This is a genomic window from Streptomyces sp. NPDC051684 (genome assembly GCF_044453445.1).
In the GTDB taxonomy this organism is placed as follows: domain Bacteria; phylum Actinomycetota; class Actinomycetes; order Streptomycetales; family Streptomycetaceae; genus Streptomyces.
Genome location: NZ_JBITCS010000002.1, coordinates 32,839 through 147,451, shown reverse-complemented (window position 1 = coordinate 147,451; position 114,613 = coordinate 32,839). Strand labels below are relative to the sequence as shown.

General features: G+C 71.3%; 99 protein-coding genes, 2 pseudogenes and 1 riboswitch (1 of these 102 cut by a window edge). Of the genes and pseudogenes, 34 read left to right on the top strand and 67 right to left on the bottom strand.

The features are described from left to right. The 9 genes from ACIA8D_RS03145 to ACIA8D_RS03105 form a co-directional block, all read left to right on the top strand. On the top strand, positions 1–1,469 hold the 3' end of the coding sequence (locus ACIA8D_RS03145) for a nitrate- and nitrite sensing domain-containing protein (RefSeq protein WP_399228200.1). The gene continues 2,485 nt to the left of window position 1, outside the view; the window shows 1,469 of its 3,954 coding nt (coding positions 2,486–3,954); its start codon lies beyond the left edge, outside the window; its stop codon occupies positions 1,467–1,469. Positions 1,470–1,478: 9 nt separating this feature from the next. Continuing rightward, positions 1,479–1,892: a roadblock/LC7 domain-containing protein gene (locus tag ACIA8D_RS03140; RefSeq protein WP_306318913.1), complete on the top strand. Its 414-nt coding sequence runs from the start codon at positions 1,479–1,481 to the stop codon at positions 1,890–1,892. A 171-nt stretch (positions 1,893–2,063) separates the two neighbouring features. After that, the gene (locus ACIA8D_RS03135; protein ID WP_399228199.1) at positions 2,064–2,474 is read left to right on the top strand and encodes a DUF742 domain-containing protein; all 411 of its coding nucleotides are present in this window, start codon (positions 2,064–2,066) and stop codon (positions 2,472–2,474) included. Next, positions 2,455–3,042: an ATP/GTP-binding protein gene (locus tag ACIA8D_RS03130; RefSeq protein ID WP_356388885.1), complete on the top strand. Its 588-nt coding sequence runs from the start codon at positions 2,455–2,457 to the stop codon at positions 3,040–3,042. The genes ACIA8D_RS03135 and ACIA8D_RS03130 overlap by 20 nt, the downstream gene beginning before the upstream one ends. 382 nt (positions 3,043–3,424) lie before the next feature. Next, positions 3,425–6,670, top strand: a complete 3,246-nt coding sequence (locus ACIA8D_RS03125) for a nitrate- and nitrite sensing domain-containing protein (protein WP_399228197.1) — start codon at positions 3,425–3,427, stop codon at positions 6,668–6,670. A 10-nt stretch (positions 6,671–6,680) separates the two neighbouring features. After that, positions 6,681–7,094: a roadblock/LC7 domain-containing protein gene (locus tag ACIA8D_RS03120; protein WP_240140277.1), complete on the top strand. Its 414-nt coding sequence runs from the start codon at positions 6,681–6,683 to the stop codon at positions 7,092–7,094. A 94-nt stretch (positions 7,095–7,188) separates the two neighbouring features. Continuing rightward, positions 7,189–7,785: a DUF742 domain-containing protein gene (locus ACIA8D_RS03115; RefSeq protein ID WP_399228194.1), complete on the top strand. Its 597-nt coding sequence runs from the start codon at positions 7,189–7,191 to the stop codon at positions 7,783–7,785. Continuing rightward, positions 7,766–8,356 carry a GTP-binding protein gene (locus ACIA8D_RS03110; protein WP_399228193.1) on the top strand — a complete coding sequence of 197 codons (591 nt, stop codon included), beginning with the start codon at positions 7,766–7,768 and terminating at the stop codon, positions 8,354–8,356. The genes ACIA8D_RS03115 and ACIA8D_RS03110 overlap by 20 nt, the downstream gene beginning before the upstream one ends. Positions 8,357–8,538: 182 nt before the next feature. Then, entirely contained in the window at positions 8,539–9,384 is an 846-nt protein-coding gene (locus ACIA8D_RS03105) for a hypothetical protein (protein ID WP_399228192.1), read from the top strand. Between the two features lie 317 nt (positions 9,385–9,701). Here ACIA8D_RS03105 and ACIA8D_RS03100 read toward each other — a convergent pair whose 3' ends face one another. Then, positions 9,702–9,899, bottom strand: coding sequence for an acyl-CoA carboxylase subunit epsilon (locus ACIA8D_RS03100; protein ID WP_399228189.1), 198 nt, complete (start codon positions 9,897–9,899; stop codon positions 9,702–9,704). 28 nt (positions 9,900–9,927) lie between these two features. Then, positions 9,928–11,523, bottom strand: a complete 1,596-nt coding sequence (locus ACIA8D_RS03095) for an acyl-CoA carboxylase subunit beta (RefSeq protein ID WP_399228187.1) — start codon at positions 11,521–11,523, stop codon at positions 9,928–9,930. Positions 11,524–11,903: 380 nt separating this feature from the next. Here ACIA8D_RS03095 and ACIA8D_RS03090 point away from each other — a divergent pair, with 380 nt between their 5' ends. Then, a complete protein-coding gene (locus ACIA8D_RS03090) occupies positions 11,904–12,515 on the top strand; it encodes a YceI family protein (protein ID WP_399228186.1) in 612 nt (203 codons plus the stop codon). Positions 12,516–12,518: 3 nt separating this feature from the next. Here the strand turns inward: ACIA8D_RS03090 and ACIA8D_RS03085 are convergent, their stop codons facing one another. The 5 genes from ACIA8D_RS03085 to ACIA8D_RS03065 all read right to left on the bottom strand — a co-directional run bounded on the left by ACIA8D_RS03085 (position 12,519) and on the right by ACIA8D_RS03065 (position 17,138). Next, complete coding sequence (locus ACIA8D_RS03085; protein ID WP_399228184.1) at positions 12,519–14,303, bottom strand: ABC transporter ATP-binding protein; 1,785 nt, start codon at positions 14,301–14,303, stop codon at positions 12,519–12,521. Between the two features lie 115 nt (positions 14,304–14,418). Then, complete coding sequence (locus tag ACIA8D_RS03080) at positions 14,419–14,853, bottom strand: lasso peptide biosynthesis B2 protein (protein WP_399228182.1); 435 nt, start codon at positions 14,851–14,853, stop codon at positions 14,419–14,421. Then, entirely contained in the window at positions 14,850–15,101 is a 252-nt protein-coding gene (locus ACIA8D_RS03075; protein WP_399228181.1) for a lasso peptide biosynthesis PqqD family chaperone, read from the bottom strand. Before ACIA8D_RS03075 ends, ACIA8D_RS03080 begins: the two co-directional genes overlap by 4 nt. Next, the gene (locus ACIA8D_RS03070) at positions 15,098–16,927 is read right to left on the bottom strand and encodes an asparagine synthase-related protein (RefSeq protein ID WP_399228180.1); all 1,830 of its coding nucleotides are present in this window, start codon (positions 16,925–16,927) and stop codon (positions 15,098–15,100) included. Before ACIA8D_RS03070 ends, ACIA8D_RS03075 begins: the two co-directional genes overlap by 4 nt. Positions 16,928–16,961: 34 nt before the next feature. Beyond that, positions 16,962–17,138 carry a putative RiPP precursor gene (locus tag ACIA8D_RS03065; protein ID WP_399228179.1) on the bottom strand — a complete coding sequence of 59 codons (177 nt, stop codon included), beginning with the start codon at positions 17,136–17,138 and terminating at the stop codon, positions 16,962–16,964. Between the two features lie 227 nt (positions 17,139–17,365). On the opposite strand from ACIA8D_RS03065, the gene ACIA8D_RS03060 reads away from it, so the two are divergent. Further along, positions 17,366–18,742, top strand: a complete 1,377-nt coding sequence (locus ACIA8D_RS03060; RefSeq protein ID WP_399228177.1) for a pentapeptide repeat-containing protein — start codon at positions 17,366–17,368, stop codon at positions 18,740–18,742. Between the two features lie 107 nt (positions 18,743–18,849). After that, positions 18,850–20,502 (top strand): cytochrome bc complex cytochrome b subunit, encoded by a 1,653-nt coding sequence (locus ACIA8D_RS03055; protein ID WP_399228176.1) that lies wholly within the window; start codon positions 18,850–18,852, stop codon positions 20,500–20,502. Positions 20,503–20,605: 103 nt separating this feature from the next. Here ACIA8D_RS03055 and ACIA8D_RS03050 read toward each other — a convergent pair whose 3' ends face one another. The 4 genes from ACIA8D_RS03050 to ACIA8D_RS03035 all read right to left on the bottom strand — a co-directional run bounded on the left by ACIA8D_RS03050 (position 20,606) and on the right by ACIA8D_RS03035 (position 25,986). Next, positions 20,606–21,940, bottom strand: coding sequence for a hypothetical protein (locus ACIA8D_RS03050; RefSeq protein WP_399228174.1), 1,335 nt, complete (start codon positions 21,938–21,940; stop codon positions 20,606–20,608). 50 nt (positions 21,941–21,990) lie between these two features. Next, complete coding sequence (cimA, locus tag ACIA8D_RS03045; protein ID WP_399228173.1) at positions 21,991–23,622, bottom strand: citramalate synthase; 1,632 nt, start codon at positions 23,620–23,622, stop codon at positions 21,991–21,993. Between the two features lie 282 nt (positions 23,623–23,904). Beyond that, the gene (locus ACIA8D_RS03040) at positions 23,905–25,314 is read right to left on the bottom strand and encodes a DHA2 family efflux MFS transporter permease subunit (protein WP_399228171.1); all 1,410 of its coding nucleotides are present in this window, start codon (positions 25,312–25,314) and stop codon (positions 23,905–23,907) included. Between the two features lie 3 nt (positions 25,315–25,317). After that, on the bottom strand, positions 25,318–25,986 hold the full coding sequence (locus ACIA8D_RS03035) for an NADPH-dependent FMN reductase (RefSeq protein WP_399228169.1): 669 nt from the start codon (positions 25,984–25,986) through the stop codon (positions 25,318–25,320). Here ACIA8D_RS03035 and ACIA8D_RS03030 point away from each other — a divergent pair. Then, positions 25,985–26,563, top strand: coding sequence for a TetR/AcrR family transcriptional regulator (locus ACIA8D_RS03030; RefSeq protein ID WP_399228529.1), 579 nt, complete (start codon positions 25,985–25,987; stop codon positions 26,561–26,563). The two genes, ACIA8D_RS03035 and ACIA8D_RS03030, sit on opposite strands and share 2 nt — an antisense overlap. Before the next feature lie 88 nt (positions 26,564–26,651). On the opposite strand, the gene ACIA8D_RS03025 is transcribed toward ACIA8D_RS03030, so the two are convergent. The 5 genes from ACIA8D_RS03025 to ACIA8D_RS03005 all read right to left on the bottom strand — a co-directional run bounded on the left by ACIA8D_RS03025 (position 26,652) and on the right by ACIA8D_RS03005 (position 31,409). Further along, on the bottom strand, positions 26,652–27,977 hold the full coding sequence (locus ACIA8D_RS03025) for an MFS transporter (RefSeq protein WP_399228167.1): 1,326 nt from the start codon (positions 27,975–27,977) through the stop codon (positions 26,652–26,654). A 60-nt stretch (positions 27,978–28,037) separates the two neighbouring features. Next, positions 28,038–29,003, bottom strand: coding sequence for a DUF2891 domain-containing protein (locus tag ACIA8D_RS03020; protein WP_399228165.1), 966 nt, complete (start codon positions 29,001–29,003; stop codon positions 28,038–28,040). A gap of 74 nt (positions 29,004–29,077) precedes the next feature. Further along, positions 29,078–29,722 carry a pyroglutamyl-peptidase I gene (pcp, locus tag ACIA8D_RS03015; RefSeq protein WP_399228164.1) on the bottom strand — a complete coding sequence of 215 codons (645 nt, stop codon included), beginning with the start codon at positions 29,720–29,722 and terminating at the stop codon, positions 29,078–29,080. 11 nt (positions 29,723–29,733) lie between these two features. Further along, positions 29,734–30,693, bottom strand: a complete 960-nt coding sequence (locus ACIA8D_RS03010; protein ID WP_399228162.1) for a DUF979 domain-containing protein — start codon at positions 30,691–30,693, stop codon at positions 29,734–29,736. After that, positions 30,690–31,409 carry a DUF969 domain-containing protein gene (locus tag ACIA8D_RS03005; protein ID WP_399228161.1) on the bottom strand — a complete coding sequence of 240 codons (720 nt, stop codon included), beginning with the start codon at positions 31,407–31,409 and terminating at the stop codon, positions 30,690–30,692. The genes ACIA8D_RS03010 and ACIA8D_RS03005 overlap by 4 nt, the downstream gene beginning before the upstream one ends. A 162-nt stretch (positions 31,410–31,571) precedes the next feature. Between ACIA8D_RS03005 and ACIA8D_RS03000 the strand changes: the two genes are divergently transcribed. The 3 genes from ACIA8D_RS03000 to ACIA8D_RS02990 are packed head-to-tail and all read left to right on the top strand — an operon-like array spanning position 31,572 to position 33,978. Next, positions 31,572–32,336 carry a LamB/YcsF family protein gene (locus ACIA8D_RS03000; RefSeq protein WP_399228158.1) on the top strand — a complete coding sequence of 255 codons (765 nt, stop codon included), beginning with the start codon at positions 31,572–31,574 and terminating at the stop codon, positions 32,334–32,336. After that, positions 32,333–33,124 (top strand): allophanate hydrolase subunit 1, encoded by a 792-nt coding sequence (locus ACIA8D_RS02995; protein ID WP_399228156.1) that lies wholly within the window; start codon positions 32,333–32,335, stop codon positions 33,122–33,124. The genes ACIA8D_RS03000 and ACIA8D_RS02995 overlap by 4 nt, the downstream gene beginning before the upstream one ends. Continuing rightward, positions 33,121–33,978 carry a biotin-dependent carboxyltransferase family protein gene (locus ACIA8D_RS02990; protein ID WP_399228154.1) on the top strand — a complete coding sequence of 286 codons (858 nt, stop codon included), beginning with the start codon at positions 33,121–33,123 and terminating at the stop codon, positions 33,976–33,978. The genes ACIA8D_RS02995 and ACIA8D_RS02990 overlap by 4 nt, the downstream gene beginning before the upstream one ends. On the opposite strand, the gene ACIA8D_RS02985 is transcribed toward ACIA8D_RS02990, so the two are convergent. The 6 genes from ACIA8D_RS02985 to ACIA8D_RS02960 all read right to left on the bottom strand — a co-directional run bounded on the left by ACIA8D_RS02985 (position 33,891) and on the right by ACIA8D_RS02960 (position 40,653). Continuing rightward, entirely contained in the window at positions 33,891–34,511 is a 621-nt protein-coding gene (locus ACIA8D_RS02985; RefSeq protein WP_399228527.1) for a TetR/AcrR family transcriptional regulator, read from the bottom strand. The two genes, ACIA8D_RS02990 and ACIA8D_RS02985, sit on opposite strands and share 88 nt — an antisense overlap. Positions 34,512–34,577: 66 nt before the next feature. Beyond that, on the bottom strand, positions 34,578–35,609 hold the full coding sequence (locus ACIA8D_RS02980; RefSeq protein ID WP_399228153.1) for an agmatine/peptidylarginine deiminase: 1,032 nt from the start codon (positions 35,607–35,609) through the stop codon (positions 34,578–34,580). A gap of 13 nt (positions 35,610–35,622) precedes the next feature. Next, positions 35,623–37,335, bottom strand: a complete 1,713-nt coding sequence (locus tag ACIA8D_RS02975) for an urease subunit alpha (protein ID WP_399228151.1) — start codon at positions 37,333–37,335, stop codon at positions 35,623–35,625. Continuing rightward, positions 37,332–38,051, bottom strand: a complete 720-nt coding sequence (ureA, locus tag ACIA8D_RS02970; RefSeq protein WP_399228149.1) for an urease subunit gamma — start codon at positions 38,049–38,051, stop codon at positions 37,332–37,334. The genes ACIA8D_RS02975 and ureA overlap by 4 nt, the downstream gene beginning before the upstream one ends. Positions 38,052–38,251: 200 nt before the next feature. Further along, entirely contained in the window at positions 38,252–39,340 is a 1,089-nt protein-coding gene (locus tag ACIA8D_RS02965) for a branched-chain amino acid aminotransferase (RefSeq protein WP_399228147.1), read from the bottom strand. Positions 39,341–39,609: 269 nt separating this feature from the next. Further along, on the bottom strand, positions 39,610–40,653 hold the full coding sequence (locus tag ACIA8D_RS02960; RefSeq protein WP_399228145.1) for a 3-isopropylmalate dehydrogenase: 1,044 nt from the start codon (positions 40,651–40,653) through the stop codon (positions 39,610–39,612). Between the two features lie 127 nt (positions 40,654–40,780). Between ACIA8D_RS02960 and ACIA8D_RS02955 the strand changes: the two genes are divergently transcribed. Beyond that, on the top strand, positions 40,781–42,367 hold the full coding sequence (locus tag ACIA8D_RS02955; RefSeq protein WP_399228143.1) for a purple acid phosphatase family protein: 1,587 nt from the start codon (positions 40,781–40,783) through the stop codon (positions 42,365–42,367). A gap of 165 nt (positions 42,368–42,532) precedes the next feature. Here ACIA8D_RS02955 and ACIA8D_RS02950 read toward each other — a convergent pair whose 3' ends face one another. Continuing rightward, positions 42,533–42,676 (bottom strand): hypothetical protein, encoded by a 144-nt coding sequence (locus ACIA8D_RS02950; protein ID WP_266714423.1) that lies wholly within the window; start codon positions 42,674–42,676, stop codon positions 42,533–42,535. A gap of 400 nt (positions 42,677–43,076) precedes the next feature. Here ACIA8D_RS02950 and ACIA8D_RS02945 point away from each other — a divergent pair, with 400 nt between their 5' ends. After that, entirely contained in the window at positions 43,077–44,000 is a 924-nt protein-coding gene (locus ACIA8D_RS02945; protein ID WP_399228142.1) for an NADP-dependent oxidoreductase, read from the top strand. Positions 44,001–44,143: 143 nt separating this feature from the next. On the opposite strand, the gene pruA is transcribed toward ACIA8D_RS02945, so the two are convergent. Further along, a complete protein-coding gene (pruA, locus tag ACIA8D_RS02940; RefSeq protein ID WP_399228141.1) occupies positions 44,144–45,781 on the bottom strand; it encodes an L-glutamate gamma-semialdehyde dehydrogenase in 1,638 nt (545 codons plus the stop codon). Positions 45,782–45,837: 56 nt separating this feature from the next. Further along, positions 45,838–46,764, bottom strand: a complete 927-nt coding sequence (locus ACIA8D_RS02935; protein WP_399228139.1) for a proline dehydrogenase family protein — start codon at positions 46,762–46,764, stop codon at positions 45,838–45,840. A gap of 192 nt (positions 46,765–46,956) precedes the next feature. On the opposite strand from ACIA8D_RS02935, the gene ACIA8D_RS02930 reads away from it, so the two are divergent. Next, positions 46,957–48,144, top strand: a complete 1,188-nt coding sequence (locus ACIA8D_RS02930; RefSeq protein WP_399228138.1) for a PucR family transcriptional regulator — start codon at positions 46,957–46,959, stop codon at positions 48,142–48,144. On the opposite strand, the gene ACIA8D_RS02925 is transcribed toward ACIA8D_RS02930, so the two are convergent. Further along, the gene (locus ACIA8D_RS02925) at positions 48,133–48,705 is read right to left on the bottom strand and encodes a TetR/AcrR family transcriptional regulator (protein WP_399228137.1); all 573 of its coding nucleotides are present in this window, start codon (positions 48,703–48,705) and stop codon (positions 48,133–48,135) included. The two genes, ACIA8D_RS02930 and ACIA8D_RS02925, sit on opposite strands and share 12 nt — an antisense overlap. A gap of 83 nt (positions 48,706–48,788) precedes the next feature. Here ACIA8D_RS02925 and ACIA8D_RS02920 point away from each other — a divergent pair, with 83 nt between their 5' ends. Together ACIA8D_RS02920 and ACIA8D_RS02915 are read left to right on the top strand one after the other, a co-directional pair. Next, positions 48,789–50,351, top strand: coding sequence for an MFS transporter (locus ACIA8D_RS02920; protein ID WP_399228136.1), 1,563 nt, complete (start codon positions 48,789–48,791; stop codon positions 50,349–50,351). A gap of 186 nt (positions 50,352–50,537) precedes the next feature. Then, the gene (locus ACIA8D_RS02915; RefSeq protein WP_399228135.1) at positions 50,538–53,525 is read left to right on the top strand and encodes an AAA family ATPase; all 2,988 of its coding nucleotides are present in this window, start codon (positions 50,538–50,540) and stop codon (positions 53,523–53,525) included. Between the two features lie 82 nt (positions 53,526–53,607). Here ACIA8D_RS02915 and serA read toward each other — a convergent pair whose 3' ends face one another. The 6 genes from serA to ACIA8D_RS02885 form a co-directional block, all read right to left on the bottom strand. Next, a complete protein-coding gene (gene serA, locus ACIA8D_RS02910; RefSeq protein WP_399228134.1) occupies positions 53,608–55,209 on the bottom strand; it encodes a phosphoglycerate dehydrogenase in 1,602 nt (533 codons plus the stop codon). 253 nt (positions 55,210–55,462) lie between these two features. After that, positions 55,463–56,464: a ketol-acid reductoisomerase gene (gene ilvC / locus ACIA8D_RS02905; RefSeq protein ID WP_399228133.1), complete on the bottom strand. Its 1,002-nt coding sequence runs from the start codon at positions 56,462–56,464 to the stop codon at positions 55,463–55,465. A gap of 83 nt (positions 56,465–56,547) precedes the next feature. Further along, the gene (gene ilvN / locus ACIA8D_RS02900) at positions 56,548–57,072 is read right to left on the bottom strand and encodes an acetolactate synthase small subunit (RefSeq protein ID WP_385767107.1); all 525 of its coding nucleotides are present in this window, start codon (positions 57,070–57,072) and stop codon (positions 56,548–56,550) included. 26 nt (positions 57,073–57,098) lie between these two features. Then, positions 57,099–58,949, bottom strand: a complete 1,851-nt coding sequence (locus ACIA8D_RS02895) for an acetolactate synthase large subunit (protein WP_399228132.1) — start codon at positions 58,947–58,949, stop codon at positions 57,099–57,101. Between the two features lie 266 nt (positions 58,950–59,215). Then, positions 59,216–62,029 (bottom strand): putative bifunctional diguanylate cyclase/phosphodiesterase, encoded by a 2,814-nt coding sequence (locus ACIA8D_RS02890; protein WP_399228525.1) that lies wholly within the window; start codon positions 62,027–62,029, stop codon positions 59,216–59,218. A gap of 532 nt (positions 62,030–62,561) precedes the next feature. Further along, entirely contained in the window at positions 62,562–63,512 is a 951-nt protein-coding gene (locus tag ACIA8D_RS02885; RefSeq protein ID WP_399228131.1) for a 2-hydroxyacid dehydrogenase, read from the bottom strand. Between the two features lie 93 nt (positions 63,513–63,605). Between ACIA8D_RS02885 and ACIA8D_RS02880 the strand changes: the two genes are divergently transcribed. Together ACIA8D_RS02880 and ACIA8D_RS02875 are read left to right on the top strand one after the other, a co-directional pair. Continuing rightward, positions 63,606–64,619, top strand: coding sequence for an aldo/keto reductase (locus tag ACIA8D_RS02880; protein ID WP_399228130.1), 1,014 nt, complete (start codon positions 63,606–63,608; stop codon positions 64,617–64,619). Between the two features lie 101 nt (positions 64,620–64,720). Further along, the gene (locus ACIA8D_RS02875; protein WP_399228523.1) at positions 64,721–65,896 is read left to right on the top strand and encodes a PQQ-dependent sugar dehydrogenase; all 1,176 of its coding nucleotides are present in this window, start codon (positions 64,721–64,723) and stop codon (positions 65,894–65,896) included. Between the two features lie 55 nt (positions 65,897–65,951). Here the strand turns inward: ACIA8D_RS02875 and ACIA8D_RS02870 are convergent, their stop codons facing one another. The 16 genes from ACIA8D_RS02870 to ACIA8D_RS02795 form a co-directional block, all read right to left on the bottom strand. Then, a complete protein-coding gene (locus ACIA8D_RS02870) occupies positions 65,952–66,137 on the bottom strand; it encodes a DUF6191 domain-containing protein (RefSeq protein ID WP_399228521.1) in 186 nt (61 codons plus the stop codon). 47 nt (positions 66,138–66,184) lie between these two features. Continuing rightward, complete coding sequence (locus ACIA8D_RS02865) at positions 66,185–69,316, bottom strand: AAA family ATPase (RefSeq protein ID WP_399228129.1); 3,132 nt, start codon at positions 69,314–69,316, stop codon at positions 66,185–66,187. Continuing rightward, entirely contained in the window at positions 69,313–69,504 is a 192-nt protein-coding gene (locus ACIA8D_RS02860; protein ID WP_399228128.1) for a hypothetical protein, read from the bottom strand. The genes ACIA8D_RS02865 and ACIA8D_RS02860 overlap by 4 nt, the downstream gene beginning before the upstream one ends. Before the next feature lie 178 nt (positions 69,505–69,682). Beyond that, on the bottom strand, positions 69,683–70,282 hold the full coding sequence (locus ACIA8D_RS02855; RefSeq protein ID WP_399228127.1) for a hypothetical protein: 600 nt from the start codon (positions 70,280–70,282) through the stop codon (positions 69,683–69,685). 35 nt (positions 70,283–70,317) lie between these two features. Further along, positions 70,318–70,887, bottom strand: coding sequence for a GNAT family N-acetyltransferase (locus tag ACIA8D_RS02850; RefSeq protein ID WP_399228126.1), 570 nt, complete (start codon positions 70,885–70,887; stop codon positions 70,318–70,320). Continuing rightward, positions 70,865–73,111, bottom strand: a complete 2,247-nt coding sequence (locus ACIA8D_RS02845) for an MMPL family transporter (protein ID WP_399228125.1) — start codon at positions 73,109–73,111, stop codon at positions 70,865–70,867. Before ACIA8D_RS02845 ends, ACIA8D_RS02850 begins: the two co-directional genes overlap by 23 nt. A 160-nt stretch (positions 73,112–73,271) precedes the next feature. After that, positions 73,272–74,501: an arsenic transporter gene (locus ACIA8D_RS02840; protein ID WP_399228124.1), complete on the bottom strand. Its 1,230-nt coding sequence runs from the start codon at positions 74,499–74,501 to the stop codon at positions 73,272–73,274. Positions 74,502–74,661: 160 nt separating this feature from the next. Next, entirely contained in the window at positions 74,662–76,182 is a 1,521-nt protein-coding gene (gene gatB / locus ACIA8D_RS02835; protein ID WP_399228123.1) for an Asp-tRNA(Asn)/Glu-tRNA(Gln) amidotransferase subunit GatB, read from the bottom strand. A gap of 19 nt (positions 76,183–76,201) precedes the next feature. After that, the gene (locus tag ACIA8D_RS02830) at positions 76,202–76,435 is read right to left on the bottom strand and encodes a hypothetical protein (protein ID WP_266718898.1); all 234 of its coding nucleotides are present in this window, start codon (positions 76,433–76,435) and stop codon (positions 76,202–76,204) included. A gap of 5 nt (positions 76,436–76,440) precedes the next feature. Then, complete coding sequence (gene gatA / locus ACIA8D_RS02825; RefSeq protein WP_399228122.1) at positions 76,441–77,946, bottom strand: Asp-tRNA(Asn)/Glu-tRNA(Gln) amidotransferase subunit GatA; 1,506 nt, start codon at positions 77,944–77,946, stop codon at positions 76,441–76,443. Between the two features lie 6 nt (positions 77,947–77,952). Then, the gene (gatC, locus tag ACIA8D_RS02820) at positions 77,953–78,249 is read right to left on the bottom strand and encodes an Asp-tRNA(Asn)/Glu-tRNA(Gln) amidotransferase subunit GatC (RefSeq protein ID WP_016432511.1); all 297 of its coding nucleotides are present in this window, start codon (positions 78,247–78,249) and stop codon (positions 77,953–77,955) included. A 260-nt stretch (positions 78,250–78,509) separates the two neighbouring features. After that, complete coding sequence (locus ACIA8D_RS02815) at positions 78,510–80,903, bottom strand: putative bifunctional diguanylate cyclase/phosphodiesterase (RefSeq protein WP_399228519.1); 2,394 nt, start codon at positions 80,901–80,903, stop codon at positions 78,510–78,512. 651 nt (positions 80,904–81,554) lie between these two features. Next, a complete protein-coding gene (gene ligA, locus ACIA8D_RS02810) occupies positions 81,555–83,756 on the bottom strand; it encodes an NAD-dependent DNA ligase LigA (protein WP_399228121.1) in 2,202 nt (733 codons plus the stop codon). A gap of 32 nt (positions 83,757–83,788) precedes the next feature. Beyond that, entirely contained in the window at positions 83,789–84,808 is a 1,020-nt protein-coding gene (locus ACIA8D_RS02805) for a methionine synthase (protein WP_399228120.1), read from the bottom strand. A 42-nt stretch (positions 84,809–84,850) separates the two neighbouring features. Continuing rightward, positions 84,851–85,540: an SDR family oxidoreductase gene (locus ACIA8D_RS02800; RefSeq protein WP_399228119.1), complete on the bottom strand. Its 690-nt coding sequence runs from the start codon at positions 85,538–85,540 to the stop codon at positions 84,851–84,853. Between the two features lie 16 nt (positions 85,541–85,556). Beyond that, positions 85,557–86,102, bottom strand: coding sequence for a TIGR00730 family Rossman fold protein (locus ACIA8D_RS02795; RefSeq protein ID WP_399228118.1), 546 nt, complete (start codon positions 86,100–86,102; stop codon positions 85,557–85,559). Positions 86,103–86,201: 99 nt separating this feature from the next. Here ACIA8D_RS02795 and ACIA8D_RS02790 point away from each other — a divergent pair. Together ACIA8D_RS02790 and ACIA8D_RS02785 are read left to right on the top strand one after the other, a co-directional pair. After that, positions 86,202–86,276, top strand: a pseudogene (locus ACIA8D_RS02790) (DUF427 domain-containing protein); the annotation flags it as partial. 84 nt (positions 86,277–86,360) lie between these two features. After that, positions 86,361–86,810 carry a hypothetical protein gene (locus ACIA8D_RS02785; RefSeq protein WP_399228117.1) on the top strand — a complete coding sequence of 150 codons (450 nt, stop codon included), beginning with the start codon at positions 86,361–86,363 and terminating at the stop codon, positions 86,808–86,810. A 12-nt stretch (positions 86,811–86,822) separates the two neighbouring features. Here ACIA8D_RS02785 and mnmA read toward each other — a convergent pair whose 3' ends face one another. Next, positions 86,823–87,959 carry a tRNA 2-thiouridine(34) synthase MnmA gene (gene mnmA / locus ACIA8D_RS02780; protein ID WP_399228116.1) on the bottom strand — a complete coding sequence of 379 codons (1,137 nt, stop codon included), beginning with the start codon at positions 87,957–87,959 and terminating at the stop codon, positions 86,823–86,825. An 84-nt stretch (positions 87,960–88,043) separates the two neighbouring features. Here mnmA and ACIA8D_RS02775 point away from each other — a divergent pair, with 84 nt between their 5' ends. Further along, entirely contained in the window at positions 88,044–88,739 is a 696-nt protein-coding gene (locus ACIA8D_RS02775) for an N-acetylmuramoyl-L-alanine amidase (RefSeq protein WP_399228115.1), read from the top strand. Positions 88,740–88,746: 7 nt separating this feature from the next. Here the strand turns inward: ACIA8D_RS02775 and ACIA8D_RS02770 are convergent, their stop codons facing one another. From ACIA8D_RS02770 to ACIA8D_RS02760, 3 genes are all read right to left on the bottom strand, one after another. After that, complete coding sequence (locus tag ACIA8D_RS02770) at positions 88,747–89,916, bottom strand: cysteine desulfurase family protein (protein WP_399228114.1); 1,170 nt, start codon at positions 89,914–89,916, stop codon at positions 88,747–88,749. A gap of 42 nt (positions 89,917–89,958) precedes the next feature. Next, a complete protein-coding gene (locus ACIA8D_RS02765) occupies positions 89,959–90,252 on the bottom strand; it encodes a hypothetical protein (RefSeq protein WP_399228112.1) in 294 nt (97 codons plus the stop codon). Between the two features lie 61 nt (positions 90,253–90,313). Continuing rightward, the gene (locus tag ACIA8D_RS02760) at positions 90,314–90,475 is read right to left on the bottom strand and encodes a hypothetical protein (protein WP_399228111.1); all 162 of its coding nucleotides are present in this window, start codon (positions 90,473–90,475) and stop codon (positions 90,314–90,316) included. 101 nt (positions 90,476–90,576) lie between these two features. Here ACIA8D_RS02760 and ACIA8D_RS02755 point away from each other — a divergent pair, with 101 nt between their 5' ends. Both ACIA8D_RS02755 and ACIA8D_RS02750 read left to right on the top strand, forming a co-directional pair. Beyond that, complete coding sequence (locus tag ACIA8D_RS02755; protein WP_399228110.1) at positions 90,577–91,200, top strand: TetR family transcriptional regulator; 624 nt, start codon at positions 90,577–90,579, stop codon at positions 91,198–91,200. Between the two features lie 18 nt (positions 91,201–91,218). After that, on the top strand, positions 91,219–92,073 hold the full coding sequence (locus tag ACIA8D_RS02750) for an alpha/beta fold hydrolase (RefSeq protein WP_399228109.1): 855 nt from the start codon (positions 91,219–91,221) through the stop codon (positions 92,071–92,073). A gap of 6 nt (positions 92,074–92,079) precedes the next feature. Here the strand turns inward: ACIA8D_RS02750 and ACIA8D_RS02745 are convergent, their stop codons facing one another. The 11 genes from ACIA8D_RS02745 to ACIA8D_RS02695 form a co-directional block, all read right to left on the bottom strand. Continuing rightward, positions 92,080–92,955, bottom strand: coding sequence for a thioesterase family protein (locus ACIA8D_RS02745; protein ID WP_399228108.1), 876 nt, complete (start codon positions 92,953–92,955; stop codon positions 92,080–92,082). Between the two features lie 61 nt (positions 92,956–93,016). After that, positions 93,017–93,688: a trimeric intracellular cation channel family protein gene (locus tag ACIA8D_RS02740; RefSeq protein ID WP_399228107.1), complete on the bottom strand. Its 672-nt coding sequence runs from the start codon at positions 93,686–93,688 to the stop codon at positions 93,017–93,019. A 33-nt stretch (positions 93,689–93,721) separates the two neighbouring features. After that, a complete protein-coding gene (locus ACIA8D_RS02735; protein WP_399228106.1) occupies positions 93,722–95,119 on the bottom strand; it encodes a M1 family metallopeptidase in 1,398 nt (465 codons plus the stop codon). Positions 95,120–95,339: 220 nt separating this feature from the next. After that, positions 95,340–96,482: an ABC transporter ATP-binding protein gene (locus ACIA8D_RS02730; RefSeq protein WP_399228105.1), complete on the bottom strand. Its 1,143-nt coding sequence runs from the start codon at positions 96,480–96,482 to the stop codon at positions 95,340–95,342. Positions 96,483–96,508: 26 nt separating this feature from the next. Beyond that, on the bottom strand, positions 96,509–97,609 hold the full coding sequence (locus ACIA8D_RS02725) for an ABC transporter ATP-binding protein (protein ID WP_399228104.1): 1,101 nt from the start codon (positions 97,607–97,609) through the stop codon (positions 96,509–96,511). Then, the gene (locus ACIA8D_RS02720) at positions 97,606–98,607 is read right to left on the bottom strand and encodes an ABC transporter permease (protein WP_399228103.1); all 1,002 of its coding nucleotides are present in this window, start codon (positions 98,605–98,607) and stop codon (positions 97,606–97,608) included. Before ACIA8D_RS02720 ends, ACIA8D_RS02725 begins: the two co-directional genes overlap by 4 nt. 119 nt (positions 98,608–98,726) lie before the next feature. Continuing rightward, entirely contained in the window at positions 98,727–100,469 is a 1,743-nt protein-coding gene (locus ACIA8D_RS02715) for an ABC transporter substrate-binding protein (RefSeq protein ID WP_399228101.1), read from the bottom strand. Between the two features lie 134 nt (positions 100,470–100,603). After that, positions 100,604–101,608: an ABC transporter permease gene (locus tag ACIA8D_RS02710; protein ID WP_399228100.1), complete on the bottom strand. Its 1,005-nt coding sequence runs from the start codon at positions 101,606–101,608 to the stop codon at positions 100,604–100,606. A gap of 336 nt (positions 101,609–101,944) precedes the next feature. Then, positions 101,945–102,736 carry an enhanced serine sensitivity protein SseB C-terminal domain-containing protein gene (locus tag ACIA8D_RS02705; RefSeq protein ID WP_399228099.1) on the bottom strand — a complete coding sequence of 264 codons (792 nt, stop codon included), beginning with the start codon at positions 102,734–102,736 and terminating at the stop codon, positions 101,945–101,947. A 125-nt stretch (positions 102,737–102,861) separates the two neighbouring features. Then, a complete protein-coding gene (locus tag ACIA8D_RS02700; protein WP_399228098.1) occupies positions 102,862–103,686 on the bottom strand; it encodes an enhanced serine sensitivity protein SseB in 825 nt (274 codons plus the stop codon). 108 nt (positions 103,687–103,794) lie between these two features. Next, entirely contained in the window at positions 103,795–104,394 is a 600-nt protein-coding gene (locus ACIA8D_RS02695; protein WP_399228517.1) for an AAA family ATPase, read from the bottom strand. Positions 104,395–104,632: 238 nt separating this feature from the next. Continuing rightward, positions 104,633–104,732, top strand: a riboswitch (glycine riboswitch). 162 nt (positions 104,733–104,894) lie between these two features. Between ACIA8D_RS02695 and gcvT the strand changes: the two genes are divergently transcribed. The 4 genes from gcvT (at position 104,895) to ACIA8D_RS02675 (ending at position 109,273) form a co-directional block, all read left to right on the top strand. Then, complete coding sequence (gcvT, locus tag ACIA8D_RS02690; protein ID WP_399228097.1) at positions 104,895–106,019, top strand: glycine cleavage system aminomethyltransferase GcvT; 1,125 nt, start codon at positions 104,895–104,897, stop codon at positions 106,017–106,019. Positions 106,020–106,084: 65 nt separating this feature from the next. Then, positions 106,085–106,462 carry a glycine cleavage system protein GcvH gene (gene gcvH, locus ACIA8D_RS02685; RefSeq protein ID WP_327656534.1) on the top strand — a complete coding sequence of 126 codons (378 nt, stop codon included), beginning with the start codon at positions 106,085–106,087 and terminating at the stop codon, positions 106,460–106,462. A gap of 8 nt (positions 106,463–106,470) precedes the next feature. Then, a complete protein-coding gene (gene glyA / locus ACIA8D_RS02680) occupies positions 106,471–107,742 on the top strand; it encodes a serine hydroxymethyltransferase (RefSeq protein WP_399228096.1) in 1,272 nt (423 codons plus the stop codon). A 160-nt stretch (positions 107,743–107,902) separates the two neighbouring features. Beyond that, positions 107,903–109,273, top strand: a complete 1,371-nt coding sequence (locus tag ACIA8D_RS02675) for an L-serine ammonia-lyase (protein ID WP_399228095.1) — start codon at positions 107,903–107,905, stop codon at positions 109,271–109,273. 16 nt (positions 109,274–109,289) lie between these two features. On the opposite strand, the gene ACIA8D_RS02670 is transcribed toward ACIA8D_RS02675, so the two are convergent. Both ACIA8D_RS02670 and ACIA8D_RS02665 read right to left on the bottom strand, forming a co-directional pair. Beyond that, on the bottom strand, positions 109,290–110,225 hold the full coding sequence (locus tag ACIA8D_RS02670) for an Ig-like domain-containing protein (RefSeq protein WP_399228094.1): 936 nt from the start codon (positions 110,223–110,225) through the stop codon (positions 109,290–109,292). 179 nt (positions 110,226–110,404) lie between these two features. Beyond that, a complete protein-coding gene (locus tag ACIA8D_RS02665) occupies positions 110,405–110,749 on the bottom strand; it encodes a DoxX family protein (RefSeq protein ID WP_399228093.1) in 345 nt (114 codons plus the stop codon). Between the two features lie 164 nt (positions 110,750–110,913). Between ACIA8D_RS02665 and ACIA8D_RS02660 the strand changes: the two genes are divergently transcribed. Then, entirely contained in the window at positions 110,914–111,468 is a 555-nt protein-coding gene (locus ACIA8D_RS02660) for a glycoside hydrolase family 25 protein (RefSeq protein WP_399228091.1), read from the top strand. 16 nt (positions 111,469–111,484) lie between these two features. Here ACIA8D_RS02660 and ACIA8D_RS02655 read toward each other — a convergent pair. Together ACIA8D_RS02655 and ACIA8D_RS02650 are read right to left on the bottom strand one after the other, a co-directional pair. Then, positions 111,485–111,871: pseudogene (locus ACIA8D_RS02655) on the bottom strand (NADP oxidoreductase); the annotation flags it as partial. An 11-nt stretch (positions 111,872–111,882) separates the two neighbouring features. After that, a complete protein-coding gene (locus tag ACIA8D_RS02650; protein ID WP_399228090.1) occupies positions 111,883–112,587 on the bottom strand; it encodes a FadR/GntR family transcriptional regulator in 705 nt (234 codons plus the stop codon). A gap of 188 nt (positions 112,588–112,775) precedes the next feature. Between ACIA8D_RS02650 and leuA the strand changes: the two genes are divergently transcribed. After that, complete coding sequence (gene leuA / locus ACIA8D_RS02645) at positions 112,776–114,485, top strand: 2-isopropylmalate synthase (protein ID WP_399228089.1); 1,710 nt, start codon at positions 112,776–112,778, stop codon at positions 114,483–114,485. Positions 114,486–114,613 lie beyond the last annotated feature (128 nt).

Below are 114,613 nucleotides of genomic sequence, written 5' to 3'. Positions count from 1 at the left end.
GGCAGGCTCCCGGCGGTCCCGTGCCGCCGCAGCAGCGCACCCACAGCGACCCGAACGAGCCGCAGGGCCGGCGCCCGGTGCTGCCCCCGCGCGGTGGTCCGCGCGCCGAGCTGCCGGGCGGCAACCCCCAGCCCCGTACGCCGAGTTGGAGCGACGAGAACGCGCAGCCGAACCTGGACGCGCCGCGCGGCCACGACGAGCCGGACTCCACGGCCCGCTTCCCGCGCGTCCGCGACGACCGCCAGGGCCCGCCCCAGCAGGGCGGCCGCGGCGGCCAGGCCCAGGACTCCGGCCAGTTCGTCCGCTCGGACGTCTTCGGCCCGCGCGGCGGCGACGCCGGCGGCCCCGACACGACGGCGAACGGCTTCCGGGACGGCGGCCTCACGGACCGTCAGGACCCGTCCGGCGCGGGCCGGTTCGCGCAGCCGCAGGGCGACCCGTCGGCCACGGGCCGGTTCGCGCAGCCGCAGGGCCCCTCGGACGGCGGCGGCTTCCCGCGCAGGGGCTCCGGCCAGTACAACCGTCCGCCGAGCGACCCGGCCAACACCGGGCAGTACACGCAGCAGCAGGGCGACCCGTCGGCCACCGGTCAGTTCCAGAACCCGCAGGAGCCGTCGAGCACCGCTCAGTTCCCGCGTGTGCAGGACCCGTCCGCCACCGGCGGCCGGTTCAACCCGCCGCAGGGCGCTTCGTCCGACACGGGCCAGTACAACCGCCCGCCGAGCGACCCGGCCAACACCGGCCAGTACGCGCAGCCGCAGGGCCGCTCGGCCACCGGTCAGTTCGAGTTCACGCCCCCGAAGCCGCCGCAGCGCAACGGCGCTCAGGACCAGGGCATCCCGGCGCAGCCCTCGCAGGAGGACTTCCTGCCGCCCGGCGACGCGTCGGGCGGGGACGGCCGGACACCGCTGTACGACACGCTGGAAACGAACTGGTTCCACGGCCAGAACGCTCAGAACGCCCAGAGCCGGCGTGCCCCCGGCCAGGGCCAGGGTCAGGGCCAGAGCCCTCAGGGTCAGCACGCCCAGGGCCGCAACGGCCGGAACCAGAACGGTCAGGGCCGCGGCCAGGGCATGCAGTCGCCGGGCGGACGCCCCGACCAGGGCCTCCCGCAGCGGCCGCAGGCACAGGCCCCGTCGGCCGCCCCGTCGCGCCCCGCCGCGTCCCCGGACCCGGCCGAGGCCAACTGGCGGCAGTCCCCCAACGACGACCTGATGCGTCAGGCCGAGCGGGTGCGCAAGCCCGCCGCGGGCGGCGTCACCCACTCCGGTCTGCCGCGCCGTGTGCCGAGGGCGAACCTTGTGGCGGGAACCGCCCAGGAGCAGCAGACTCAGACCGGTCCTCAGGTCTCGCGCGCGCCCGACGAGGTGCGCGGTCGGCTGACCAATCTCCGTCGGGGCATCCAGCAGGGGCGGCAGGCCGGCAACACCGGCAGCTACCCCCGCCCCACTCACCAGCAGGAGCGTTAGTTGAGCCAGATGAGCCAGGCGGCACAGAACCTGAACTGGTTGATCACGAACTTCGTGGACAACACGCCGGGTGTCTCGCACACGGTCGTGGTGTCCGCGGACGGGCTGTTGCTCGCGATGTCCGAGGGGTTCCCGCGCGACCGCGCGGACCAGCTGGCGGCCGTGGCGTCGGGTCTCACCTCGCTCACGGCCGGCGCGTCCCGGATCTTCGAGGGCGGCCCGGTGAATCAGACGGTGGTGGAGATGGAGCGCGGCTTTCTCTTCATCATGTCCATCTCGGACGGCTCGTCGCTCGCCGTACTGGCGCACCCGGACTGCGACATCGGCCTCGTCGGCTACGAGATGGCGCTGATGGTCGACCGGGCGGGCTCCGTGCTCACCCCCGACCTGCGCGCAGAACTCCAGGGCAGCCTGTTGCACTGAGGCGGGTAACGGCCGGTAACCCCGGCCGCCCCCGCAGTCTGCTGCATCGGCAGCCCCGGAATCCAGTCAGCGCACGCAATCCGCACACCCGTTGTTCCGCCGTCACAATCCCCCCACCGGCCCACCCTCAGACGGCAGGCCCCCGCACTTGTCGTCCCGCCCGGAGGATCCATGACCCCGCCCACCGACTCATACGACCCGTACGGCGCCACCGCCCACGCCGCGTACGGTCCTGAGGGCGACCAGCCCCTGGTCCGCCCCTACGCGATGACCGGTGGCCGGACCCGCCCGCGCTACCAGCTCGCCATCGAGGCGCTGGTGAGCACGACGGCCGACCCCGCTGCCCTCGTGACGCTGCTGCCGGAGCACCAGCGGATCTGCCACCTGTGCCGCGAGGTGAAGTCGGTGGCCGAGGTCTCGGCGCTGCTCTCGATGCCGCTCGGCGTGGCCCGGATCCTCGTCGCGGACCTGGCCGAGGCCGGGCTCGTCGCCATTCACCAGCCGGGCGGCGACGAGGCCAACGGCGGTGCGCCGGACGTGACTCTGCTCGAAAGGGTGCTCAGTGGACTTCGCAAGCTCTGACGGCTCCGTGGGAACCGCCCGCGCGACCACCTCGGCGAAGATCGTGGTGGCGGGCGGCTTCGGCGTCGGCAAGACCACGTTCGTCGGGGCCGTCTCCGAGATCAACCCGCTGCGCACCGAGGCCGTGATGACCTCGGCGAGCGCCGGGATCGACGACCTGACGCACACCGGGGACAAGACGACGACCACCGTCGCCATGGACTTCGGCCGCATCACGCTCGACGACGACCTGATCCTGTACCTCTTCGGTACGCCGGGTCAGGACCGTTTCTGGTTCATGTGGGACGACCTGGTGCGCGGCGCGATCGGCGCCGTGGTGCTGGTGGACACGCGCCGGCTCGCGGACTGCTTCCCGGCCGTGGACTACTTCGAGAACTCGGGCCTGCCCTTCGTCATCGCCCTCAACGGCTTCGACGGGCACCAGCCCTACACCCCCGAAGAGGTCCGCGAGGCGCTGCAGATCGGCCCGGACACCCCGATCATCACGACGGACGCCCGGCACCGCGCCGACGCGAAGAGCGGCCTGATCACGCTGGTGGAGCACGCCCTCATGGCTCGCCTGAAGTAGCCGGCCCCGGTCAGGAACGGTCGGATCTCGGTCACCAAGTGGCTGGTTCCGTACGGCAGTTGTCGTAGCCCCTGCGGCGGCCTCTGTGGCCTTTGACACGCCGGGCCGTGGTGTTCATAACGTTTCGAAAGAGAATTCCCAGGGCACCGACACACGTCGCGCACAGCCGGTTCCACTGCGCTCACAAGAGCCCCGCCTTTTGGCGGGGCTCGCTCTTTATGACCGTTTTATCTGGGGTGTGCGTCACGCGGAGCTTCCGCTTCCGACTGTTTGGAAGTGCGCCTCCTGACGTGCTGGAATGCGCTGAACTGCCCAGTAGCAATGGGCCTGGAGACATACAGCGGCACAACGTAGGTGCCGACGCCGAGAGGTTGTTGGTCGAGTGAGGCGAAGCAAGAACAGTCCCGAGCCGGTCTCGGCGCGGGGCAACTTCACCCCGCCCCCGCGCGACGCGGCGCGGCCCGCGGCGGCGGCCGAGGCCACCGCGCCGGCGTCGTCGGGCGGTCGCATGTCGCCCCGAAATTGGCGTGTACCCACCAAGCTGAACGCCATCCTCCTCATACCCGTGGTCGTCGGTCTCGTCATGGGTGGCTTCCAGGTGTCGAACTCGATCGACACCTGGCAGGAGGCCGAGGACGCCGAGAACACCGCACGCCTCGTGCAGGCCTCACTGACGTACGGCAACCGCCTCATCGAGGAGCGCGACATCTCCGCCGCGCCCCTCCTCCAGGGCAAGACGGACGACCCCAAGGTCACCGCGGTCCGCGAGGCCACGGACGCCGCCGCCGAGAAGTTCCACGCCGCGGCCGAGAACATGCCGCAGAAGGAAGGCCTCGAGCGCCGGATGGCGCAGTTCACCGAGGTCGAGCCCCAGCTGAAGAAGCTGCGCGCGGCCGCCTACACCTCCAAGCTGCCCGGCGTGCAGACCGAAGAGGGCTACGTCGCCATCCAGCACCCGCTGATGGAGTTCGCCAACGAGCTCGGTCTCGGCACCGGCAACATCACCAGCTACGGCCGCACCGTCTACGCGATCTCGCTGACCAAGGCCGCGCTCTCCCTCGAGCGGTCCATCGGCATGCACCTCCTGGTGAAGCCGGGCCCCGGCGCCACGAACCTGAACCGCCAGCGCACCGCGCTCGGCAGCTACGCCTACCTCGAGAACATCGCCATCGAGGAGTACAAGGGCGGGGGTACGGCCCAGGACCTCCAGAAGCTCCAGGACACGATCAAGAAGCTGAAGTCCGACGGCGCCAAGCAGGCCGCCGCGGCCAAGGCCAAGAACCCGTCGTACGTCCCGCCGCCCGAGAACACCAAGATGGTGGCCGCCGTGGTGGCCCTGCCGAGCACTCAGCCGAGCGCCCGGCTCGCGCTCGCCCAGAAGGGCGTCACGCCGCAGAACTGGTGGGCGGTCAACACCGCGAAGTTCGACGCCTATCGCACGATCGAGTCGAATCTGGCGGACAAGGCCGTGAACGAGGCCTCCGCCATCGCCGCCGACGCGAAGCGCGAAGCCATCATCATCGGTGTCGCCGTCGTCGTCGCGCTGCTCGCCGCCTTCCTGCTCGCAGGACAGATGGCCCGGCAGATGTCCCGCTCGATGCGCCGGCTGCGCTCCGCCGCCTTCGACGTGGCCGAGCAGCGGCTGCCGATGCTCGTCGACCAGCTCTCGCGCACCGAACCGGGCCGGGTGGACACCCGTATCCAGCCGATCCCGATCGTCACGACCGACGAGATCGGCGAGGTCGCCCGCGCCTTCGACCAGGTGCACCGCGAGGCCGTCCGGCTCGCCGCCGAACAGGCGCTGCTCCGCGGCAACATCAACGCGATCTTCACCAACCTGTCGCGCCGCAACCAGTCGCTGATCGAGGGCCAGCTGACCCTCATCACCGACCTGGAGAACAACGAGGCCGACCCGGACCAGCTGGAGAACCTCTTCCGCCTGGACCACCTCGCGACCCGTATGCGCCGCAACGGCGAGAACCTCCTGGTCCTCGCCGGCGAGGAGCCCGGCCGCCGCTGGGACCAGCCGGTCCCGCTGGTCGACGTGCTCCGCGCCGCGACCTCCGAGGTCGAGCAGTACGAGCGCATCGAACTGGCCGGCGTCCCCGAGGCCGAGATCCACGGCCGCGCGGTCACCGACCTCGTGCACCTGCTCGCCGAGCTCCTGGAGAACGCGACGACGTTCTCCTCCCCGCAGACCAAGGTCCGCGTCACCGCGACCCGTCTCCCCGACGGCCGCGTCATGATCGAGATCCACGACAAGGGCATCGGCCTGACCGCCGAGGACTTCGCGGACATCAACCACAGGCTGGCCAACCCGCCGACCGTGGACGCCGCGATCTCCCAGCGCATGGGCCTGTTCGTGGTCGGTCGTCTGTCGGACCGGCACGGCATCCGCGTGCAGCTGCGCCCCTCGGGCGAACAGGCGGGCACCACCTCGCTCGTCATGCTGCCCGAGGTCATCACCCACGGTGGCGGTGGCGGGATCCAGGAGGATTCCGAGTTCACCGTCTCGACGATGATCCCGAAGCAGGCCGCGTTCGAGCACACCCCGCTGCGCACGGCCGCCGAGCTCGGCTTCGACGACAGCCGTTACGACGTCCCGGACGACGCCCGCGAACTGGACCCGGTCGGCCGCTCCCTCATGCGTGAGGAGCGCCGTGCGGCCCTGGAGGCGCAGCAGCAGGACCCCGCCCAGGAGGACCAGCGGCCCCCGCAGGACCGTCCGCTCTTCCGCGACGAGTTCCAGCCACAGCAGCCGCAGCAGGACCGTCCGACCTTCGCGGAGCAGAACGCGTACGACACCCGCCAGGCCCCGTACGACAACCGCCAGCAGCTCGCCTACGACGATCCGCAGCAGGGCGTCTACGACGAGCACCAGGGTGGCTACGACGGCCGGCAGCAGGGCGGTTTCGACGGCTTCGTCCCCGTGCAGCCCAGCCACGACAACGGGCAGCCGGACGCGTTCGGCGCCGGGTACGCGCCGCAGGACGGTTATCCGGAAGCGCCGCGGGAGTCGTACAACGCGTTCGAGCCGTCCGCGCAGCGGGCCGACTGGCAGGCGCAGGACGCCTACCGGGAGCCCTACCAGTCCGATTTCCAGAGCCCGTTCGGACCCGAAGCGGAATCCGCTCCGGACACTGCCGCGGCGGACCGGGAACGCGTAGGCTTCGACGGACACGGCATCGCCCCCTCGGCAGATCCGACCGGACCGGCCCCTTCCGCGCCCCACGCGCTGACCGACGCAGGTCTGCCGCGGCGCGGTGGCGGTGCCCCGCAGGAGCCCGCTCCGAACCCCCAGCAGGCCCCCGAGACCCGCTCCGACGAGGACACCACCTGGCGCTCGGCCAACGACGCCCGGTGGGAGCGCGCGGAGCAGCTCAGGAAGCCGAAGGCGGGCGGGGTCACGGCGTCCGGACTGCCGCGCCGGGTGCCCAAGGCCAACCTGGTCGAAGGCACGGCGGAGTCGACGCCGCAGGGCGGCCCCCAGGTCTCCCGCGCGCCCGAGGACGTCCGGGGCAGGCTCAGCAACCTGCGTCGCGGCGTACAGCGGGGACGCAGCGAGGGCAGCAGTGATACGAACGGCCAGGGCTTCGGCCCTGACAGCACCTACAACCAGGAGCGTTAGTGTGAGCCCGATGAGCCAGGCGGCACAGAACCTGAACTGGTTGATCACCAACTTCGTGGACAACACCCCCGGTGTGTCCCACACGGTGGTGGTCTCCGCCGACGGACTCCTTCTGGCGATGTCCGAAGGGTTCCCCCGCGACCGCGCCGACCAGCTGGCGGCCGTCGCCTCGGGTCTGACCTCGTTGACCGCGGGCGCCTCCCGCATCTTCGAAGGCGGCCCGGTGAACCAGACAGTTGTGGAGATGGAGCGAGGATTCCTCTTCATCATGTCCATCTCGGACGGCTCTTCTCTCGCCGTCCTTGCACACCCCGAGGCGGACATTGGCCTCGTTGGGTACGAGATGGCCCTTCTTGTCGACCGTGCGGGCTCGGTTCTCACACCGGACCTGCGGGCGGAGCTTCAGGGAAGCCTTCTCAACTAACAGACAGGCGGTGCGTATTCGCGTCCCGGGGCCGTAAGGTTTCGGGACGCGGCTCCACAGTGATGGTGCCCAGCGCAGTCGGAGGAGGAAGTTCGTGTCTGGTTCAGCAACACCCCCGAGCGGTTCGTCGGCCCAGTGGCCGCCCTACGGCCACGGCCAGGGGCGGGGCCAGGCGGGCATGGGTGACGACGGATCCCAGAACCGGTACAACTTCCCGTCTTCCCCGTCGTCGGCGAACCACGCCCGACCGACCCGGCAGCCCGGTCCCTACGACCAGCCGCCCGCGCCGCGCATCCAGCCCGTGCAGCCGCAGCCGCGTCCCGACGCGAATCCCGCACCCGCCGCGAAGAACAACCCGCTGGTTCGCCCGTACGCCATGACGGGCGGCCGCACAAGGCCGCGGTACCAGCTCGCCATCGAGGCGCTGGTGCACACCACCGCGCAGCCGCACCAGTTGCAGGGCCAACTGCCCGAGCACCAGCGGATCTGCAATCTTTGCCGGGAGATCAAGTCGGTGGCCGAGATCTCGGCCCTGCTCCAGATCCCTCTCGGTGTGGCCAGGATTCTCGTCGCCGACCTCGCGGAGGCGGGACTGGTCGCCATTCATCAGCCCGGCGGCGACGAGAGCGCCGGCGGCCAGCCAGACGTGACATTGCTCGAAAGGGTGCTCAGTGGACTTCGCAACCTCTAGCGGAGGGCCGGCTGCTCCAAGCCGCTCCACCACATCGGCGAAGATCGTGGTGGCGGGTGGATTCGGCGTCGGCAAGACGACGTTCGTGGGCGCCGTCTCCGAGATCAACCCGCTGCGCACCGAGGCCGTCATGACGTCCGCGTCGGCGGGCATCGACGACCTCACCCACACCGGTGACAAGACGACCACGACGGTCGCCATGGACTTCGGCCGCATCACGCTCGACCAGGACCTGATCCTGTACCTCTTCGGTACGCCCGGTCAGGACCGCTTCTGGTTCATGTGGGACGACCTGGTGCGCGGCGCGATCGGCGCCGTCGTCCTCGTCGACACCCGCCGCCTCGCCGACTGCTTCCCCGCGGTCGACTACTTCGAGAACTCGGGCCTGCCCTTCGTCATCGCCCTCAACGGGTTCGACGGCGCGCAGCCCTACAACCCGGACGAGGTCCGCGAGGCCCTGCAGATCGGCCCTGACACCCCGATCATCACGACGGACGCCCGCCACCGCGCGGACGCGAAGTCGACGCTGATCACGTTGGTGGAGCACGCCCTGATGGCGCGGCTCCGGTAGCAGCTCACCGTTCCACGCGAGCCGGGACCCCTGTGGGGGATCCCGGCTTTCGCGTTGTCCGGGCGCCTGCGGCCGACCACGCGCCACACTGCAGCTCTGTACTGTCGGTGCCGGGGGGCGACGAGTGTGGAGGCGGCGGCGATCGGGGTGGGCCGGGTGGTGGTCACCCGTGCCCTGGGAATGTGGCTGACGCCCCGGCGGCGCGAGCGGGAGAGCTGAGCGAACTGGTCCGCGCCCGGATTCCGGGGATGCGCGCCCAGCGCGCCGTGGACCGGCAGTTCGAGCAGATGGCGGACGCGGTCGCCGCGCGCCTGGAACCCCTGCTCGACCACGAGTTCCGCGATCTGACGGAGGTCGGGCGGCAAGCGGCGCTGGACGCGGTGACGGACGCCTTCGCCCACGCCGATCTCTCCGACGCGGCCATCATCGGCTCCGACGCGGACCCCGTTCGCCTCACCCGCGCCGTACGCGCCGCGCACCCTGCCCCGGCCGGTCTGGACGAGGCCGCCGCCCGCTTTCACGACCTGGTGTTCGCCGAGTGCTGCGACTGCTACGTGCGAATCCTGCGGCGGCTGCCGGTGGACACGGAGCGGGCGGTCACGGAACTGCTCGCGCGCACCACGTCGCTCGGCGCCGAAGTGAACCGGGTGCTGGAGCGACTGCCCGCCCGTTCCCTGTACGCGCCCGAGGGTTCGGACCAGGACGAGGCCTTCCTGCGGGAGTACCGGGAGCTTGTGGCGGCGTCCCTGGACGAGATGGAGCTGTTCGGCTTCTCCGCCGAGGCGATGCCCCGCGCACGTCTCTCGGTGGCGTACGTCAGTCTGCGCTCCGGTGACGGGGCGGGCCCCGCCCCGGAGCGCCTCGGCCGTTCGGTACGTACGGGTGCCGGGGCCTGGATCGAGGGCGAACTGGTCCGGGCTGCCGCCGCTGGAGCGCATCCCGGTGGCGGACGGGCTGACCTGTCTGGGCCTCGGCCGGTTCGCGCGGGGCACGGACCTGGGGGCGCTTCCTCTGCCGCACGGCCTTGACCTGCTGATCCTTCAGGGCGACGGTCCGCTGCTGGGCCTCGACGGCCTGGGCTCGACGCGTCCGGACCTCCGCTATCTGCATCTCCACGGCTTCGACCTGCGGTCCTGGCTCCGTGTCGAGGGTGCGCTCCCCCTCTTCTTGCCTTCCTGAACCTCTCCGGGCGCGCTCTCCCAAGGGACCTGGGCTCTCTCGCGGCGCTCCCCCCTGCGCGAGCTTTTACTGCACGACTGTCGAACGTCCCCGGCATCCGCATCAAGCGCCGTTGAACGCCGAAGGACCGGCATCCCCTGCGGGATGCCGGTCCTTCGAGACGGTCTCAGCGCCAGCTGTGCGGCGCGCGGAAGCCGGGCTCGCGCTCCAGGCGGCGCCATCCGGCGCGCGGCTGACGCACCCGGTGTGCCGGCGCGGCAGCGGCGGGCTGCGCGGAGGCGCGCGCCAGCAGGATCGCGGTGATGGCCGCGACCTCCTCGGGCTCGGCGTGGCCCTTCTCGACACGGATGTCAGGCATGGACATGTGGCAGGTCTCCTACGAGTTGTGCCGGTTACTGCGGCGGGTTGCCGTGCTTGCGGGACGGCAGGTCGGCGTGCTTGGTGCGCAGCATCGCCAGGGACTTGACCAGCACCTCGCGCGTTTCCGCGGGGTCGATCACGTCGTCGACCAGACCGCGCTCCGCCGCGTAGTACGGGTGCATCAGCTCGGCCTTGTACTCCTTGACCATCTTCTGGCGCATCGCCTCGGGGTCCTCCGCCTCGGCGATCTGCCGACGGAAGATCACGTTGGCCGCGCCCTCGGCTCCCATCACCGCGATCTCGTTGGTCGGCCAGGCGTAGGTGAGGTCGGCGCCGATGGACTGCGAGTCCATGACGATGTACGCACCTCCGTACGCCTTGCGCAGGATCAGCGAGATCCGCGGCACGGTGGCGTTGCAGTACGCGTACAGCAGCTTGGCGCCGTGCCGGATGATCCCGCCGTGCTCCTGATCGACACCCGGCAGGAAGCCGGGCACGTCGAGCAGGGTCACGATGGGGATATTGAAAGCGTCGCACATCTGGACGAAGCGGGCAGCTTTTTCGCTCGCCTCGATGTCCAGGACGCCCGCGAGGGCCTGCGGCTGGTTGGCGACGATGCCGACGACCTGGCCGTCGAGCCGGGCCAGGGCGCAGATGATGTTGCGCGCCCAGCGCTCGTGGACCTCCAGGTAGTCGCCGTCGTCGACGAGCTCCTCGATGACCTTGGTCATGTCGTAGGGGCGGTTGCCGTCGGCCGGCACGAGGTCGAGGAGGACGTCGCCACGGCGGTCCGCCGGGTCGTCGGACTCGACGGTCGGCGGGTTCTCCCGGTTGTTCTGCGGGAGGAGCGAGAGCAGGTAGCGAACCTCGGCGAGGCAGGTCTCCTCGTCGTCGTACGCGAAGTGCGAGACACCGCTCGTCTCGGCGTGCACGTCGGCGCCGCCGAGCCCGTTCTGCGTGATGTTCTCGCCCGTGACCGCCTTCACCACGTCCGGGCCGGTGATGAACATCTGCGAGGTGTCCCGGACCATGAACACGAAGTCGGTGAGGGCGGGGCTGTAGGCCGCGCCGCCCGCGCACGGGCCCAGCATCACGCTGATCTGCGGGATGACACCGGACGCCCTGGTGTTGCGCTGGAAGATGCCGCCGTACCCGGCGAGCGCCGAAACACCCTCCTGAATACGGGCACCCGCACCGTCGTTCAGCGAGACCAGCGGCGCACCGGCCGCGATGGCCATGTCCATGATCTTGTGGATCTTCGTCGCGTGCGCCTCACCCAGCGCCCCGCCGAAGATCCGGAAGTCGTGCGCGTAGACGAAGACCGTGCGGCCCTCGACCGTGCCCCAGCCGGTGATGACACCGTCCGTGTGCGGCTTCTTGGCCTCCAGACCAAAGCCCGTCGCCCGGTGCCGGCGCAACTGCTCGACCTCGTTGAACGAACCCTCGTCGAGGAGCAGCGCGATGCGCTCACGCGCCGTCAGCTTGCCCTTCGCGTGCTGGGCCGCGGTCGCCTTCTCACTGGGCCCCGCCAGCGCCTGCGCACGGATCGCGTGCAGCTCGGCCACGCGTCCGCGTGCGTCAGTGGGCTCGTCCCCCGGGTTCGAGGCGGTGTCGTCCAAAACGGTCATGTAGTGACCTTACGAAGTGCGCACCGGAAAACGGGCCGTCGACTCCGTACAGTCTCCGGCCCGTTTTCCTGGTAGCCCTGAACAGAACCCTGCCGCGGGGAGGTCGAAGTGACTGCTCAGGGCGGGTCCGCCTTGTAGACGTCACACAAACCGGCGCCCTGAGACCCGCCTCACACCGCGGTCTGGGCAGCGCGTCCCGTGCACGCCCGAAAGGGCGACGTGGCTCATATCGGGCTGTAACCGAAGAAGCACGCAGCGCTTGATGTTGAACATTGAACATCGTCGCGCTACAGTCGGAACCAGTTGATGGTTCAACGTTCAACATCAGTGCGTCAATCCACTTGGCACCACCCGTGCCGCCCGTCCCCAAGGAGCACGTCATGGGCATCTTCGGCCGCAAGAACGAGTCCACCGCCACCCCCGACGCCGCCGCCGCGCCGGCCAATCCGGACCTCGCCGCCGTCACCGGCGACTACACCGTCGACCCCGCTCACACCACGCTCGGCTTCGTCGCCCGGCACGCCATGGTGACCAACGTGAAGGGCGGCTTCAGCGACTTCACCGGCTCGCTGCACCTGGACGGCTCGGATCCGGCCAAGTCCACGGCCTCCTTCGACGTGCAGATGGCGAGCATCTCCACGGGCAACGACGACCGTGACGGCCACCTGAAGAGCGCCGACTTCTTCAAGATCGACGAGTTCCCGACGATGACGTTCCGGTCGACCTCCGCCGAGTCCCTGGGCGGCGACGACTACCGCATCACGGGCGACCTGACGATCCTCGGCACCACCAGGCCGCTCAGCATCGACCTGGAGTTCAACGGCGTCGCGAAGGACCCGTTCGGCAACGAGCGCGTGGGCTTCGAGGGCAAGACGGAGATCCTCCGCTCGGACTGGGGCCTCACCTGGAACGCCGCGCTGGAGACCGGTGGCGTCCTGATCTCGGACAAGATCAAGCTGAACTTCGACATCTCGGCCATCAAGGAGGCCTGAGGTTCAGCCACGAGTTGCGGCGGTCACGAGTTGCGTGGCCGCCAACTCGGCGTAGCGGGCATCCCGTTCGAGCAGTTCGACGTGGGTGCCCTGGGCGCGTACGCGCCCGCTTTCCAGCACCACGATCGTGTCCGCGTCGACGACGGTCGAGAGCCGGTGCGCGATCACCAGGACCGTGGTGTGCCCGGAGAGGTCGCGGACGACCTCGCGCAGGTGCTGTTCGTTGACCGCGTCGAGGTGCGAGGTCACCTCGTCGAGCAGGAGCAGCCGGGGCCGGCGCAGCAGCGCTCTCGCGATGGCCACGCGCTGGCGTTCGCCGCCCGAGAGCAGCACGCCGCGGTGCCCGACCGGGGTGTCGAGCCCGTCGGGCAGCCGGTCCACGAGTTCGTCGAGCCGGGTGCGGGTCAGCGCCTCGCGCACCTCGTCCGCGCTCGCGTCGGGGGCCGCGTACCGCAGGTTCTCGCGCAGGGTTCCGGCCAGGACGGGCGCGTCCTGCTCCACGTAGCCGATGGCGGCGCGCAGTTCGGTGGGCGGCCAGGCGCGGATGTCGCGGCCGTCGACCGCGACGAGCCCGGAGTCGTGGTCGTAGAAGCGCTCCAGAAGCGCGAACACCGTGGACTTGCCCGCGCCCGAGGGGCCGACGAGGGCGGTGAGGCCGTGCGGCGGGGCCGCGAAGGTGACGCCGTCGTGGGCCGGGAGCCGGTCGTCGGCGTAGCGGAGGACGACGTCGGTGAAGGTGACACCGAATCCGCCGGGCGGCGCGGGACTCGCTCGTTCCGCCGGCAGGTCGCTCTCCCCCGGCAGTTGCTCGATCTCCGCCAGGCGGGCCACCGCCGCCATGCCGCCGGTCAGGCCGGTCCAGCCCTCCGTCAGCTGCCCCAACGGGCCGACCAGGTAGAAGAGATACAGCAGGAACGCGATCAGTGAGGCGACGTCGAGGGCGCCCGACGCGACGCGCGCGCCGCCCACGCCGAGCACACACAGGAACGCGAGCTGCACGGACACGCTCGTCGAGACCTCGGACGCGGAGGTCCAGCGGGCGACGGTGAGCCCCTTGTCGCGGGCGCGGCGGGCGGCCCCGGTGACGGCGGCGCGCTCGCGGTCCTCCGCGCCGTTCGCCTTGACCGTACGGAAGGACTGCAGCGCCCGGTCGAGCCGCGCGCCCATCTCCCCGACGGCCTCCTGGGCCTCGGTCTGCGCGCGGCGGATGCGGGGCATGAGCAGGGCGAGCGCGGCGGCCGTCGCGGCGAGGGCCAGTACCGTGACGACCAGCAGCACCCCGTCCATGGCCCCCATGAGGACGACCGTCCCCGCCAGGGTGAGCGCGCCGCTCACGGAGTCGACGAGACCGCGGGACAAGGCGGTGCGCAGCAGGGTCGTGTCGCCGGTCGCGCGCGTCAGGAGGTCACCGGGGCTCAGCCGGTCGACGGACGCGACGTCGAGGCGGAGCAGCCGGGCCACGAGGCGTTCGCGGGCGCCGAGGACGACGGCTTCTCCGGTGCGGCACATGAGGTACGTGCCGGTCGCGGTGAGCGCGGCGCCCGCGAGCACGATCACCGTGAGCAGCAGGAGGGCCGGGGCGGGCGAGCGGTGCTCGGCGAAGTCCCGCACCGCGTGCTGCGCCATGACCGGCATCGCGAGCGCGGCCCCCGACCCGGCGACCGCGAGCAGTCCCCCGAGGACGAGCGGAGGCGCGTGGGGCCGGCCGTGGACCAGCAGACGACGGAGCCGATCCGGACGGGCCGCACCCGGCGCCTTCGCGGACCCCGGACGGGGTGCACCCGACACGGCCGACCCCCCGGCGGACACCGCGCGACGCTCACCCGGCACGGCCGACACCCCCGCAGACACCGGACCGGGGTCACCCGACACGGCCGGAGCCCCCGCGAACCCCGGGCGGTGCTCACCCGACACGGCCGACGCCCCCGCCCCTGCCGGGTGTCACCGACATCAGCGGGCGGTAGTCCTGCTGGGACGCCCGCTCGCCCACCATCCGGCCCTGCGCGGTCACCCATGCGTGTGGGGCGAACGGGGGTGTCGCGCGGACGCCCGCGTGCCAGGTGGGCCAGGTTCCGGTCAGGCGGCACAGCAGGGCGACGGCGAGCGAGCGCGGGAGGCAGCCGTACCAGCCGGCGCAGCGGCGGCTCGTGGCGACGACCGACGCGTACGCGGTGAGCGCCGTCTCGTACGGGGCCGGGCGGGCGCCGCGGGCGAGCACCCCGAGGACGCGGCGCAGGCGGTCGGGGCGCAGACGTGCGAGGGGGAGGGCGAGCGCGACCGCCAGGCGTACGCGGATCCCCCGCGCCCCGCCGTCCGGCATGGTCATCTCGGTGCTCACGGCGTTGCCAGCCGCGCGGCGACGAACTGGCGGGTCAGCTCGGTGACGTCCGCCTCGGCCTGGTCGCGGTCCACGTCGAAGGCGGCGACGAGCCGGTCGACGGCGGTGCGCGGGCCGCGCCCCTGCGCCGCGGCGATGGCGACGACCGTCGCCGTCTCGTTCAACTGCCAGTAGGTACCGGCCCGTTGGTCGAGGAGTACGCCGCCGTAGTCCGTCGTCGTGACCGCGATGCCGTCGTTGAGCTTCACCGGGTGAGGGCCTCTCTCGGGGAGGGTCTGGGGGCGCGCAGCCACATTTCGCAGGCGAGCGCCGCGTCGATGGAGTGCCGGGTGTGCAGGGGCGAGTACGGGTCGGCGGCCAGGGCGTCGAGGGCGCGGGCGTCGACCAGGCCGAGGGCGGCGAGCCGGGAGCCGTGCCACAGCTCCCGGATGTCGTCGGCGTGCCGGACCAGGCCCTGGGCGCTGTCGCCGTTCATGTGGTCCTTCGTGGTGCGGGCGAGCAGCGGCGCGGGCACGACGCCGCGTACGGCCCCGGCAAGCAGCGGTTTGTAGCGCGCCGGGTCGACGCGGTCGGCGAGGCGCACGGCGAGCGTCGCCTCGATGACGTGGTCGGCGTACATGGGCGCGGCGACCGGGAGTCCGAGGCCGAGCCCGTACGCCTCCATGGCCTGGAAGTGCCGGGCGCCGATGCGGATGGTGTCGAGGTCGAGGTGGCGGCCGGGGCGGGGCGCGAGCGGTTCGGCGTGCGCGGCGGCCTCGCGGAAGGTGTCGCGGATCAGGGTGCGGGCCCCGGGCGTCAGCCAGGGCGGCAGGGTCTGCCGCACCCCCCAGGACAGCTGGGGCGTACGGGCGGTGGGCGGGGCGGCGCCGGTCACGGCGTCCGCCAGCCACGCGCCGAAGGACGGGCGGGTCAGCAGGGCGCGCGCGGTCGCCGTCAGCGGCCAGCCGAGCTGGTGCCGCACGGCGCCGATCCGGTGCAGGGCCGCGCGCGGCTGCCGCGGGAACAGGTCGCCCGCGACGGCCGGCAGCGCCATGAACAGTTCGTCGCCGCCGTACCCGGTGAGATGACAGTCGGAGCCGGTGGCCGCCGCGCGAGCGAGGAGCATCCGGGCGCGGGCGCGGGCGGGCGCGACGGGCAGCGGTTCGTCGGTGGGTACGTCGCCGGGGGCGGGCGCGTCGCCGACTCCCGCGTAGAACAAGGGCACTTGGGCGGCATCGACGACCTCGTGGGACGCCTCGGGGGCGAGGGCGGCGGCGCGGCGGGCCCACGTCTCGTCCTCGGCGTACGGCTCTCGGGAGGCGACGGTGAGCAGGGCGAGCCGCTCGGGTTCGGCGCGCCGGGTGAGGAACGCGAGGGAGGTGGAGTCGAGGCCGCCGGAGAGCTCGCAGCTGACGCGGGGGCGGTCGGCGAGGTGGGCGCGGACGGAGCGGTCGAGCGCGTCGTGGAGGCGCAACACGCCGTCCGTGAGCGGGAGTTCGGCGTCGGGGGCGTGCCACCAGCGATGGGTGCGGTGTCCGGAACCATCGAGGGCGAACGCGAGGGCCTGGGCCGGGTCGATCTCGGTGACGCCTCGCCAGACGGGCCGCCCGCCGAGCGGGTGCGGCACGAAGTCGAGGAGGCGCAGGGCGAGCGCGGCCTCGTCGACTCCGGCCCCGGTGAGCGCGGCGAGGACGGCGGGCCGGTCGGAGGCGAGCCGAGGTCCTGGCCCGGTGGTGACGTACACGCGACGCAGCCCGGAGGCGGTGCCGCGCACCCAACTCACGCCCTCGACACGGGAGATGACGTGATGCACGCCGGGCAGGCGGCGGGCGAGGCGGGCGTGCAGTCCGGCGTTGTCGCGAGCGGCACGGAGGTCGACGTCGAGGCCGTCGACCCCGCTCGGGCCGATGACGACGACGGCGTCCGCGCCGCGCACGGCGCCGCGCACGCCGCGCAGTGGGGCGCGGACGACCATCCACGGCCGACCCGAGGGGTACCGGAACACCCGACCTCCGTCGAGGAGTTGGGCCGCGCGCTCACCCGCCGGGGTGTCCGGCAGGACGACGAAGCAGTCACGGGCGGCGGGCGACTTCATTCCTGGGCACTCCCGGGTCGGCGGCACGGTTCGATCAGGTGAAGCGGCGGACGATCCACTCCTTGTAGGCGCCGTAGAAATAGCCGCCCGTCGTCTTGGTGAAATCGCCCTGCCGGCACATCGCCGGCTTCGCGTAGGCCTTGCGTCCGACCTCTCCTTGAGGTTGCAACTGCGACTGATATCTCGACTGCTTCCGCGACTGCTGCGTCATGACCTCTCCACCTCACCTGTGCGAAACGGATGTGATTGGTGTGCAGCACGTGAACACCGGTGCCATCATGGCCCGTTCACACCGGAAACCGCGCGCCAGTTCACGCCATTCAATACTGGCCGTGCGCGCGGTGATTTGCTTTCGCGTGCAATCAGATGGGCGCCCGGGGCCGGCCGCCGAGGTCGCGCGCCCGCTGCCCCGAGAACCGGCGTGCGACACTGCCGCCCATGGCGCCCACCCTTGAGCGGAGTGCTGACGCCGAGGGCGTCGGACGGGAGATCCTCGACGAGGGCGCGGGCTCCGCGCCGTACGTCCTGCGCGACACCCGCGTCACGGGCGTGCTGCGGCTCGACGGGGCGGAGATCCGGCGGGCCGTGCGCTTCGAGGCGTGCCGGTTCGACGAGGCGGTGAGCCTGGAGGGCGCGAGCACGCTCGGCATCGCGTTCACGGACTGCGTGCTGCCGGGACTGCGGGCGTCGACGGCCCGGTTCGGCGGGCGGGTCGACCTGCGGCGGTCGACGATCGGCGAGCGCGACGGGGCGGACAGCGCCGTCGACCTGGTGCACGCCGACGCCGCGGGCGGCATCCGGCTCGACGGGGCGCACCTGGTGGCGCCGGGGCGGATCGCCCTGGAGGGCGGCGGAGCTCTGGTGCGGGGCGGCGTGTTCTGCGAGAACGGGTTCGTCGCGGAGGGCGAAGTCGGCTTTCCCGGCGCCGAGTTGCCGGGCGGCCTGTGGCTGCGCGGCGCCCGGATACGCGTGGGGGCGGCGGACGCGTACGCGTTCCAGGGCGACGGCCTCAGCGCGTCGAACGTCCGGTGCCAGGGCCTGCGGGCGGACGGGCGGGTCCGGCTGCGCGGGGCGAATGTGACCGACCTCGTCTCCTTCCAGGACGCCGAACTCGGCGGCACCGGCTCGTCGTTGATGTGCGTGGGCATGCGCGCCGAGGCCCTCGACCTCGCGTTCGCGCGGGCGCCCGCGGGCGGCGTGAACCTGCGCAACGCGTACGTGGCGAGACTCCAGGACGCCCCGCGGACCTGGCCCGCGACGCTGGGCCTCGACGGACTGACGTACGACTGGCTGGGCGACGTCGCCCCCACGCGCCGCGAGGACGTCACCTGCCGCCTCGACTGGCTGCGCCGCCACCCCGGCTACGCGCCGCAGCCGTACGAGCAACTCGCCGCGCACTACCGGCGATCCGGCCACGAGGACGAGGCGCGCCGGGTCCTCCTCGTACGGGAGCGCAGACGGCGCGGCACGCTCGGCCCGGCCGGGAAGGCGTGGGGGCGGCTGCTCGACGCGACCGTCGGATACGGCTACCGGCCCTGGATCGCCGGGATCTGGCTCGCCCTGCTCACCCTCCTCGGCTCGCTCGTCTTCCACGCGTACAAGCCGGTGCCGAACAAGCCGGGCGAGGGCGCTCCGTTCAACCCGGTCGCGTACACCCTCGATCTGCTGATCCCGGTCGGCGGGCTCGGCCAGCGCGAGGGCTGGCACTGGGCCGAGGCGGGCGTGCAGGGGCTGTCGTACACGCTGATCGGGGTCGGCTGGATCCTGACGACGACGCTGCTCGCCGGGGTGACCCGCACGCTCAGCCGGGGCTAGCGCCCCCCCCCGGCCCGTGCGTGACGCGCACCACATCACCGCGTCGCCGTGTCACAACCCGCGCGCCCCGATCCGTCTCCTCCGTGAGCAGTCACGGGAGGAACCGGATGTCCGCACGCACGGAACGCAACACGCCCGTCCCCGCCGCAGGTGAACGCCTCGCCGACTGGGCCGACGGCCGGCTCGGGATCTACGGCCTCGGCCGCAGCTATCTGCGCAAGGTGTTTCCCGACCACTGGTCGTTCATGCTGGGCGAGATCTGCCTCTACACCTTCCTCATCCTGATCCTCACAGGTGTCTATCTCACCCTCTTCTTCCATCCGTCGATGAACGAGGTGGTCTACGACGGGAGTTACGTGCCGCTGAAGGGCATCCGGATGTCGGAGGCGTACTCCTCCACGCTCGACATCAGCTTCGACGTGCGTGGCGGGCTGCTCATCCGGCAGATCCACCACTGGTCGGCGCTGATCTTCGTCGCGGCGATGTTCGTGCACATGATGCGGCACTTCTTCACCGGCTCGTTCCGCAAGCCCCGCGAGCTGAACTGGCTGTTCGGCTGGCTGTTGCTGTTCCTCGCGCTCTTCGAGGGGCTGCTCGGCTACTCGCTCCCCGACGACATGCTCTCCGGCGCGGGCATGCGCCTCATCGAGGGCATGACGCTCGCCGTCCCGATCGTCGGCACGTATCTGTCGTTCTTCCTGTTCGGCGGCGAGTTCCCGGGCCACGACATCGTGGCGCGCTTCTACTCGATCCACGTCCTGCTGCTGCCCGGCATCATGGCGGTGCTCGTGGTCACCCACCTGATCCTGGTCTTCTACCACAAGCACACGCAGTACCCGGGCCCCGGAAAGACCGAACGGACCGTCGTGGGCGAGCCGTTCTTCCCGAACTACGTCGCCAAGGCGGGCGGCTTCTTCTTCCTCGTGTTCGGCGTGGTCACGCTCGTCTCGGCGGTCGCGTCCATCAACCCGGTCTGGGTGTACGGACCCTACCGCCCGGACCATGTCTCGACCGGGGCGCAGCCGGACTGGTACCTGGGGTTCGCGGAGGGGCTCGTGCGCGTGATGCCGGGCTGGGAGGTGATACTTGGCGGCCACACCCTGGCGCTCGGCGTCTTCATCCCGTTCCTCGCGTTCCCGCTGTGGCTGGTGCTGATCGGGGTGTACCCGTATCTGGAGGCGTGGATCACCGGCGACAAGCGGGAGCACCACATCCTGGACCGCCCCCGCAACCGCCCGGTGCGCACGGCCCTCGGGGTGGCCTGGCTGACCGGCTTCCTCGTGGCGATGGCGGCCGGCGGCAACGACCTGTGGGCCACGCACTTCCACCTCTCGGTGAACGCCATCACGTGGTTCGCGCGGGTGGCGCTGTTCGCGGGCCCGGTCCTCGCGTTCATCGTGACGAAGCGGCTGTGCCTCGGCCTCCAGCGCCGCGACCAGGAGAAGGTCCTGCACGGCCGCGAGACGGGCCGCATCAAGCGCCTCCCGCACGGCGAGTACGTCGAGATCCACGAACCCCTGAACCAGGCCGAGTCCTACCATCTCACCCAACACGAACAGCCCGCTGCCCTGGACCCCCTGCCCACCGAGGACGAGCACGACGTACGCCGCCGGGTGCGAGCGGCGCAGCGGCTGCGGGTGGCCCTGTCGCGGTGGATGTTCGGCGAAGGCGCACAGATACCAAAGGCCCGGCCATCCCTCCGAGCCCCTGCGGCAACCGATCAAGCCCCTACGGCGACCGATCCAGCGAGGGACCGGTGATTCAAGCCCCTACGGCGACCGATCCAGCGAGGGACCGGTGATTCAAGCCCCTGCGGCGATTGAGCAGCGGGGTCCGGGGCAGAGCCCCGAGACGTCAACCCCGCTAGAACCCGCCACCGAAATCGCCGCCACCACCACCGAAGTCGCCCCCGCCCCCACCGTCGCCGAAGCCACCACCGAAGTCGCCCGGGTCGAAGTCGGAGCCGGAGATGTCGCCGCCGTCGAATCCGCCGCCGCCGAAGTCACCACCCCCGTAATCCGCCGCATACGCGGGGCTCGCCAGCATGGAGCCGAGGACCGTGCCGACCAGCAGGCCCGGCAGCATGCCGCCGCCGAAGTAGCCGCCGGCCCACGGGCCGTACGCCGGACCCGCGTCGTAGTACGGGCGGCGCTCCCCCGCCCCAGCGTCGACCGTGCGCACGTCCGGGTCCTCGCCGTCCCGCAGCCGCGTCGCGTCCGCCGCGCACACCGGGACCTCGCGGGACGAGCCGCCGGGCGGCGTCCACCAGGCGTCCTCGACGGAGGGCCCGTGGCGCGGGTCGAAGAAGCAGGGCGCCCTGCGCTCGGGCAGCGGACGGCCCTCACGGCGCGCGGCGAGCACCGCGAGGGAGAACCGGCCGTCCTCCAGGGCCTGCGTCACGCCGCGGACGTCGTCCGGCCGCTGCGCGTCGTTCATGTACTGCTTGGCCTTCTCGTACGCGTCGAGCGCCCGCTCGAAGTCCGCGCGCATCGCGTCGTCGGCCCCGGCCTCCGCCGGGTGGAAGTCGAGCCGGTCCAGCTCCTCGCCGAACGCCGTGATGTCCTCGTCCACCACGACCCGCAGCTTGTCGAGGGCCTCGCGCTGCTCCTCCTCGCGCTTGCGGCGGCTGCGCCGGTTCAGGGCGTACACGCCCGCGCCGCCCGCCACGACGACCGCGCCGACGCCGATCAGCGCGCCGGCCGAGACGCCGTCGTCGCCGCCCGCGCCCCAGGACGAGGGCGCCGAGCCCTTCGCCGTACTGAGCGACGTGCTGACGAAATCGTCGAGCTGGCTCTTGGCGGACTGGCCCTGCACGCTGTTCACCGCGTTCTTGACGGCCTGCTGCGACATCACCTGGTCGTCCGCGCCCGCGTTGAACTGGGTGCCGAGGCGGACCCCGTAGACGCCGACGACCCCCGTCTTCGCGCGGAGATTCTTGAGCAGGTCCTGCGTCGGGAAATCGGCGGGCAGCACCGCCACCATCACCGGTTTGTCCGCGTCCTTGATCTTGTTCTCGAGCGCGTCGACATCGTCGGAGGTCAGCCCGCCGGACGCACCGGGGGCCACGTAGACCGGACTCTCCTCCAGCGCGTCGGCCACGGTGGACACGTCCGTCGCGGCCGAGGCGGGTGGCGCCACCGCGAAGGTGGCGCCCAGCACGAGGAACGGGGCGGCGAGGGCGGCGATGAGGGGCCTCATACGTCGACGCTAACTCAGCGCGCGCGGGAACGGCGCCCCGAGGCGCTGGTCTACTCGACCGGTTCCACGCCCGCGCGCAGCAGACCGTACGTGTACGCGTCCTCGAGCGCGCCCCAGGACGCCGCGATCACGTTCTCGGCGACGCCGACCGTGGACCACTCGCCGGAACCGTCGGTCGTGGAGATCAACACGCGGGTCGTGGAGGACGTGCCGTGCTTGCCCTCCAGGATGCGGACCTTGTAGTCCACCAGCTCCAGCTTCGCGAGCTGCGGGTAGATCCGCTCCAGGCCGACGCGCAGCGCGCTGTCGAGGGCGTGGACCGGACCGTTGCCCTCGGCCGTGGCGACGATGCGCTCGCCCTTGGCCCACAGCTTCACGGTGGCCTCGTTGGCGTGCGAGCCGTCGGGGCGGTCCTCGACGATCGCGCGCCAGGACTCGACGCGGAAGTACTTGCGCTCCCGGCCCTCGACCTCGGCGCGCATCAGCAGCTCGAAGGAGGCGTCCGCGGCCTCGTACGTGTAGCCCTTGAGCTCGCGCTCCTTGACCCGCTCGACGACGCGGCCGATCAGCTCGCGGTCGCCGCCGAGGTCGACGCCGAGCTCCTTGCCCTTGAGCTCGATGGAGGCGCGGCCCGCCATGTCGGAGACCAGCATCCGGATGTGGTTGCCGACGAGGTCGGGGTCGATGTGCTGGTACAGGTCCGGGTCGACCTTGATCGCGGAGGCGTGCAGGCCCGCCTTGTGCGCGAACGCCGAGACACCCACGTACGGCTGGTGCGTGGAGGGGGTCAGGTTCACGACCTCGGCGATGGCGTGCGAGATGCGGGTCATCTCGCGCAGCGCGCCCTCGGGCAGGACCCGCTTGCCGTACTTGAGCTCCAGGGCGGCGACGACCGGGAAGAGGTTGGAGTTGCCGACGCGCTCGCCGTACCCGTTCGCCGTGCACTGGACGTGGGTCGCGCCCGCGTCCACGGCGGCAAGCGTGTTGGCGACGGCGCAGCCCGTGTCGTCCTGGGCGTGGATGCCGAGCCGGGCGCCGGTGTCGGCGAGGACGGTGGCGGTGACGGCCTGGACCTGGGCGGGCAGGAAGCCGCCGTTGGTGTCGCACAGGACGACGACGGAGGCGCCGGCCTCGTGCGCCGCCCGCACGACGGACTTCGCGTACTCGGCGTTGGCGCGGTAGCCGTCGAAGAAGTGCTCGCAGTCGACGAAGACCCGGCGGCCCTGGGCGACCAGGTGGGAGACGGTGTCGCGGACCATCTCCAGGTTCTCTTCGAGGGTCGTGCGCAGGGCCAGCTCGACGTGCCGGTCGTGCGACTTGGCGACGAGCGTGACTACCGGGGCGCCGGAGTCGAGGAGGGCCTTGACCTGCGGGTCCTCGCTCGCCTTGGCGTTCGCGCGGCGGGTGGCGCCGAAGGCGACGAGCTGCGCGTGCTTGAAGTCGATCTCTTCCTGCGCGCGGGCGAAGAACTCGGTGTCCCGGGGGTTGGCGCCCGGCCAGCCGCCCTCGATGAAGCCCACGCCGAAGTCGTCCAGGTGCCGGGCAATGGTCAGCTTGTCCGCGACGGTGAGGTTGATGCCCTCGCGCTGTGCGCCGTCGCGCAGCGTGGTGTCGAAGACGTGGAAGGAATCGTCGAGTTCACTGTGCTGTGCACTGGGACGTTCACTGAGGCTGCTGCTCATGCTGATCTGGCTCCTGATGGGGATTCTCGGTCTACCGGAATGACCGGCTCCACCGTCCATCTATGATCCCTCGCGCTCTCCGCCTGGCTGTGGGTGGGCCAGAAACAGAAAAACCCCTCGCGGGTGCGAGAGGTCTGCGCGCGGGTCGAGGACGACGGTGTCCACCTGTACCGGGTCGTACGAGGCGGTCACTGCGGACCGGCGCGCCTGCTGCCAATAATCATGGCGAACGAGAGCACGGCGGCAGTCTGCCACAGCCCGGGCCGGCCCCGGACCGTGGTCTCACGATGCGGTCAAGCGGAGCGGCACCTCCCGTACGAGGCGGGCCGCCGCGAACGCCGCCGCGCACAGCAGCGCCGTCCCGATCGCCACCCCGTGCAGCCCGGCGACGATGCCCGCCGGGCCGGGGTCGCCGTGCGCCCGCTGCGCGAACACGGCCCCGAGCACCGCCACGCCGAGCGATCCCCCGACCGCCCGCAGCAACGTCTGTGTGCCGCTCGCCGCTCCGATGTCGCGCGGCTCGGCACTGTTCATGGTGATCAGCATCGCGGGTTGCAGGAGGCAGCCGAGGCCGACGCCCAGGGCGAGCGTCAGGGCGGAGGCCGCCCAGGGCGGCGTTCCCGTTCCCAGCAGGAGCAGGGACAGGGCGCCCGCCGTCGCCAGGGCGCCGCCCGCGAGCGGGTAGTGCCGGTAGCGGCCGCCGCCGCCCACCCGCCGCCCAATGGCCAGCTGGGCGCCCATCATGCCGAGCATCAGCGGGAGCAGCAGCAGTCCGCTCCCGGTCGACGACATGCCGCGGACGTGCTGCATGTACTGCGGCAGATAGGTGGCGGCGCCGAGCATCGCCGCCCCCGCGATGAAGCTCAGCACCTGCGCGACGCCGAAGTTGCGGTCGCGGAACAGGCGGGGCGGGATCACCGGCTCGGCCGCTCGCCGCTCCACCGCGACGAATCCCGCGAGGGCCGCGACCGACACCAGCGCGAGCACCCCGACCTGCGGCGACGTCCAGGCGTACGTCGTCCCGGCCCAGGTCGACAGCAGCGTCAGGGCGAGGATCGCGGTGGTGAGCAGCGCCGCGCCCGCGAGGTCGACCGGGGCCTTCACGCGTTCGGTGCGCACCCGCACCCCGAGCCCGACGACGGCGAGGGCGACGGCCCCGACGGGCACGTTGACGTAGAACACCCACCGCCAGTCCAACTGGTCCGTGAGGAAGCCGCCGAGCAGGGGGCCGCCGATCATCGCGGCGGGCAGCAGGACGCCGATGAGGGACTGCGCGCGGCCCGCCCCGGCCGGGCCGAGCAGTGTGCCCACGAGCGAGAGCGCCCCCACGAACAGGCCGCCCGCGCCGATGCCCTGGGCGGCCCGGAACGCGATCAACTGCCCCATGTCCTGGGCCAGTCCGCACAGGACGGAGCCGGCGAGGAAGACGACGATCGAGGCGAGGTAGCCGCCCTTGCGGCCGTAGAGGTCGCCGATCTTTCCCCAGAGCGGGGTGGTGACGGCCGTGGCCAGCAGATAGGCGGTCACCACCCAGGACAGGTGGTTCATGCCGCCGAGGTCGTCGACGATGACGGGCAGGGCCGTGCCGACGATCGTGCCGTCCAGCGTGGCGATCACGATGCCGAGCAGCAGACCCGCGATCACGAGCCGGGAGGGTGCCCGCGCCTCGGCTCTCTCCGTGAGTGTCGTCATGACTCAGGCCGCGTACGGGCGGACGGACTTGGCGTCGCGCAGCGCGTGCGCCCACCAGGTCAGCTGGTCGAGCATGGCCTTCGCCGCAGCGTCCACGGCGGGATCGTCGACGCGCCCCTCCGCGTCGAAGGCGCCGAACGCGTTGTGGAAGCTGACCGTGTTGCGCACGGTCGTGGCGTTCAACTCGGCCATCACGACCCGGAGTTGCTCGACCGCGCGCAGACCGCCGGCCAGGCCGCCGTACGAGACGAAGGCGACCGGCTTGCCGTGCCATTCCTGGTTGTGCCAGTCGATCGCGTTCTTCAGGGCCGCGGGGAAGCTGTGGTTGTACTCGGGTGTGACGAAGACGAACGCGTCAGCGGCGGCCAGGCGCGGCGAGACCGCGGCGAGCGCCTTGGCGGCACCGGGCGGCGGCGCTTCACCGAAAGCGGGCAGCACGGTCGGCAGCGGGGTCTCGGCGAGGTCGACGAGATCGGTGCGCAGATCGCCGCACTGCCCCAACTGCCCGGCGAGCCAGCGCGACGAAGGCGAGGAGGGCGGCCCGGTCGAGCCCTCGCTCTGGGAACGCCTTGAGCGGCCCGCGCCCGCGCGGCGTGCCTCACTGACCCTCGACCGGATCGCCGAGGCGGCCGTGGAACTGGCCGACGAGGAGGGCGGCGCCGCCGTCACCATGCGCCGCCTGGCCACCAAGCTCGGTGTCGCACCCATGGCCGCGTACCGGCACGTCTCCGGCAAGGAGGACCTGTGGGCGCTGATGTTCGACCGGGTGTCGGCCGCCCTGACCGTGCCCGACGACGTGACCGACTGGCGTGAGGTGCTGCGCTCCTTCGCGTTGCAGACGCGGGAGTTGATGCTCCAGCACCCCTGGCTCGGACAGACGCCGCTGCCGGTCATCCAGCTCACGCCCGCGCGGATGGCGGTGGCGGAGCGGCAGTTGGCGGCGCTGTCCGGCAAGAAGATCGACGTGGACGCCATGGTGGCCGCCCACCGCGCGGTCGGTGCGTTCGTGCACGGCACGACGCAGACCGAGATCGCGCTGCGCGACTACCGTGAGCGGCACGGCTGGAAGAGCGGCGACGAGACACGGCAGGCGCTCGCCCCGCAGATGAAGTACCTGATGGACAGCGGCCGTTACCCGATCTACAAGGAGTACGCGCTGTCGGCGACCCGCAAGGACGACCCGGCCTGGGAGTTCGAGTTCGGGCTCGACTGCGTGCTCGACGGGATCGCGCGGCGACTCGACATCTGAGGCGGCCCGGCGCCCGCACCGGCCGCCCCGCGCACGAAGACGCCCCGGCCCCTCCTGAACGGCGGAGGGGCCGGGGCGTCGGCGCGGGTCAGACGGTCTGCTTCACGGGGTCGCCGGCAGCGCCTTCCGCCGCCTTGACCTGGTTCAGGTCGATGTCGCGGGTCTCGCGCATCGTCAGGTAGACGATCAGCGAGACGGCCGCGCAGCCCGCGACGTACCAGTAGAAGCCGGACTCGATGCCCGCCTCCTTGAACCAGAGCGCCACGTACTCGGCGGTGCCGCCGAACAGGGCGTTGCCGATGGCGTACGGGAGGGCGACGCCGAGGGCGCGGATGCCCGTCGGGAACAGTTCGGCCTTCACGCAGGCGTTGATGGACGTGTAGCCCGTGACGATGACGAGGGCGAGCAGCGAGAGGCCGAGGGCCGGCCAGAACGAGCCCGCGTGCTGGAGCAGCGTCATGATCGGGACCGTCAGGAAGGTCGAGCCGATCGCGAAGGTGATCAGCAGCGGGCGGCGGCCGATCCGGTCGGAGAGCGCGCCCGCGAGCGGCTGCAGACAGGCGAAGACGACGAGCGCGCAGAACGAGACGAGCGTCGCCGTCTCCTTGCTCAGGCCCGCGGAGTTGGAGAGGTACTTCGTCAGATACGTCGTGTACGTGTAGTAGGCGACGGTGCCGCCCATGGTCAGCGCGATGACCAGGAACGCCTCGCGCTTGTGCGCCCACAGCGCCTTGAGGGTGCCCTTGTCGTCGCCGCCCACGGTGGCGTCGGCGTCGGCGGACTCCTCGTAGACGTCGGTCTCCAGCATGTTGCGGCGCAGGTAGAAGATGACCGCCGCGCCGAGGGCGCCGATGATGAACGGGATGCGCCAGCCCCAGCTGTGCAGGGCGTCGTCGGACATCGTGCGCTGGAGCAGGATCTGCAGGCCGAGGCCGATGATCTGGCCCACCGTCATCGACACGTACTGGAAGCTGGAGGCGAAGCCGCGCTTCTGCGGGGACGAGGCCTCGGTGAGGTACGTGGCGCTGGCCGCGTACTCGCCGCCGACCGAGAGGCCCTGGAGCAGCCGCGCGATCAGCAGCACCGCGGCGCCGCCGTAGCCGGCCACCGCGTAGGTCGGCGCCACGGCGATGAGGATCGCCGACGCGGACATCAGGGTGACCGTCAGCGTCAGCGCCGCCTTGCGGCCCTTGCGGTCACCGACCCGGCCGAGCAGCCAGCCGCCCACGGGGCGCATGAAGAAGCCGACGGCGAAGATGCCGGCGGTGTTCATCAGCTGTGCGTTCGGGTTGTCGCTCGGGAAGAAGGATCCCGCGAAGTACGTCGCGAAGCTCGCGTACACAAACCAGTCGAACCACTCGACCATGTTCCCGGCCGATCCGACCAGGACCTTCTTCCATTGTTCTCGTCCCATGAGCGGCACGATGCGGGAACGATCACGCCCAGGGCAAGGTGTACCGGGCAACGATCACGCCTACTTGCGTTCATAGTGTTCGCGGGCGAGTTCGGCGAACGTTGCGAGCCAGTGGTCGGTCGTGAAGTCGCCGCTCTCGACGGCCGGGAGACCCGCGTCGAGGTGTTCCCGCGCGGCCTTCGCGAGCCGCTCGCGCACGGCCCCCTGGGGCAGCGCGTTCGCGATGGCGCGCAGGGACGCGGCGCGGGAGAGCGCGAGGCCGAGGAGGTGGCCGATCTGCGGATCACTGTGGTCGGAGACGACCGGTACGTCGAGCAGCGGGCAGGGTGCGCCGGCGGCCAGCGCCGGGAGGAAGCGGTCGAGCCAGGCGGCGAAGTCGTCGGCGTTCCCGAGGACGCGGCGCATCGCGTCCGCCTCCGTCAGGGCCGGTGACAGGAAGTCCTGGCCGGAGGGCTCCCAGTGGGCGGGCGCGTCGTGGTCGTCGGCGAACCAGCCGCGCAGGCGGTCGCGTACGGCGTCCAGGGTGCGGCTCGGAAGCCCGGCCCGCTCCCCCGTGTCGAGGATCAGGCCGAGGGCGAACGCGCTGTTGGGGTGGTTGCCGTGGCGGACGGGATACGTGGCCTTCGGGAGCCAGTCCGTCAGGAGGCGGTCGACGGCGTCCACGGCGGGGGCGAAGGTGTCGGCCCACCGGGTGCCCCGGCACTGCGCTGCGAGCGCGACGAGCCAGGCCCAGCCGTAGGGGCGCTCGAAGCTGGGGCGGGCGAGCAGGTACTCGGCTTCCCGGGCGAGGTTCTCGCGGGTGAGGTGGCGGTCCAGTACATCGGCGTGGGCCTCCGGCCGGGTCCGGAGCAGCAGCCAGTGCATGTGGACGGAGGAGTGCCAGTCGTAGGCGCCGTAGAAGGCGGGGTGGAGGTCGGACGGGCGGGGGTTGTCGGCCGGGGAGGTGCTGAGGTGGGCGGTGAGGTTGGGGTATTCGCGCGTGACGTTGGCTGCCGCCAGCTGGGCGGTCTGGTCCGGGGTGAGCATGAGGTCCGTTTCGGTTCGTCGCCGGGTGCGGTGCTGTTGGTTGCGTTCGCGCAGTTCCCCGCGCCCCTGGGGGATCAGTGTGTTGCGCCCTCGGTGATGCGGAGGTCGTCCGTGGTCGATGCCGCCGCAAGCAGCAGGGCCCGGATGCCCGTGGCCACCGTTTCGAACGGGAGGGAGGGCGCCGTGCCGTCCGGGACCTGGGGCGGGGACCACGGGACGTGGACGAAGCCGCCGCGTACGCCCGGGAGTTCGGTCGCCAGGAGGTGGGCGAGGCCGTACGCCACGTGGTTGCAGACGAACGTGCCCGCCGTGTTGGAGAGCGCCGCCGGGACGCCCGCATCCCGCATCGCCGCCACGCACGCCTTCACCGGCAGCGTGGAGAAGTACGCCGCCGGGCCGCCCGGCACCACCGGGACGTCGATGGGCTGGGCCCCGGCGTTGTCGGCGATGCGGGCGTCGTCGACGTTGATGGCCACCCGCTCCACCGTGACGCCGGGGCGGCCGCCCGCCTGGCCGAGGCAGACGACCAGGTCGGGCGCCGCCTCCGCCACCGCCGTTCGCAGCGCCGCGATCGACTCACCGAAGACGCACGGGAGTCGGACCGCCGTGACGGCCAGGCCCTCCGGTGGCGCGGCGACGACGGCCTGTGCCGCCTGCCAGGACGGGTTCACGGATTCCCCGCCGAACGGTTCGAATCCGGTGAGCAGTACGCGAGCCATCGCTCGACCTCCTAGAAGGCGAAGAACGCCATGATCACGGTGCAGCAGCCGAGCAGCGCGAACCCCGTGGGGAGCTGCGCCTTGATCGGCCCGTACTGGTCCTTCAGTTCGAGGAGGGTCGCCGGGACGATGTTGAAGTTGGCGGCCATGGGCGTGACGAGCGTGCCGCTGAATCCGGCGAGCATGCCGATCGCGAGGATCGCCACCTCGTTGCCGTGCATCTGCTGAATGAGCACGGGCCAGCCGATCGCCGCGGTCATGACGGGGAACGCGGCGAACGCGTTGCCCATGATCACGGTGAACAGGAACATGCCGACGCAGTACGCGATCACGGCCAGGTACTTGGAGTCGTCCGGCAGCACCGCGTTGGTGATCTTGCCGACCTGGGTGCCGACGCCGGCGACCGCGAAGATCGAGCCGAGGACGGAGAGCAGCTGCGGGAGCAGCAGCGCCGAGCCCATCGCCTCCAGCATCGAGCGGCCGGAGTGGATCGGCGTGGATATCTTGCGCTCGCCGGTGACGAACATGCCGACGACGAGCGCCACGACGCAGCCGACGCCGAGCCCGAGGAGGGTGGCCTGGCCGGTCTCGAACAGGCCCGAGTCGTCGAGGAAGGAGGCGCAGAGGATCGCGACGAGCGGGATGGTGAGCGCGGGGACGAAGAGCTTGTTGCCGAGGCGCGCCGCCGACTTCTCGCGCTGCTCCTGCGTGGTGGTGACCGGTTCGCCCTTGCCGATGAAGTTGAACCCGGCGAGCGCGATCAGTGCGAGGACCGCGACGCCGAGGGGTTCGGCGGGCAGCGCCTTCGAGCCGCCCGCGACCCCGCTGCCGTACGGGAAGGTCAGTCCGAGCAGTCCCCAGAAGGCGGCCGAGGTCCAGCGCTTGGGGTTGGTGCGGTCCGTCGCCATCTGTACCGCCATGACGACGAAGACGAATCCGATCAGCCAGTAGAGCCATTCGACCTTGATCACTTCGAGGGCTCCTTCGGCAGCGGGATCTCGTGTTCGGCGACGGCGAGCGCCATCTCGCGCTCCAGTTGCTTGTCGAGGAGCAGCAGCCGGGCGCCGTGGATGACGAAGGCGCAGACGGCCAGCGGGATGGCCCACAGCGCGAGCTGGGTGGGTTCGAGGTGCTCGTGGTACGTCGAGTTCACGAAGCCGGTGATCAGCAGGATCGAGCCGATCGCGATGAAGCAGTCCTCGCCGAAGAAGACGCCGACGGTGTCGGCGGACGCCGAGTAGGAGCGGACCTTCTCGCGCAGCTTGTCCGGCAGCGCGGCCCCCGCCTTGCGTTCGGCGGCGGCCTCGGCCATCGGCGCGACGAGCGGGCGCACCGCCTGGGCGGGGCCGCCGAGGTTGTTGAGGCCGAAGGCGGCGGTGACCTGGCGTACCAGCAGGTACGCGGTGAGGAAGCGGCCGGCGCTGAGCTTGCCGAGTTTCCCGATGAGCGTGCGGGCCTGTTCGCGCAGGCCGTAGCGCTCCAGAAGACCGATCACCGGCAGCACGATGGCGAAGACGGTGACGGAGCGGCTGTCGGCGAAGGAGGTGCCGAAGGCGGCGAGGATCTCCAGCGGGTTCATCTTGCCGAGCAGCCCGGTGACGATGCCGGCGACACCGACCACGAGAACGGGATTGCGGCGCGTGACGAATCCGAGGATCACCACGAGCACGCCGAGCAGAACGATCATGCGGCGGCCTTTTCGATGAGGGACGCACTTATGGATGAGGGATGCACGGACCTTAGGGGATCGTTCAACGATCTAACAAGAGGTTCCGGAATTCGGACGTCCAGAAGCTCCGGAAAATTTTTACCCTTGTCGGATCGTTGAACGATCCTCTACGTTGAGCCGGTGATCCAGGACGTCATCGACCTCAACGCCGACCTCGGCGAAGGCTTCGGCCGGTGGACCCTCACCGACGACGAGGCCCTGCTCTCCGTGGTGACCAGTGCCAACGTCGCCTGCGGCTTCCACGCCGGCGACCCCTCCGTGATGCGCCGGGTCTGCGACCTGGCCGCCGAGCGCGACGTACGGATCGGGGCGCAGGTCTCCTACCGGGACCTCGCCGGGTTCGGGCGGCGCGCGATGGATGTGCCGCCGGACGAGCTGGCGGCCGAAGTGGCGTACCAGATCGGGGCGTTGCGGGTCTTCGCCGAGGCGGCCGGGGCCGAGGTGGCGTACGTGAAGCCGCACGGGGCGCTCTACAACCGGACCGTGCGGGACGCGGAGCAGGCGCGCGCCGTCGTCGACGGGGTGCGGCTCGCGGGCGGGAGGCTGCCCGTGCTGGGGCTTCCCGGATCCCAACTGCTGGCTGCTGCCGAGGAGTTCGGGCTGCGGCCCGTGCGCGAGGCCTTCGCCGACCGTGCTTACACCCCCGAGGGCACGCTCGTGCCGCGCCGCGAGCCGAACGCCGTCGTCGAGGACGCGGACGCCGTGGTGCGCCGGTCCGTCGGGTTCGCGGTGGACGGTGGGGTCGAGGCGGTCGACGGGTCGCACGTCGCCGTCGCCGCGCGGTCGTTGTGCGTGCACGGGGACACCCCGGGTGCGGCGGCGATCGCCGCGCGGGTGCGGGTGGCGCTCGAGAACGCCGGGGTCAAGGTCGGGGCGTTCGCGTGAGCGTGGGGCTGCGGGTGCGGGTGGCCGGGCGGCATGCGCTGCTGGTGGAGTTCGCCGACGCCGAGCACGCGGGGGCGTTCCACGCGGAGGTGCTGCGCAGGCGTGGGGCGGGGGTGCTGCCGCCGGTGCGGGAGGTGGTGCCGGGGGCCAGGACCGTGCTGCTCGACGGGGTCGCCGAGCCGGATGTGCTCGCGCGCCAACTGGGCAAGTGGGATGTGCCGTTGGGCGCGGCGACGGACGGGGAGGTCGTGACGATTCCGGTCGTGTACGACGGGCCCGATCTGGCCGAGGTCGCGGAGCTGTGGGGGGTGTCGGTCGCGGAGGTCGCGGCGGTGCACTCCTCCTTTACGTATCGGGTGGCGTTCTGCGGGTTCGCGCCGGGGTTCGGGTATTTGAGCGGGTTGCCGGAGGAGTTGCGTGTGCCGCGGCGGGCGACTCCGCGGACGCGGGTCCCCGCGGGGGCGGTTGCGGTTGCCGGGGGGTATTCGGCGGTGTATCCGCGGGCCACGCCGGGTGGGTGGCAGTTGATCGGGTCGATGCGGGATCCTGCGGGGTTGTGGGATCCGTTGCGGGAGCCGGCGGCGCTCTTGACCCCTGGGACCCGGGTTCGTTTCGCCGCGACGGGGTTGACGCCACGGGGCTCCGCCCCGGACCCCGCTGCTCAATCGCCTCAGGGGCTTGATTTGCCTGCACCGGCTCCCGCTCGATCGTCACGGGGGCTTGAAATGCCTGAACCGGCCGCCGCCCAATCGCCGGGCGGGCCTGACCACGGGGTGGTGAACCCGTGACCGTCAAACTCACCGTCACCCGTGCCGGGGCGCTCACCACCGTGCAGGATCTCGGGCGGGGTGGGCACGCCCACCTGGGCGTGCCCCGGTCGGGCGCGCTTGACGAAAGTGCGCTGCGGCTCGGGAACCGGCTCGTCGGGAATCCCGAGGGCGCCGCCGTGCTGGAGACCACGCTCACCGGGTGTGCGCTGCGGTCCGACCGTGGTGTCACCGTGGTCGTGGGCGGGGCACCCTGCCCGGTCACCGTCGACGGCGCGCCCGCGGCCTGGGGCGCCCCCGTGCACGTACCCGCCGGAGCGACCCTCGACGTGGGCGCGGTCAGCGCGGGCGTGCGGTCCTACGTCGCCGTCGCCGGCGGCATCGCCGTCGAGCCCGTGCTCGGGAGCCGGTCCACCGATCTGCTGTCGGGGCTCGGGCCCGCCCCGTTGAGCGCGGGCGACGTGCTGCCCGTCGGGGACGCACCCGGTACGCGGCCCGCGACACCCGTGGCCGCGCCGTGGCCCGCTCCCCCGGCGGAGCTCGTGCTGCCGGTGCGGTTCGGACCGCGCGAGGACTGGTTCACCGAGACCGCGCGGCGGACCTTCGTCACCGCCGCGTACACCGTCTCGGGCAACAGCAACCGGATCGGCCTGCGGACCGAAGGGCCCGCCCTGGAATGGGCGTTGGACGGCGAGCTGGCCAGTGAGGGCATGGTTCTCGGGGCCGTGCAGGTGCCGCCGGACGGGCGGCCCGTGGTGTTTCTGCACGACCACCCGACGACCGGCGGCTACCCGGTGATCGCCGTCGTGGAGGAGGCCGCTCTCGGCGCGGCGGCCCAGGCGGCCCCCGGGACGCCGCTCCGGTTCACCGTCTGAGGCCGAAGGCCCTCGTCGAGGAACTCCCGTACGTGGCCCATGACCTGGTCACGGTCGGCGCGCAGGCCGATCGCCACCGCGATGGAGAAGCCGTCGAGCAGCGCCCGCAGGCGGGTCGCGAAGCGGTCCGGGTCGAGGGCACCGAACTCGCCGCGCGAGATGCCCTCCGCGAGCAGCGCCACGAGGTCGCGGTGCCAGGCCCCCTCGATGGCGGCCTGGCGGGCGCGCGCGTCGTCGTCGGCGTTCCGCGAGCGGTTGAAGACCTCCAGCCACAGCGTCCAGTGCGGATCGCGCGGCGCGTCCGGGACGTACAGGTCGACGTAGGCGTCGAGGCGGGCCCGCGCGCCGCTGTCTCCGACCAGCAGCTCCCTGCGGTGCGCGCCGAGCCGGCCCTCGCTCCACTCCAGCGTGCGCAGCAGCAGTTCGTCCTTGCTGCCGAAGTGGTACGCGAGGTGCCCGCTGCTCATGCCGACCTCGCGGCCGAGCGCGGCCATGGTCAGCCGCTCCAGGCCGTGCTCGGCGATCATCGCCATGGTCGCGGCGAGCACGTCCTCGCGCGGCGGCGCCGGTGTGCGCCGCCGCTGCGTCCCGGTCACCGCTCAGACCCCCGCGACCGGCTGCTGCTGGGTGATGCAGTGGATGCCGCCGCCCGCCGCGAAGATCGTGCGGGCGTCGACGAGGGTGACGGTCCGGGACGGGAAGAGCCCCCGGAAGATCGCGGCGGCCTCCTCGTCGTTCGGGTCGTCGAAGCCGCACAGCACCACGCCGTCGTTGCAGAGGTAGTGGTTGATGTACGAGTAGTCGACCCAGTCGCCTTCCTCGTCGGTGAGGACGGTCGGCGCCGGGACCTCGACGATCTCCAGAGGCCTGCCCTGTGCGTCCGGCTGGCCGGAGAGGGCCGCGATGATCTCGCGGCTGACCTCGTAATCCGGGTGCGCCGGGTCCCGCTGGGAGTGCACGAGGACGACGCCCGGCGCCGCGAAGGCCGCCACGATGTCGACATGTCCACGCGTGCCGAACTCGCCGTAGTCCGCGGTGAGTCCGCGCGGCAGCCAGATCGCCTTGGTGGTGCCGAGCCTGGCGTGGATCTCGGCCTCGACGTCCTCCTTCGCGCGACCCCCGTTGCGGTCGGGGTCGAGCTGGACCGTCTCCGTCAACAGGACGGTGCCCTCGCCGTCGACGTGGATGCCACCGCCCTCGTTGACGAGCGCGGTGGAGTGCACCGGGACGCCCGTGACATCGGCGACATGCCGGGCGATCTTGGAGTCGTGCTCCCAGCGGGCCCAGTCCTGGGCGCCCCAGCCGTTGAACGTCCAGTCCACGGCGGCCAGTTCACCGGTGTCGCCGTGCTTGACGAACGTGGGGCCGATGTCGCGCATCCACGCGTCGTCCAGCTCCCGTTCGACCAGGTCCACGGACGGGTCGAGGAGCGCCTTCGCGGACTCCAGCTGCCCCGGTCCGACGACCATCGTCAGCGGTTCGTGGCGGCGCACGGTGTTGGCGACCTTCGCCCACGCGGCCCGCGCCCCGGCCAGTTCGGCCTCGTCGGAGAAGGTCGGGTTGGGGCCCGGCCACGCCATCCACGTGCGCTCGTGCGGGGCCCACTCGGGCGGCATCACATGCGTGGTCATCGGTTCGGACCCCTTAGAGGAAGTAGAGGCGGTTGAGGGAGACGGACGCGGCCGGCTCGGAGCGCAGCGGGTCGCCGTCGAGGGTGACGAGTCCGGTGCGCTGGTCGACGTCGACCGCTCCCGTACGGGAGTTGAGGCGCAGGTCGGCCGGGCCGATGCCGCGCGTGCCGCGCACGGCGACGCGGCGCCTGCGGGTGGGCATCGTGTCGTGGCCGTCGTCGACGGCGGCCTGCGCGACGAAGGCGACCGAGAGTTCGGCGGCCGTCGCGCCGTACGCCCCGAACTGCGGGCCGAGGACGAGGGGTTCGCAGGTGTCGGTGGCGGCGTTGGGGTCGCCCACCACCCCGTACGCGGGGAAGCCGGACTTCAGGACGAGCTGCGGCTTCGCGCCGAAGAAGTCGGGGGACCACAGCACGATGTCGGCCATCTTGCCGGGTTCGAGGGAGCCGATCTCGTGCGAGAGGCCGTGCGCGATGGCGGGGTTGATGGTCAGCTTCGCCATGTAGCGCAGGACGCGCTCGTTGTCGTGGCCGACGCCCGGGTCGCCGAGCTCACCCTTCATCTTCCCGGCCATCGCGAACGTGCGGCGCACGGTCTCGCCCGCGCGTCCCATGCCCTGCGCGTCCGATGAGGTGATACCGATGGCACCCAGGTCGTGCAGCACGTCCTCGGCGCCCATCGTCCCGGCGCGGATCCGGTCGCGGGCCATGGCGGCGTCGCCGGGCAGCTCCGTCTTGAGGTCGTGGACGGAGACGATCATGCCGTAGTGCTCGGCGACCGCGTCCCGGCCGAAGGGCAGCGTGGGGTTGGTGGAGGAGCCGATGACATTCGGGACGCCCGCCATCTTCAGGACGTTCGGCACGTGGCCGCCGCCGCAGCCCTCGATGTGGAAGGCGTGGATGGTGCGGCCTTCGAGGACCTTCAGGGTGTCCTCGACGGACAGGCACTCGTTCAACCCGTCGCTGTGCAGGGCGACTTGGACGTCGTGTTCCTCCGCGACGCGCAGCGCCGTGTCCAACGCCCGTGTGTGCGCGCCCATGTCCTCGTGCACCTTGAAGCCGCAGGCCCCGCCCTCGGCGAGTGCCTCGACCAGCGGGGCGCCGTCGGAGGACGAACCCCGGCCCAGGAAGCCGATGTTGACCGGCCAGGCGTCGAACGCGGAGAACGCGTGCTTGAGCGCCCACGGCGAGTTGACGCCGACGCCCCACACCGGGCCGAACTCCTGGCCGATGATCGTGGTGACGCCGGAGGCGAGCGAGGCCTCCATGATGCGCGGCGACAGCAGGTGGACGTGGGTGTCGACGGCTCCGGCGGTGGCGATCATGCCCTCGCCGGAGACGATCGTGGTGCCCGTTCCGACCACGACGTCGACGCCGTCCATCGTGTCCGGGTTGCCCGCACGCCCGACGGCGTGGATCCGCCCCTCGCGGATGCCGATCGACACCTTCCTGATCCCGAGCACGGCGTCGATCACCACGACGTTACTGATCACGATGTCGCAGGTGTCGCGGACGGCGGCGGCCTTCAGGTGCAGCCCGTCGCGCGCGGTCTTGCCGAATCCGGCGAGGAACTCGTCCCCGTAGCTCTGGGAGTCGGACTCGACCTCGATGGTGAGCCCCGAGTCCCCGAGCCGGACGCGGTCACCGGCGCGCGGGCCGTGCGTCCCCGCGTACTCGTACGGGGTCAGTCGGCGGGCTTCGGCGGCGTGGCCTCCGGGGCGGCTCATCGCGCGGCCTCCTCTTCAGTCGTGTCCGGTACGCCGAGGTAGCCGCAGGCGGCGGCGCGGCGCAGCGCCTCCTCGCGGGCGCCGGGCGCGTCCAGCGGGCCGTCGACGAGCCCGGCGAACCCGATGGCGATCCGGGCCCCGCCGATCGGCAGCAGCCCGACGTCCTGCGTCTCCCCAGGACCGAACCGCACGGACGACCCGGCGGGCACGGCGAGCCGCATCCCGTAGGCCTTGTCCCGTACGAAGTCCAGGCGCGGGTTGGCCTCGAAGAAGTGGAAGTGGGAGGTGACGGAGACCGGGACGGTGGCCGTGTTGGTGACGGTGAGCGTGAGGACGGCCTGCGGGTCCTCGTGCTCGGGCCCCGGCAGCAGGGCGCCGGGGGCGTCCTCGCCCAGGGAACCGGAGCCCTCGCCGGAGCCGATCGGGTCGCTCACTACCGCGAGCCGCGAGCCGTCGTCGAAGACCGCCTCCACGTGCACCTCGGTCACCACGTCGGCGACGCCCGGCAGCACGTCCTCGGGGCCGAGCGCGGACCGGGCCGCCTCGATCGCCTCGGCGAGCCGCATCCCGTCGCGGGCCGCCTCGCAGACGGTGTCCGCGATCAGGGCGGTCGCCTCCGGGACGTTGAGCCGCAGGCCGCGGCTCTTGCGGGCCCGCGCGAGCTCGGCGGCGCCGAACAGCAGCAGCCGGTCGCGTTCCGTGGGGGTCAGTCTCACGCCGTCACGCCTCCTCGTCGTTCTTAGAACGCTACTCTAACGCTGGCCGCCGAGCATGGGAAAGACAGGTCACGGAGCTGGTTCGAAGTGGTTTGATCTGCACTCAAATCTCACACGTAGAGGTACCCGCACACAAGAAGGGCCGCACTCCCACAACGAGAGTGCGGCCCTGTACTGGTCAGGTCGACCGAGCGGAGCGGTTAGCCCAGCTCGTGCATCCAGCCGTGGGTGTCCTCGGCCTTGCCGCGCTGGATGTCCAGGAGCGCGTTGCGCAGCTTCATCGTGACCTCGCCGGCCTCGCCGCCGGACTGCTGCCACTCGCCGCTCGCGCGCTTGACGGTGCCGACCGGCGTGATGACGGCGGCGGTGCCGCAGGCGAAGACCTCGGTCAGCTCGCCGGACTCGGTGGCGGCCTGCCACTCGTCAATGGAGATGCGGCGCTCCTCCGACTCGTAGCCGAGGTCGCGGGCGACCTGGAGGAGCGAGTCACGGGTGACGCCCGCGAGCAGCGAACCGGTCAGGGTCGGGGTGACGATCTTGTTCCCGTACACGAAGTACAGGTTCATGCCGCCCAGCTCCTCGACCCACTTGTGCTCGACGGCGTCGAGGTAGGCGACCTGGTCGCAGCCCTTGGTGGCGGCCTCGGCCTGCGCGAGCAGGGACGCCGCGTAGTTGCCGCCGGTCTTGGCGTCGCCGACGCCACCGGGGACGGCGCGCACGCGGTCCTCGGACAGCCAGATGGAGACGGGCTTCACGCCGCCGGAGAAGTACGCGCCCGCGGGCGAGGCGATGACGATGAAGAGGTACTCGTTGGCGGGCTTCACGCCCAGACCGATCTCGGTCGCGATCATGAACGGGCGCAGGTAGAGGGACTCCTCGCCGCCGTGCGCGGGCACCCAGTCCTTGTCCTGCTGGACGAGCAGGTCACAGGCCTCGACGAAGGTCTCGACCGGCAGCTCGGGCATGCCGAGGCGCCAGGCGGAGTGCTGGAAGCGCTTGGCGTTCATGTCGGGCCGGAAGGTGGCCACCGAGCCGTCGGGGCGGCGGTATGCCTTGAGGCCCTCGAAGATCTCCTGCGCGTAGTGCAGGACGTTCGTGGCCGGGTCGAGGGAGAGCGGTCCGTAGGGCACCAGCTGCCCGTCGTGCCAGCCCCGCCCCTCGGTCCACTTGACCGTCACCATGTGGTCGGTGAAGTGGCGGCCGAATCCCGGGTTGGCCAGGATCTCCTCGCGCTGCGCGGCGGACAGCGGGGTGGCGGTGGGCTTGAGCTCGATCGTGGGCGTCGTCATGGTTGCGTGTCCTTCACCGTTGGTTGTGACGGACCGCGTTCACGCTTGCACTCCGGTACTGGGAAGTCCGAGCTTCGCCGTACACCGCGGCCTCGCGTTCGATTATCGCGCGTGACGGGGTGTGGTCGAAACGGACCTGGTGGGTACGGGTGCGTGAAGCGGCCCATGGGTTGATGGTCGCACCCAGGAGCCGCACGAGAACAGCCGCCGGGCGCGGTGTGCGACCCGGCGGCTGCTGCTGTCGTCAGCAGTACGAGATGAGCGCCGGGTCAGCCGGCTACTACTCGGGCGACGAGGGCGTCGCCGATCTCGTCGGTGGAGCGCACGGCGTCGCCGCGCTCGCCGAGGTCCGCGGAGACCGCGGCCTCGATCCGGGTGGCCTCGGCCTCGTGGCCGAGGTGGCGCAGGAGGAGGGCGACCGAGAGGACCGTGGCGCTCGGGTCGGCCTTGCCCTGGCCCGCGATGTCCGGGGCCGAGCCGTGCACGGGCTCGAACATGGACGGGAACTCGCGGCTCGGGTTGATGTTCCCGGAGGCCGCGACGCCGATGCCGCCGGAGACGGCCGCGGCGAGGTCGGTGATGATGTCGCCGAAGAGGTTGTCGGTGACGATCACGTCGAAGCGGGCCGGGTCGGTGACGAGGTAGATCGTCGCGGCGTCGACGTGGATGTAGTCGGTGGTGACCTCGGGGAACTCCTCGGCCACCTTGTTGAAGATGTTCGTCCACAGGTGGCCCGCGAAGGTCAGCACGTTGTTCTTGTGGACCAGCGTGAGCTTCTTGCGGGGGCGGGCCTGGGCGCGGGCGAAGGCGTCACGGACCACGCGCTCGACACCGAACGCGGTGTTGACGGAGACCTCGGTGGCGACCTCGTGCTCGGTGCCCTTGCGGATCGTGCCGCCGTTGCCCGTGTACGGGCCCTCGGTGCCCTCGCGGACGACGACGAAGTCGATGTCCGGCTCGCCCGCCAGCGGCGTCGAGACACCCGGAAGGAGCTTCGACGGGCGCAGGTTGACGTGGTGGTCGAACGCGAAGCGGAGCTTGAGCAGGAAGCCGCGCTCCAGGACACCGGACGGCACAGACGGGTCGCCGATGGCGCCCAGCAGGATCGCGTCGTGCTTCTTGAGCGAGTCGAGGTCGGCGTCCGTGAGGGTCTCACCGGAGGCGTGGTAGCGCTTGGCGCCGAAGTCGTACTCCTCGGTCTCCAGCTTCACATCCTGCGGAAGGACGGCGGAGAGGACCTTGAGACCCTGGGCCACGACCTCCTGGCCGATACCGTCGCCGGGGATCACTGCGAGATTGATGCTGCGAGACATGCCAGCACCGTACTCCTCGTCCCATGGGATGACACGCGCTGTCCATGATGTGGACATCGCAGAGTCGCCGCTTTCTGTTCACCCCCATGTCTGGCGGCAGTTGGCAGTCACTGGGAAGTTCCCTTCCATGACCACCGCCAACGACACCCCCAATGTCGGCATCCCCGAGCGGCTCGCCGGACGCCTGAGCATGCCCGAGCAACACGAGTACCTGCGGACGAGGTTCAGCAGGCGCCGCGCGCTGACGGGGGCCGCGGCCACCGTGGGCGGGGCCGCGCTGCTCGGCGGCGGCACCGCGAGCGGCGCGTACGCGGCGCCGCTGCTCCCGGCGCGGGCGGCCGCGAAGGTCGACGGCTCGCTCGTCGCCCCCTTCGGCCGACACCTCGCCTTCGGCGCCGACCCGAAGACGCAGATGCGGGTGTCCTGGCAGGTGCCGTTCGCGGTCCAGAACCCGTATCTGCGGGTGGGCTCGAAGCCCTGGGAGCTGAGCCGGAAGATCCCGGCGGAGGTGCGCGCCCTGCACACGCCGTCCCTGTCGAAGAAGCTCCCGGAGGTCGAGCAGCACTACCTCCACGCCGCACTCGACAACCTCGCCCCCGGCACGACGTACTACTACGGCGTCGGCCACGACGGCTTCGATCCGGCCGACGCGGAGCGCATCGGCACACTCGGCACCTTCCGTACGGCGCCGGCCGCCCCGGAGTCGTTCGTCTTCACGGCCTTCGGCGACCAGGGGGTGAGCTACGACGCGCTCGCCAACGACCAGGTGATCCTCGGCCAGAACCCGTCGTTCCATCTGCACGCGGGCGACATCTGCTACGCCGACAGCAGCGGCCACGGCAAGGAGTCGGACACGTACGACGCGCGGGTGTGGGACCAGTTCCTCGCGCAGACGGAGACGGTCGCCAAGTCGGTGCCGTGGATGGTGACGACCGGCAACCACGACATGGAGGCCTGGTACTCCCCCAACGGCTACGGCGGCCAGAGCGCCCGCTGGTCCCTGCCCGAGAACGGCCCGGACCCGGCGAAGGCGCCCGGCGTCTACTCCTTCACGTACGGGAGCGTGGGCGTGGTGGCGCTCGACGCGAACGACGTGTCGTTCGAGATCCCCGCCAACAAGGGCTACCTGAACGGCAAGCAGACCGCCTGGCTCGACAAGCGGCTCGGGGAGCTGCGGGCGCGGAAGGACATCGAGTTCATCGTCGTCTTCTTCCACCACTGCGCGTACTCGACGTCCACGCACGCCTCGGACGGCGGGGTGCGCGAGGCATGGGTGCCGCTGTTCGTCAAGCATCAGGTGGATCTGGTGATCAACGGACACAACCACGTCTACGAGCGCACGGACGCGATCAAGGGCGCGGGGAACGGCGAGGTCGGCAAGCCGGTGCCGGTCGGCGCGTCGACCGATCCGACGCGCGACGGCATCGTGTACGTCACCGCGGGCGGCGCCGGCAAGGACCTCTACGGCTTCGGGCCCGGCGTGAAGGACAGTTACGAGGGGCACGAGAGCGACGCAGCCGACCGGGAGTCGATCGTCACCTTCCACTGGACCAGGTCACGCGTACCCGACCCGGACACCGTGGAGTGGTCCCGGGTGCGGTACACCGGCTTCTCGTTCCTCGCGGTGGAGGTGGCGAAGGGCCGGATGAAGGTGTCGGCGCTGGCCGAGACCGGCGAACGCATCGACCACTTCGAGGTACGGAGAGGCGCTTAGGGCTTGTCGTTTGGATCAGGCCGGATCAGGGAGCGGGGCCTGGTGCGTGCGATCGCAAGGCGGAGGAGGGAGGCGACGCGGAGCGTCGTCGACCGACGACAACGCCGCGAGCGTGCGTGCCAGGCCCCGCGAGCCCGGCATGATCCAAACGACAGGCCCTAGGCCTCAGTGACCGGTCTCGCCGCCGTTGTCCCTGCGGTCGAGGGCGCGCTGGAGGGCGGCGGCCGCGGTCCTGGCGGCCTGACGGTCGGCTTCGCTCGACGGGGAGACGTGACGGACTCGGCGGCGGACGGGCGTCGCAGTGGCCATGAGGGATCGACTCCTTGAGAATCCGTGGGAATCCGCGCGCTGGTGCGCGCATGGGGATTTCGAGGCGCCGGAAGGGCGGGGAACGGGAGCTGCAGGGGTTGCCTGCCAGATGCTCCGGCTCACGGCCGCCATTCGCCGGATCGGGCGAGTCGTTCGGCTTCTACAAAGCTAGGACAGGTCTCTGCTTCTGTCTCCACAATTACTCGGACTTCCTACTATCTGAGACGGGAGCCGCGTCTTCTGCCCCACCAGCCCCTTTCGCCATAGGGGTCACGGCGGTGGCCGAGTCCCGTGGCACGGGCCGTCCCGGCCATGGCGCGACCGCCGCCCACGCACCACGATGGGTCCCCTACCGGCCGGGCCGCGGTGGCCCGGCCGGTCCCTGGGGAGGAGTCCCACCATGCGCGTCATCAGTCAGCGCCGGCTCGGCGGACCCGAGGTGCTCGAAGTGGTGGAGGTGGAGCGGCCCGAGCCGCTGGCGGGGGAGGTGCTCGTGCGGGTCCGTGCCGTGGGGGTGAATCCGGTGGACCGGCTGGCGCGTTCGGGCGAAGCGGCGCTCTTCGGCGACCCGCCGTTCACGCTCGGCTGGGACGTCTCGGGCGTCGTCGAGTCGGCGGGCCAGGACGTCACCGAATTCCGGCCGGGCGACGAGGTGTTCGCGATGATCCGGGGCGGCGGCTATGCCGAGTACGTCCTGATCCGTACGGAACACCTGGCGCCGAAGCCGGGCAATGTCGACCATGTGCACGCGGCGGGGGTGCCCGCGGCGGCGCTCACCTCCTGGCTCGCGCTCGTCGACACCGGGCAGATCGGGCCCGGCCGCCGGGTGCTGATCCACGCGGCGGGCGGCGGCGTCGGACATGTCGCGGTCCAGATCGCCAAGGCCGAGGGCGCGTACGTCATCGCCACCGCGAGCCCCGACAAGCACGACTTCCTGCGGGAGCTGGGCGTCGACGAACCCATCGACTACACGGCCACGGACTTCGCCCACTCCCTGCGCGACGTGGACGTGGCCCTCGACCTGATCGGCGGCGACTACGGCCCGCGCACGCTGGTCACCCTGCGGCCCGGTGGGCTGCTGGCCTCGGCGGTGATCTGGGACCCCGGCGTCACGCAGGAGGACGCCGAGACCCGCGGGGTCCGCTTCGCTCCCGTCTCGGTCCAGCCCTCGGGGACGACGCTCCGCAAGGTCGCGGCGCTTATGGCGGCGGGCCGCCTGCGCGCCCACGTCACGGCCACGCTCCCCTTGGAGGAGGCGGCCAAGGCCCACGAACTCGCCTCCTCCGGCCACACCCAGGGCAAGATCGTCCTGACGGTCCCCTGAGCAATTGCCCGCACTGTCAAGCCCCGCCGGCGATTGAGGCGCGGGGTCCGGGGCGGAGCCCCGAGGCGTAGGACCGGCCCACACGAAACCGCCCCCGGCCGAGGGGGAAACCTCGACCGGGGGCGGCACCGCTACAGGGGCGATCAGCCCATGTGCGGGTACACGTAGTCCGTCGGCGGCACCAACGTCTCCTTGATGGCACGGGTCAACGTCCACCGCTGAAGGTTCTGCGGCGCCCCGGCCTTGTCACACGTACCGGACGCACGCCCACCACCGAACGGCTGCTGGCCGACGACCGCCCCGGTCGACTTGTCGTTGATGTAGAAGTTGCCCGCGGCGTACCGCAGCTTCTCCATCGTGTGGGCCGCGGCGGCGCGGTCGTTCGCGACGACCGACCCGGTCAGCGCGTAGTCCGACGCCGACTCCATCTGCTCCAGCATGGCGTCGTACTGGTCGTCCTCGTACACGTGCACGGCGAGGAACGGGCCGAAGTACTCGGTGGAGAACACCTCGTTGGCCGGGTCCGAGCACTCGATCACGGTCGGGCGCACGAAGTAGCCGACGGAGTCGTCGTACGTGCCACCGGCGACGATCGTGCAGGACGCGTCGTCCTTCGCCCGGTCGATCGCGGCCTTGTTCTTGGCGAACGCGCGGTCGTCGATGAGCGCGCCGATGAAGTTCGTCAGGTCGGTGACGTCACCCATCTTGATGCCGTCGACCTCGGCCGCGAACTCCTCCTTGAACCCGGAGTTCCAGATGGAGGCCGGGATGTAGGCGCGCGAGGTGGCGGAGCACTTCTGGCCCTGGAACTCGAAGGAGCCGCGGGTCAGGGCCGTCTTGAGGACGGCGCGGTCGGCGCTCGGGTGGGCGACGACGAAGTCCTTGCCGCCGGTCTCACCGACGAGCCGCGGGTAGGTGCGGTACTTGTCGATGTTGTTGCCGACCGTCTTCCACAGGTGCTGGAAGGTCTTGGTCGAACCGGTGAAGTGGATACCGGCGAGGTCACGGTGGTTGAGCGCGACGTCCGAGACGGCCAGGCCGTCACCCGTCACCAGGTTGATGACGCCCTTGGGAAGACCGGCCTCCTCCAGAAGCTGGAGCAGCAGAACGGCGGCGTGCGTCTGCGTCGGGGACGGCTTCCAGACCACGACGTTGCCCATGAGCGCGGGCGCGGTCGGCAGGTTGCCCGCGATGGCCGTGAAGTTGAACGGCGTGATCGCGTAGACGAAGCCCTCAAGCGGGCGGTGGTCCATGCGGTTCCACACGCCCGTGGAGTTCGCCGGCGGCTGCTCGGCGAGCAGGTTGCGGGCGTAGTGGACGTTGAAGCGCCAGAAGTCGATGAGCTCACAGGGAGTGTCGATCTCGGCCTGCTGGGCGGTCTTCGACTGGCCGAGCATCGTCGAGGCGGCCATCGTCTCGCGCCACTTGGTCGACAGCAGCTCGGCGGCGCGCAGGATGATCGCGGCGCGGTCGTCGAAGGACGTCGCGCGCCAGGCCGGGGCGGCGGCCAGGGCGGCGTCGATCGCGTCCTGGGCGTCCTGCTCGGTGGCGTTGGCGTACGTACCGATGACGGACTTGTGGTTGTGCGGCTGCACGACGTCGAAGCGCTCGCCGCCGCCCATCCGACGGACACCGCCGATGGTGCAGGGCAGCTCGATCGGGTTCTCGGCCAGCTCCTTGAGCTTGACCTCCAGGCGGGCGCGCTCCGGGGAACCGGGGGCGTAGCCGTGCACCGGCTCATTGACCGGGGCGGGGACCTGGGTCACGGCGTCGAGGGTCATGGGTCCGTATCTCCTTCGGGGGGTCGGGGAGTTATCGGTTGAGCAAGCGGGAGGGGTCAGCCCTTGGTGAGGACCGAGCGGGCGAAGAAGAGCAGGTTGGCCGGCTTCTCCGCGAGGCGGCGCATGAAGTATCCGTACCAGTCGGTGCCGTACGCGGTGTAGACACGCATCCGGTGTCCCTCGGCGGCGAGGCGCAGCTGCTCGTCGCTGCGGATCCCGTACAGCATCTGGAACTCGTACTCGTCCAGCTTGCGCCCGGCCTGCCGGGCGAGCTCCTGCGCGATGGAGACGAGCCGCGGGTCGTGGGACCCGACCATCGGGTACCCGGCACCCTCCATGAGGATGCGCATGATCCGCACGTACGCCTTGTCGATCTCGGCCTTGTCCTGGTACGCGACCTCGGCGGGCTCCTTGTAGGCGCCCTTCACGATGCGCACGCGGCTGCCCGCGGCGGCGAGGCGGCGGGCGTCGTCCTCGGTGCGGAACAGGTAGGCCTGGATGACGCAGCCGGTCTGCGGGAAGTCCTTCCGCAGCTCCTCGTGGATGGCGAACATCGAGTCGAGGGTGGTGTGGTCCTCGGCGTCGAGGGTGACGGTGGTGCCGATCTTCGCGGCGGCCTCGACGACGGGCCGTACATTGGCGAGGGCCAGCTCGTGGCCGCCCTCAAGCGCCTGGCCGAACATCGACAGCTTCACGGACATCTCGGCCTTCGTGCCGAGGCCCAGGTCCTTGAGGCGCTCGACGAGCTCCAGGTAGGCGTCCCGCGCGGCCTGCGACTGCTCGACGGTGGTGATGTCCTCACCGACCACGTCGAGCGTGACCTCCAGACCCTTGGCCGCGGCGTCCTCGATGATCGGCACGACCTGGTCGACCGACTCGCCGGCGATGAAGCGGTCGACGACCTGCTTGGTGCCCGGCGCCGCCGACACGAAGGCGCGCATCTTGTCGCTGCGCGACGCGGCGAGGATCAAGGGAGCCAGCACGGGGCACCTCCACGGATCACGAATTGAGAGCGGTCACTGATTCAGTACGTCAAATACGGGTCATTTCCGCGCGTACCGGGACGGCACGGAGAACCACTCAGAAATCTAAGGATCCCTCCGATCCTGTGCCATCGACACCTGTCACGCATCTGTGGTCGCCACCTCAGACATCTGTATGAAGAGGGGCCCGGGATGGGTGAGAATGGCGGGGTGAAAGGCGATTACCAGGACCTGGTCGACGAGATCTCGGCGCTGCTCGGCGCCCCGGCGACCCTCGAGAACCGCGACTTCCGGCTCATCGCCTTCGGCGCCCAGGCCAGCGCCGACGACGACGCCGACGGTTTCGACGAGGCGGCGCTCGACCCGGTGCGCACGCGCTCGATCCTGACGCGCGGCTCGACCTCCGCGGTCCGCTCCTGGTTCGAGGGCTTCGGCATCGCGAGCGCCAAGGAGCCGGTCCGGATCCCGGCGACCCCGGAGGCCGGCGTCTACCGCGGCCGCATCTGTCTGCCCGTACGCCATCACGGCTTCGTCCTCGGCTACGTATGGCTGCTCGACGACGATCCGGGTCCCACGCAGGAGCAGCTCGATGCCGCGATGGAGGTGACGGGACGGATCGGTGCGCAGCTCGCCGACGAGGCGCAGGCGGGCGCGGACCTGACCCGCGAGTTCCACTCCGTGCTCACGGCGGAGCGGGGCTGGCAGCGGGACATGGCGGTCGCGGCGCTGCGCACGGCGCTCGGCAGCCGGGCGCCGGGGCTGCACACCGTGGTGTGCGTGGCGCCGTGGCCCTCGGCGGACCCGGACGACGCCCCGTCCGTCCGTACGATCCCGGCGGCGGACGCGCTGTGCACGGTGCCGTGGGGGGTGACGGGCCAGTGCCTGGCGCTCCTTGTGCGGCTGCGTTCGCGCGAGGCCCTGGCGTCCGCGCTGACGGCGGCGGCGAAACTGCGCGCGCGTGCGGGCTCCCCGGTGGCGGCGGGCGTCGGCGCCGCGCGCGACGACCTCGCCGAACTGGCCACGGCCTGGCAGGAGGCGACGGCCGCGGCGCGCGCGGCGCTGGCCGATCCGCGCCTCGGCCCCGACGCGCAGTGGTCGTCGATCGGCCCGTACCGGCTGCTCACCGCCCTGCCCGCGGAGGCCGCGCACGACCCCGCGGTCGCACCCCTGCTCTCCCCCGCGCACCGCCAACTGGCGCGCACCGCCGAGGTGTTCCTCGACTGCGCGGGCCAGGCGGGCCGCACGGCCGCCGCCCTCGGCATCCACCGGCAGACCCTGTACTACCGTCTGTCGCGCGTGGAGCAGCTCACCGGCCTCGACCTGGACGAGGGCGAGGACCGGCTGCTGCTGCACATGGGCCTGAAGGCGTCACGCCTGTGACAGCTCGAACAGCTGCCGCAGCCCCTCGGTGAGCTGACCGGCGGACGGCGACGTCTCCGCGTCGAAGGTGTACTGGGCGACGAGCCCGAGGAACAGCACCGACAGGAGCGCGCCGAGCGTCGCCACCTTCGGGTCGTCGGCCGGCGGCTCCTCCCCCGTGATCATTCCGATGAAGCCGCGCCCGGCCTCCGCCTGGGCCTGCACCAGGTACTCGTGCAGGGCGGGCATCTTGTCGCCCAGCGTCAGCAGCTCGATGCTCAGGTGCCACATGGAGTCCGGCTTGCCGAGGCCGACGACGACGTTCTCCATCAGGGCGTGGAAGCGGTCCAGCGAGCCCGGCGCGCCCGCCAGTTCGTCCGGCTCGCCCCAGTCGAGCGACGCCCCTTCGATCAGGGCCACATACGCCTGCGCGAGCAGGGTGTCCTTCGATCCGTAGTGGTAACCGATGGAGGCCAGATTGGCCCCCGACGCCTTGACGACGTCGCGCGCCGTCGTGCGCGCGAACCCCTTCTCCATCAGGCAGCGCTTGGCGCCTTCGAGCAGATCCTCACGATGTCCCATGGCCCCACCCTAACCGGAATTCAGACGCACGTCTTATACGCCCGTACTAGACAAGCGTTTAAGACGCTCGTACAGTTCCTGGCATGACGAACCCGACGAGCACCACCCCACCCGCCGCCTCCCTTGCCGGGCGCCGCGAGTGGACCGCCCTGGGCGTGCTGATGCTTCCGCTGCTCCTGGTCTCGATGGACGTCTCCGTCCTCTACTTCGCGATCCCCGAGATCAGCGCCGACCTGAAGCCGAGCGGCGCCCAGCAGCTGTGGATCTTCGACATCTACGCGTTCGTGCTCGCCGGCCTGCTGATGACGATGGGCTCGCTCGGCGACCGCATCGGCCGCCGCAAGCTGCTCCTGTTCGGCGCCGGCGCCTTCGGCGGGGCCTCGCTCCTGGCCGCGTACGCCAACAGCGCCGAGACGCTCATCGCCGCCCGCGCGCTCCTCGGGGTGGGCGGCGCGACGCTCATGCCGTCGACCATGGCGCTCGTACGCACGATGTTCACGGACGCCGGGCAGCGCGCGAAGGCGATCGGCCTGTGGTCGGCGGTCATGACCGGCGGCGTCGCGCTCGGTTCGGTGATGAGCGGGGTCCTCGTCGAGTATTTCTGGTGGGGCTCGGTCTTCCTGGTCAACCTGCCCGCGATGGTGCTGCTCCTGGCTCTCGGCCCGGTCCTGCTGCCGGAGTCCAGGAACCCGGAGCCCGGCCGCTTCGACCTGCTCAGCGTGCCGCTGTCGATGGCGGCCGTGCTGCCGGTGATCTACGGCATCAAGGAGATCCCGTCCGAGGGCTGGAACGTGCGCTACGTCGTCTCGATCACGGTCGGCCTGCTGTTCGCCGCCCTCTTCGTGCACCGCCAGCGCACCGCGAAGTCCCCGCTCATCTCCCCCGCCCTGTTCCGCGGCCGCGGCTTCGCCCCCGCCGTCGTCCTCAACCTCGTCTCCTCGTTCGGCATGATGGGCTCGGCGTACTTCACCACGCAGTACCTCCAGTCCGTGCTCGGCAAGAGCTCGATGTCGGCCGCGCTCTGGGCGCTGCTTCCGACGGTCCTGGTCGGTGTCGCGGCGCCCGTCGCCGCACGGCTCGTCGAGAAGGGCGTGCACCGCGCCCACGTGGTGGCCGGCGGATTCACCGTCGCCGCCTGCGGATACGGCCTGCTGACCCTCGCGGGCACCGACTCGCTGTGGCTCGTCCTGGCCGGCGCGGGCGTCCTCGCCGCCGGAATCGTCACCGTGATGTCCCAGATGATGGACCTGGCGCTCGGCACCGTCCCGGTCGCCAACTCGGGCTCCGCCGCGTCCCTGTTGGAGACGGGAGCCGAGTTCGGCGGCGCCCTCGGCATGGCTGTCCTCGGCTCCATCGGCACGGCCGTCTACCGCCATGGAGTGCCTGCCGACGCCCCGGCCACGGCCCACGAAACGCTGGGCGGCGCCCTCGCGGTCGCCGGGGAACTGCCGGGCGCGGCGGGCCGGGCCCTGACGAGCGCGGCACGGGAGGCCTTCACCAACGGCATGCAGGCGGCGGCGATCGCCGGGGCCGTCCTGCTCCTGGCCGCCGCGGTCCTCTCCGTGGCGACCCTGCGCAAGGTGGTGGTGCGTGAGGCCGCGGAGTGCCCCGAGGACGCGGCGCAGGGCGAGAAGGCGAGCGTCTGACAGCCCGTGACCGAACCCCCGTCGACGCCTCGGGCGGCCGACGGGGGTTCTTTCACGGGCTCAGGCAACGCGGGCCGCCCCGGGCGACTCCGGCCGGTCCGAGCGGCGCCCGCAGGCTTCCGCCGGTCAGGACGGACCGCGCCAGGACCACACCGGGCCACACCACGACCGTGCCAGGATGGCCCCGTGGCTCAGACATTCGATACGCCGTTCATCGGCCGGGCGGACGAACTCGCCCGGCTCAACGGCGTCCTGGAGCGGGCCGCGGCCGGCGACCCGCGCGCCGTCCTGGTCGCAGGGGATGCCGGCGTCGGCAAGACCCGGGCGCTGACGGAGGCCGCGGCGCACGCCGCCGCCACCGGCCTGACCGTCCTGACCGGGCACTGCGTGGACGTCGGCGACGTGGGCCTGCCCTACCTCCCGTTCACGGAGATCCTCGGCGCGGCGGCCGCCGACGACCGGCTCGCCCCGGCCTTCGCCGCGTACCCCGCGGTGGACCGGCTCATCGGCGCGACCCCGGGCTCGGGCCCCGCCCCCGACCCCGGCAGCCGCCTCCAGCTCTTCGAGGGCGTCGCCTCGCTCCTCGCCGACCTGGCCGAGCTGACCCCGCTGCTCCTCGTCGTCGAGGACCTCCACTGGGCCGACCAGTCCTCCCGCGACCTGCTCCGCTTCCTGCTCAGTCGGGGCGTCCTGCAACGGCCCGCGCCGGGCGGCCCGCCCCGCCGCCTCGCGGTCTTCGCCTCCTATCGCGCGGACGACCTGCACCGCCGCCACCCCCTGCGGCCGCTGCTCGCCGAGCTGATCAGGCTGCCCTCCGTCGACCGCCTCGACCTGCGCCCGATGGCCGACGCGGACATGGCCCGGCTCGTCCGCGCGCGCCGCACGGGCCCCGTGCCGGACAGCACGGTCCGCCGCATCGTCGACCGCGCCGAGGGGAACGCCTTCTACGCCGAGGAGTTGCTCGCCGCGCTGCCCGGCGACGTGGACGGCGCCGACTCCCCCGCCATGCCGAACGACCTCGGCGGCCTCGCCGATGTGCTGCTCATCCGCGTCGAGCAGCTCACCGAGACCGCCCAGCGGGTCCTGCGCACGGCGGCCGTCGCGGGCCGCCGGGTCGGGCACGAGCCGTTGCTGGCCGCCGTGCAACTGCCCGAGGAGGAGCTGGAGTCGGCGCTGCGCGAGGCCGTCGAACGCCTGCTCCTCGTGCCGGGCGACGACGCGACGTACTCGTTCCGGCACGCCCTCATCCGCGAGGCCGTGTACGCGGACCTGCTGCCCGGCGAACGGGTCCGGCTGCACGGACGTTTCGCCGCGCTCCTCGCGGGCGAGAACCGGTCACCGCAGACCGCGGCGGAGCGCGCCCACCACTCGCGCGAGAGCCACGACCTGGCCGACGCCCTCGCGGCCTCCCTGGAGGCGGCCGACCACGCCCAGCGCGTCGGCGCGCCCGCCGAGGAGCTGCGGCACCTGGAGACCGCGCTCGAACTCCATGCCGTCGTCGACGCGTCCGCCCGTCCCGAGGCCGGCGCCCCGGCCATCCTCACGCTGCGCGCCTCGGCCGCCGCCGCCCGCGCGGGCGACCCGCATCGCGCGGTCCAGCTCACCCGCTCCGCGCTCGCCCGGGAAGGATCCGACGCCGACTCCGAACTCGCGGCGCGCGTGCGCTACACCCTCGCGGGCAACCTGATCCGGATCGACCACCTGGAAGCGGCGTTCACGTACAGCAGCGAGGCGCTGGCGCTGATCCCGGCCGAGCCGCCCTCGGGCACCTGGGTGTGGGCCGCCGCGACCCACGTCCTGGCCGCGCGCCATGTGGGCCGCGACGAGGACGCCGAGCGGGTCGCCCGGCAGGCGCTCGCCATCGCCGAACGGCTCGAACTGCCCGACGCCCAAGCCGACTTGACGATCTCACTGGTCGGCCTGGAGACGCACAACCGGCGTACGCCGCAGGGCCGCGACCGGCTGGTCGGGGCCCGCGAGCTGGCCGGCGCCGCCGGCAACCTTCCCGTGGAGATGCGGGCGCTCTACAACCTCGCCATCGGCTGCTACGAGTCCGGCGACCTGGACGCGTGCCTGCCCTGGCTCGCCGAGGGCATCGCCATCGCCCGCCGCGCGGGCCTCCTCACCTCGCCGTACGCCCTGGAGCTGCGCTACTTGCAGTCGCTGCTGCTCTACACGCTGGGCCGCTGGGACGAGTGCGCGCGGGCGGCGGCCGCCGACACCGAACTGCTGCCGCCCGCAGGCGGGTTCGCGATCGCGCCGGCCCTGTACGTGGCCCTGGCCCGCGGCGAGTACGACGCGGCCGTCACCGGGGCGCGGGGGCTGCTCGAGCACCACTTCGACTGGATGGCGGCGCTCGTCACCGCGATCGTGCTGACCGACGCGGCGGCCCTGCGCGGGGACGCGGAGGGCTGTGTACGCCAGCTGCACGCCTCGGTCGAGTCGCTCACCGAGGTCTCGGGCGGCGCGCGGCCCGACGCCGTCGTGCGACTCGCCGCGCTGGCGCTCGCGGCCGTCGCGGACGCGGCGGAGGACGCCCGCCTGTCCGGCGACGCGGCGGGCGCGGACCGCTGGGCGGGAACCGCCGCCGAGCTGGTGGAGCTGGCCCGCGAAACGGCGGCCCGCGGCGAGGACGGCACGGAGCAGGGCCCTGAGGGCCTGGCCTGGCTGGCCCGCGCCGAGGCCGAACTGACGCGCGCCGCGACCGGCCCCGACGTCGCCGCCTGGGAGCGGGCCGTGACGGCGTTCGACTACGGCGAGCCTTACGAACTGGCCCGCTGCCAACGGCGGTTGGCCGAGGCCCTGCTCACCTCCGACCGCCGCGAGGAGGCCGCCGAGCAGGCGACCGCGGCCCGCGACACCGCCGTACGACTCGGTGCCGAGCCGCTGCGCGAGGCCCTGGACGCCCTGATCCGGCGGGGCCGCCTCGCCGACGCCCCGGCCGCCGACGAGCGGATCGCCGCGCTGACCGCCCGGGAGAGCGACGTGCTGCGGCTGCTCGGCCGGGGCCGCACCAACCGCCAGATCGGCGAGGAGCTGTTCATCAGCGGCAAGACCGCGAGCGTCCACGTCTCGAACATCCTCGCAAAGCTCGGCGCCACGAGCCGCACCGAGGCCGTCGGCATCGCCTACCGCGAGGGCCTGATCGAACCGGAGACGAGCACCTCCGGCTGAGTGCCCACGAGAACGCCCGAGGGCCGGGTCACCCATCGATGACCCGGCCCTCGGTTCAGCTGTGGCGGTGCGCCATCGGCCCTCAGACGAGGTTGACGGAGCGCGCCGACGTGGCGCCGATCTCGGCGGCCAGCTCGTTCAGGACCGACTGCGGCACGGTGTCGTCCACGGTGAGGACCGCGAGGGCCTCGCCGCCGACGTCGGCGCGCGAGACCTGCATGCCGCCAATGTTGATGCCGGCCTCGCCGAGGACGCGGCCCACGGTGCCGACGACGCCGGGACGGTCCTCGTAGCGCAGAACGACCATGTGGTCGGCGAGCGCGAGATCCACGTCGTACTCGCCCACCGCGACGATCTTCTGCAGGTGCTTCGGGCCGGCGAGCGTGCCGGAGACCGAGACCTCCTGGCCGTCACCGAGGGTGCCGCGCACCGTGACGACGTTGCGGTGCTCGTGCGACTCGGAGGACGTCGTGAGGCGGACCTCGACGCCGCGCTCCTGCGCGAACAGCGGGGCGTTGACGTAGGAGACCGTCTCGTCGACGACGTCCTCGAACACGCCCTTGAGCGCGGAGAGTTCGAGCACCTTCACGTCGTGCTGGGTGATCTCGCCGTAGACCTCGACGTCGAGGCGGACCGCGACCTCGCCCGCGAGCGCGGTAAAGATCCGGCCGAGGCGCTCGGCGAGCGGCAGGCCCGGCTTGACGTCCTCGGCGATGACGCCGCCCTGGACGTTCACGGCGTCCGGCACGAGCTCGCCGGAGAGCGCGAGGCGCACCGACTTGGCGACGGCGACACCGGCCTTCTCCTGCGCCTCGTCCGTGGAGGCGCCGAGGTGCGGGGTGCAGACGACCTGGTCGAACTGGAACAGCGGGGAGTCCGTGCAGGGCTCCTTCGCGTACACGTCGAGGCCGGCGCCCGCGACGCGGCCCTCCTTGATCGCCGAGTACAGCGCCTCCTCGTCGACGATCCCGCCGCGCGCGGCGTTGACGATCCGCACGTTCGGCTTGACCTTGTGGAGCGCCTCGTCGCCGATCAGGCCCAGCGTCTCGGGGGTCTTCGGGAGGTGGACGGTGATGAAGTCGGAGACCTCGAGCAGCTCGTCGAGGGTCAGCACCTTCACGCCCATCTGCGCGGCGCGCGCGGGCTGCACGTACGGGTCGTACGCGACGACCTTCATGCCGAAGGCGGACATGCGCTGCGCGACGAGCGCGCCGATGCGGCCGAGGCCGACGACACCCAGCGTCTTCTCGGCGAGCTCGACGCCCGTGTACTTGCTGCGCTTCCACTCGCCGCCCTTGAGGGCCTGCGAGCCCTGCGGGATGTTGCGCGCGGTGGCGATGAGGAGGCCGCAGGCCAGCTCGGCGGCGGTCACGATGTTGGAGGTCGGGGCGTTCACGACCATCACGCCGGCCTTGGTGGCGGCGGAGACGTCGACGTTGTCGAGGCCGACGCCGGCCCGCGCGACGACCTTCAGCTTCTTCGCGGCGGCGATCGCCTCGGCGTCGACCTTGGTGGCCGAGCGGATCAGGATCGCGTCGACGTCGGCGATCGCGGGCAGCAGCGCCGCCCGGTCCGCGCCGTTGCACTGGCGGATCTCGAAGTCCGGGCCCAGGGCGTCGACCGTCGCAGGCGACAGCTCTTCGGCGATGAGTACGACGGGTTTGCCGTTGGCAGCAGTGCTCACGTGAGTCCTCACAGGTCCAATGCGGACGGCCGTCCCGACGGCCGCAGGCGGTGGAGGTTCTGGTGCCGCGTGGAAGACGCACGACGCTGTGGGCCCAACGCGAATGTATTCAGCAGTGTAGTGGCGCCGAGGAGGGCGTCTTGCGCCTCCCCGGAAGGATCACCCGTCCGAGGCTGGACACCGTGGACAACAGCGTGGACGGGTGATGAAGAACGGGGTCGCGGCGTGTGCCGCGACCCCGTTCCGTGGAGGCTCAGGCCTCGTCGTCGTTCACCCAGCTCATGAGCTTGCGCAGCTCCTTGCCGGTGGTGGCGAGCAGGCTGTCCTCGTCCTGCTTCTTGTACTCGTTGTACTTCTTCAGACCGCCGTGGTACTCGTCCATCCAGTTCTTGGCGAACGTGCCGTCCTGGATCTCGGCGAGGACCTGCTTCATCTCGGCCTTGGTGGCGTCCGTGATGATCCGCGGGCCGGTGACGTAGTCGCCCCACTCGGCGGTCTCGGAGACCGACCAGCGCATCTTCTCCAGGCCGCCCTCGTACATGAGGTCGACGATGAGCTTCAGCTCGTGCAGGCACTCGAAGTACGCGATCTCCGGCTGGTAGCCGGCCTCGGTCAGCGTCTCGAAGCCCGCCTTGACCAGCGCGGCGGTGCCGCCGCAGAGCACGGCCTGCTCACCGAACAGGTCGGTCTCGGTCTCCTCGGTGAAGGTCGTCTTGATGACGCCGGCGCGGGTGCCGCCGATGCCCTTCGCGTAGGAGAGGGCCAGCTCGAAGCCCTTGCCGGAGGCGTCCTGCTCGACGGCCGCGATGCACGGAACGCCGCGGCCCTCCTCGTACTGGCGGCGCACCAGGTGGCCCGGGCCCTTCGGGGCGACCATGCAGACGTCGACACCCTGCGGCGGCTTGATGAAGCCGTAGCGGATGTTGAGGCCGTGGCCGAAGAACAGCGCGTCGCCGTCCTTCAGGTTCGGGGCGATGGTCTCCTCGTAGACCTGCGCCTGGATCGGGTCCGGGACCAGGATCATGATGACGTCGGCCTCGGCCGCCGCCTCGGACGGGGTGACCACGCGCAGGCCCTGCTCCTCGGCCTTCGCCTTGGACTTCGAGCCCTCGTGCAGACCGACGCGGACGTCGACGCCCGAGTCGCGCAGCGAGAGCGCGTGGGCGTGGCCCTGGGAGCCGTAACCGATCACCGCGACCTTGCGGTTCTGGATGATGGACAGGTCGGCATCGTCGTCGTAGAACAGCTCGGCCACTGGGGTTCTCCTTGGTGTGCTGGTGTTGCGTCCCACCGTACGGCGGGGGGCGGAAGAGAGGTTTTGGGGTCTCGCGATGCGAGCTACGCGGAGCGGTCGAGCGCCCGCAGGCTCCGGTCGGTGATGGAGCGCGAGCCGCGGCCGACCGCGATGGTGCCGGACTGGACGAGCTCCTTGATGCCGAAGGGTTCCAGCATCTTGAGCATCGCCTCCAGCTTGTCACTGGATCCGGTGGCCTCGATGGTGACGGCCTCCGGGGAGACGTCCACCGTCTTGGCGCGGAACAGCTGGACGATCTCGACGATCTGCGAGCGCGTCTCGTTGTCGGCGCGGACCTTGGCGAGCACCAGCTCGCGGGCCACGGCCGAGTCGGGCTCCAGCTCGACGATCTTCAGGACGTTGACCAGCTTGTTGAGCTGCTTCGTGACCTGTTCGAGCGGGAGCGATTCGACATTCACGACGATGGTGATGCGCGAGATGTCGGGGTGCTCGGTGACGCCGACGGCGAGCGAGTCGATGTTGAAGCCGCGGCGCGAGAAGAGGGCGGTGATCCGGGCGAGGACACCGGGCTTGTTCTCGACGAGGACGGAGAGCGTGTGCTTGGACATGGTCTTGGTTCCTTCTCCTGCGGCTCTCAGTCGTCTTCGCTGTCGCCGAAGTCGGGGCGGACGTCCCGGGCGGCCATGATCTCGTCGTTCGAGGTGCCGGCGGCGACCATCGGCCACACCATGGCGTCCTCGTGGACGATGAAGTCGACCACGACCGGGCGGTCGTTGATCGAGTTCGCCTCCTCGATGCACTTGTCGAGGTCCTCGGGGCGCTCACAGCGGATGGCGTAGCAGCCCATGGCCTCGGACAGCTTCACGAAGTCCGGGATACGGGTGCCCTTGTTGGGCGGGGTCTCGCCGTCCGGGCCCGCGTGCAGCACGGTGTTCGAGTAGCGCTGGTTGTAGAACAGCGTCTGCCACTGGCGGACCATCCCGAGGGCGCCGTTGTTGATGATGGCGACCTTGATCGGGATGTTGTTCAGGGCACAGGTGGTCAGCTCCTGATTGGTCATCTGGAAGCAGCCGTCGCCGTCGATCGCCCAGACCGTCTGGCCCGGCGCACCGGCTTTGGCGCCCATCGCGGCGGGGACCGAGTAGCCCATGGTCCCGGCGCCGCCGGAGTTCAGCCAGGTGGCCGGCTTCTCGTACTGGATGTAGTGCGCGGCCCACATCTGGTGCTGGCCGACGCCCGCCGCGAAGATCGTGTTCTCGGGGGCGAGTTGACCGATGCGCTCGATGACCTGCTGCGGGGAGAGCGAGCCGTCCGCGGGCTGGTCGTAGCCGAGCGGGTAGGTGTCGCGCCAGCGGTTCAGGTCGTTCCACCAGGCGCTGTAGTCGCCCGCGTGGCCGTCCGAGTGCTCCTTCTGGACCGCCTGGATCAGGTCGGCGATGACCTCGCGGGCGTCACCGACGATCGGCACGTCGGCGGCGCGGTTCTTGCCGATCTCCGCCGGGTCGATGTCGGCGTGCACGATCTTGGCGAACGGCGCGAAGCTGTCCAGGTTGCCGGTGACGCGGTCGTCGAAGCGGGCTCCGAGGGCGACGATCAGGTCGGCCTTCTGCAGCGCGGTGACGGCGGTGACCGCACCGTGCATGCCCGGCATTCCCACGTGCAGCGGGTGGCTGTCGGGGAATGCGCCGAGCGCCATCAGGGTGGTGGTGACGGGCGCTCCGGTGAGCTCGGCGAGCATCTTGAGCTCGGCGGTGGCCTGCGCCTTGAGGACGCCGCCACCGACGTAGAGGACGGGCCGCTTCGCGTTCGTGATCAGCTTCGCGGCCTCGCGGATCTGCTTGGCGTGCGGCTTGGTCACCGGGCGGTAGCCGGGCAGGTCCTGCTGCGGCGGCCAGGTGAACGTCGTCTGCGCCTGCAGGATGTCCTTCGGGATGTCCACGAGGACCGGGCCGGGACGGCCGGTGGCCGCGATGTGGAACGCCTGCGCGATCGCCTGCGGGATCTCCTCGGCCTTCGTGACCAGGAAGCTGTGCTTGGTGATCGGCATGGTGATGCCGACGATGTCCGCCTCCTGGAAGGCGTCTGTGCCGATCGCCTTGGAGACGACCTGGCCGGTGATCGCGACGAGCGGCACCGAGTCCATCATCGCGTCGGCGATCGGCGTCACAAGGTTGGTCGCGCCCGGACCCGAGGTCGCCATGCAGACGCCGACCTTGCCGGTGGCCTGCGCGTAACCGGTGGCCGCGTGGCCCGCACCCTGCTCGTGACGGACGAGCACGTGGCGCACCCGGCTCGAGTCCATCATCGGGTCGTACGCCGGAAGGATCGTGCCGCCGGGAATGCCGAATACGGTGTCGACCCCGACCTCCTCAAGCGAGCGAATGAGGGACTTCGCACCCGTGACGTGCTCGACGGGGGCGGACTGCTGTCCTCCGGAACGGGGCCGCGGCTGCGGCTGGCTGGCCCCGGTGGCCTGCTCGGTCATCGGCATTCTCTTCTCGATGCTGAGGGTGTTTTGCGAGGGTTCTGCAGGGTCTTACGTCTTTGTCGGGCAGGTGGCGGCGGGTCTGAAGCGGCACCGGTGCAACAAAAAACCCCTCGTGCCGTGAGGCAAGCGAGGGGAGCGCGCCGGGTGCGGTCGCCGGGTTTCCGGTGTCTCTACCGGTGGTCCCAGCTTCAGCCGACGCGCTTTCCAAGTACGAGAATTCGGGTGCGCATGGCACTGACCCTCCCCCCGGCGCGTAGGGCGTGTCAAGTAGGTGGGACGGACGTCTCATTATGTGAGCGCAGTGCCGTGAAGCCCGCGAACACCGGCTCGGCGGGCCCCGCCGGGACGGGGTACTCCCCCGAGGTGAGCGCGCGGCGCAGCCGATACTCGTCCAGCGGCCCGGAGAACGCCATGCCCTGCCCGTGCGTGCACCCCATCGAGCGCAGCGCCGCGACCTGCTCGGGCAGGTCCACGCCGTCCGCCACGGAGTCGAGGCCGAGGTCGCCGGCGATCCGCAGCAGCCCGCTGGTGATCTTGTGCAGCCGCGCGGACTCGACGACGCCCTCGATCAGCGAGCGGTCCAGCTTCAGTACGTCGACGGGGAGACGGCGCAGCGCCGTGATGGCCGCATAGCCGCTGCCGAAGCCGTCCAGCGCGATCCGGACGCCGAGGCGGCGCAGCGCCGTCAGACGCCGCTCCAGCTCGTCCAGCGGGACTCTGGGGTCGCTGTCCGCCAGCTCGATCATGAGCGCGCCCGAGGGCAGCCCGTGTCGCGTGAGGAGCGCTTCTATCGAGGCGAGCGGCATGGAGCGGTCGAGGAGCCGGCGGGCGCTGATCCGCACGGCGACCGGCGTCGCATGCCCGCTGTGACCGCGCTCGGCGGCCTGCTCGACGGCCTCCTCCAGCATCCAGCGGCCGAGCTCCGCAGTGCGCTCGCTGTCGTCGGCCACCCGCAGGAACTCGGCGGGCGTGAACAGGATGCCCTGCGCGCTGCGCCATCTCGCCTGCGCGGCGACCGCCGTGATCCGACCGTCGTCGAGCGACACGATCGGCTGGTGGAGCAGCGCGAACTCGCCCTCGTGCAGCGCCGATCGCAGCCTCGTCGCCAGCTCCGCCTTGCGTACGACATCGGCCTGCATCTGCGGCGCGTACAGCTCGACGCGGCCCTTGCCCGCCGCCTTGGCGCGGTACATCGCCAGGTCGGCGTTGCGCAGCAGCTCGCCCGCCGTGATGTCCGGCTCGGCGAAGGCGACACCGATGGAGGCGGCGACCCGCACCCCGTCGTGCCCCTCGATCGTGTAGGGCTGGGACAGGGTGATTCTGAGGCGGTCGGCCAACTCGTAGATCTGCTGCTCTCTCGCGGTGTGGTCGCGCCCTCCGTCGCCGACGATCAGCGCCGCGAACTCGTCGCCGCCAAGCCGGGCCGCGGTGTCCGAGGCGCGCACGGATTCGGCCAGCCTTCTCGCCGCCTGCACGAGCAGCTCGTCGCCCGCCTGGTGCCCGATCGTGTCGTTGACCTGCTTGAAGCCGTCGAGGTCGATGAAGAGCACGGCGGTGCCCAGATCGCCGGCCCGCCGGCCGGCGAGGGCCTGTCCGACCCGCTTGGTGAACAGCGACCTGTTGGGCAGGTCGGTCAGCGGGTCGTGCTCGGCGTTGTGCTGCAACTGGGCCTGGAGGCGCACCCGTTCGGTCACGTCTCTGCTGTTGAGGATCAGGCCGCCGTGGTGGCGGTTGATCGTCGACTCCACGTTCAGCCAGGTGCCCGTGCCGGACCGGAAGCGGCATTCGATGCGCGTAGTGGGCTCCTCGACCTGGCTCGCGGCGAGGAATCTGCGCACCTCGTGCATCACACGCCCGAGATCCTCGGGGTGGATGATCGACGACAGCTCGGAGCCGACGAGGTCCTCCGCGTCCCGTCCGTAGACGCCCGCGGCGGCCGGGCTGACGTATCTCAGCGTCCCGTTCGGCGCGGCGATCATGATGACGTCGCTGGAGCCCTGGACCAGGGAGCGGAAGTGGTTCTCCTTCTGCGCCAGTTCCTGGGTGAGCGTGATGTTGTCGAGCAGCATGATGCCCTGGCGCATGACGAGCGCCAGGACGACGGTGCAGGCCGTGAAGAGCACGACGCGGTCCACCCTGTGCCCGTTCAGCACGTTGTAGAGGATGCCCAACGTGCAGACGGCGGCGGCCAGATACGGGGTGAGCGCGGCGAGCGAGCCGGAGATGGGCCGCGTATGGCTGACCTGGTAGCGGCCGCCGGGCCCGGGCGGCTGCTCCTCCTCGCGCACCCCGCGCCGCGCCCCCACCCACGGCGCGTACGCCAGCAGCAGCGACCCGGCGAACCAGCCGGCGTCCAGGATCTCGCCCGAGCGGTAACTGGCGTGCAGCAGCGGCGAGGTGAACAGCGCGTCGCACATCACCGTGAGGGCGAGGGCGCCGATCGCGGTGTTCACCGCCGTGCGGTTGCCGGGGGTGCGCCGGAAGTGCAGCGCGAGCACCATGCTGACCAGCGCGATGTCGAGCAGCGGATACGCCAGCGAGAGCGCGGTACGGGTGACGCTCTGGCCCTCGAACTCGGCGGTGTGCGCGAGGGCGAGGCTCCAGGAGAGGGTGACCAGGGAGCCGGCGATGAGCCAGGCGTCGAGCGCGAGGCAGATCCAGCCGGCCTTGGTAACGGGCCGCCGGGCGAGGACGAGCAGGCCGATGATGGCGGGGGGCGCGAAGCAGAGGAAGAACAGATCGGCGAGGCTCGGCGAGGGCACCGGCTCGCGCAGGACGACCTCGTACCAGCCCCACACGCCGTTGCCGAAGCTGGCCATGAGCGAGGAGAACGCGAACAGGAGCCAGGCGGGTCGAAAACGGCTGCGGCTGCGGCGCGCGTACACGAAGTTCGACACCGCGGCGATCGCCGCCGCGAGGCTCAGGCCGAAGTCGCCCATGATCAGGGCGAGTCGGTCGGATCCCCAGCCGAGCGCGGACCCCACCGCGAAGCCGGCGCACAGCAGGGCGAGGAGCAACTGGGCTCCCGACACGCCCCGCTGCGGCACGCGGGCGGGGGCCTGGCCGCCGGAGTACATGGAGGCGCCCAGGGCTGTCGTCGGCGTGGGGTGCGTACTCACCGGGCCGCCCCGGTCCGCCGGGCGGCTCCCGCCTCCGCCTTGGCCCGGCCCGGCTGCTGATGCCTTCTGCGGCCCCCGCGCGGACCCGTCCGATGCACAGGGGCCCTGCGACAGCCGGGACTTCGGCCACGCGTCACCGTCAGGGTCACCGCACAAGACAGCCGTCGGCGGCCCCGCCGCGTCGGATCGTTCGCCCATAGGCCGTGCATCGCCCGTCGCCCCCCTCGCAGTCCGTCACTCTTCCCCGGCGCCGTGTGCTGACACGGCGCTGCCCCAGTCGGGACGATACACCAGTCTCGTCACTCAGGGACATAGTTCCTCTACTCTCCGTGACGACCAGGCACGATGCGGGCACGGAGTGGGCACGGGGTGCATCCGGACGGGCGCACAGCGTGCCCGACAAACGGCGTGCGGCCGTACGGGAGTTGCCCGTGGGGCCGGTGAGGTTCGCGGGGCCCGCGGGGTGTGCGGGGTCACGGGTGACCGGGTGTCAGTCGCTGTGCCCGTCGACGGTGAGCACGACGTTCTCCAGCTGCTCCCCCGCCGCGAACCGCGTGAGCTGAGCGGCGAGGAGACGCTTGGCACGCGGCAGGAAGGCGGATGTGGGGCCGCCCACGTGCGGCGAGATGAGCACCCCTCGAGCCTGCCACAACGGGTGCTCCTGGGGCAGCGGTTCGGGGTCGGTGACGTCGAGGGCGGCCGTGATGCGACCGCTCTCCAGTTCGGCGAGGAGGGCCTTGGTTTCGACGACCGGGCCGCGGCCGACGTTCACGAGCAGCGCGCCGTCCTTGAGGCGCGCGAGGAACTCGGCGTTCACGAGGCCGCGGGTGTCCTCGGTGAGCGGGGTCACCATGACGACGACGTCGGCCTCGGGCAGCAGGTCCGGCAGCTCGGTGAGCGGGCGCACGGGCCCGCGCTCCGTTGTACGGGCGGAGCGCGCGACGCGGGTCACCCGCGCGACCTCGAACGGCGTGAGCCGGTCCTCGATGGCGCCGCCGATGGCCCCGTACCCCACGATGAGGACGTGCTTGTCGGCGAGCGCGGGCCGGAATCCGCCGCGCCACTCGCCGCGGTCCTGCCCGCGGACGAAGTCGGGGATGCCGCGCAGGGAGGCGAGGATCAGGGTGAGCGCGAGCTCGGCGGTGCTGGCATCGTGCACGCCGCGCGCATTGCACAACTGGACGCCGGGACGCAGGTACTTCAGGCCGCCCTGCACGTGGTCGACCCCCGCGGAGAGCGTCTGCACGGCACGCACCGACGTCATCTCGGGCATCGGGCGGACGCCCACGCCCGGCGGCTTCATGTAGGGGACGACGTAGTACGCGCAGTCGGCGGGGTCCGCGGGGAACTCGGGTTCGCCGTTCCAGAAGCGGTAGTTCAGCCCCTGCGGGAGGCCCGGAATCTCATCGGCGCGGAAGGGCAGCCACACATCACCAGTCATGGTCAGGAGGCTATGTCAGCCACGTGAAGGGACAGAGGTTAGGTTGGGGACCTCGGCAGGAGGGGCCGAAGGGCCAGGGAGGGTCACGGGCACGTGAAGCAAGGTGGTGCGCGCAAGGCGCTCGGCGCGGCGGGCCTCGACGTGGGCGCCGTCGGAATCGGCTGTATGCCGATGAGCTGGGCGTACACGGGCTCGATGCAGCGTGGCGAGGAGTCCCTGCGCGCTCTGCACACGGCCCTGGACCGGGGGTGCAGCCTGGTCGACACCGCGGACATGTACGGACCCTTCACCAATGAGCTGCTGCTCGGCCGGGTGCTCAAGGAGCGGCGGGCCGACGCCTTCGTGTCGACGAAGGTGGGGCTGCTCGTCGGCGAGCAGCACATCGTCGCCAACGGCAGGCCCGGCTATGTGAAGCGGGCCTGTGACGCGTCGCTGCGGCGCCTGCAGACCGATGTCGTCGACCTGTACCAGCTGCACCGCGCGGACCCCGAAGTGCCCGTCGAGGAGACCTGGGGCGCGATGGCGGAGCTGGTGAGCGCGGGCAAGGTGCGCTCGCTGGGGTTCTGCGCCGTGGGCGCGCGGGGTTCGCGGCGCGGCGGCCGGGCCGCGCGGCACGACGGAACGATCCGCCAGTTGGAGCGGGTGCAGCAGGTGTTCCCGGTGAGCGCGGTCATGGCCGAGCTGTCGGTGTGGTCGCCGGAGGCGCTCGGGGCGCTGCTGCCGTGGTGCGCGGCGCGCGGCGTCGGGTTCCTCGCCGCGATGCCGCTGGGCAGTGGGTTCCTGACCGGCACGCTCACCACCGGAGGGGGCTTCGAGCCGGACGACCTGCGCGCCCGCCACCCCCGCTTCACCGCCGAGATGATGGCGGCGAACCAGCCGATCGTGGCGGGCCTGCGCCGGGTCGCCGCGCGGCACGGCGAGCACGTGACACCGGCCCAGGTGGCGCTCGCCTGGGTGGCGGCGCAAGGTGAGGGCGTGGTGCCGGTGCCGGGCACCAAGCAGGAGCGCTGGGCGCTGGAGAACGCGGCGTCCGCCGAACTGCGGCTCACCGCGGAGGACTTCGCGGAGATCGCGGGGCTTCCGGCGGCGCAGGGGTCCTGGGACTGAGCGGCCGGCCTCGCGGCGGTGGTTCGGGAACCTGAGCCGTGTGTGCGGTGTTTCAACGGTAGAGCGGTGTGTGAACGACCGAGCTTCACGTCGAAGGGATCCTGATCGTGCAACGATCAGCTGTGCGGCCCGCGTTGGCCCTCACCGCTTGTGCCGCGCTCCTGCTCGCGGCCGGGTGCTCCTCCGGTGACGGCTCCCCCGCGCCGAGCAAGGACTCGACGGCCGCGCCCAGTACGAGCGGTTCGGGCGGCTCCTCGTCCCCGAAGGCGGACGTGCCGCCGGCGAAGGGCTCGGTGAGCGTCGAGCGGACCGTCGCGGACGGCCTCAAGTCGCCGTGGGGGCTCGCCGAGCTGCCCGGCGGCGACCTGCTCGTCTCGTCCCGCGACGAGGGGACGATCACCCGTGTCGACACGAAGACCGGCAAGAAGTCCGTACTCGGCGAGGTGCCCGGGGTCGCGGCCGAGGGCGAGGGCGGCCTCCTGGGCCTCGCGCTCTCCCCCTCGTACGCCTCCGACCACATGGTCTACGCGTACTTCACAACGGAGTCGGACAACCGCATCGTGCGGATGATGTACGACGAGAAGAAGCCCTCGGGCGAGCGGCTCGGCGCCCCCGACACGGTGTTCCGGGGCATCCCGAAGGGCACGAACCACAACGGCGGGCGGATCGCCTTCGGCCCGGACAAGCTGCTGTACGTGGGGACCGGAGAGACGTACGACAAGCCGCTGGCGCAGGACAAGAAGTCCACCGGCGGCAAGATCCTGCGGCTCACCCCGGAGGGCGAGCCGGCGCCGGGCAACCCCTTCGGCGACTCCCCCGTGTACTCGTACGGGCACCGCAATGTGCAGGGGCTCGCCTGGGACGAGGACAAGCGGCTCTGGGCCTCGGAGTTCGGGCAGGACACCTGGGACGAGCTGAACCACATCGTGGCGGGCGACAACTACGGCTGGCCCGACGCCGAGGGGAAGAGCGGCGACAAGAAGTACCACGACCCGATCGCCCAGTGGCACACCTCGGAGGCCTCGCCCAGCGGGATCGCGTACGCGGAGGGGTCGATCTGGATGGCCGGGTTGCGCGGCGAGCGGCTGTGGCGGATTCCGCTCGACGGGGCGAAGGCGGCCCATGAGCCGCAGGCGTTCCTGGAGGGGAAGTACGGGCGGTTGCGCACGGTGGTCGCGGCGGGCGACGACAAGGTGTGGCTCGTGACGAGTGAGACGGATACGCGCGGGACGCCGGAGAAGGGGGACGACCGGATCCTGGAGCTCAAGGTCCGCTGACCCCTTCGGCCGACCCGTGGTTGCGGTCTCGGGGCTCTGCCCCGGACCCCGCTGCTCAATCGCCGCAGGGGCTTGAATCGGTTGACGGAGGCTCCGGGCGGCGGACGACGACCTTGCCCGAGGTGAGGTCTATCGGGCCGCGGCCCGGGTCGCCGTCGTTCATGTCGACACGGGTCAGCTCGAGACGCTTGCGCTCGTCGTTGGTGTGCTTGCGGCCGGGTGAGAACAGCTCCTCGAACATGTTGAACACGGCGCCTCCCGGGGCGGGCCCCGACCGGGCCCTCCCCCTCAGCGTACGGGAGCCCGCTCCGCCGGGAAGAGGCTCAGGCGGTGGGCCAGGGCCGCCGCCTCGCCGCGGCCCGCGACGCCCAGCTTCGCGAGGATGTTGGAGACGTGGACGCTCGCCGTCTTCGGCGAGATGAACAACTCCTCGGCTATCTGGCGGTTGCTGAGGCCCGCCGCGACCAGACGCAGCACGTCCCGCTCGCGGCTCGTGAGGCCGAACTCCCGCGCTGGGTCGTCCGGAGCGCTCTGCCGCGGCGCCTCGCGGGCCAGGGACAGCCGGGCACGCTGGGCGAGCAGGGCGACGGATTCGGTGAGCGGGCGCGCGCCCAGGTGCTCGGCGACCGCTCCGACGAGCCGCAGGAGTTCGGTGGCGCGGTCCCGGTCCCCCTCCGCGCCCCGCGCGACCAGGGACTCCGCGAGGCGGAGCCGGACGCGGGCCAGGTCGTGGGGCCGGTCGAGCGGCTCGAAATCGGTGACCGTGGCGGACCACTCGTCGGCGGTGTCGCGGCCCTCCGCGCGCAGGAGCTCGACGCGCACCCACCGCTCGTGGGCCTGCCAGACCGGTACGGGCGTGGCCTGACGCTTCGCGGCGTCCCGGATCCGGGCGACCGCCTCCGCGCGACCGGCGTCGGCGGCCGGCAGTCCGCGCGCGTCCGCCTCGGCCGCGGCGGCGCTGCGCAGGAGGGGCCAGGAGTAGCGGTGCATGGAGGGCGGCAGCCCCGCCGCGACCAGCCGGGCGAGCTCGGCGCGGGCGTCCAGGAGGCGGCCCTGGGCGGCGGCGAGCGCGAGGGCGAGGTGGGCGCGGGGCAGCGTGTACTGGGGCTGCGGGTCGTGCGCGCCGTAGAACCCGTTGGCCGCGGCGAGGTGGTCGGCCGCTTCCTGAAGGGCGCCGCGGCCGAGCGCGACCATGGCGAGGTGCGCGCACGCGGTACCGCGGGGCTTGTCGCTGAGGCCGAAGCGCCGGCTCACCCACTCGGCGACCTCGACCGCCTCGTCCCAGCGGCCGAGGGAGACGAGGGACTCGGCCAGATTGGAACGGACCCAGCCCTTGTTGTCGGTCAGGCCGTAGCGGCGGCACAGGGCGACGGCCTCTTCGCAGACGCGCGCGGATTCCGCGGAGCGCCCGACGCCTTCCAGGTGGGAGGGCAGGTTGACGTTGACGTTGACGAGGCGGGCGGTCATGCCCAGGGCCAGGGAGCGCTCGCGGACCGCGTGCATCTCGGCGAAGCCCTCCTCGATGGCTCCCGCGTCCACGAGGAGTCCGCCGCGGACGAGACGCGCGTGGAGTTCGATCTCCTCCGCGTCGTCGACCATGCGCGCGTACTCGACGGCTCGCTCGGCGGCGGCGAGGGTCTCGGCGCCGGGGCTGTGCAGCATTCCCCAGGCCGCTACGTTCGCCAGCACCTCGGCGTGCACGGCGGACGGCGGCAGACCCCGGACGAGCTCCTGGGCCGTGGCGATCTCGTCCCACCCGTCGCCGCGGCCGACGTGGGAGACGATCTTGGAGTTCTGGATGTGGAACCACGCGGCCCGGAGGGGGTCCGCCGTCCCGCTGCCCTCGGCCTCCTCCAGGATGCGCAGCCCCCGCTTGCCGATCTTCAGCGCACGCTCCCGCTCCCCGCACAGGCGCCCGGCCACCGCGGCCTCGGACAGCAGGTCGAGGTATTCGAGCGGGGTCCGGGCGGGATCGCAGCCGCAGGAGCTGAAGGCGAGGGCGTAGTCGCCCATGCGCAGCGCGGCGCGGATCTCCTGCGGTGCGCCGTCCCACAGCTCCATCGCCCGCTCGAGGAGGCGCAGTTGCTCGGAGTACGCGTGCCGGCGGCGGGCCGCCACGGAGGCGTCGAGGACGGCGGGCAGGGCCTTCGCCGCGTCGTGGGCGTGGTACCAGTAGCTGGCGAGGCGCGTCACGCGCGCGTCGGCGGGCACCAGGGTCGGCTCGGCCTCCAGGGCCTCGGCGTAGCGGCGGTTGATGCGGGAGCGCTCGCCGGGCAGCAGGTCGTCGCTGACGGCTTCGCGGACCAGGGAGTGGCGGAACCGGTAGCCGTCGCCGTCCGGGGACGCGAGCAGGATGTTCGCTCCTACGGCGGCGCGCAGCGCCTCGATCAGTTCGTCCTCGCCGAGCCCGGCGACGGCCGCGAGCAGCGGGTACTCGACCGTGGAGCCGCCCTCCGCGCAGGTCCGGGCGATGCGCTGGGCGGACTCGGGCAGCGATTCGACGCGGACGAGGAGGACGTCGCGCAGCGAGTCGGTCAGGCCCGTGGCGCAGCCCTCGGCGGCGGACACGGCGAGTTCCTCGACGAAGAACGCGTTGCCGTCGGAGCGGCGGAAGATGTCGTCCACGTCGGCGGGTTCGGGTTCCGCGGCCATGATTCCGGCGATCTGGCGGGCGACCTCGTCCCGGCTGAGGCGGCCGAGTTCGATGCGGGTGACGGTGCGCAGCCGGTCGAGCTCGGCGAGCAGGGGGCGCAGGGGGTGGCGGCGGTGCACGTCGTCCGCGCGGTAGCTGGCGATGACGGCGAGGCGGCCGCTGCGCAGCGTACGGAACAGGTAGGAGAGCAGGTGGCGGGTGGAGGCGTCCGCCCAGTGCAGGTCTTCGAGGACCACGACGACGGTGCGCTCGGCCGAGACGCGCTCCAGGAGCCGGACGGTGAGTTCGAAGAGGCGGGCCGTCGCGCTCTCGTCGCCCCGGCCGTCGAGGCCGCGGCCCTCGTGCTCGCCCAGTTCCGGCAGCAGCCGGGCCAGTTCGTCCTCGCGGCCCGCGACCGCCGCGTCCACCTCGTCGGGCAGCGTGCGGCGCAGGGCGCGCAGGGCGGTGGAGAACGGCGCGTACGGCAGTCCGTCCGCGCCGATCTCGACGCAGCCGCCGGTGACGACGACGGCGCCCCGGTCGCGGGCGGCCGCGCCGAACTCCTCGACGAGGCGCGTCTTGCCCACGCCGGCCTCGCCGCCGAGCAGCAGCGCCTGCGGCTCGGCGGCCCCGGCCCGCTCAAGGGCCTTGCTCAGTACGCCCAGTTCATCGGCGCGACCGACGAACACCGGACTGACGGACCTGGTCTCCACATCGCTGAGGATCGCACACGGGTCTGACAGCGGGGCCGCGATCCCGGCGCCGCCGGCCGCGGCGGGCGCGCTCACGCCGTGCGCGGTGCGCGGCGCCGGTCGGAGCGGCCGGTGCTCACCGGCCTCTCCGCGTCCTGGTCCTGTGCTCGGCGCTCCGCGCGCCGGGCCTTCGCCTGCTTGCGGGCGAAGCGTGCGAGGCGGAACCGCTCGGCCTCCTCGATGAGTTCGGCGGAGCGGACCTGGTGGAGTTCGTACTCGAACATCTCGTCTCCCTGGTGACGGTCTTGGCGGCTCTCGCGGAGCGTTCTCCGCGATGCCTCCAATCTCGTCCCCCAGGGGGGTGCGGCACATGGGGAGAGTGCCGCATGTTTGTGGGCCGCGCCTCCTTAGACGCGGCCCACGGGGTGCCTTAGGCGGCTCGTCCGCCCTTACGCGAGTGCCTCAGCCGCTGGTGCCGGGCATGCCGAGGATGAGGTCTGTGTACTTGGCGACGGCGAGCAGCAGCCCGATGACGCCGACGGCGAGACCAGCCCACGCGGTCGACTTGATCCACAGCGCCTGCGGCTTGCCGGGCGCGCCGAACGCGGGCCTGGCCAGCACGGCCGCGCCGATCACCAGGGCGACGAGCGAGAAGAGGCCGCCGACCAGGGCGGCGGAGTGCCAGGCTTCGCCGTACATCGCGGAGATCTGCTTGGCGATGCCCGCGCTCTGCGCGGTGGTGAGCTGGCCCTGGAGCTGCGCGCGGGCCGAGGCGATGGTGCCGAGCCAGCCGCCGCTGAGCCCGACGATACCGAGGGCTACGGAGACGATCGCGCCCGCGCCCTGGCCGACGCCGGACGGCTTGTCGGCCTCGGCCTTGGCGAGGGCCGCGAGCTCGGCCTCCGCGGCGGCCTCGGCCGCGTCGTCGTCCTGCACGCCCTCGGTCTCGGCCTCGGTGGCCTCCGCCGCGGCTTCCTTGTCGGCCTGCTCGGCCTTGTCTGCCTTCACGGCCTCCTCCACCGTGGTCTCGGCGTCGCGCTGCGCTTCAGTCTTCGTAGTCATGCTGCGCACCGTAGGGGTGGAGTCTGAGAGCCGTCTTAATGCTCCCTGTGCGCGTCGCGTGCGCTGCGCCACTCGGGCGCGAGCACCGACCAGATCTCCTCGTCATGGCGTACGCCGTCGTACAGGAACGCCTCGCGGAGCACCCCGTCGCGGCGCATCCCGAGCCTGCGGGCGACGCCGATGCTGGGCGCGTTGCCGGCGGCGGCGATCCACTCGACACGGTGAATGCCGCGCTCCTCGACGGCCCAGTCGATGAGCACGCGGGCCGCGCGCGTGACGAGTCCGCGCCCGGTGGCGGCGGGCTCCAGCCAGCAGCCCACCTCGCAGGTGCCGGCCGCCGCGTCGAAGACCCGGAAGAGCACGCCGCCGACGAGCTTTCCCTCCAGCCAGATGCCGTGCAGGCTGCCGCTGTCGGTGGCGCGCTTGTCGGCGTACCGCTGGATCAGCGCGCGGGCGCCCTCGGCGTCCCTGGCGTCCTGGCCGAACGGGATGAACTGCCCGATGAACTCACGGCCCCGGTCCAGGTGGGTGAGGAGTTCCTCGGCGTTCCAGGGCTCCAGGGGGCGCAGTTCGGCGCGGGTGTCACCCAGCGGGATGGCGTACATCGGGCTCCTTCGCGGAGAGGTCCTGCAGCGAGTCTCGCGGCACCGGGATCCTCGCACCCGCGGCGGCGCGGCACTCGGGCGGCTCGATACTCAGCCGCGGCAGGCGCCGGTCGAGCCACTTGGGCAGCCACCAGTTGGCGCCGCCGAGCATGTGCATCAGGGCGGGCACGAGGAGCGTACGGAGGACGAACGCGTCGACGGCGACGGCCACGGCGAGCGCGATGCCGAACATGGCGATCACCCGGTCCCCGCTGAGGACGAACGCGAGGAACACCGAAATCATGATCACGGCGGCCGAGTTGATCACGCGGCTGGTCTCGGCGAGCCCGACCCGCACGGCCCGCCGGTTGTCGCCGGTCTCCAGCCACTCCTCGTACATCCGGCTCACGAGGAACACCTGGTAGTCCATGGAGAGCCCGAAGAGGACCGACACCATGATCACGGGGAGGAAGGGCTCGATCGGCCCGGACGCCCCGAGCCCGAGGAGTTCGCTCCCCCAGCCCCACTGGAAGATCGCGACGACGACACCGAAGGCCGCTGCCACGGCCGCGACGTTCATCGCGGCGGCCTTGAGCGGGATCCCGATGGACCGGAAGGCGAGCAGGAGCAGCGCGCAGCCGAGTCCGACCACTGCGCCGACGAACAGGGGCAGCTTGCCGACGATGACCTCGGCGAAGTCGTCGTAACTCGCGGTGACGCCGCCGACCTGCACATCGAGGCTGCTGCCCTGTTCCGCGGCCGGCACGGCCTCGGTGCGAAGCCGGTCGACCAGCTCACTGGTCCGCTCGGACTGCGGCGAGGACTTCGGCACGACGGTGAGGTGGGCCGCGCTGTCATCGGAGTTATACGTAACACGTGAGACGGAGGCGACCCCGTCGGTGTCCCGCAGCTCGCTCGTCAGCTCCGCGAGCGCGGTCTTGTCCTTGGCACCGTCGACCTGGGTGACGAGGGTCAGCGGCCCGTTCACGCCGGGCCCGAACCCGTCGGCAAGCAGGTCGTAGGCCTGCCGGGTGGTGCTGCTCGCCGGACTGTTGCCCTGGTCGGACGTGCCCAGGTGGAGGAAGAAGGTGGGCAGCGAGAGCACCGCGATCACGGCGATCGCGAGCGCGCCGAGCAGCTTCGGCCTGCGCTCCACGAAGGCGGCCCAGCGGGCGGCGAGCCCGGTCGGCAGCACGGGCTCGGGCCCGTGCTCGGCGAGCCGCCGCCGCTCGCGCCGCGACAGCGCCCGCATCCCGATGTACGAGAGCAGCCCCGGCAGCAGCGTCACGGACGCGGCGACGGTGAGCAGCACGGTCACGGACGCGGCGATGGCGACGCCGTTGAGGAAGCTCAGGCCCAGCATCAGCATGCCGAGCAGGGCGATGCACACGGTGGCCCCGGCGAACACCACGGCACGCCCTGTGGTGGCGACGGCCCGCTCGGCGGCCTCGGCCACCGGCAGCCCGCGCTTCAGCCCTCTCCTGTGCCGGGTCACGATGAACAGCGCGTAGTCGATCCCGACGCCGAGCCCGACGAGCATGCCGAGCATCGGCGCGAAGTCCGCGACGGTCATGGCGTGCCCGAGCAGCACGATCCCCGCGTACGCGGTGCCGACGCTCACCAGCGCGGTGGCGATGGGCAGCGCGGCCGCGGCCAGCGAGCCGAAGGCGAGGAAGAGCACGACGGCCGCGACGACGACGCCGATGATCTCGGACGTGTGGGCCGAGGTCGACTCGGTGAGCGCGACGGCGCTGCCGCCGAGCTCCACCTGGAGCCCGTCGGGCCCGTCGTCCTCGGCGGCCTGCGCGGTGTCGACGACGGCCTGCGCCTGCCCCTCCGGGATGTCGTCGGCCTGCTTGTCGAAGGTGACCGTGGCGTACGCCGTGTGGCCGTCGGCACTGATCTGCCCCGGGCCCCCGGCCTCGTACGGCGATCCGACGGCCGCGACGCCCAGGAGGTCGGCGAGTTCGCCGAGGGTGTTGCTCATCGTCTTCTCGACGTCGGCGGCGCGCACGGTGGAGCCCTCGATGTGCCAGACGACGGTGTCGCTGTCGCCGCCGAGCCCGGCGAAGTTCTCGTCGAGGAGCTGTGTGGCGCGCCCCGATTCCGTGCCCGGCGCCTCGTAGTCGTTCGAGTACGCGGAGCCCGCCACGGCAGCGGCGGCACTCGTGCCCACGAGGGCGGTCAACCACAGAAGGACGACCACGAGCCGGTGATTGACACACCAGCGGGCGAGTGCGGCCACGGTCGTGCTCCCTGGGTCATTTCGTGGATCTTCGTCCGGGAACATCCGCTTGATGCGTGAACCGTCCGCAAAGAACACATGAGCAATGACGAGACACTCTTACAGCCGGAAGTGATCCTTTGTCGCTTTCGTGTCCTTACTCACAAGGGGAGTCGCACACTCACACGAGCAGCACGGCCCACAGCGCGAGCGTCGACGCCGCGAGCGTCGCGGGGACGGTGAGCAGACCGAGGCGGGTGAACTCGCCCAACTCGGGCTCGGTGCCGTGTTCGTGCACGATGCGCCGCCACAGCAGGGTCGCCAGGGAGCCGACATACGTGAGGTTGGGGCCGAGGTTGACGCCGATCAGGGCGGCGAGCACCGGCCCCGGGCCCATCGGGGCGACGACCGGGAGCAGGGTCAGGATCGCCGGCAGGTTGTTGATGACGTTGGAGAGCAGCGCCGCGGTCCCGGCGATCGCGAGCAGCGTGGGCAGGGACGAACCGTCCGGCAGGAAGCGGGCGATGGCGTCCCCGAGCCCGTTGTCGACCACGGCCTTGACCACGATGCCGAGCGCGAGGACGAAGATGCAGAACGGCAGGTTGGCCGCCTTGAGCAGTTCCGCCGGGGTGCTGTGGCGGCGGGCCAGGGCCCGGGTGCCGAGCACGGCCGCTCCCGCGAAGGCGGCCCACAGCGGTTCGATGCCCGCGAAGGACGTGACGACGAACCCGGCGAGCGTGAGCGCGAGCACCGTGAGCGTGAACAACGGGACGCCGGGCGGCTCTTCGGCGTCCGGTTCGTGCGCGGGCGCGGCCAGGTCGGCGGCGAAGTACCGGCGGAACACCGCGTACTCGATGCCGATCGCCACCAGCCACGGGAGCGCCATGAGCCCCGCGAAGTGCGTGAATGTGAGTCCGCTCGCCGCGAAGGCCAGCAGGTTCGTGAGGTTGGACACCGGCAGCAGGAGTGACGCCGAGTTGGCGAGGTGGGCGCTCGCGTAGACGTGCGGCCGCGGGCGGGCCCCGATGCGGGCCGCGGTCGCGAAGACGACCGGGGTGAGCAGGACGACGGTGGCGTCGAGGCTCAGTACGGCGGTGATCCCCGCGGCCACCGCGAACACACCGCCCAGCATCCGCTTCGGACTGCCGTGACAGGCACGGGCGACCAGGTCGCCGGCCGCCTTGAACAGTCCTTCGTCGGCGCAGAGTTGGGCCAGCAGGAGGATCCCGGCGAGGAACCCGACGACCGGAAGGAGCTCTTGGGTCTCGGCCCAGGCGTGGGCGGGCGACACCACTCCGGCGGCCATGGCCACACCTGCCGCGGGCACGGCACCGACGGCCTCCGGCCATTTACGGGGGCGTAGGACGGCGAAGAGCAGCGTGACGGCAAGAAGGGCTACGGAGATGAGCAACTGAGGCCCCTGCGGTGATGGGGGAGCTGGGCACGGGGCGGGTCCCCAATTTCAAGCCCCTGCGGCGATTGAGCAGCGGGGTCCGGGGCGGAGCCCCGAGACCTGGACACGGAAAGGCGGCGGCGCACCGGCAACCCGATGCCCCGCCGCCCAGGCGCTGTCAGCCCTCGCTGACGCCCAACTTCTCCAGGATCAGTTCCTTGACGCGCGCCGCGTCGGCCTGCCCCCGGGTCGCCTTCATGACCGCCCCGACGAGCGCCCCCGCGGCAGCGACCTTGCCGCCACGGATCTTGTCCGCGACGCCCGGGTTCCCGGCGATCGCCTCGTCCACGGCCGTGGACAGCGCGCCCTCGTCCGAGACGACCTTCAGGCCGCGCTTCTCCACGACCTCGTCCGGCGTGCCCTCGCCCTTCAGTACGCCGTCGATGACCTGGCGGGCCAGCTTGTCGTTGAGGTCGCCCGCGGCGACCAGCTCGGACACGCGGGCCACCTGCTCCGGCGTGATCGGCAGCGCGCCCAGCTCGACGCCCTGGTCGTTCGCGGAACGGGCCAGTTCGCCCATCCACCACTTGCGGGCGGACGCCGGGTCTGCGCCGACCGCGATGGTGGCGACGATCGGGCCGATGGCACCGGCGTTGCGGATCGACTGCATGTCGTGGGCGCTGACGGCCCACTCCTCGATCAGCCGGTTGCGCTGCGCGAGCGGCATCTCCGGCAGCTCGGCACGCAGCGCCTCGACCCACTCGCGGGACGGGGCCACCGGCACCAGGTCGGGCTCCGGGAAGTACCGGTAGTCCTCGGCGTTGTCCTTGATGCGGCCCGAGGTGGTGGAGCCGTCCTCCTCGTGGAAGTGACGGGTCTCCTGCACGATCGAACCGCCGGAGGACAGCACCGCGGCGTGCCGCTGGATCTCGTAGCGCGCCGCACGCTCGACGGAACGCAGCGAGTTCACGTTCTTCGTCTCGGAACGCGTGCCGAACTTCTCGGTCCCGTTCGGACGCAGCGACAGGTTCACGTCGCAGCGCATCTGGCCCTTGTCCATCCGGGCCTCGGACACGTCGAGCGCCTTGATGACCTCGCGCAGCTCTGCGACGTACGCCTTCGCGACCTCGGGGGCCCGCTCGCCCGCGCCCTCGATGGGCTTGGTGACGATCTCGATGAGCGGGATGCCCGCGCGGTTGTAGTCGAGCAGCGAGTGCGAGGCGCCCTGGATACGACCCGTGGCACCGCCGACGTGCGTCGACTTGCCGGTGTCCTCCTCCATGTGGGCGCGCTCGATCTCCACGCGGAAGACCTCCCCGTCCTCCAGCTGCACGTCGAGGTAGCCGTCGAAGGCGATCGGCTCGTCGTACTGAGAGGTCTGGAAGTTCTTCGGCATGTCCGGATAGAAGTAGTTCTTCCGGGCGAAACGGCACCACTCGGCGATCGAGCAGTTGAGCGCGAGGCCGATCTTGATGGCCGACTCGACGCCGATCTCGTTCACGACCGGCAGCGCGCCGGGCAGGCCGAGGCAGGTCGGGCAGGTCTGGCTGTTGGCGTCCTGCTTCAGCTCGGTGGAGCAGCCGCAGAACATCTTCGTCTTCGTGCCGAGCTCGACGTGGACCTCAAGGCCCATGACCGGGTCGTACGACGCGAGCGCGTCCTCGTACCCCATCAGCTCGGACGTGGTCGTGGCAGTCACGATTGTTGAAACTTCCCTCTCAGCCCAGCAGGACGTCGTCGTCGCCCAGGCGCTTGAGCTCCCGGTAGAGGATCGCCATACCGGTGACGATGGCGGCGGCGGACACGGCGGCGTCGACCAGCCGCAGGGTGTCGTTGTCGTTGCGGGCCATCTTCGCCTGCTTCGCGACGCTGAGCGCGCCGAAGGCGGTGCTGGCCAGCGAGACGTAGACGCCGGTCTTGGACTTCTTGAAGTTCTTGGCCTTCTTTGCCATGGCACTCACAGCGACGGAGCCTCCTCAAGCAGCGGGTGCCCCCACTTTTCCACGAAAGCGGCCTCGACGGCGGACCCCACCTTGTACAGGCGGTCGTCCTTCATGGCGGGGGCGATGATCTGCAGTCCGACCGGCAGCCCGTCCTCGGGGGCCAGGCCGCAGGGCAGCGACATGGCCGAGTTCCCCGCAAGGTTGGTCGGAATCGTGCACAGGTCCGCGAGATACATCGCCATCGGGTCGTCGGCGCGCTCGCCGATCGGGAAGGCGGTGGTGGGCGTGGTCGGCGACACGATGACGTCGACCTGCTCGAACGCGGCCTCGAACTCCTGGGTGATCAGCGTGCGCACCTTCTGGGCGCTGCCGTAGTACGCGTCGTAGTAACCGCTCGACAGGGCGTACGTACCGAGGATGATGCGGCGCTTGACCTCGTCGCCGAAGCCTGCCTCGCGGGTCAGCGCGGTGACGTCCTCCGCCGAGTGCGAGCCGTCGTCGCCGACGCGCAGGCCGTAGCGCATGGCGTCGAACCGGGCGAGGTTCGAGGAGCACTCGGACGGCGCGATCAGGTAGTACGCGGACAGGGCCAGGTCGAACGACGGGCAGTCCAGCTCGACGACCTCGGCGCCCAGCGACTTCAGCAGCTCGACGGACTCGTCGAAGCGCTGCACGACGCCGGCCTGGTAGCCCTCGCCGCGGAACTGCTTGACGACGCCGACGCGCATGCCCTGCACGCTGCCGTTCTTCGCGGCCTCGACGACGGCCGGGACCGGGGCGTCGATGGACGTGGAGTCGAGCGGGTCGTGGCCGGCGATGGCCTCGTGCAGCAGTGCCGCGTCCAGGACCGTGCGGGCGCAGGGGCCGCCCTGGTCCAGGGAGGACGAGAACGCGACCATGCCGAAGCGGGAGACGCCGCCGTAGGTCGGCTTGACGCCGACGGTGCCGGTGACGGCCGCGGGCTGGCGGATCGAGCCGCCGGTGTCCGTGCCGATGGCGAGCGGGGCCTCGTACGCGGCGAGGGAGGCGGAGGAGCCGCCGCCGGAGCCGCCCGGGATGCGGGTGAGGTCCCACGGGTTGCCGGTCGGGCCGTACGCGCTGTTCTCCGTCGACGACCCCATGGCGAACTCGTCCATGTTGGTCTTGCCGAGGATGACGACGTCGGCGGCCTTCAGGTTCTTGACCAGCGTCGCGTCGTACGGCGGGATCCAGCCCTCGAGGATCTTGGAGCCGACCGTGGTCGGGATGCCCTCGGTGGTGAAGATGTCCTTCAGCGCGAGCGGGACGCCGGCCAGCGGGCCGAGCTTCTCGCCGTTCTTGACCTTCGCGTCGACGGCGGCGGCCTGCTTCAGGGCGCCCTCACGGTCGACGTGCAGGAAGGCGTTCACCTTCTCGTCGACGGCCTCGATCCGGGCCAGGTGGGCCTCGGTGACCTCGACGGCGGTGAGCTCGCCGGAAGCGATCCTCGCCGCGATCTCGGCGGCGGTCAGCTTGATGATGTTGACGTTGATGTCCGTCATGACTGTTTAGTCCTCCCCCAGGATCTGCGGCACCTTGAAACGCTGCTGCTCCTGGGCCGGGGCGCCGGAGAGCGCCTGCTCGGGGGTGAGCGACGGACGGACCTCGTCCTTGCGCATGACGTTCGTCAGCGGCAGCGGGTGCGAAGTCGGCGGTACGTCTTGGTCGGCGACCTCACTGACGCGGGCGACCGCGCCGATGATGTCGTCGAGCTGGCCTGCGAAGTGGTCGAGCTCTTCGGGCTTCAGCTCCAGACGCGCCAGCCGGGCGAGGTGGGCGACCTCCTCGCGCGTGATGCCAGGCATGCGGATCCTCACGGGGTGCGTGTTCTCGGTTTGAGCCCAATCCTATGGGGCGCGGCACCATGGTCGGTAAACGGTTTACGGGGGCGGGCCCCTCCGGGGAGGCGGGAGTGCTGGGAGGCGGGGTGGGCCTGCGCCCCTGTGCACGCGGAGCGGGGCTGGGCGCGCAGTTCCCCGCACCCCTTACGGCATGCTGCTGCGCCGCTGCCTCCTACCGCGCGAGCCCATCCGCAAAGTGGCCCGCCCCGGGCGGGCGGGACCCGTCAGCCGAGGGGACCGCAGTCGTCGGACTGAGCCGCCGGGAGCGCCGCCGGCGGGCGCCAGCCGCGGGCGCCGCGGGCGCGGAGCCACGCCGTCGTCTCGTCGGGCGGCATCGCGGCGGCGACCAGCCACCCCTGCACCGCGTCGCAGCCCAGGTCCCGCAGCCGCTCCCACGTCTCGTCGTCCTCGACGCCCTCGGCGACGACCAGCAGGCCGAGCGAGTGCGCCAGGTCGACGGTGCAGCGGACGATCTCCGCGTCCTCGTTGTCCACGGCGAGCCGGGCCACGAACGACCGGTCGATCTTCAGCTCGCTGACCGGGAGCCGCCGCAGGTGCACGAGCGACGAGTACCCGGTGCCGAAGTCGTCGAGCGACATCTTCACGCCGTGCCCGGTGAGCCCGGCCAAAGTGTCGGCGGCCCGCTGCGGGTCTTCCAGGAGCACGTGCTCCGTTATCTCCAGCTGCAACGACCCGGCCGGGACGCCGTGCCGGGCGAGCCGTGCGGCGACCGCTCCGGCGAAGCCGGGCGTGTGCACGTCGCGCGGCGACACGTTCACCGCGACCGGCACATGCAGCCCCTTGGCACGCCAGCGCGCGACCTGCGCGAGGGCAGTCTCCAGGACGTACTCGGTCAGATGCGGCATGAGCCCGGACGACTCGGCGATGGCGATGAACTCGTCCGGCGGCACCTTCCCGCGCTCCGGATGCACCCACCGTACGAGCGCCTCCAGGCCCGCGACGTGCCCGTCGAACCGGACCTTCGGCTGGTAGTGCAGCTCCACCTCGCCCGCGTCGAGCGCGCGCCGCAGATCGCCCAACAGGCCGAGCCGGTCGGGCGTGTTGGAGTCCCGCTTCGACTCGTAGACCTCGACGCCGGTGCGGTCCCGCTTGGCCTGGTACATCGCGACGTCGGCCCGGCGGAGCAGGCCCTCGGCGTCCAGCGCGTGGTCGGGGAAGACGGCGAGTCCCGCGCTGGCCTCCAGGACGAGCGTCAGTCCGTCCAGGTCGAGGGGCGAGCCGAGGGTGGCCACGAGGTTGCGGGCCACCCGCGTCGCGGACGTCGTGGAGTCGGCGACGGGCAGCAGCACCGCGAACTCGTCGCCCCCGAGCCGCGCGACCTCCGCACCGCGCGGCAGCGCCGCTCTCAGCCGATCGGCGATCTGCAACAGGAGCCGGTCACCGGCGAGATGACCGAGAGTGTCGTTCACCGAACGGAACCGGTCGAGGTCGATCAGCATGAGCGCGCTGCGCACGCCGATCCGCTCGGCGTCGTCGAGCGCACTCCAGGTGCGCTCAAGCAGCCACTGCCGGTTCGGCAGTCCGGTGAGCGGGTCACGCAGTTGTTCCTCCGCGCGGGCCCGCGCGATCCACAGCGTGGAGTCGAGCGCGATCAACGGGATCGCGAACAGCGGCAGCAGCACCGGCAGCGCGATGGCGACGACGCAGATCAGCGGCGCGATCCCGAGCAGCGCGACGGCGACCAGGCCCTGCCGCACGAGCGCGGTGCGGGCGACGGTCGGAAGGCCCGAGTTCGGTGGCGCATGCACGTACCAGAGCAGGGTGCGGGTAACCAGAAGATAGGCAAGAGCAGCGAGGGCCACCTCGGGCACCGCGGACAGGCCCCAGCCCTCGGGTTTCCACGGCACCTCGACGGACGGTACGCGGCCGAACGCGGCGAGGACGAGGGCGCCGGCGCCGATGCCGAGGATGTCGATCGCACCGTGCAACAGGCCCTGTCGCCAGCAGTGCCTGCGGGCGATGCCGACGAGGACGACGACGGTGAGACTGACCATGCCCGCGGGCACCCAGCCGTACAGGAGCAGCACCGCGAGGGTGAGGGCCGCGCCGGATCCGGTGCCGCCCCACCAGCGGTCACGGCCGAGCGCGACGAGGTGGCCGACGATGATTCCGGTGAGGATCGCGAGGCACCAGCCGTCCGTGCCGGACGGGAAGAGCGCGTGCCCCTGGCCGAGCGACCAGTAGAAGCCGCCGCCGAGCACCACGGCGGCGAGCGCCACCACCACGCCGGGCAGCAGCGGCACGAGCGCGGCCCGCGAGGTCTCGCCCTGGCCCGCGAGCTGATTGCGCGCGGGTGTCGCCATCCCGACGCTGCCACCCGCGGGGACGGTCCCGGGGAGCGGTCCCGCTCCCCTGCCGGGTCCTGCGCCGCGGTGGGTCCCGGCGGGCCGGGCGCCTCCTCCGGCGAGCTCCGGCCGGCCGTCCACGGTGCGCCCGTGCACGACCGGTCCCGCGGCGGTCACGCGGGGGTGGGAAGTGTGCGCGCGGGAGGTTTCGTCGCCGGCCTCCCGGTCACCCGCCGGACGGGCGCCGGACATCCGCGAGTTGGCGGCGCCCAGGTCCTGCGGGCGCGCGCCGGACCGCCAGTCGTCGGACATGCGCTCGCCGGGCGCGCCCTCGGTCCTCGGGGGGCGGGCCGGCAGTGCGAGCGGAGGCTGCCCGTCGGCGCGCCTGGGGCGGGCCGGGGCGGGTTCCTCGGGCTCGGACGCCGCGCGGGCGTGGGCCGAACTGCCGCTGTCCGCAGGGTGATCCCGCGCCCCGCGCTTCAGCGGCCCTTCGTGGCCCGTCACTTCGGGCCCGGGCGCTTCGGGGCCCGCCGCGCCGCTCGTCCGGCCGGCGCCGAATCCGGCCCCGCGCCACCATTTGCGCCAGTTCACCACACCACCGCGCTCGTTCTCCCCGTGACCGCTGTCGCCACCGTCGGCCCCTTCGCCGCGGTCGGGGCGCGGCGCCGTGTCGCGCCGCGCACGTCGACGTGCGCGCAGGCGTGAGTCCGGGGCGGCGCTCTCGGTCGGTTCCATTCCCGTCCCTCTCACTGCCGGCGGTGCCTGCGTCCGCTGCCCGCTCTCCTCGTACCCAGCGGGCGAGGATTCGCCCCATCCGCAGCAGGACTCGGCAGGCGCACACCTCAACAGTAGGCCGCAGAAGGCTTCCACGGGCACCAGACGGACGCGCCCGGGCACGGTTGCCCGAATGACCCCGGCGTTCCGCCTGCGTCTGATATGCGCTGTTCGAGTGACCCGAGGCCGCTACTCGGCGATCTCCTGCTCGGCGGGAAGCGCCACGTCGACGGCGGCCTCCGGCCCCTGTTCCAGCAGGACGGCGAACCCGTCCTCGTCCAGAACCGGAACCTTGACCTGCATGGCCTTGTCGTACTTGGAGCCGGGGTTGTCACCCACGACCACGAAGGACGTCTTCTTGGAAACGGAACCCGTGACCTTGGCACCTCTGGTCTGCAGGGCCTCTTTTGCGCCATCCCGCGTGTAGTTCTGCAGCGTTCCGGTGACCACGACAGTGAGTCCTTCGAGGGGACGCGGCCCCTCGTCCTCCCCCGCCCCTTCCTCTTCCATCCGCACACCGGCCGCACGCCACTTCCGCAGAATCTCCCGATGCCAGTCCTCGGCGAACCACTGCTTCACGGAGGCGGCGATGATCCCGCCCACGCCGTCCGTGGCGGCGAGCTCCTCCTCGGTGGCCTGGTCGATGCGGTCGATGGAGCGGAACTCGCGGGCGAGCGCCTCGGCGGCGACCGGGCCGACGTGACGGATCGACAGGCCGTTGATGACCCGGGCCAGCGGGCGGCTCTTGGCGGCCTCGATGTGCTCCAGCATCGAGACGGCGTTCTTGCGCGGCTCCCCCGCCTTGGTGGCGAAGATGTCCGCGATCTTCTCCTCGCCCGTCTTCGGATCGCGCTTGGGCAGCCCGCTGTCCTGGTCGAGGACGTACGCCTTGATGGGCAGGAGCTGGTCCATCGTGAGGTCGAACAGGTCGCCCTCGTCCGTGAGCGGCGGCTGCGCGGGCTCGAGCGGTCCGGTGAGCGCGGCGGCGGCGACGTACCCGAAGTTCTCGATGTCCAGGCTCTGGCGGCCGCCCAGGTAGAAGAGGCGCTCGCGCAACTGGGCAGGGCACGTACGGGCGTTGGGGCAGCGGAGGTCGATGTCGCCCTCCTTCATGGCCCGCAGCGGGGTGCCGCACTCGGGGCACTCGGCGGGCATCACGAACTCGTACTCGCTGCCGTCCCGCAGGTCGGCGACCGGGCCGAGGATCTCGGGGATGACGTCACCGGCCTTGCGGATGACGACCGTGTCCCCGATGAACACGCCCTTCTTCTTGACGATCTCCTGGTTGTGCAGCGTCGCGAACTCGACCTCCGAGCCCGCGACGGTGACCGGCTCCACCTGCGCGTACGGCGTCACACGACCCGTGCGACCCACGCCCACGCGGATGTTGAGCAGCTTGGTGTTGACCTCTTCGGGCGGGAACTTCCAGGCGATGGCCCAGCGCGGGGCGCGCGCCGTGGAGCCGAGGCGGCCCTGGAGCGGGATCTCGTCGAGCTTGACGACGGCGCCGTCGATCTCGTGGTCCACGGAGTGGCGGTTCTCGCCGTAGTAGGCGATGAACTTCCGTACGCCGTCGAGGTCGTCGACCACCTTGCTGTACTTGGTGGTGGGCAGGCCCCACTCGCGCAGCAGGGCGTACGCCTCGGAGAGGCGGTCGATGTCGAAGCCCTCGCGGGCGCCGATGCCGTGCACCACCATGTGCAGCGGGCGCGTCGCGGTGACGCGCGGGTCCTTCTGGCGCAGCGAACCCGCCGCCGCGTTGCGGGGGTTGGCGAAGGGCTTGTCGCCGGCCTCGACGAGCCGCGCGTTCAGCTCCTCGAACTTGTCCATGGGGAAGAAGACCTCGCCGCGGATCTCGACGAGCGGCGGGATGTTCTCGCCCTTCAGGCGGTTCGGGATCTCCGTGATCGTGCGGACGTTGGACGTGATGTCCTCGCCGACCCGGCCGTCACCGCGGGTCGCCGCGCGCGTGAGCCGGCCGTCCTCGTACGTCAGGTTGACCGCGAGGCCGTCGATCTTCAGCTCGCACAGGAAGTGATAGCCGGGCGCGCCCACGTCCTTGGCGACGCGGTCGGCCCAGGCCGCCAACTCCTCGTCGTCGAAGGCGTTGTCGAGCGAGAGCATGCGCTCGCGGTGCTCCACGGACGTGAACACCGTCTCGTACTGCCCCGCGACCTTCTGGGTCGGCGAGTCCGGCGTGCGCAGCTCGGGGTGGGACTCCTCCAGCGCCTCCAGGGAGCGCAGGAGCTTGTCGAACTCGGCGTCGGAGACGACCGGAGCGTCGTTCACGTAGTACCTGAAGCGGTGCTCCTCGATCTGCTCGGCCAGCCGGGCATGCTCGTCACGCGCCTCGGCGGGCACCGTGCCCTCGCTCTGCAGTGCGTCAGCCACCGTCTCGTCCTCCCGTATGCCTTCGTCCACGGTCACTCAGGGTTGTCCGCGAGTGATCTCGCCGCCCGGACGCAGTGGGCGAGCGCCGCGCGGGCGTACGCGGGCGACGCACCCGCGAGTCCGCACGACGGCGTGAGCACCACCGAGTCCGCGAGCGAACCCGGATTCAGCCCCAGCCTGCGCCACAGCGTCCTGACACCCATGACGCTACCGGCAGGGTCTGACAATGGGCCGTCCACGCCGGGCACGACACCGGCGACGAGTCGCAGACCGCCCTCGACGGACTCCCCGATGGCCTCGTCGTCACGCTCGGTGAGCAGCGAGAAGTCGAAGGAGACCGCGTCGGCGCCGGCCCGGCGCAGGAGGGCGAACGGCACGTCGGGGGCGCACGAGTGGACGAGCCGGGGGCCGTCGTCGATCACGCCCATGACGTCCCGCAGCGCGCTCTCGACGATCTGCCGGTCGACGGCGCGGTGCGTGCGGTACTCGCTGGCGGTCTTGATCTGTCCGCGCAGCACGGCGATGAGCGAGGGCTCGTCGAGCTGGAGCGCCACCTGGGCGCCGGGCACCCGGCGGCGTACGTCGGCGAGGTGGGCGCGCAGGCCCTCGGCGAGGGAGGCGGCGAGGTCGCGGCAGGCGCCGAGGTCGGAGAGCGCGGCCTCCCCGTTCCGGAGCTCCAGTGCGGCGGCGAGGGTCCAGGGCCCGACGGCCTGCACCTTGAGCGGGCCCTCGTACCCCTGCGTGAACTCCTCGAGGGCGTCGAGGTCCTCGCCGAGCCAGGACCGGGCGCGCTTGGTGTCACGGCCGGGCCGGTCGCCGATCCGCCAGCCGCTGGGCTCCACGCGCGCGTAGAGGTCGACCAGCATCCCCGCGGTACGGCCGATCATGTCGGCGCCGGGGCCGCGCGCGGGCAGCTCGGCGAGGAACGGCATCCCCTGCTCGGGGCCCTCGAAGTTGCCGGTCACGGTCTTGGCGGCCTCGCGGGCATCGCCACCGGGCATCGAACCGACGCCCGTGGCCGGCCCCCACCTGAAGTCGCTCTTTTCACTCACCCAGGAAGGGTACGTAACGCCGGCCACCGGGCGGGCGGCACGTCAGCGGCCGGGGCGCACCGTCAGGTCGTTGACCTCGGCGTCGCGCGGGAGGTCGAGCGCCATGAGGATCGTCGTGGCGATCGACTCGGGGTCGATCCAGCGCTCCGGGTCGTACTCCTTGCCCTCCTGCTGGTGCACCTTGGCCTGCATGGCGCTCGCGGTGCGGCCCGGGTAGACGGACGTGACGCGCACGCCGTTGCCGTGCTCCTCCTCGCGCAGCGCGTCCGCGAGGCCCTTCAGACCGTGCTTGGAGGCGCCGTACGCGGACCAGCCAGCGTGGGCGTTGAGCCCGGAGCCCGAGTTCACGAAGATCACGTGCCCCTGGGCGACGCGGAGTTGGGGCAGGAAGTGGCGGGTCAGCTCGGCCGGGGCGATGAGGTTCACGTTGAGCTGGTTGCGCCACGACTTCGGGGTGAGCTCCCCGACCTTGCCCAGGTCGACGACGCCGGCGATGTGCAGCAGCGAGTCGATCCGGTCGGGCAGCGTCTGGTGCGAGAACGCCCAGGACAGCTTGTCCGGGTCGGAGAGGTCGCCGACGAGCGTCCGGGCGCCGGGGTACTCGGCGGCGAGCTCCTTGGCGCGGCCCGCGTCGCGCGCGTGGAGGAAGATTTCGTCCCCGCGTTCGTGCAGGCGGCGGGCGACGGCGGCGCCGATTCCGGAACCGGCGCCGGTGATCACATGTGTAGCCATGCCCGCCATGCTCGCACTACTCGATGCCGCGCGACTCTTCGAGGTAAGCCAGGGCGCCGACCGGCTCCTCAGCGAAGAAGACGAGGTCAGTGAGGGGGATCGGGAGAAAGCCCTCGTCCTCCATGCGCCGGAACTGTTCCTTCAGACCGTCGTAGAAGCCCTCGGAGTTGAGCAGCACGATCGGCTTGTCGGTCTTGCCGTGCTTCTTCAGCTCCAGGATCTCGGTGGCCTCGTCGAGCGTGCCGGTGCCGCCCACCATGATCACGACGGCGTCGGACTTCTCCAGGAGCAGCGCCTTGCGCTCCGCGAGGTCCTTGGCGATCACCATCTCGTCGGGCGCGGTGACCGCGCGCGCCTTGGCCGCGAGGAAGTCCACGGACACCCCGGTGAGCCGCCCGCCGGCCTCCGCCACGCCGTCGGCGACGACCTTCATGAGGCCGCTCTCCGAGCCGCCCCACACGAGCGTGTGCCCGCCCTTGCCGAGCAGTTCGGCGAATTCGCGGGCGGGGCGGGTGTAGCGCTCGTCGAGGTCGGCGGCGGAGAGGAAGACGCAGATGTTCATGCCCCTACGGTACGGGCCGCCACTGACAGCGATCCGCGGCCGCCTCCGGGAAGAACCCGCCCGCTGTGAGCGCCGCACAGCCGTGACTCAAGGACACCCGATCACCGGACCGAGCTGCTTACACCCTCGAACACGACTACGCACTGCCCCTTCAAGGGCGACGCGACCTACTTCTTCGAGACGCAGGTCGGCGCCGCGTAGCCACGCGCGCGTGGTCGAATGAGGAGGTACACGGCGCACGGCGGAGGGTGAGGCGACATGACTCACGGAGACGGACGGCAGAACGTTCCGACGGGAGGGTTCGGCGGTCCCCCGCCGCCCTTCGCTCCGGCGCCCCCGCCCCACCCTCCGACGGCCCCGCCGCCGCCCTCGCACGCGCCCGCGCCGCCCGCCGCCGCCCCGGCCCCGATGGCTCCCCCGGCGGGTCCCGCCGGACCGGAGTTCGTGGCCGCCGACCAGCACAACGGCATGGTCGTGGACGTGGACGGGCTGCACTTCGAGCAGGGGCCGCACGCCATCGACCTGCCGTGGTCGCACGTCCGCACGGCGCACTTCCAGCCGATGCCGTCCGGGGTGTTCGTCACGGCCTCGATGTCGGACGGCGCCGTCTACACCTGCCAGGTGCAGGCCCGGAAGAAGGCGCAGGCGTCCGAGTGGTGCGGGCAGTTGGGTGCCGTGCTGCAGTACTACTTGCAGCGCAGGGTCTAGAGGCCGACGGTCCTAGACGGCCGCCGCGACCCGCTCCGTGGTGGCGATGGTCGCCGAGCCCACCACGCGCGTGCCGTCGTACAGCACGATCGCCTGGCCGGGGGCGACGCCGCGGACGGCCTGCGTGAAACGGACCCGCAGCTCGTCGTCGACCAGTTCCGCGGACACCTCGGTCTCGCCGCCGTGCGCGCGCAGTTGGGCGGTGTACGTGCCGGGGCCCACAGGCGCGGCGCCGCACCAGCGGGGCTTGATGGCGGTGAGCGCCGTGACGTCGAGGGCCTCCGCCGGGCCCACCGTCACGGTGTTGTCCACCGGGGAGATGTCCAGGACGTAGCGCGGCTTGCCGTCGGGCGCCGGCCTGCCGATCCGCAGGCCCTTGCGCTGGCCGATGGTGTAGCCGAAGGCGCCCTCGTGGGTGCCCAGCTTCTCTCCGGACTCGTCGACGATGTCGCCCTCGGCCTTGCCGAGGCGGTTCGCGAGGAAGCCCTGGGTGTCACCGTCGGCGATGAAGCAGATGTCGTGGGAGTCGGGCTTCTTGGCGACCGCGAGGTCGCGGCGCTCGGCCTCCGCGCGGATCTCTTCCTTGGTCGTCTCCGTGTCGCCCAGCGGGAACATCGCGTGGGCGAGCTGGCGGTCGTCCAGGACGCCGAGGACGTAGCTCTGGTCCTTGGCCATGTCGGCGGCGCGGTGCAGCTCGCGCTCGCCCTTCTCGTTGACGATCACCTGCGCGTAGTGGCCCGTGCAGACCGCGTCGAAGCCGAGGGCGAGCGCCTTGTCGAGGAGCGCGGCGAACTTGATCTTCTCGTTGCAGCGCAGGCACGGGTTCGGCGTGCGGCCCGCCTCGTACTCCGCGATGAAGTCCTCGACGACGTCCTCGCGGAAGCGCTCGGCGAGGTCCCAGACGTAGAACGGGATGCCGATGACGTCGGCGGCGCGGCGCGCGTCGCGGGAGTCCTCGATGGTGCAGCAGCCGCGGGCGCCGGTGCGGAACGATTGCGGGTTCGCCGAGAGCGCGAGATGCACGCCGGTCACGTCGTGGCCCGCTTCTGCGGCGCGGGCCGCCGCGACGGCGGAGTCCACGCCGCCGGACATGGCGGCCAGGACACGGAGGGGGCGGTCGGCGGGAAGCATCGAGGTCTGCGAAGTCATAGCACTAACAGGGTACGGGCCCGCGGGAACCGAATCGGCCGGAGATGCGTTGTGGATCTCGTACGGGAATGACGGGGGCGTCGCATGGCGAACAAGAAGGCCGGTTCGGGGAAGGGCCGCGGCGGGGACGGTGATCGCGGGATCAGCCGCCGGACCCTGATCATCGGCGGGGCCGCCTCGGCGGTGGGCGTCGGGTTGCTCGCGCGCGGCGATCTCGCCCGCATGTGGTGGCAGATGCCGGGGGTCGACAAGCCGCGCAAGGCCGGTGCGGTGGACTTCAAGGGCGCGGAGTGGGTGGCCGCCGCGGCGGCGAACTGGCGGCGGGCGGACCGCCCTGCCGACTACTCGGTCGACCGCGTCATCATTCACGTCACCCAGGGCAGCTACCAGGGCACGTTGAAGGTCTTCAAGGACCCGTGGCACGGGGCGGCCGCGCACTATGTGGTCCGGCAGGACGGGCACATCGCGCAGATGATCCGGGAGCTGGACGTCGCGTTCCACGCCGGGAACCGGGAGTACAACGAACGCAGTGTCGGCATCGAGCACGAGGGCTTCGTGGACCGGCCGCAGGACTTCACAGACGCGATGTACGAGGCGTCCGCGCGGCTCACCGCCCGGATATGCAGGCGCTACGAGATGCCGGTCGACCGGGAGCACATCATCGGGCACGTCGAGGTGCCGGGCACCGACCACACCGACCCGGGGCGGCACTGGGACTGGGACCGGTACATACGCCTGGTGAAGGCGGCGTACGAGCGGGACGGCTCGGCGAAGGCGTAACAGCGCCCTACGAGAGCCCCGCGGACCTCGCGCGCTCCACCACGGGACCGATCGCCGTCGCCACCGCTTCCACATCGGCCTTCGTCGTCGTGTGGCCGAGGGAGAAGCGGAGCGTGCCGCGCGCCAGGTCCGGGTCCGTGCCGGTGGCCAGCAGGACGTGGCTCGGCTGGGCCACGCCCGCGGTGCAGGCCGAGCCCGTGGAGCACTCGATGCCCTGCGCATCCAGGAGCAGCAGGAGCGAGTCGCCCTCGCAGCCGGGGAACGTGAAGTGGGCGTTGGCGGGCAGTCGGCCACCGGGCGCCGGGTCGCCGCCGAGGATCGCCTCGGGGACGGCGGTGCGCACGGCGGTGACCAGGTCGTCCCGGAGCACGCCGATCTCCCGGGCGAACCACTCGCGCTGCTCGGTCGCGATCCGGCCGGCCGTGGCGAAGGCCGCGATCGCGGGGACGTCGAGCGTGCCGGAGCGGACGTGCCGCTCCTGGCCGCCGCCGTGCAGCACGGGGACCGGGCTGTACTCGCGGCCGAGGAGCAGCGCGCCGATGCCGTACGGGCCGCCGACCTTGTGGCCCGACACGGTCATCGCGGCGAGCCCGGAGGCGGCGAAGTCGACCGGGAGCTGCCCGTAGGCCTGCACCGCGTCGGCGTGCAGCGGGATGTCGAACTCCCCTGCCACATCGGCGAGTTCGCGCACGGGCTGGATCGTGCCGATCTCGTTGTTCGCCCACATGACCGTGGCGAGCGCGAGGTCGTCGGGGTTGCGCTCGATCGCCTCGCGCAGCGCCTCGGCGGACACGCGGCCGTACGCGTCGACGGGCAGGTACTCCACCGTCGCGCCCTCGTGCTCGGCGAGCCAGTGCACGGCGTCGAGCACGGCGTGGTGCTCGACGGGGCTGGCGAGGACGCGGGTGCGGGCCGGGTCGGCGGCGCGGCGCGCCCAGTACAGGCCCTTGACGGCGAGGTTGTCGGCCTCGGTGCCGCCGGAGGTGAACACGACCTCGCTGGGCCGGGCGCCGAGCGACTCGGCGAGGGTCTCGCGGGACTCCTCGACGGTGCGCCGGGCGCGGCGTCCCGCGGCGTGCAGGGACGAGGCGTTGCCGGTGACGGCGAGCTGGGCGGTCATCACCTCGACCGCCTCCGGGAGCATCGGAGTGGTCGCGGCGTGGTCGAGGTAAGCCATGGTGGGCTCGATTCTACGAGCCCACGTGTGCGCGTTTGACGGTCAGCCCGTGATGCTCCAGGACATCGTGCCGTCGGCGGCGATCAGGGCGCCGAGCACGACGAGGTCGGCGAGGCCGAGACCGAGCCCGAGGAGGGCGCGGCCGCGCCGCTCGGTGCCGCGCCACAGGGCGACGGACGCGAGGACGATCGCGACGGGGCCGAGGAAGACGTTCATGACGAGCAGCCCGACCAGGCCGAGGACGAACGAGGCGACGGCCATGCCGTCGGTGTCCCGCCGTCCGGTGGGACGGGCCTGTGACCTGGGCGTCGTCTGCGGTTCTGCGGTGAGTTGCACGGTGATACCCCCTGAGTGCGTGAACTGCTGAACGTGAACTGCGGAAGGTGAACCGCTGGGTTCAGTACTGGTGCCTGCGGCGCGCGTGGCGCTCGCGGACCGCGAAGACGGCCAGCCAGACGCCGATGACGGCGGCCGCGACGAGCGTGATCGGAAGCGGGGCGTGGGCCACGGTGCCGAGCGCGAAGCCCAGCAGTAGGAGGGCCGCAACGAGGAACAGCATGGAAGCCTCTCGGAAAGTTGGGTTACAACTGTTCACTGACCATTGAGTCTAGCTCGCGACTCGACTTCCCCATTACGGAGAACAGTTGTTAACTGGATGACATGAGTCACACTCTCGGCGCCCGTCAGGCGCAGAAGCAGAAGACCCGACAGGCGCTCCTGGACGCGGCGTTGGGGCTGCTGGAGGACCAGAGCCTCAGCAGCCTCGGCCTGCGCGAGGTGACGCGCACCGTGGGCGTGACCCCGACCGCGTTCTACCGACACTTCGACAGCACGGCCGACCTCGGAGTGGCCCTGGTCGAGGAGGCGCTCGGCAGCCTGCACGCGGTGATCCGCGACGCGCTGACGGCGACGTGGGACAGCGACGAGCGCATCACGCGCACCGTCGAGCTGATCGCCCGCCATGTGCACGCATACCCCGCCCACGTCCGCTTCATCGCGCGCGAGCGGCACGGCGGAGTGCAGCGGGTGCGGGAGGCGATCGGCGAGCAGCTCGGGCAGTTCGCCGACGAGGTGCGCGAGGCGCTCCGGCACGATCCCGGCGCGGCGGGCTGGAGCGAGGAGGATCTGCGGATGCTGGCGAACCTGTACGTCGACCACATGCTGGTGACGGCATCGGTGCTGCTCACGACGGCTGCCGAGGACTTCGATCAGGCGGCGGACCGGGCCGGGCGTCAGCTGCGGCTCGTCAGCATCGGACGAAAGCACTGGCTCGATGCGTCATGAGCAACTAGCGTTACGGTCATGACAGCAGCCGACTGGAACCTCGACCGAAGCTTCTCCGGCTCGTCCGGCCAGATCCGCTGGACGTCACTCGGGCCGGCCGACGCGCCGCCCGTCGTCCTCGTCCACGGCACGCCGTTCTCCTCGTACGTCTGGCGGCAGCCGGCCCGCGCGCTCGCGCGTCAACACCGCGTCTACGTATGGGATCTGCCGGGCTACGGCGCCTCGGAGACGAGCCCCGGGCAGGACCTCTCGCTCGACACGCAGGCCCGCGTCCTGACCGAACTCCTCGACCACTGGGGCCTCACGGGCGAGGGGCGGCGCCCCACCGTCGTGGGCCACGACTTCGGCGGCTGCGTCGCGCTGCGCGCGCATCTGGTGCACGGCGCCGCGTACGCCCGCCTCGCCCTGGTCGACCCGGTGGCGATCCGGCCGTGGGGCTCCCCCACGTACCGGCTGCTCGCCGAGCACGCCGACGTGTTCCGGCAGTTGCCACCCGATCTGCACGAGGCGCTCGTGCACCGCTACATCGCCTCCGGCAGCCACCACGGGCTGCACCCCGAGACGCACGCGCGCGTGGTCGCGCCCTGGCTGACCGAGGCCGGCAAGGAGTCCTTCTACCGGCAGATCGAGCAGAACCCCCTGTGGGCCGCCACGGACGACATCCAGGGCCGGTACGGGGAGTTGGACCTGCCCGTCCTGGTCGCCTGGGGCGCCGAGGACAGCTGGATCCCGGTCGAGCGGGCGCACGAGCTGGCCAAGCTGATCCCCGGCGCCGAGCTGCGGATCATCGAGGGCGCCGGGCACCTCGTCCAGGAGGACGCGCCCGCGGAACTCGCCACTGTACTGGGCGAGTTCCTGCGTACGGCCCCCTGAGGAGCGTCAGCCGAGGCGGACGCGCGCGAGCTGGCGGGACTGGGCCACCAGGCGGTCCTTCGCGTCCCAGACCTCGGCGTCCTCCTCCAGGAAGCCGCCGGCCAGGTTCCGCGTGGTGATCGACACACGGACGGGGCCGGGGGCCGGGCGGCAGCGCACGTGGACGGTCAGTTCGACCGTCGGCACCCAGCCCTTGAGGCCCATCTCGAAGGCGGTCGGCGGCAGCGCGTCCACCGCGAGCAGCAGCGACAGCGGGTCCATGTCACGACCGTCGGCGAGGCCGAACCAGGCGCGCATCTCGCCCTTGCCGGACGGCGCGCCGAGCGCCCAGCCCAGCGTGGCCGGGTCGAGCTTCAGGTGCAGCCGGTCGGAGATCGCGGAGCTGCCGGGCACGGGCGGCGCACCCTCGGGAGCGTCGCCCGCGCCGAAGCACTGCTCGGCGGGCGGCATGACGGGCGGCTCGGCGCTCGTGCGCACGTCGTCGGGGAGCGCGTCCAGGTCGCCGTACGAGGCGATGACCCGGATCCGCTCGACCTCGCTGCCGTCCTCCGCGTACTGGAAGAGGGAGGCCTGGCCCGTGGAGAGGGTGCGACCCGAGCGGGCCACGTCGGTCCTGATCACGGCGGGGCCCGGCGCGGACGCGGTCAGGTAGTGCGCCGAGACCGTGAACGGGTCGTCGTGCGGCAACGCGTCCGCGAGGGCGCGGCCGAGCACGGCGAGGAGGTAGCCGCCGTTGAGGGCGTTGATGATCGTCCAGCCCGCGGAGAGGTCGATGTCGTAGACCCCGGGCTCGCCCGCGCGCCGGGTGACGGCGGTGTCGCGGTCGAACTCGCTGTCACCGATGGTCGCCGGGCGACTCTGCGTGGATACTGCGTCTGCCATACCCGGAAACGTACAACAGGAAATTACTAAGCGGTAGCTTTCGTCGTCCCCCGGTCCCCGGCTACGGCGTCTCCTCCGTCACTTCCACCCCGGCCGACCTGCGGTTCCATGCGCGCGGCGCCCGCCAGTGGTAGCGCATCGCGAGCAGCCTCAGGAGGAACGCGGTGAGCACCGCGAGGGCGCTGGTGAGCCCGTCCAGGGCGTCGAGATGGATGCACAGGACGACGATCCCGGCGCCGACCATGGCGGGCACCGCGTACAGGTCGCGGTCCCAGCGCACGAGCGAGGGCACCTCGTTGGCGATGATGTCGCGCAGCACACCGCCGCCGACGGCGGTGGCGAGGCCGAGAGCCGCGGACGCGGTGAGGCCGAGCCCGTAGTCGTACGCCTTCGTCGTGCCCGTGACACAGAACAGGCCGAGGCCCGCCGCGTCGAAGACGTTCACCGCCGCCTGGGTGCGCTCGACCTCCGGGTGCAGGAAGAAGACGAGCGCCGCGGCGATCAGCGGCGTGACGAAATAGCCGAGGTCGGTGAACGCGGCCGGTGGCACGGCGCCGATGACCAGGTCACGGAACACCCCTCCGCCCAGCGCGGTGACCTCCGCGAGCGCGGCGATCCCGAAGACGTCCCAGTTCTTGCGGACGGCCATCAGGGCGCCGGAGATCGCGAAGACAAAGATCCCGATGAGGTCGAGCCAATGCTGGACGGAGGGACTGAACAGTTCCTGAAGCACGCGACATTCTTACCTGTCGCGTGTGCGGGGGATCTACAGACTCGGCTTGCCCGTCGTGAACAGCCAGGTGTCGAACAGGTCGTCGAGCTGCTGCCCGGAGACCCGCTCGGCGAGGGCGATGAACTCGTCCGTGTTCGCGTTCGAGTAGCGGTGCAGGCGCGTCCACTGCGGGAGCAGCTTGAAGAACGCCTTGTCGCCGATGCGCTCGCGCAGCATCTGGAGCGTCATCGCGCCGCGCTGGTAGACGGCCGAGGCGAACATTGTGTCGCGCTGCGGGTCGCCGGGCTTGACCTGCCAGAACGTGGAGTTCGCGGGCCGCGAGTCGTAGCCCGCGAGGAAGGAGTCGTGGGCGGAGGCGCCGCCCTTGTGCTCGGTCCACAGCCACTGGGCGTACGTCGCGAACCCCTCGTTGAGCCAGATGTTCTTCCACTGCTCGACGGAGACCGAGTCACCGAACCACTGGTGGGCCAGCTCGTGCACGATCGTCGACTCGGAGCGGACGGCCGAGTAGATCGGCTTGGACTGGGTCTCCAGGGAGAACCCGGCCTGCGGCATGTCGTCGACGATCGCGCCGGTCTCCTCGAAGGGGTACGGGCCGAAGACCCGCGACCAGTAGTCGGTGGCCTCTGCGGTCACGGCGTAGACGTCGACGTTGTTGCTGTTGGCGAGGACCGGGTCGATGGCCACGTAGACGGGGATGCCGCCGGCCGTCTTTCCGGTCTTCACGTCGAACTTGCCGATGGTGGCGGTCGCGAGATACGTCGCCATGGGCTTGGTCTCGCGCCAGTGGTGGACGGTCCGCTTGCCCTTGTCGGTGTCGTACGTGTCGACGAGACGGCCGTTCGATACGCCGGTAAGACCCTTCGGAGCCTTGATCTTGATGTCGTACGTGGCCTTGTCCGACGGGTGGTCGCTGGACGGGAACCAGGTGGAGGCGGCGTTCGGCTCGCAGGCGACGAAGACGCCGTCCCCCGTCTTCATCCAGCCGTAGTCCGAGCCGAAGACGATGGGGCCGCTGAGGGGTTCGGGCACGCCGCCGTACGTGACGGTCGTGGTGAAGGTGTTGCCCTTGCGGATCGAGGCCCGGGGCGTGATGCGCAGTTCGTCGCCGCTGCGCGTGAAGTCGGCGCGTCTGCCGTTCACTTCGACCTTGGTGACGGTCAGCTTCTGCAGGTCGAGGTCGAAGGCGGAGAGGTTCTGGGTGGCGCGCGCGGTGAGGGTCGTGCGGCCGTCGAGGCGGTCGGTGTCGGGGTTGTAGTCGACGTCGAGGGCGTAGTGCCGGGCGTCGAAGCCGCCGTTGCCGAGCTGCGGGAAGTACGGGTCGCCGACGCCGTCGGAGCCGGGGGTGGGGGCGGGGGCGGCGGCTATCAGGCAGAAGGAGGCGGCGGCTACGGTGAGCGCGGCCAGGCGTGCCGAACGGGATAGTGCCATGGGGCGTCCCTTCGAGCGGGTTCCGGTGTAACGGACAGCGGAACTCTGCCGCGAGGGGGGTCGGCGTGTACATGACCCTTTCGGACCATACGCGGAACCGGCGTTACAGCCTCGGGGCTCCGCCCCGGACCCCGCTCCTCAAACGCCGGAGGGGCTCGATAGATCAAGCCCCTGCGGCGATTGAGCAGCGGGGTCCGGGGCGGAGCCCCGTGCGGTGCGGCTAAGCCGGCTTCTCGTCCTCCGGCGGAGCCACCGCCTTCGGGACCGTGATCACGTCGATCGCCTCCTTCGCGACGGCGAGGAGCTTCGTGTCCTGCGGCGCCTGGTCGGGGGCGTTCTCCGGGTGGTGGCAAGCCACCTGGTGGCCCGTGCCGAGCTGGAGCAGCGGCGGCTCCTTCGTCTTGCAGATCTCCGTCGCCTTCCAGCACCGCGTGTGGAAACGGCAGCCGGTGGGCGGGTCGATCGGCGAGGGGACGTCGCCGCGCAACAGGATGCGCTCGCTCTTGGCGCCGCGCCGCTTGGGGTCGGGCACCGGGACGGCCGAAAGCAGCGCCTTCGTGTACGGGTGCATCGGCGTCGTGTACAGGTCGTCGCGGTCCGCCAACTCGACGATCTTTCCGAGGTACATGACCGCGATCCGGTCGGAGACGTGCCGGATGACCGACAGGTCGTGCGCGATGATCACGTACGTGAGGCCGAGCTCGTCCTGGAGGTCGTCCAGGAGGTTGACCACCTGGGCCTGGATGGAGACGTCGAGCGCCGAGACCGGCTCGTCCGCCACCACGAGCTTCGGGCGCAGGGCCAACGCCCGTGCGATGCCGATGCGTTGACGCTGGCCGCCGGAGAACTCGTGCGGGTAGCGGTTGTAGTGCTCGGGGTTGAGGCCGACCTTCTCCAGGAGCTCCTGGACCGCCTTGCGCACACCGCCCTCCGGCTTGACGCCCTGGAGGCGGAAGGGCGTGCCGACGATCGTGCCGATGTTGTGGCGCGGGTTCAGCGAGGAGTACGGGTCCTGGAAGATCATCTGGACGTCGCGGCGCAGCGGGCGCATGCCACCGGTGCTCAGGTGGGTGATGTCCTGGCCCTCGAACTCGACGCGCCCGCGCGTGGGTTCGAGCAGCCGCGTGATCAGCCGGCCCATGGTCGACTTGCCGCAGCCGGACTCGCCCACGACGCCGAGCGTCTCACCGGCACGGACGTCGAAGGAGAGCCCGTCGACCGCCTGCACGGCGGCGACCTGCCGCTTCAGCAGGCCCTTGCGGATGGGGAAGTGCTTGACCAGGCCGTCGACCTTGAGCAGCGGCTCACCGACCGCCGGGTCCGGAGAGGTCGTCGCCTGCTCGGGGATCGTAGGGGGCGTCATCTCGGTGTCAGGTCCTTTGGCGTCCGTCACAGCTTCGGCGCAATCTCTTCGTTCCAGATCCGCTCGCGCTCCTCGCCCGACATGTGGCAGGCGGAGAAGTGTCCGGAGCCGACCTCCCGCAGTTCGGGGCGCTCGGTGCGCGTGACGTTGTCCTTGGGCACGTCCGCGTACGGGCAGCGCGGGTTGAAGGCGCAGCCGCTCGGCAGGTTGATGAGGCTCGGCGGGGAACCCTTGACCGGCGTGAGCCGCTCGCCCTGGTCCCGGTCGATGCGCGGCATCGAGCCCAGCAGGCCCCAGGTGTAAGGGTGTTGGGGTGTGGTGAAGACCTGCTCCGCCGTGCCGCGTTCGACGCAGCGGCCGCCGTACATGACCAGCAGCTCGTCGGCCATCTCCGCGACGACCCCGAGGTCGTGCGTGATCATGATGACGGCGGAGCCGAACTCCTTCTGCAGATCGCGGATCAGGTCGAGGATCTGCGCCTGCACGGTCACGTCGAGCGCGGTGGTCGGCTCGTCGGCGATGAGGAGTTCGGGGTTGTTGACCAGCGCCATCGCGATCATCGCGCGCTGTCGCATGCCGCCCGAGAACTCGTGCGGATAGGAGTCCACCCGCTTGTCCGGCTGGGGGATGCCGACCCGGTCGAGCATCTCGATCGCCCGCTTGCGCGCGACCTTCTTGTCCACGTTGTGGTGGACCCGGTAGGCCTCCACGATCTGCTTGCCGATCGTGTAGTACGGGTGCAGGGCCGACAGCGGATCCTGGAAGATCATCGCCATCTCGCGGCCGCGCAGCCGGCGCACCTTGTCCGTCGGGGAGGACAGCAGCTCCTCCCCGTCCAGCCAGATCTCACCGGAGACCTGCGCGCGGCGCTTGGAGTACTGGCCGACCGTGTGCAGGCCCATGATGCCGAGCGAGGTCACGGACTTGCCGGAGCCCGACTCGCCCACGATGCCGAGGGTCCGGCCCTTCTCCAGCGAGAAGTTCAGGCCGTCGACGGACTTCACGAGCCCGTCGTCGGTGGGGAAGTGGACCTTGAGGTCACGGACCTCGAGGAAGGCGGTCGACGGCCGGGAGTCGGCCGCGAACGGCTCGCCCACGACGGTCCCGGTGTTGCTCTGCTCGCTCATCCCAGCCTCACTCGGGGGTCGATCACGGCGTACATCATGTCGACGACGAGGTTCGCGATGGCGATGGCCAGCGACATGACCAGGGTGACCCCCAGGATCACCGGGAGGTCCTTCGCCTCGACGGCGTTGACGGCTTCGAAGCCGACGCCCTTCAGACCGAAGGTCGACTCCGTCAGGATGGCGCCGCCCATCAGCACGCCCAGGTCGAGACCGAAGACGGTGAGAATCGGCGTCATCGTGGAGCGCAGGGCGTGCCGGGTGATGACGGACCGTTCACCGAGGCCCTTGGAGCGGGCGGTGCGGATGTAGTCCTCGCCCATCACCTCGAGCATGGTGGCCCGGGTGAGGCGGGCGTACATCGCCGCCTGAAGGAAGGCCAGCGCGATCCAGGGCAGGATCAGTGTCTCGATCCAGGTACCGATGGACTGGTCGCTCGACAAGCTGTCGCTGATCTTGATGAGCCCCAGGCTGTGGACGAAGATGCCCATCATCACCATGCCGGTGAAGAAGATCGGCATGGAGACGCCGGAGAGCGCGGCGATCATCGCGCTGCGGTCCCAGATGGTGCCCCGCTTCAGCGCGGAGACGACACCCACGGCCACGCCGCCGACCAGCCACAGGACGCAGGCGCCCGCGGCGAGCGCCACGGTCACCGGCAGGGCGGAGGTGATGGTGTTCCAGACCGGCTCCTCCGTACGGAAGGAGTAGCCGAGGCACGGCGCGGGACAGTGGGTCACACTGCCGCCGGAGACATAGTCCCGGCCCATCGGGATCGCCCTGACGAAGTCCCAGAACTGCACCAGCAGCGGGTCGTTGAGCCCGAGCTTGACGCGGATGCCCGCAAGCTGCTCCGGCGATGTGGCCTTGCCCGCGAAGAGCGTGGCGACGTCCTGCCCGGACCACTTCGGCAGCAGGAAGAAGATGGCGAACGTCGTCAGAAGGACGATCAGCACCATCACAATGACGGCGCTCAGGCGCCGGATGAGGTAAGCAAGCACTGTGCGCGGCCCCTGGGGGCGGCCGGACCTCGGGTTACGGGGTCCGACCGCCTGCCGGGACCATCACCTGCCCTTCGGACTGGTGGGTGTCGGCTGGGATTTCAGCGAGTCGGTCGCTGCTACTTCGTCACGCCGAGCTTGGCGTAGTCGTAGCGGCCGCTCCAGGCGGGAGCCGAGTAGGCGTTCGTCAGACGCGGGCCGCGCCAGGTGATGTTGGCCTCGTAGATGAACGGCATCCAGTAGGCCTCGTCCAGGATCCGGTGACCCATGTCGGTGTAGATGCTCTTCGCCTCGGCCTTGTCGGTCGTCTTCAGCGCGTCGTCGAACATCTTGTCGATCTTCGGGTCGTCGATCTGCGACTCGTTGTAGTTGCCGGTCTTCTGGATGAAGCGGCTGTCCCACAGCGGCTGGCCGAAGCCCTGGCCGGTGTTGAAGTCCGGGCCCCAACCGCTCATCGTCATGCCGTAGCCGCGCTCCTTGACCTTCTTCAGGTCGCCGGAGATGGAGGAGGCGTCGGCACCGGAGAAGGTGTCGATGGTCAGCTTGATGCCGACCTTGCCGAGCTGCTCCTGCAGCGCCTCGGCGGCGTCCTCCTCACCGGGCTGGTCGCTGCGCGCGGTCAGCACGGTCGAGAAGCCGCTCGGCTTGCCGCACTTCTTCAGCGCGTCCTTGGCCTTGGCGACGTCCGGCTTGCCCTTGCGCTCCACCACGCCGTACGGGTCGTACGAGTCGTCGTGGCCCGGAACCGCCTTCGGGAAGGGGTTGTTGGCGATCTTGCCGGCCGCGACCTCGCCACCACGCGTCTGCTGCAGGCTCTTGAAGTCGGTGGCGTAGAAGACGGCCTTGCGGCAGTCGACGTTGTCCATCGGCTTGGTCGTGGTGACCAGGGCCACGTAACGGACGAACGGCGTCTGCATGTTGTCGACGTCGGCCCGGTTGTCCGTCACGGCGGTGGTCCGGCCGGACTGGGTCATGCCGGTGCCGTTGAGGTCGACGTCGTACTCGCCGGCCATCAGGTTCTTGTCGTTCTCTTCGAGGTTCTTGTTGATCGCGACCGTGATCTTGTCCGGCAGCGCGGGGTTGTTCGGGTCCGAGGCCTTCTTCCACGCCTTGTTGCGGACCAGCACGATCGACTTGTTCGCCTTGTGCGACTGAACCTTGTACGGACCGTTGGCCAGCGGCTTGGTCGTGTACTTCTCCCGAGTGTCCGCCGACTGCTTCACGGCGGAGCCGGACGGCATGGCGAGCATCTGCTCGAAGTCGCTGTTGGGCTGCGGCAGATGGAAGACGATGGTGCTGTCGTCGGGCGTGTCGATGGCCTTAAGGCCGAGCTTGTCCTTGGACTTGTCCTTGTACGGGCCCTTGTACTCGCCCTTGGGGTCGAGCGCCTGCTTCAGGTACACCGGACCGCCGGTGATGACGTCGTCGGCCCAGATGCGCTCGATGCCGTACTTGATGTCCTTGGAGGTCAGCTTCGAGCCGTCCTCCCACGTGAGCCCGTCCCGCAGCTTGTACGTGTAGGTCTTGCCGTCGTCGGAGACCTCGGCCATGCCCTTCGCCATGTCGGGGACCAGCGCGTTGCCCGCGGCGCCCGGCTTGGTGTCGTACGTCACCAGCGTGCGGTTGTAGAACCGCATGAAGTCCCACGCCATGCCGAAGTAGGCGCGCTGCGGGTCGAAGCTGTCCAGGTCCTGCTTGGCGACCATGCGGAGCGTGCCGCCCTTTGTGGTCGACTTGTTGGCGATCTTGCCTATGGCGGCGTTGTAGCCGGCGCCCTTCGACTCGTTGTCGCTGTCGTCGCCACCGCCGCAGGCGGTGACGGTGAGCGCCGACGCGGCCACGAGGGCAGCGGCGGCCATCATCCGTCGACTCTGGAAACCTTTGGGCATTCTTCTCGCATCCTCCGGGATTCGCGGTCCTCGACCTTGCGGCCGCAGGGCCATGGGGGACCTACAGGGAGTGCTCCTGACGGGACGGCAGGGGCAGTGGACTGGGTCTATCGGGTGCCCTTGGGGTCGAGCGCGTCGCGCAGGCCGTCCCCGAAGAGGTTGAAGGCCAGCACGGTGATGAAGATCGCCACGCCAGGGAAGACCATGAACATCGGGTCGTGCTCGTACGTGCCGAGCGCGTCCCGCAGCATGCCGCCCCACGAGGCGGTCGGCGGCCGGACACCGGCGCCGAGGAAGCTGAGCGCCGCCTCCGTAAGGATGTTGGTGGGGATCATCAGCGTGGTGTAGACGGTGATGGGCGCCACCAGGTTCGGCAGCAGCTCGCGGAAGAGGATGTGCCGGGGTCCGCCGCCGAGGCTGCGGGCCGCCTCCACGTACTCGCGCTCGCGCAGCGAGAGCGTCTGACCGCGCACGATCCGGCCGATGTACGGCCAGCCGAAGAAGCCGATCACCATGATCAGGATCATGATGCGCACGCCGCTGCCGGTGAGACCGAGCAGGTCGTTGGGGAGGACGGAGACCAGGGAGATGATGAAGAGAAGCTGCGGGAAGGAGAGCAGCACGTCCATCACGCGGCTGATCACCGCGTCCGCCCAGCCGCCGAAGTAGCCGGCGATGATGCCGAAGAGGGTGCCGAGCACGACGGCGACGACCGCGGCGAGAACGGCGACCAGCATCGAGACGCGGGTGCCGTAGACGATGCGGCTGAAGATGTCGCGGCCCTTGTTGGGCTCCACGCCGAAGAGGTGCTCGGCGCTGACGCCGCCCAGGGCGCCCTTGGGCAGGTTCGTCAGCTCGTCCAGCTTGTCCTGGTGGAACTCGTTCGGCGGGTGGCCGAGCAGGCTGACGATGAGCGGGGCGAAGACCGCGACCAGGACGAGGAGCACGACAACGATGCCACCGCCGAGGGCGACCTTGTCGCGCCTGAGCCGACTCCAGGCGATCTGCTTGAGCGACCGGCCCTCGACCTTGCGGCCTCCGTCTCCCTTGGCAGGCTCGACCGGGGCGCTCGGTTCCGCTTCTGCGCTCGCGTCGTGCAATGGTGCCGTCATCGTGGCAGGGACCCCTCTCAACCGGCGGTGACCGGCCCGCACTTGCCGCTGTGGCGGCGTGGTTCAGTCCGTCGTACACAGAGGCGAAGCCCCCTTGGAGCGGGAGTCTTCAACCTGGGCGCGATCTGTTGCCAGACTTGACGGCGAAAGGATGCCTAAACGTGATGCAGGCTGGGGTGTTCCGTTATCCGGACTGCCGTGAACGGGGGGCGGACGGTGGGCAGTTGGTGTGCAAGTGGGCGAACCCCACCCTTGACCGGGTGAGTTGGGACGTAAACGGCCAATCGCCGGACGGGCTGGAACTTTCCAGCCCGTCCGGCGATTGAGGACAATCTTTTAGAACGTCGCGCCGTACGGCGGCGGATACCCGTACCCACCCCCGGCGGGAGCCGCATGGGCCTCGCGGTCGTAGAACGGCCGCGCGTTCGACCGGAGCCACATGGCAATGGGGTCGTACTCGTCCGACATCGCGACCGTGGACACCGGAAGGCCCTCGGGGACCGCCGGGATGGACTGCTGCATCATCGCCCGGACCGCGTCCACGGACGCCGGGGACGTGTCGTAGACGTCCAGACCGATGGCGAGATAGGGCGCACCCAGCGTGGGCTGGACCCAGGCACGGCGCAGGGAGCGGATCGCCGTCGTGCGATGCGCGTTCTGCGTCAGGGTCGCGTAGAACTGCGGGATCTCGATCGTCGGCTCGGAGAGCCTCAACGGGCCCGCCGGCTGCCGGTCCAGGCCGCCCGCGATCCGGCGCAGATCGAGCCACGGGATGCCGACGCCGCCGCCCGGCGCGTGCGGATTCAACCAGAGCCCGTAGTGGTCCGGGTAGAGCGTGCGCGCCGCGTCGACCCCGCTCACCACCTCGTACGCCCGCGACCAGCCGGACGCGGAGAGCTCCTGGGCGGAGGTGACGCAGGGGGCGTACGAGAAGCCGTCCACCTCCATGTTCCCGAACTGGGCGTCAGGGGACCCGGCCTGGCCGTGCCAGAGCAGCATCCAGACCTGCCCGGCCGCGGGGTCGGCGAGGGCCTTGAGGAGCGCCTCGTACGCGTCGTAGCGTCCCGGCGTCACCTGGCGCAGCATGTGCTCGACCTGTCCGGCCGCGGCCGTGCCCGACGCACTCACCCGTAACCGCCCCTTCGGCTTTTCAAAGACGTCCGTGTCCCACGTGGCCGGAAAGCGAAGCGCCGACCGGTCACGTCATGAAACCAGCTTAAGCGGCGATACTGACACCGACTTGACGGACGCCGTCACCCTTCTCGTACGTAGAACGGCCGTACGTGTGTACGCAGCCAGTCCGCGACCGGGTCCTGCGTCACGTCCAGGAACACCAGGTTGACGGCCCAGGGCACCGGCGCACGGCCCAGCGCCCGCCCCAGCGCGTCCAGCGGAAGGTCCCCCGCACCGCTCGGGGCGCTCACCGCCTGCGACAGCTCCACGCCGATGAACAGGGACGGCTCCGCGTCCTCCACGGTCGCGAGGCAGCGCCGCGCGCTCAGCACCGTGCCGAGCCCCTCGAACTCCTCGCGCACCGCGGCCAGGAAATCCATCGGGTCGATCTGCCAGTCGGGCTCGCTCAGCACCACACGGCCGCCCGTCGCCGGCCCGTCCAGCGGCGTGCGGCCGCTGCGGGCCAGCTCGGCGACGGCCGGCGGCGGCAGCGGCACGCCGACCGTGCCGTCCGGGTTCACGGCGATGCCGACCTGCGGCGGCAGCCCGCGCGCGAACTCCACGGCCGGGGCCACCGTGCAGTCCATCCGGCCACCGGTGACCGCCATGAACTGCTGCTCCGAGCTGAACACGGGGACGAAGGCCTGGCCCCCGATCTCCAGGCTCGGCAGGTCGAGGTCCCGGCTGGCGTTCGAGCCGCCGCGGGGCAGCGGGATCCACACGTGGCTGCGGCCGAGGACCTCGACTATTCGGCCACCCGCCGAACTCCCCGCCTCCTGGCCGAGGGCCGCGGCGAGGACCTCCTCCAACTCGTTGACGGGCCAGCCCTTCGCGGGGTGGCCGTAGCCGCCCTCGTGCCCCTGGGCATGACCGTGACCCGGCTCCGGGGTGCCTGGGAACTCCATGACTGCCATCAACCTCTGCTGTTCTGCCGCGCTGCTGTGCCCGCCGACCTTAACTCGTACACACAAAGGGACACGGTGCGGTTCCCTCCGCTTGCCCCGGGGTCGGGGTCAGTCGCCGAACGTGATCCCGCCCAGCGCCTCCATCGCCGCCCGGTCGAGCAGCACCGCCGACTCCATCCCGGCCGGCAGCTTCCCCCGCTCCGTCGAGCTGACGAGCGCGCCCACCGCTCTGCGGTGCCGCGCGAAGGCGTACCGGGACACCCCCCGGCCGCGGTCCCGCTGCCCCTCAAGAGCCGTGTCCGCCGGGACGTCGAGCAGCATCAGGTGGACGGCGACCCCGCGCCGCCGCGCCGTACGGATCACCCAGCGGCGCACCCACGCCTGCGTCCCGCAGTCGTGCACGACGACGCTCACGCCCGAGCGCATCGCCCGGCGCAGCCCCACATAGTGCGCGATGCGGACCAGCGGCCGGTACAGCGCGTACGGCAGGTACCGCGGCATGCGCGCGGCCCAGCGCTCACGCGTGTCCTGCGAGTCGATCCGGATCTCCTTCACGGCCCGCCGCATCAGCGTCGACTTGCCGCTGCCGGGCAGTCCGGAGAGCACGACGAGGTCGCCCGCCGCGAAGGCGAGCCGGCGCGGCGTGTGACCCCGGCGGCCGCGCAGGTCCCGCACCGAGCGCTGACGGGGGATCCGCACCCCCGCCACCACCGATGCCGAAGCCGACACCGCATAAGCCCCCGCCACTGCCCGCCCGTCACCCACCACCGCCCTTGCAACGAGGGCCCTGCGGGCCCACCCCTCCTTTTCTTGCACCGTGATCGTCCTCCCCGTTCCGGTCACGTCACCCTTGCCCCTCAAGTGTAAAGAGAAGGTAATGCCTCTCAAGGGGTTTCCCTGTCGGGCGGGCATGCAATGATGTGCCCGCAACTGCATACCGGCCGCTTGAATCCGCGCGGGAGAGTTCCGGGTACCCACGAGTGCCCGGACGCCGAAGGAGCAAGTTCCTCCCTTGAATCTCTCAGGCCCCGTACCGCGCGGGCGAGGCAGATCTGAAAAGTGGGGCGCCTTTGTGACACGGCGCCCCCACCCAAGGTGCAAGCCCCCTCGGGGCGAACCTCTCAGGTTCCGATGACAGATGGGGAGGACGTCTCGCGCGCGATCCGAGACTCCGCCATCGCCGTCATGCCACCGGGAGCACACCAGCCATGACCCGCACCACCGCACTCGACGCCCTGCACCGTTCGCTGGGCGCGACGATGACCGACTTCGCCGGCTGGGACATGCCGCTGCGCTACGGCAGCGAGCGCGACGAGCACAACGCCGTGCGCACCGCGGCCGGCCTCTTCGACCTCTCCCACATGGGCGAGATCACGGTGTCGGGCCCGCAGGCCGTCGACCTCCTCAACCACGCGCTCGTGGGCAACATCGGTTCCGTGGGCCTCGGCCGCGCCCGCTACACGATGATCTGCCGCGCGGACGGCGGCATCCTCGACGACCTGATCGTCTACCGCCTCGGCGAGACCGAGTACATGGTGGTCGCGAACGCGGGCAACGCGCAGGTCGTCCTCGACGCCCTCACCGAGCGCGCCGCAGGCTTCGACGCCGAGGTCCGCGACGACCACGACGCGTACGCGCTGCTCGCCGTGCAGGGCCCGAACTCCGCGGCGATCGTGAAGTCCGTCACGGACGCGGACCTGGACGGCCTCAAGTACTACGCGGGGCTGCCCGGCACCGTCGCCGGCGTGCAGGCGCTCATCGCGCGCACCGGCTACACCGGCGAGGACGGCTTCGAGCTGTTCGTCTCCCCCGCCGACGCCGAGAAGCTGTGGCAGGCACTGACCGAGGCGGGCGCCGAGTACGGCCTGATCCCCTGCGGCCTGTCCTGCCGGGACACGCTGCGCCTGGAGGCGGGCATGCCGCTGTACGGGCACGAGCTGTCGACGTCCCTCACCCCCTTCGACGCCGGTCTCGGCCGGGTCGTGAAGTTCGAGAAGAAGTCGCCGAACGAGCACAGCGACGACTTCGTGGGCCGCGAGGCGCTGGTCTCCGCCGCCGAGCGCGCCGAGGCCAACCCGCCCCGCAAGCTCGTCGGCCTGATCGCCGAGGGCCGCCGCGTCCCGCGCGCCGGGATGTCGGTCGTCGTCGACGGCACGGTGATCGGCGAGGTCACCTCCGGCGCCCCGTCCCCGACGCTCGGCAAGCCGATCGCGATGGCGTACGTGGACGCCGCGCACGCGGAGCCGGGCACGGCGGGCGTCGGTGTCGACATCCGCGGCACGCACGAGCCGTACGAGGTCGTGGCCCTGCCGTTCTACAAGCGCCAGAAGTAGGCCCCCGCACTCCCCCGCAGCCCCGCCGTCACCAGCACCTTCCCGCGTACAGGAGAATTCCCATCATGAGCAACCCCCAGCAGCTGCGTTACAGCAAGGAGCACGAGTGGCTCTCCGCCGTCGAGGACGGCGTCGCCACGATCGGCATCACGGAGCACGCCGCGAACGCGCTCGGTGACATCGTGTTCGTCCAGCTTCCCGAGGTCGGCGACACCACCACCGCCGGTGAGACCTGCGGTGAGCTGGAGTCCACGAAGTCAGTCTCCGACCTGTACTCCCCCGTCAACGGCGAGGTCACCGAGATCAACCAGGACGTCGTCGACGACCCGGCCCTGGTCAACTCGGCCCCGTTCGAGGGCGGCTGGCTGTTCAAGGTCCGGCTGGCCGACGAGCCGAAGGACCTGCTCTCCGCCGACGAGTACACCGAGTTCTCCGGGAGCTGACCCGCACCATGACTGAGAAGTCCGTCCTGAACGAATCCCTGCACGAGCTCGACCCCGAGGTCGCCGTCGCGGTCGACGCCGAGCTGAAGCGCCAGCAGTCGACCCTCGAAATGATCGCGTCGGAGAACTTCGCCCCGGCCGCCGTCATGGAGGCCCAGGGCTCGGTCCTCACCAACAAGTACGCGGAGGGCTACCCCGGCCGCCGCTACTACGGCGGCTGCGAGCACGTCGACGTCACCGAGCAGATCGCGATCGACCGCGTGAAGGCGCTGTTCGGCGCCGAGTACGCGAACGTGCAGCCGCACTCCGGCGCCTCCGCGAACCAGGCCGCACTCTTCGCCATCGCCAAGCCGGGCGACACCATCCTCGGCCTGGACCTGGCGCACGGCGGCCACCTCACGCACGGCATGCGCCTGAACTTCTCCGGCAAGCAGTTCAACGTGGTCCCTTACCACGTCGACGACGCCGGCCTGGTCGACATGGCCGAGGTCGAGCGGCTCGCCAAGGAGCACCGCCCCAAGGTGATCATCGCCGGCTGGTCCGCGTACCCGCGCCAGCTGGACTTCGCCGAGTTCCGTCGCATCGCCGACGAGGTCGAGGCGTACCTCTGGGTCGACATGGCGCACTTCGCGGGCCTCGTGGCCGCGGGCCTGCACCCCAACCCGGTCCCGCACGCCGACGTCGTCACGTCCACGACGCACAAGACGCTCGGCGGCCCGCGCGGCGGCATCATCCTGTCGCGTGACACGGCCTTCGCGAAGAAGCTGAACTCGGCGGTCTTCCCGGGCTTCCAGGGCGGCCCCCTGGAGCACGTGATCGCGGCCAAGGCCGTCTCCTTCAAGGTCGCGGCCTCGGAGGACTTCAAGGAGCGCCAGGCCCGCACGATCGAGGGCGCGCAGCTCCTCGCCGAGCGCCTGACGACCCCGGAGTCCCGCGCGGCGGGCGTCAACGTGCTGTCCGGCGGCACCGACGTGCACCTGGTCCTCGTCGACCTGCGCGACTCGGAGCTCGACGGCCAGCAGGCCGAGGACCGCCTCCACGAGGTCGGCATCACGGTCAACCGCAACGCGGTCCCGAACGACCCGCGCCCGCCGATGGTCACCTCCGGCCTGCGGATCGGCACGCCTGCCCTCGCCACCCGCGGCTTCCAGGCCGAGGACTTCCGCGAGGTCGCCGACGTGATCGCGCTCGCGCTCCAGCCGTCGTACGACGCCGAGGCGCTCAAGGCCCGGGTGACCGCTCTGGCCGACAAGCACCCGCTGTACCCCGGCCTGAAGTAATTCGGCCCGGATTACGTACCCTTTCGTAGGTACGTCCTGTCGGGGCACCCGCACACTGGAATCAGCAGATGTCAGTGGGCGCGGTGCCCCGGCCGCGTCCACCGCACCACTCGCTTGCCCGGCAGACAACGGCGTCTACCACCACCATTGGAGTCCCACCGTGGCCATCTCGGTCTTCGACCTGTTCTCGATCGGCATCGGCCCGTCCAGCTCGCACACGGTCGGCCCGATGCGCGCGGCCCGCATGTTCGCGCGGCGCCTCAAGAACGAGGGCCTGCTGGCCCACACCGCCTCGGTCCACGCCGAGCTGTACGGCTCCCTCGGCGCGACCGGACACGGACACGGCACCCCCAAGGCGGTGCTGCTCGGCCTCGAAGGCGACTCCCCGCGCACCGTCGACGTGGAGAAGGCCGACGAACGCGTCGAGACGATCAAGGAAAAAGGTCTCCTCAACCTGCTCGGCGCGCACGAGATCGCCTTCTCCTACGACGACGACCTCGTCCTGCACCGCCGCAAGGCCCTCCCGTACCACGCGAACGGCATGACGCTGTGGGCGTACGACGCCGATCGCAAGGAGCTGCTCACCAAGACGTACTACTCGGTGGGCGGCGGCTTCGTCGTCGACGAGGACGCGGTCGAGGGCGAGAACCCGATCGTCCCCGACGACACCTCCCTCAAGTACCCCTTCCGCACCGGCGACGAGCTGCTCCGCCTCACGCAGGAGACCGGCCTGTCCATCCCGGCGCTGATGCTGGAGAACGAGAAGGCGTGGCGCACGGAGGACGAGATCCGCTCCGGGCTCCTCGACATCTGGCGGGTCATGCAGGCCTGCGTCTCCCGCGGCATGTCCCACGAGGGCATCCTGCCCGGCGGCCTCAAGGTCCGCCGCCGCGCGGCGAGTTCGGCCCGCAAGCTGCGCGCCGAGGGCGACCCCGTGGCCCACGCCATGGAGTGGATCACCCTCTACGCGATGGCGGTCAACGAGGAGAACGCGGCCGGCGGCCGGGTGGTGACCGCCCCGACGAACGGCGCGGCCGGCATCATCCCCGCGGTCCTGCACTACTACGTGAACTTCGTGCCCGGCGCCGACGAGGACGGCGTGATCCGCCTCCTGCTCACGGCGGGCGCCATCGGCATGCTCTTCAAGGAGAACGCCTCCATCTCCGGCGCCGAGGTCGGCTGCCAGGGCGAGGTCGGCTCCGCCTGCTCGATGGCGGCGGGCGCGCTCGCCGAGGCCCTCGGCGGCTCCCCCGAGCAGGTCGAGAACGCGGCCGAGATCGGCATGGAGCACAACCTCGGCCTCACCTGCGACCCGGTCGGCGGCCTCGTCCAGATCCCGTGCATCGAGCGCAACGGCATGGCGGCGGTCAAGGCCGTCACCGCCGCGAAGATGGCGCTGCGCGGCGACGGCTCGCACAAGGTGTCCCTGGACAAGGTCATCAAGACGATGCGGGACACCGGCGCGGACATGTCGGTGAAGTACAAGGAGACGGCGCGGGGCGGCCTCGCCGTCAACATCATCGAGTGCTGAGGAGCCCCCTCGGGAGTTACAGTGCGGCGCTCTTCCCCGCGCCCGAGGCGCTCCCCGCGAGCCAGTCGTCCCAGCTCAGGTTGAAGGCCGCGTAGCCGTTGTCGGCCGGGGCCTTGGCGCGCGGGGAACCGGTGATGGTCACCGGGTCGCCCTGCTTGACCTGGCCGTAGAACCACTTGGCGTCGGACATCGACAGGTGGACGCAGCCGTGCGAGCCGCGGGCGCTGCCGCTGCCCGGGTTCGGGTCACCGGTCGAGTAGTGGACGTACGTGCCGGACTGGGTGAGGTGGACGTCCCAGGGCAGCGTCAGGTCGTAATAGTCGGGGCTGCCCTTGTCGCAGCTGATGCCGACGCTGCAGGAGGTCATGTGGACCTTCTTCTGCTTGTCGATGACGGCCATCGTGCCGTTCCACGTCGGGTACTGGGCGCTGCCCGCGTTGATCGACAGCGTGCGCAGCGCCTTGCCGTTCCGCGTCACCTTCAGGGTGTGGCCGGGCACGGAGACATCGGCGCGCACGTCGTCGCCGACCGTGAAGGTGTGCGTGTAACCGTGCACGCCGTAGCGGCCGTTGCCGTTGCTGACGCCCTTCATGTCGGCGTCGACCTTCACCTTCGTACCGGAGGGCCAGTACGTCTTGGGGCGCCAGTCGGCGCGCTTGTCGCCGAACCAGTGCCAGGCCCCCTCGACCGGCTTCGAGGTGCTCACCTTCATGTGCTTCTCGACCGTGGCACGCGCCTTCGCCGCCACCGGGTTGGTGAAGACGACGGAGACCGGCATGGCGACGCCGACCTTGGTGCCGCTCTGCGGCGTGATCGTCTCCAGGAGCATCGGCGGGCCCTTGGGCTTGGTCGGCGAGGGCTTCGCACTCGCCTTCCCCGACGCCGTCGTGTCGGCCTTGCCCGCGCCGCCACCGCCGCAGGCGCTCGCGCCCACCAGCACCGCGACCGTCATCAGCGCGACTCCTGTGCCACTGCCCCTGCGCCGTCCCACGACCTGCCCCACTCTCCGAGTCCGCCCCGAGCGCCCCGAACAGGGCTCAGCTCCCTGTCAGACAGGCACAGGGGCTCCGCCAGTTGCGTTCTCCGCGGTAAAGCGCGTTCCAAGACTTGGGGCGTCCGAAACGTCGGACTCTAGACAGTGACTCTCAGGACAAGTGCCGCCACGGCGAGTGCGCAGCAGAACGACCACCCGCCGTAGTCCCGGTCGCCGACGCGCAGATGCGCGCCGAGCGCCCCCACGAAGTACAGCACCAGGCCCGACGCGGCCGCGATCCCGAGCGCCGGCACCACGAACCCGGCGACGAGTCCCAGCGCACCGGCCCCGAGCGCCGTCCCGAGCCACGGAATCCACGCGTACGGCACCCCCAGCTTGTCGGCCTGCGCCTTCGGATACGAGTGGCCCGCGAGGTTGGCGACGGCCGCCGATCCATAGACGAAGGCGGCGAGGACGGTGACGACGACGTAGACGCTGAACATTGCTGTGCTCCTCCGGAAGGGGTTCCACCAGACCGACGGATCACCCCTCGGCGGATGTGACATCCGGCGGGACGCCGCCGATCTGCGCAAAGGTGGTCTCATCACCGGCCGGATCAGGGACGATGAAAGTTCGACCTCGTCGCCCCACCGACCTGGAGGCCCGCATGATCCGAGGCATCGACGTCAGCTCGCACCAGTCCACGTTCGACACGGACGGCCTGTCGTTCGTCTTCGTCAAGGCGACGGAGGGGCGTTCGTACGTCAACCCGCGCCTGGCCGCCCAGACGAAGCGGGCCCGCGACGCGCACTGCGTCGTCGGCTTCTACCACTTCCTGTGGCCGGGGAACATTACGGCGCAGGCCGAGTACTTCGTCAGCAAGTCCCCGGAAAAGGTGGGCGACTTGCTCGCGGTGGACTGGGAGACGACCGGTGAGGGCACGCACGCGAGCAACGCGGAGAAGGACAAGTTCATCCGCGAGGTGAAACGCCTGCGGCCCAACCACCGCGTCCTGCTCTACGCAAACAGGAATTTCTGGCTCAATATCGACACGACGTCCTACGCCGGTGACGGCCTCTGGATCGCCGACTACGTGAGCGCGGGCAAGCCCCGCATCAAGGCGGACTGGGCGATCCACCAGTACACCGACAGCCCGCTCGACAAGAACGTCGCCGACTTCGAGAGCAAGGACGCCCTGTACGAGTGGGCGGGCGGCGTCTGACAGGGGGCGGCGGTCGGGCGCACCACTCCGCCGTGCGGTCGGGGGACGCCGAGTCCAGTGCCTTGCGGACGGTGGCGGCGTCGGCGGCCATGCCGTAGACGGGGGTGCCGGGCTGCTGGCGCCACGAGTCGTCCTGGCCGCCGGTGTCCACGGTGTCGAAGCCGATCTCGTCGAGGAGCGCCGCGACGACCCGCTTGGCCGCCGCGTCGTCGCCCGCGATGGGGAGGGCGACGCGGGCCGGGTCGCCGGCGGGGCGGGGCTTGTCGAGGAATCCCTTCGGCAGCTTCGGTACCGCCTTGAGCGGGATCGTGACGACGACCTGCGCGTCGCGGACCGCGTCCTCGCTGGTGGCGGGGGTGGCGCCGGTCTCCTCCGCGAGAGGGCACGCCCGCCATTCCGGCCCGACGATCGGCTTCACCCGTTCGCGCGGCCCCTCAACTTGCCCTGCATTTCTGCCAGTTCGCCGTGCGCCGCCCGCCCCGCCGTCTCCGGGTCGCCCGCCGCCACCGCCTCCACCAGCTCCGCGTGTGCCGCGTCGCCGTGGTCCTGCTCCGCCCCTCGTACGTCCACCAGCGCGAGGAGGTCGATCAGGGCCTGGCGCAGGGCCGGGGCGAACTCGGCGAAGAGGTCGGTGAGTACGGGGTTGTGGGCGGCCGCGACGACCGTGGCGTGGAGGGCGATGTCGGCGTCGACGAACGCGTCGCCGGGGCCGCCCGCCGCCGTCCTGCGCGTGGCGAGCGCCGATCGCATCGCCGCGACGTCCTCGTCCGTGCGGCGTTCGGCGGCGAGGCGCGCGGCCTGGACCTCCAGGAACGTGCGGACTTCGTAGACGTCGGCGACCGCCGCGCGGCGCAGGCGGGTGGGCCAGTCCTCGACCGGGCGCAGGGCCGTGACGAACACGCCCGCGCCCTGCTTCGGCTGAAGCATCCCCTGGCCCGTGAGCGCGCGCAGGGCCTCGCGGACGGTGGAGCGGCCGACACCGAGTTCCTTGGCGAGGGTGGTCTCGCCGGGCAGGCGGGTGCCGACGGGCCACATCTCGTCGGCGATCTGCGCGCGGAGGCGCTCGGCGGCCTGTTCGACGAGAGGGCTGGGGCGGAGCGGGCCGGCCGGCGACGACACGGGATCACCAACTTGTCTGAGGGGTACTTGTCTGAGGACCTGAGGTGTGGCTAGTGTACCGGGCATGTTCCGCGGACTCCTTCTTCTCGGCTGCCGCGGCGGGGCCTGACGCGACCGGCACCCCGCCGCGGGGTGCCGTGCTGCCGGTCGGCCACCGTCACGACCGCACCGAGGAAGGCTCAGCCACCATGTACCGCTGGAATCCGCAGACCCCGGGACCGATGCCGTACCACCGTTACCGGCCGCACCAGGAGCGGGTCGCCAACGTCACGCTCACCGACCGGAGTTGGCCGTCGAAGGAGCTCACCGAGGCGCCGCTGTGGGTGCCGGTCGATCTGCGCGACGGGAATCAGGCGCTCGCCGAGCCGATGGACACCGCCCGCAAGCGCCGTTTCTTCGATCTGCTGGTGGGGATGGGGTTCAAGGAGATCGAGGTCGGCTATCCCTCGGCCAGCCGGACGGACTTCGACTTCGTGCGTCATCTGGCGGGGCAGGTCGCGGCGGGCGCCGTGCCGGGCGATGTCACCCCTGTCGTCTTCACCCCGGCCAAGCCGGAGTTGATCGAGCGGACCTTCGAGTCCATCGAGGGGCTGCCGCGCGCCGTGGTGCATCTGTACATCCCGACCTCTCCCACCTGGCGCGACGTCGTCCTCGGCATGACGCGCGAGGAGATCCGGCGGACCGTGACCGCGGCCGCCGCGCACATGGCCCGCCTCGCCGACGCCCGCCCCGACGCGCACATCCGCTTCCAGTTCGCCCCGGAGACCTTCAACCTCACCGAGCCGGACTTCGCGCTGGAGATCTGCAACGGGCTGACCGACCTGTGGGACGCGTGCCCCGAGCGCCCGGTCACCCACAACCTGCCGACGACCGTCGAGATCGCGACGCCGAACGTGTACGCCGACCAGATCGAGTACATGCACCGGCACCTGGACCGCCGCGACTCCGTCATCCTCTCCGTGCATCCGCACAACGACCGCGGCACCGGCGTCGCCTGCGCCGAACTGGCCGTCCTCGCGGGCGCGCAGCGGGTGGAGGGCTGCCTGTTCGGCAACGGCGAGCGGACGGGCAATGTCGATCTGGTGACCCTGGCGATGAACCTGTACGCGCAGGGCGTCGACCCGATGATCGACTTCTCGGACATCGACGCGGTGCGCGAGACCGTCGAGTTCTGCAACCGGCTGCCGGTGCATCCCCGGCACCCGTACGGCGGCGAATTGGTTTACACCGCTTTCTCCGGCACCCACCAGGACGCCATCTCCAAGGGGTTCGCGCACCGCGCCGCGCACCCGGACGAGCCGTGGGACGTGCCGTACCTGCCGATCGACCCGGCCGACGTGGGGCGCACCTACGAGGCGGTGATCCGGGTCAACTCGCAGTCCGGGAAGGGCGGGATGGCGTATCTGCTGAAGGAGCACCACGGCGTCGACCTGCCGCGGGAGCTGCGGCCCGAGTACGCGCGGATCGTGCAGGAGGCCACGGACGAGAGCGGCCGGGAGGCGGCGCCGGACGAGCTGTACGAGCTGTTCCGGGCGGCGTATCTGGATGTCACCGGCCCGGTGGCGCTCGCCGACGGCTGGTCGGCGCGCCAGGACGGCGCCGTGCACCACTTCACGTGCACGCTCGAAGTGGGCGGCGCGATGCGGGAGTTGGAGGGCAAGGGCAACGGTCCGCTGGCGGCCTTCACGGACGCGCTGGCGGCGGCCGGCCGGGAGGTGGACGTGCTGGACTTCGGCCAGCACGCGCTGACGGCGGGGCGGGAGGCCGAGACCGTGGCGTTCGTGCGGCTGCGGGTCGACGGGGCGCCGGTGTGGGGCGCGGGCCGGGACACGTCCGTGCTGGCCGCCTCCGTACGGGCGGTCCTGTCGGGGGTGAACAGGGCGGCCGCCGGGGCGTGAGACACCGGTGGGGGGGGGGGGCGGGGCCCCCCCCCCCCCGCCGGGCCCGCCCCCCCGCCCGGGGGGGGGCCTATTGAGGTTTGTCCCCCAAAACTCGAAACGGCAGCCCCGGTACACCGTTGGGTCCA

Bases quoted from the DNA above. Each gene is read 5' to 3' on its own strand.
- ACIA8D_RS03140 (WP_306318913.1), top strand. From the start codon at position 1,479: ATGAGCCAGGCGGCACAGAACCTGAACTGGTTGATCACGAACTTCGTG.
- ACIA8D_RS03095 (WP_399228187.1), bottom strand. From the start codon at position 11,523: ATGACCGTTTTGGACGACACCGCCTCGAACCCGGGGGACGAGCCCACT.
- ACIA8D_RS02985 (WP_399228527.1), bottom strand. From the start codon at position 34,511: ATGGCGATGATCGCCGAGCACGGCCTGGAGCGGCTGACCATGGCCGCG.
- mnmA (WP_399228116.1), bottom strand. From the start codon at position 87,959: ATGACTTCGCAGACCTCGATGCTTCCCGCCGACCGCCCCCTCCGTGTC.
- ACIA8D_RS02745 (WP_399228108.1), bottom strand. From the start codon at position 92,955: ATGGCAGACGCAGTATCCACGCAGAGTCGCCCGGCGACCATCGGTGAC.
- ilvN (WP_385767107.1), bottom strand. From the start codon at position 57,072: ATGTCCAAGCACACGCTCTCCGTCCTCGTCGAGAACAAGCCCGGTGTC.
- ACIA8D_RS02775 (WP_399228115.1), top strand. From the start codon at position 88,044: ATGGCGAACAAGAAGGCCGGTTCGGGGAAGGGCCGCGGCGGGGACGGT.
- ACIA8D_RS02860 (WP_399228128.1), bottom strand. From the start codon at position 69,504: ATGTTCGAGTACGAACTCCACCAGGTCCGCTCCGCCGAACTCATCGAG.
- ACIA8D_RS03100 (WP_399228189.1), bottom strand. From the start codon at position 9,899: ATGTCCATGCCTGACATCCGTGTCGAGAAGGGCCACGCCGAGCCCGAG.
- ACIA8D_RS02725 (WP_399228104.1), bottom strand. From the start codon at position 97,609: ATGAGCGAGCAGAGCAACACCGGGACCGTCGTGGGCGAGCCGTTCGCG.
- ACIA8D_RS03050 (WP_399228174.1), bottom strand. From the start codon at position 21,940: ATGAGGCCCCTCATCGCCGCCCTCGCCGCCCCGTTCCTCGTGCTGGGC.
- ACIA8D_RS02930 (WP_399228138.1), top strand. From the start codon at position 46,957: ATGGGTGAGAATGGCGGGGTGAAAGGCGATTACCAGGACCTGGTCGAC.
- ACIA8D_RS02950 (WP_266714423.1), bottom strand. From the start codon at position 42,676: ATGGCCACTGCGACGCCCGTCCGCCGCCGAGTCCGTCACGTCTCCCCG.
- ACIA8D_RS02870 (WP_399228521.1), bottom strand. From the start codon at position 66,137: ATGTTCGAGGAGCTGTTCTCACCCGGCCGCAAGCACACCAACGACGAG.
- ACIA8D_RS02885 (WP_399228131.1), bottom strand. From the start codon at position 63,512: ATGACTGGTGATGTGTGGCTGCCCTTCCGCGCCGATGAGATTCCGGGC.
- gatC (WP_016432511.1), bottom strand. From the start codon at position 78,249: ATGCCTGGCATCACGCGCGAGGAGGTCGCCCACCTCGCCCGGCTGGCG.
- ACIA8D_RS02855 (WP_399228127.1), bottom strand. From the start codon at position 70,282: ATGACTACGAAGACTGAAGCGCAGCGCGACGCCGAGACCACGGTGGAG.
- ACIA8D_RS02945 (WP_399228142.1), top strand. From the start codon at position 43,077: ATGCGCGTCATCAGTCAGCGCCGGCTCGGCGGACCCGAGGTGCTCGAA.
- ACIA8D_RS02890 (WP_399228525.1), bottom strand. From the start codon at position 62,029: ATGTACTCCGGCGGCCAGGCCCCCGCCCGCGTGCCGCAGCGGGGCGTG.
- ACIA8D_RS02750 (WP_399228109.1), top strand. From the start codon at position 91,219: ATGACAGCAGCCGACTGGAACCTCGACCGAAGCTTCTCCGGCTCGTCC.
- ACIA8D_RS03020 (WP_399228165.1), bottom strand. From the start codon at position 29,003: ATGCTCACCCCGGACCAGACCGCCCAGCTGGCGGCAGCCAACGTCACG.
- ACIA8D_RS03060 (WP_399228177.1), top strand. From the start codon at position 17,366: ATGGCGCCCACCCTTGAGCGGAGTGCTGACGCCGAGGGCGTCGGACGG.
- ACIA8D_RS02795 (WP_399228118.1), bottom strand. From the start codon at position 86,102: ATGAACATCTGCGTCTTCCTCTCCGCCGCCGACCTCGACGAGCGCTAC.
- ACIA8D_RS02960 (WP_399228145.1), bottom strand. From the start codon at position 40,653: ATGTCTCGCAGCATCAATCTCGCAGTGATCCCCGGCGACGGTATCGGC.
- ACIA8D_RS02700 (WP_399228098.1), bottom strand. From the start codon at position 103,686: ATGGAGTTCCCAGGCACCCCGGAGCCGGGTCACGGTCATGCCCAGGGG.
- gcvT (WP_399228097.1), top strand. From the start codon at position 104,895: ATGACCCGCACCACCGCACTCGACGCCCTGCACCGTTCGCTGGGCGCG.
- ACIA8D_RS03005 (WP_399228161.1), bottom strand. From the start codon at position 31,409: ATGATCGTTCTGCTCGGCGTGCTCGTGGTGATCCTCGGATTCGTCACG.
- leuA (WP_399228089.1), top strand. From the start codon at position 112,776: ATGTACCGCTGGAATCCGCAGACCCCGGGACCGATGCCGTACCACCGT.
- ACIA8D_RS03030 (WP_399228529.1), top strand. From the start codon at position 25,985: ATGCGCCGCCTGGCCACCAAGCTCGGTGTCGCACCCATGGCCGCGTAC.
- ACIA8D_RS02815 (WP_399228519.1), bottom strand. From the start codon at position 80,903: ATGTCCGACGACTGGCGGTCCGGCGCGCGCCCGCAGGACCTGGGCGCC.
- ACIA8D_RS03135 (WP_399228199.1), top strand. From the start codon at position 2,064: ATGACCCCGCCCACCGACTCATACGACCCGTACGGCGCCACCGCCCAC.
- ACIA8D_RS02770 (WP_399228114.1), bottom strand. From the start codon at position 89,916: ATGGCTTACCTCGACCACGCCGCGACCACTCCGATGCTCCCGGAGGCG.
- ACIA8D_RS02730 (WP_399228105.1), bottom strand. From the start codon at position 96,482: ATGACGCCCCCTACGATCCCCGAGCAGGCGACGACCTCTCCGGACCCG.
- ACIA8D_RS02920 (WP_399228136.1), top strand. From the start codon at position 48,789: ATGACGAACCCGACGAGCACCACCCCACCCGCCGCCTCCCTTGCCGGG.
- cimA (WP_399228173.1), bottom strand. From the start codon at position 23,622: ATGAGCAGCAGCCTCAGTGAACGTCCCAGTGCACAGCACAGTGAACTC.
- ACIA8D_RS03120 (WP_240140277.1), top strand. From the start codon at position 6,681: ATGAGCCAGGCGGCACAGAACCTGAACTGGTTGATCACCAACTTCGTG.
- ACIA8D_RS03070 (WP_399228180.1), bottom strand. From the start codon at position 16,927: ATGAAGTCGCCCGCCGCCCGTGACTGCTTCGTCGTCCTGCCGGACACC.
- ACIA8D_RS02955 (WP_399228143.1), top strand. From the start codon at position 40,781: ATGACCACCGCCAACGACACCCCCAATGTCGGCATCCCCGAGCGGCTC.
- ACIA8D_RS02665 (WP_399228093.1), bottom strand. From the start codon at position 110,749: ATGTTCAGCGTCTACGTCGTCGTCACCGTCCTCGCCGCCTTCGTCTAT.
- glyA (WP_399228096.1), top strand. From the start codon at position 106,471: ATGACTGAGAAGTCCGTCCTGAACGAATCCCTGCACGAGCTCGACCCC.
- ACIA8D_RS02800 (WP_399228119.1), bottom strand. From the start codon at position 85,540: ATGGCTACACATGTGATCACCGGCGCCGGTTCCGGAATCGGCGCCGCC.
- ACIA8D_RS02670 (WP_399228094.1), bottom strand. From the start codon at position 110,225: ATGACGGTCGCGGTGCTGGTGGGCGCGAGCGCCTGCGGCGGTGGCGGC.
- ACIA8D_RS03035 (WP_399228169.1), bottom strand. From the start codon at position 25,986: ATGGTGACGGCGGCGCCGCCCTCCTCGTCGGCCAGTTCCACGGCCGCC.
- ACIA8D_RS03040 (WP_399228171.1), bottom strand. From the start codon at position 25,314: ATGACGACACTCACGGAGAGAGCCGAGGCGCGGGCACCCTCCCGGCTC.
- ACIA8D_RS02925 (WP_399228137.1), bottom strand. From the start codon at position 48,705: ATGGGACATCGTGAGGATCTGCTCGAAGGCGCCAAGCGCTGCCTGATG.
- ACIA8D_RS02785 (WP_399228117.1), top strand. From the start codon at position 86,361: ATGACTCACGGAGACGGACGGCAGAACGTTCCGACGGGAGGGTTCGGC.
- ACIA8D_RS02715 (WP_399228101.1), bottom strand. From the start codon at position 100,469: ATGATGGCCGCCGCTGCCCTCGTGGCCGCGTCGGCGCTCACCGTCACC.
- ACIA8D_RS02895 (WP_399228132.1), bottom strand. From the start codon at position 58,949: ATGACCGAGCAGGCCACCGGGGCCAGCCAGCCGCAGCCGCGGCCCCGT.
- ACIA8D_RS02735 (WP_399228106.1), bottom strand. From the start codon at position 95,119: ATGGCACTATCCCGTTCGGCACGCCTGGCCGCGCTCACCGTAGCCGCC.
- gcvH (WP_327656534.1), top strand. From the start codon at position 106,085: ATGAGCAACCCCCAGCAGCTGCGTTACAGCAAGGAGCACGAGTGGCTC.
- ACIA8D_RS03090 (WP_399228186.1), top strand. From the start codon at position 11,904: ATGGGCATCTTCGGCCGCAAGAACGAGTCCACCGCCACCCCCGACGCC.
- ACIA8D_RS02660 (WP_399228091.1), top strand. From the start codon at position 110,914: ATGATCCGAGGCATCGACGTCAGCTCGCACCAGTCCACGTTCGACACG.
- ACIA8D_RS02965 (WP_399228147.1), bottom strand. From the start codon at position 39,340: ATGACGACGCCCACGATCGAGCTCAAGCCCACCGCCACCCCGCTGTCC.
- pruA (WP_399228141.1), bottom strand. From the start codon at position 45,781: ATGACCCTCGACGCCGTGACCCAGGTCCCCGCCCCGGTCAATGAGCCG.
- gatA (WP_399228122.1), bottom strand. From the start codon at position 77,946: ATGACGGACATCAACGTCAACATCATCAAGCTGACCGCCGCCGAGATC.
- ACIA8D_RS03065 (WP_399228179.1), bottom strand. From the start codon at position 17,138: ATGACGCAGCAGTCGCGGAAGCAGTCGAGATATCAGTCGCAGTTGCAA.
- ACIA8D_RS02755 (WP_399228110.1), top strand. From the start codon at position 90,577: ATGAGTCACACTCTCGGCGCCCGTCAGGCGCAGAAGCAGAAGACCCGA.
- ACIA8D_RS02710 (WP_399228100.1), bottom strand. From the start codon at position 101,608: ATGACGGCACCATTGCACGACGCGAGCGCAGAAGCGGAACCGAGCGCC.
- ACIA8D_RS02980 (WP_399228153.1), bottom strand. From the start codon at position 35,609: ATGACCACGCATGTGATGCCGCCCGAGTGGGCCCCGCACGAGCGCACG.
- ACIA8D_RS03055 (WP_399228176.1), top strand. From the start codon at position 18,850: ATGTCCGCACGCACGGAACGCAACACGCCCGTCCCCGCCGCAGGTGAA.
- ACIA8D_RS02830 (WP_266718898.1), bottom strand. From the start codon at position 76,435: ATGGCAAAGAAGGCCAAGAACTTCAAGAAGTCCAAGACCGGCGTCTAC.
- ACIA8D_RS02850 (WP_399228126.1), bottom strand. From the start codon at position 70,887: ATGTACGCCATCCCGCTGGGTGACACCCGCGCCGAACTGCGCCCCCTG.
- ACIA8D_RS03025 (WP_399228167.1), bottom strand. From the start codon at position 27,977: ATGGGACGAGAACAATGGAAGAAGGTCCTGGTCGGATCGGCCGGGAAC.
- pcp (WP_399228164.1), bottom strand. From the start codon at position 29,722: ATGGCTCGCGTACTGCTCACCGGATTCGAACCGTTCGGCGGGGAATCC.
- ACIA8D_RS02975 (WP_399228151.1), bottom strand. From the start codon at position 37,335: ATGAGCCGCCCCGGAGGCCACGCCGCCGAAGCCCGCCGACTGACCCCG.
- ACIA8D_RS02760 (WP_399228111.1), bottom strand. From the start codon at position 90,475: ATGCTGTTCCTCGTTGCGGCCCTCCTACTGCTGGGCTTCGCGCTCGGC.